We start from the raw sequence: 96,128 nt of genomic DNA on the forward strand, positions 1-96,128 counted from the left end.
CTTACGCATCGTCCGTCTCCTCGATTGGAGAACAGAACCCTAACTTATAATCGGGGGCGATTCAGGGGAGCAGGTCAAAGGCCATTTAATTTTGGCCAAGTTCTTCGCTCGTGTGCCTCAATTGCATCGCGGGGATCGATCGTTGGCTCCAAAGGAATTTTTGTGCTGCGATTGATCAACAATTCGATCTGATTGTCTTGGATTTCGTAAGGCCGCTCCACAAACTGGCCTTTGGCTGTCTCTCGTCTTACAAGAAATCCCCGCGCCATTAAGACCTGCCAAAATAATGAGACAATATTCGTTACTCGGCCGCCTCGCCAGTATCGCGAATTTTTCCGGCGCGGCCCTTCTTGAGAACAGGCGCCAAAAACTTTCCGGTGTAACTGCGCGGTGCCTTGACGATATCTTCCGGCGGGCCCCATGCGACGATTTCTCCGCCGCCGTCGCCGCCTTCCGGGCCGAGATCGATCACCCAGTCCGCGGTCTTGATAACCTCGAGATTATGTTCGATGACGACCACCGTATTGCCCTGCGCCACCAGCTCATGCAGCACTTCCAGCAGTTTCGCGACGTCATGGAAGTGTAGACCCGTGGTCGGCTCATCGAGAATGTAGAGTGTCCGGCCAGTCGCGCGCTTGCTGAGTTCCTTGGCGAGCTTGACGCGTTGCGCTTCGCCGCCGGAGAGCGTGGTCGCCTGCTGGCCGACATGGATGTAGTCGAGCCCAACGCGATGGAGCGTCTTGAAGGTCTCGCGCACTCGCGGCACGGCCTTGAAGAACTCTGCGGCTTCTTCCACCGTCATATCCAGGACGTCGGCAATCGACTTGCCTTTGAACAACACCTCAAGGGTTTCGCGGTTGTAGCGCTTGCCCTTGCAGGTGTCGCAGGTGACGTAGACATCGGGCAGGAAGTGCATCTCGATCTTGATGACGCCGTCACCCTGACAGGCCTCGCAGCGGCCACCTTTCACATTGAACGAGAAACGGCCGGGCTCATAACCGCGCGCCTTGGACTCCGGCAGACCGGCGAACCATTCGCGGATCGGCGTGAAGGCGCCGGTGTAGGTCGCGGGATTTGAGCGCGGCGTCCGGCCGATCGGCGACTGGTCGATGTCGATGATCTTGTCGATGTGCTCAAGTCCCTCGATCCGATCGTGCGGAGCAGGGCCTTCCGAGGCATTGTTGAGCTTGCGTGCAATGGATTTGTACAGTGTATCGATCAGCAGCGTGGATTTGCCGCCGCCCGAGACACCCGTGACGCAGGTGAACAGTCCGAGCGGGATTTCCGCCGACACGTTCTTGAGATTGTTGCCGCGCGCGTTGACGACCTTGATGGTGCGGCGGTGATTAGGTGGACGTCGTTCGGGAATCGGCACGTACATTTCGCCGGTCAGATACTTACCCGTCATCGAGTTCGGATTGTTCATCACTTGTTGCGGGGTGCCTTGGGCGACGATGTTGCCGCCATGCATGCCGGCACCGGGGCCAACATCCACCACATAATCCGCTGTTTCGATGGCGTCCTCGTCGTGCTCAACGACAATCACTGTGTTGCCGAGATCGCGCAGCCGCCGCAGCGTGTCGAGCAGCCGCGCATTATCGCGCTGGTGCAGGCCGATTGATGGCTCGTCGAGTACGTAGAGCACCCCGGTCAGGCCCGAACCGATCTGCGAGGCGAGGCGGATGCGTTGGCTCTCACCGCCAGACAGGGTCCCGGACGATCGCGATAGCGTGAGGTAGTTCAGGCCGACATCGAGCAGGAACGACAGCCGCTCGCGGATCTCCTTCAACACCCGCGCCGCGATTTCGTTTTGCTGCTTGTTCAACTGCTTGGGAACGGTCTCGAACCATTCCCCGGCGCGCAGAACCGAAAGCTCCGCGATTTCGCCGATATGCTTGCCGCCGATTTTAACGCAAAGAGCTTCGGGCTTCAGGCGATGACCGTGGCACGCTTCGCAAGGAACGTCGCTGAAGTATTTCCCGAGTTCCTCACGCGCCCATTCACTTTCGGTCTCGCGGAAGCGGCGCTCGATATTGGTGACCACGCCCTCGAACGGCTTTTTGGTGTCGTAGGAGCGAACGCCGTCTTCGTAGGAAAATTTGATTTCGTCGTCGCCAGACCCGAACAGGATCGCGTCCTTCGTCTTCTTCGGCAGATCCTTCCATTTGGTGTCGAGCGTGAACTTGTAGAACTTGCCCAGCGCTTGCAGTGTCTGGACGTAGTAAGGCGATGACGATTTTGCCCATGGCGCGATCGCGCCCTTGCGCAGCGTCAGTTCCTTATCCGGGATTACCAGCTCGGAGTCGATGTGCTGCTCGACGCCGAGGCCGCCGCATTTCGGGCAGGCGCCGTAAGGGTTGTTGAATGAGAACAGGCGCGGCTCGATTTCCGGAATCGTGAATCCGGAGACGGGACAGGCGAACTTTTCCGAGAACAGAATCCGCTCCGGTCCGCTCTTGTCGTGGATCTTTGCGGTCTTCTTTTCTGCCTTCTTCTCCGAAGCGCCTTCGTTTGCAGGCGCATCGGCGAACTCGACGACGGCCAGGCCTTCGGCGAGTTTCAACGCGGTCTCGAACGATTCGGCGAGCCGCTGCGCCATATCGGGACGCACGACGATGCGATCAACCACAACGTCGATGTCGTGGGGGAATTTCTTGTCCAGTGTCGGCGCGTCCGCCAGTTCGTAGAACTTGCCGTCGACCTTGATCCGCTGGAATCCCTTCTTGAGATATTCGGCAAATTCCTTGCGGTACTCGCCCTTGCGGCCCTGAACGACCGGTGCCAGCAGATAGAGCCGGGTGCCTTCCGGCAGCGCGAGCACACGATCCACCATCTGCGAAACGGTCTGGCTCTCGATCGGGAGTCCCGTCGCCGGCGAATAGGGAATGCCGACGCGTGCCCACAACAGCCGCATGTAGTCATAGATCTCGGTGACGGTTCCGACCGTCGATCGCGGATTCTTGGACGTCGTTTTCTGTTCGATAGAGATGGCTGGCGACAGGCCGTCGATCTGATCGACGTCCGGCTTCTGCATCATTTCCAGAAATTGACGGGCGTATGCCGACAGCGATTCGACGTAGCGGCGCTGCCCCTCCGCATAGATGGTGTCGAAGGCGAGGGAGGATTTCCCGGAGCCTGACAGGCCCGTGAAGACGACCAGTTTGTCGCGCGGAATCGCCAGGTCGATATTCTTGAGATTGTGCTCGCGCGCGCCGCGAATCGTAATGGCCCGCGAGCTCGATCCGGCTGTCGATTTGCGGCTTGCCTTAATGACTTCATCCATAAGGGAAATTCCGGTGGCGCGTGGTGCGCAGCAAGAGCGCTCTCTCCGGAAAACGCGATGACGGTTCGCCGGTTTCTCATTGTAGGTTAGATTTCAGTCCCGTGAACATAGTAAGAACGCGAGTGGATTTCCAGTCCTGTTCGCAAGCCATCAACGGTTTGCTGAATCTGGAATGTTCAGCCGGCCCAAAGGACAATCGGCAAGCAAAAAGGCCGGCTCAAGAGCCGGCCTTTCCGTATGCCCGAGAAGCTCAGGCAAAGTTAGTCAGGTCTTCGAAGCTCAGTACTTCGCGACAACCGGGCCACCCCAGTTGAAGTGATAGTTGACGCCAACCTTCACAGTGTGGAGGTCGTCCTTGTAGGAAAGCGCGCCGAGGCCAGCGTTGGTCGACACGTTGGTGGTGTCGAAGTTGTAGTACTGGTACTCAACCTTCGCCGACCAGGCCGGAGCGAACATGTATTCCAGACCGCCGCCGACGGTGTAGCCGGTCGAGTTGCGATCGGTCACAGCCGGCTGGAAGCCAGCGGTTGCCGCAAGGCCGCTGTCGTCACGGAACGCGACACCGCCCTTGGCGTAGATCAGGCCCGGACCCCAGGTGTAGCCGAGGCGACCGGTGACCGAAGCGAGCCAGTCGGAACGGTCACGGATCGAGTCAGCGCCGTTGGTGAAGGTGCGGTCGCTGTTCGAGAGGCCGGAGATCTGGCCTTCGATACCCACCAGCCAGTTCGGAGCGAACTGGTAGTCGGCGCCGATCTGACCACCGCCGAGGAACGCGGCGTCGCGGCTCGAACCGGTCAGGCCGACGATGTTGGTTGCGAACCCGTCGTCACCACCGAAAGCGGCGCCGATGTGCGCACCGACGTAGATGCCGGTCCAGTTGTAGATCGGCGCGGCATAAACCGGTGCCTTGGTGTAGGTGCGGGCCGGCAGGTCAGCGGCAACCGCCGAAGCAGTACCGAGGGCAACGAGTGCCACGGTGCCGAGCAAAAACTTCTTCATCTCATCTTCTCCAGTTTTAAATCCACCTCGATTTTTCGAGGCAGTTTTCCAAGGCGCGAACGCAATGGGATTTCGATTTCGTGGGCGGAATATACCGGCTTCTGCCGAAAAAGCCGTCTCCGAAATGCAACAGTCGAAAGGGAAGTGAAGTCTCCTAACGTAAGGAATTATTTGAGGTATTTAGCCTTTTCATTCCACGATTTGATCACGTTTTCGTCACATTTGGCGGGGCCAGGTCCATAATGTTTTGTCTTGTAAGGAGTTCCTCTTTGAGCTTCGCTTGCGTAAGAACAAAGACAGTACGTACTATGTCTGACGGGTGACCTTGGTTGCGTGTGGATAACCGCTGCGGCGGCCTCATCGCGGGGGCGGGAGAGTATAGGGTCATTTGCAGAGCGGGCGTCTCCCGGGTGGGGATTGTCGTCCTGCGTACATAAATCCTGACAGATTCGGCGCGCCGTATCGGTGCGCTAAAGTGGAGAACGGTAATGGCGGGAAGCGTCAATAAAGTCATTCTGGTTGGAAATCTCGGCGCCGACCCTGAAATCAAGCGCACGCAGGACGGTCGTCCCATCGCAAACCTCAGTGTCGCGACATCGGATACCTGGCGTGACAAGAACACCGGCGAGCGGAAAGAAAAGACGGAGTGGCATCGCGTCGTGATCTTCAGCGAGGGTCTCTGCAAGATTGCCGAGCAGTATCTGAAGAAAGGCTCCAAGGTTTATATCGAGGGCCAGCTCCAGACCCGAAAATGGCAGGACAAGGACGGCAAGGATCGCTATTCGACCGAGGTCGTTCTTCAGAACTTCAATTCGACCCTGACGATGCTCGACGGCAAGAGCAGTGGTGGCTCGTTTGGAGCGGACGAGGGCGGCGGCGATTTCGGGTCGTCGGGACCTTCGCGCTCTGCTCCTCCGCGCCGGGTGGCTGCCGGTGGTGGCCGCAACGACGACATGAACGACGATATCCCTTTCTAAGCCGGAATACTGTCAGGTTAGCGAGCGGTGTTGAATTCACCGTCTCTGCTATTGCCGGGCTCTGGCTTGGATCTCGGACGAACGCGCGGGATCGCGGCTGCGTCATCAAGCAATTGACATGAGAGCAAGCAGTACGCGCTTTTCTTGTGCGCATGACTGCGCACGACATTGCTTCGGTCGAATGTTACTCATATTCGGCCGAATGGTTGCGAAATCCAATTCGATCACCTTTCAAACCCGCGCCGTGGGGACAATCGATGAGCTTCGCGCCGCTGCTCAATGCACCTTCGATCATTCAGCTGCATGCGTTTGCTGCGATGGGGGCGCTCGCACTCGGCCTCGTTCAGTTCTCGCTTCCAAAGGGTACTCTGCCTCACCGCACCTTGGGGTGGATCTGGGTCGCACTGATGGCGACTGTCGCGATCAGTTCGTTCTGGATCCATGGTCGTCAGATCAAGCTGGGCGAGCCGTGGAGCCCGATTCATCTGCTGTCGGTATTCAGCCTGATCATGCTTCCGCTCGGAATCTGGTTCGCTCACGGACACCGCGTGAGAGGTCACCGGATCACGATGATCTCGATTTTCACGGGCGGACTCGTCATCGCGGGGCTGTTCACATTTGTGCCCGGGCGCATCATGCATGCCGTTGCATTCGGTCAATAGCGGCTCTCGAAAGGTGGAATTTCTGACCTGGAGAATCGGGAAGCCACGCAGGTTTTTGCGTCGATTGTAAGGTATTGTAATTCCATCAGTTTTATCGCTGGTTTTGAGGGCGAATGCGGTTGGCGTTGCGGTGCGAATTCGCCTATATAAAGCGAGTATTTCGCACCCAGGATTCGCACGTTGACTGACCCAAAAGATCCGCCGTCCGGCCCTCCCGAGGCGGCTGATATCCGTCCCGTCTCGATTACGGATGAGATGAAGCGCTCCTACCTCGACTACGCGATGAGCGTGATCGTGGCACGAGCGCTACCGGACGCGCGTGACGGACTGAAGCCGGTTCATCGCCGCATTCTCTATGCGATGTATGAAAACGGCTTCGAGTGGAACAAGCCTTATCGCAAGTCGGCACGCACCGTCGGTGACGTGATCGGTAAATATCATCCGCATGGCGACCAGTCGGTCTACGATGCGATGGTGCGCATGGCGCAGGATTTCTCCATGCGCGTGCCGCTGATCGATGGGCAGGGCAACTTCGGCTCGGTCGACGGAGATATGGCGGCCGCGATGCGTTACACCGAGTCGCGCCTCGAGAAGGTCGCGCACTCGCTGCTCGATGACATCGACAAGGATACGGTCGACTACCAGCCGAACTACGACAGTTCGGAGCGAGAGCCAAAGGTTCTGCCCGCGAAGTTTCCGAACCTGCTGGTCAACGGCGCCGGCGGTATCGCGGTCGGCATGGCAACCAACATCCCGCCGCATAACCTCGGCGAGGTGATTGATGCCTGTATCGCGCTGATTAACGACCCGGCGCTTGGCATCGACGATCTCATCAATATTGTTCCCGGGCCGGATTTCCCCACCGGCGGCATTATTCTTGGCCGTCAGGGCATTCGCGCGGCTTATCATCTCGGACGCGGCTCCATCGTGATGCGCGGCAAGGTGTCGATCGAAACAATCCGCAAGGATCGTGAAGCGATTATCGTCTCGGAAATCCCGTATCAGGTGAACAAGGCGGGTATGGTCGAACGCATCGCCGAACTGGTGCGCGAGAAGAAGATCGAAGGCATCGCGGATCTGCGCGACGAATCCGATCGCGACGGTTATCGCGTCGTTGTTGAACTGAAGCGCGACGCGGTGCCGGAGGTAGTGCTGAACCAGCTCTACAAGTTCACGCCATTGCAGACCAATTTCGGGGCCAACATGGTGGCGCTCGATGGCGGCCGCCCGCAGGTGATGAACCTGAAGGATCTGCTGACCGTATTCATCGCATTCCGCGAGAGCGTGGTTTCACGGCGCACCAAATTCCTGCTGAACAAGGCACGAGACCGCGCTCACATCCTGGTTGGTCTTGCCATCGCTGTTGCCAATATCGATGAAGTCATTCGCGTGATCCGGACGTCGCCCGATCCGAACACCGCTCGTGAAACCCTGATGGCGCGCGACTGGCCGGCCAAGGACATGGCGACGATGATCACGCTGATCGACGATCCGCGCCATCGCGTCGCCGAAGACGGCACTGCGCGCCTGTCGCTTGAGCAGGCCAAGGCGATCCTCGATTTGCGCCTGCAGCGTCTGACCGCGCTCGGCCGGGAGGAAATCTCCGAAGAGCTGAACAAGCTTGCCACGGAGATCGCGGACTATCTCGATATTTTACGTTCGCGTGCGCGGGTTCAGTCGATCATCAAGGACGAACTCGGTGCCGTGAAGGATGAGTTCGCGACGCCGCGCCGGACCTTGATCATCGATCAGGAAGGCGAGGTCGAGGATGAGGACCTGATCCAGCGCGAGGACATGGTCGTTACCGTCTCGCACGCCGGCTACGTCAAGCGCGTGCCGCTGTCGACCTATCGCGCGCAGAAGCGCGGCGGCAAGGGCCGCTCCGGAATGCAGACCCGGGACGAGGATTTTGTCAGCCGGCTGTTTGTCGCCTCGACGCATACTCCGGTGTTGTTCTTCTCGTCGCACGGTCAGGTCTACAAGGAGAAGGTCTGGCGCCTGCCGATGGCCGCTCCGAATTCGCGCGGCAAGGCGCTGATCAATATCCTGCCGCTCGAGCAGGGTGAGCGCATCACGACCATCATGCCGTTGCCCGAGGATGAATCGTCGTGGGGTAACCTCGACGTGATGTTCGCCACGACCGGCGGAAACGTCCGGCGCAACAAGCTCTCTGATTTCGTCGACGTGCGCCGTTCCGGCATCATCGCCATGAAACTCGACGAGGGCGAGGCCATCGTCGATGTTCAGATTGCCACTGAAAATGACGACGTTCTGTTGACCGCCGCCGGCGGACAGTGCATCCGCTTTCCGGTGACAGATGTGCGTGTATTCAGCGGCCGCACCTCGATGGGTGTGCGCGGTATTGCGCTTGGCGAGGGCGACAAGCTGATCTCTCTCACGATCCTGCGCCACATGGACGTCAACGCCGACGAACGCGCCGCATATCTGCGCCGCGCCAACGCTGTGCGTCGTGGCGGAGCCGAGGAAGAGGCGGGTACGGATCAGGAAGAGGCCACAGGTGCCATTGAACTTGGTGAGCAGCGCTATGTGGAAATGTCGGCTGCCGAACAATTCGTGCTGACCATCAGCGAAAACGGCTATGGCAAGCGCAGTTCGTCGTTCGAGTATCGGACAACGGGTCGTGGCGGGAAGGGTATCGTTGCGATGTCTGTCAACAACCGCAACGGCAAGCTGGTGGCGTCGTTCCCGGTCGAGGACAGCGACCAGATCATGCTGGTGACCGATGCGGGGCAGCTTATCCGCTGCCCGGTCGAGGACATCCGTATCGCCGGACGTTCGACCCAGGGCGTGATCGTGTTCGATACTGCAGAGGACGAGCATGTGGTGTCAGTTGAGCACATCACCGACGAGACGGAAAACGGCAACGGCGGATAGTCGGGGTTAGCTACGATCCGTCGTGACGATGCGCACCGGCTGGATCGCCGTCTTGGAACTGTTGCTGCGGTGCAGGCAGGACGCGTCCATGGTCGGCCAATGCTGTGCCGAGCAGGGTACGGCTGTTGTCCGGATCGGCAGCCGGTCGGCCTTCGCAAGCGCCTGCGGCACGCTTGCCTCCACGGGAGGCGCAAAGCTGGGCAAGATTGTCATGGCGGCTGCAACGAAAGCCGCGATCGTCACTGCTGAGAGTGCCTTGATCATGGTCCGTCCCCTGTGATGCCGGCCTTGGCGGGCCGTTCGAAGGGATGACGCGTAGCGCCCGGTAAAAGTTCACGAGATCTTAAAATTTTTGCCCCTGAAACTCGCGCCGGCGAATGGAACCGGCTCCTTGCGGCAGTCGCCGGGCCGGGTTAGGAGGGGGCATGTCCCGTATTGCGCTTTACCCCGGGTCGTTCGACCCCGTCACCAATGGTCATTTGGATGTGGTTCGGCAGGCTTGCAGCCTGGTCGACCGGCTGGTCGTGGCGATCGGCATTCATCCCGGCAAGGCTCCCCTGTTTCCGGTCGAGGAACGGCAAGTCATGATCCGCGAGGTGTTCGCTCCGATCGCGGCGAGCGCCAAATGCGAGATCGATTGTGTAACGTTCAACGATTTGACCGTGACCGCTGCCCAGCGGGTGGGCGCGACAATCCTGATCCGAGGCCTGCGTGACGGTACCGATCTCGACTACGAGATGCAGATTGCCGGCATGAATCAGACGCTTATGCCTGAAATTCGCACCGTGTTCCTGCCAGCCTCAGCTACCGTCCGCCCGATCACCGCCACACTGGTGCGTCAGATCGCTGGTATGGGCGGAGATGTCTCTCATTTCGTGCCCAAGGCGGTCGCCGCGCGCCTGAAGACAAAGTTTGCCGGCAAATAACTTCCTATGCTCCGGAGTTCTCATGATCCGCATCATTGCCGTTCTTGCGGCCATCGTTTTTGCAACACCTGCCTTGTCCCAGGCGCTTCCCGCCGGACTGGATAAGGACAACACCATTGTTATCGACACCACGCAGGGCCGGGTCATCGTCAAGCTGCGTACCGATCTGGCGCCCAAGCATGCCGAGCGCATCAAGCAGCTTGCGCGCGATGGATACTACAACAACGTCCCGTTCCACCGCGTGATCGAGGGCTTCATGGCCCAGACCGGAGACGGCCAGCGCTTCAATGGCACCGGCGGCTCGAAGTATCCGAACCTTCCGGCGGAATTCTCCAGTGTGCCGTTCAAGCGCGGCATTGTCGGCATGGCGCGTTCGAGCGAACCGAATTCGGCCAATTCGCAGTTCTTCATCATGTTCGCCGACGGCAGCTTCCTGAACAACAAGTACACCGTTGTCGGTGAGGTGGTGTCGGGCATGAACGTCGTGGACAAGATCAAGCGCGGCGAGCCGGTTCAGGATCCGGACAAGATGGTGAAGGTGCAGGTCGCTTCCGACATCAAGTAACCAACCTCAGGCGACCCGCGGCCTCCGGCCATAGCGGATCTCCCAATCTGCAAAGGAAACATCATGGCAGACACCGAAAACACATTGATCCTGGAAACGACGCAGGGACCAGTCACGATCGAGATGCGGCCCGACCTCGCACCGGGGCACGTCGCCCGCATCAAGGAACTGGTGCGCGAGGGATTCTATGACGGCATCGTCTTCCACCGCGTCATCGAGGGGTTCATGGCGCAGACCGGCTGTCCACAGGGCACCGGGACCGGCGGTTCCGGCAAGAAGCTGAAAGCCGAGTTCAACAAGGAGCCGCACGTGCGCGGCACCGCATCGATGGCGCGCGCTGCCAACCCGGATTCCGGTGACAGCCAGTTCTTCATCTGCTTCGACGACGCAGCCTTCCTCAACGGTCAGTATACCGTGTGGGGCAAGGTGACGTCGGGCATGGAGAACGTCGACAAGATCAAGCGCGGCGAACCCGTGCAGAATCCCGACAAGATCATCAAGGCGCACATGGCGGCTGACGCTGCGTAAGCAGCGCGGTAAGCATTTCGATAGCATTTTAAGAGTTGATGGCCGGGCGTAGCCGTTCGAAGAACGGCGGCGCATCCGTTCGCCTATGCCCGGCCATCGACATTTGAGCATCATGCGTACTGATCTTTTCGATTTTGAACTTCCGGAAGGCAATATCGCGCTACGGCCGGTCAGCCCGCGCGACGCGGCGCGCATGCTCGTGGTGAAGCCGGACCAGCCGCTGACGGATGCCACAATTTCCGATTTGCCGTTGCTCCTTCAGCCCGGCGATCAACTCGTGGTCAACGACACCAAGGTCATCCCGGCGCAATTGACCGGCCGCCGGATCGGCCGCGAGACTGAGCCGAAAATCGAAGCCACCCTCATCAAGCGCCTCGACGGATCGCACTGGCAGGCACTGGTCAAGCCGGCCAGAAAGCTTGCCAACGGCGATGTCGTTCGCTTCGGCAACGAAGGCCGCGTTTGTCTGCTCGGGAATCTGGACGCGGAGGTCGAGAGCAAAGGCGAGAACGGCGAGGTGACGTTGAGATTCTCGTTTCACGGGCCGGTCCTGGATCAGGCCATTGCCGACGTCGGCGCGCCGCCGCTGCCGCCCTATATCGCTTCGCGCCGGACACCGGACGAACGTGATACTGCGGACTATCAGACGATGTTTGCCGTCAGCGAGGGCGCGGTTGCCGCACCCACTGCCGGGCTGCACTTCACATCGGCGCTTGAGACAGCCTTACGGGATCGCGGCATCGGTCTGCACCGCGTGACGCTGCATGTAGGGGCGGGGACATTTTTGCCCGTGAAAGCCGACGACACGGCCGGTCACAAGATGCACGCAGAATGGGGCGCCGTGTCCGGTGAGACCGCTACCGCGCTCAACGAGGCCCGTGCCAGGGGCGGCCGTGTCGTCGCGGTCGGGACGACATCGTTGCGGTTACTGGAAAGCGCCGCGGCGGATGACGGTACAATTCACCCGTTCTCCGATGAGACCGCGATTTTCATTACGCCCGGCTATCGGTTCAAGGCGGTGGACATTCTGGTGACGAATTTCCATTTACCGCGTTCCACATTGTTCATGCTGGTTTCTGCCTTCAGCGGGCTGGAGACCATGCAGAAAGCCTATGCTCATGCCATCGGGGCTGGCTATCGCTTCTATTCATATGGCGATGCATGCCTGTTGTTTCGTCAACCACCGGCAGCGCGCAGAATGGAGCAAACGTCGGATACGGACACCAGATGAGCGTTCCCAACCATTTCAGGCTTCTCGGCCGCGACGGCGAAGCGCGAACCGGTGAACTCACGACCCCGCATGGGGTGGTGCGTACACCTGCGTTCATGCCGGTCGGCACGGCGGGCGCAATGAAGGGAATCCATTGGCGCGATATTCGCGAAGCGGGTGCCGATATCGTCCTTGGCAACACCTATCACCTGATGCTGCGGCCGGGCGCCGAACGCATCGCCGCGCTTGGCGGGTTACAGGCATTCACGACGTGGAACGGCCCTATGCTCACCGACTCCGGCGGCTTTCAGGTCATGTCGCTGGCCAAGATACGCAAGGTCACCGAGCATGCGGTGACATTCAGCTCGCACATCGACGGCACCAAGGTCGAGTTGTCGCCAGAGCGCGCCATCGAAGTTCAGCGGCTGCTGGGCTCCGACATTGCCATGCAACTCGATGAATGCGTCAGGCTTCCGGCGGAACGCGCCGAGATTGAACGCGCGATGCAATTGTCGATCCGCTGGGCAGAGCGCAGCAAGCGCGCGTTCGAAGCCGCGCCTCCCGGCTACATGCTGTTCGGAATTGCGCAGGGCGGAGATATTCCGGAACTGCGACGCGAAAGCACCCGCGCCCTGATCGACATCGGCTTCCACGGCTACGCCATCGGCGGTCTTGCCGTAGGAGAGCCGCAGGAGGTCATGCTGGCGATGATCGAGGAGGTCGCGCCAATCCTGCCGCAGGAGCGTCCGCGCTACCTGATGGGAGTAGGTACACCGGACGATATGCTGGAGGCGGTCGCGCGTGGCATCGACATGTTCGACTGCGTGATGCCGACGCGGAACGGCCGCCACGGCCATGTGTTCACACGGTTCGGCGTTCTCAATCTGCGCAACGCCCGCCATGCCGACGATCCGCGTCCGCTGGACGAGGAAAGCGGCTGGCGTTCGACGGGCGGTTATTCACGGGCGTATTTGCACCACCTTGTGAAGTCCGAGGAGGCGCTGGGCGCGATGCTGCTGTCGGAAATCAACGTCGCGTACTATCAAAGTCTGATGAGCGGCGCCCGCGCCGCAATTGCTGCCGGGACGTTCGATGATTACCGCGCGTCAGTTCATGCAGGATGGGCGCGGGGCGATATCGCGCCGCGCTAGGCCAGACAGGTCTGGCGTTTAGTTGCAGACGATTTTCGTTGACTGCGTTGAGTGCTTCGTAACGAAGCCATAGCCGCAATTGTCGCAAGTCCAGAGATAGCTGATGACATTGTCGGCAAGAAACGCGGACGCTTCTGCGGCGACCATCGAGTCCGCGCAGATCGTGCAAATCGGCCGGTCGGTGATACGGGGCGGCAGGCGTGACGGTTTGGTCGACAGAAGTTCAGCAAGTGCTGGCATCGTGACCTCCCTTCCGGGTTCGGGCTCGCGCGGAATATACTCATGCAAGTTTGAAGTTGTCGCAACACAAATACGTTTCTTTTGCGAAATATCATTTTTGCAACGCAATGCATACCGGAGAACGATTACCCTTGCACGCTTAGGCGTGACCGCCATTATGGTGGAAGCCTTTCGTTTTGCGCAGCTTTCTCCCATGGTGCGCATGGATCGATCAGGAGGACCGGGCATGGATACCAAGTCAAACACAAGTGCTTCACAGACACGTCAGCCCGGGCGCGGACGAGTTTACGACAGCATCGTTGATGCATTCGGTGATACGCCGATCGTCCGGCTTCATCGTCTGACGGAGCAGAATGGAGTAAAGGCGAAAATTCTCGCCAAACTTGAATATTTCAATCCCGCCGCCAGCGTGAAGGATCGCATTGGCGCGGCGATGATCATCGCGATGGAAAAGGCCGGCGTCATTAATCCGGACACCGTTCTGATCGAGCCGACATCCGGCAATACGGGTATTGCGCTGGCATTTGTTGCCGCGTCGCGTGGCTATAGGTTGAAGCTTGTGATGCCGGAATCGATGTCGATCGAACGGCGCAAGATGCTGGCGTTTCTGGGCGCCGAGATTGTCCTGACGCCGGCGGCGCAAGGCATGAAAGGCGCGATTGCAACCGCGGAAGACCTTGTCCGCAACACGCCGAACTCGGTGATGCCGCAGCAATTCAAGAACCTGGCCAATCCGGACGTTCATCGCCGCACCACGGCCGAAGAAATCTGGAACGACACCAACGGAGATATCGACGTGTTCGTGGCCGGGGTCGGCACCGGCGGCACGATCACCGGCGTGGGGCAGGTTCTGAAGCCGCGCAAACCGTCCCTGCGCATCGTTGCCGTCGAGCCGGTGGAAAGCCCTGTACTGTCCGGCGGTCAGCATTCGCCGCACAAGATTCAAGGCATCGGCGCCGGCTTTGTGCCGGATATCCTCGATCGATCTGTGATCGACGAGATCGTCAAGGTGGACAGCGCAACGGCCATTGCGACCTCTCGCGCGCTGGCACGCATGGAAGGCGTTCCGGGCGGTATTTCGTCGGGTGCGGCTATCGCGGCCGCGCTCGAGCTGGGCAAGCGGCCGGAGAATGCGGGCAAGACCATACTGGCAGTCATCCCATCATTCTCGGAGCGCTATTTATCCACGGCGCTGTTTGAGGGAGTTTGACGATGGCTTCTCCTCCACGACGGCCCCGCACGCTCAGCGATGCGAAAACGGAAGCCGAGGCGGCGTTCAAGTCCGTCACCGCCAAGGTGCCGGAAGCGGCTCCAAAGAAGGCGGCTATCCCCGGAGTGAAGGAACTTGTCTCGATCAGGATCGATCAGGATGTCCTTGAACACTTTCAGGAAGGCGGCCCCGGCTGGCAGGATCGCATCAATGCCGCATTGAGGAAGGCGGCGGGGATGTCCGAGTAGTTTACGCGACGCGATTGACGCGCGCGGCTTCTTTTTGTGCGTCGAAATCGCGCCGCCGCCGGGCGAGTTCTTCCGGCGACATGCGCTCGACATTGTTGTAGTCGAGCTTCCAAGAAGCATCTGTGCTCCAGCGCAGCGAAGACTGGACAGTCGTCTGCGGCCCCGGTGCGCTTTCAAGCACCTTCAGCGCCAGTTCCAGCGTGAACGCCTGCGATGACACGTCGTGCGGTTTTCCGGCCGAGTTTCCCAACGGAAAATCGCTGAACAAGAACCGCGGCACGGCTGCGTGCTCGACGATGTCCTTGGCGCATCCCATCACCACGGTTGCAATTCCGTTGGCCTCAAGGTGCCGTGCCACCAGCGCCGTGGTCTGGTGGCACACAGGACAGTTCGGCACCAGAACGACAGCATCGACGTTGTCGGCCTCACATCGCGCCAGAATATCCGGCGCATCGGTCTCGATAGTGACCCGATGACTGCGATTGGTCGGCGCGCCGAAGAAGTACGGCGCGACCGCTCCGATCCGACCTTCGCCAGCAAGACGGTGAAGCTGCGCCAGCGGAAACCACGTGTTCATGTCGGTCGCGGACGTGTGCGCGCGGTCGTAGGCGATGTGAGAGATGCGCAGGTCGTGCTGCTTTGCGCTGTCGCCGTCGTAGACCTGATAGAATTTTGCACCGCCGTTGTAAGCCGCGCCCGGCCCCTGATCGCCCTTTGCAGGGTCGAAGCGGGCAGCCGTGGTGACGATGGCGACCCGCGACTGCGCCAGCGGCTTTGTCAGCGGCTGAAAGGGAGCGGCGACGTTGTGGGCCCATCGGTAAGGCGTGTCGTAGCCGATGGCGAGATAGTAGTCGCGCGTTCGCTGCATGTACGGCACGGGCATGTCGAACTCCTGGACGGTGTTCTCGGGCGGCGCAGGCAAATCCGTCATGGCGCATGTCCTCGAAATCTGGCGAAGTAGGCGTAGCAGATGCGCTCCGCCTCAGCCATATTCAAGGAAACCATGCCGGTCATTCCGGCAGCGCGGCAAGGAAACCAGCGATGGCCGGAAAGAAGAAAAAGAGCGACACTGCGGATAGGGGCAAGCGGAAAGAACGCCCGGATCCCACCAGGAATGCGCCGTTCAAGGTTAATCCCGATAGCAGTGACTTCGTGACGCCCAGAAATGACCCCAGCGAAGACGAACTGAAAGAACAGGAAGACCGCAGATCCTGACGGCGGCTTGAAGGCTTCGGCGCGTCCGGTCACATCACAGGCCGCTCAGATCCGTAGGGACGTTGCCAAAGGTTCTCAGCACCATGGCGTCCTTGAAGTCGCCCGTCATCGGGTCGCCAGAGCGTGTGAAGGCAACCGCGCCAACTATTCCGGCGCTCCGCGACAGCGTTTCGGCGCGCCGAATCGCCGTAGACGGGCTTTGGAATTCTTCGGCGGTTCCAGTCACGACGGACCCTTCATCGTCCTCGCTGAACGGAAGGGCAACATAGTAGGAAATATCGGCCATCTGATTTTTCCACCGGTGATGAATGCATAGATTGTTCTCTTTCTGTTCCCATGTCAATTGGCGTTGGTGATACCTGGATTTTTAAACCTTGGTGGCGAATTCCACAGCCTGAACAAGGATGCCCGGTCGCACTTGACCCACATCCACCCGCCACCTACACACCGCGACACGTGAGCGCGTAGCTCAGGCGGTAGAGCACGTGACTTTTAATCATGGGGTCGAGGGTTCGAGTCCCTCCGCGCTCACCATGGTGCCCTGTCAAACCGCGTCCTTGCGGTTACAATCAGCTGAGATTCGCATTGCTGCGGGTAGCCAAACCGCGGGTTGCTAGCTGCAAAGAGGGCAAACGAGAATGTACTTCGTCGCCGGTATCCTGGTTGCCCTGTCCGGGCTCTTCTACGCTGCCGATCACGGTCAGATCGGTAGCCTTGGAAAAACCATGTGCAACTACGGGGAAATGTTCTGCCGGCATCCCGTCTACGTCTTGGTAGGGGCGGGAATAGCCGCGGCATGGGGCGCATTCGTCAGCATCAAATAAGCCGACGACATTCGCCTCCGTCACGCCCTGGTCGCGCACGCCTACGAGCCGCGTCCAGGCAATCAGTTGATATCCGAACGGACATCCGACGTGACCGGCTGTTGAACCGTCATGTTCGTCGGTGTTGTTTCTTGGCGAAGACCAATCAACTCAGCCGCGCGCACTGTCGACGAACTCCAGAAGCCGAAGGCGTTGATCCGCGAGTTCTCGAGGATAGCGATCGCGACGGCCGACAGGAACGGCAGGCTCTGAAGTACAAGCACGCCGGCGAAGATGTTGATTTCGCGAACTTCCTTCTGGTTGAACGCGACCAGCACGATGGCGCCGACGATCAGGAGGACGCCGATCACGGCCTCCCAGAACGCCTGGAATTCCACCGACATCCGCGACAAACCGCCCTTGGAGGTGCGTGCGAACGGGAGATGGTCGGTGATCAGGCCATTGGCGACGGCGCGCGAAACAGTCCACTGCACCGACATCGCCGCAACCATTGCGCCCAGCATCTGGCCGACCTTCACGGGCACGCGCAGTCTGTAGAGCGTCAGGAAGTGCGCCAGCGACACAACGAACGCTGCGATAATCGGCAGGGTCAGGATCTTGTCGGGAATGGCGATATCGGCGAACGAGACGATCGGCACCCAGATCAGGTTGAGGATCGCAACGACCACGCCGAGGCTTTCAGCGCCGAGCCAGTTCAGCCAGCCGAGCGCGAACTCGCGCTTTTGGTCAGGCGAAAGCCGGCTCGCATTGGGCAGGAACCGCCGCCAGTGCTTCTTGACGATCTGGAAGCCGCCATAGGCCCAGCGGTGACGCTGCTTCTTGAAGGCTTCGTAGGTGTCCGGCAGCAGGCCGTAGCCGTAGCGCCGGTTGGTGTAGTGCGTGACCCAGCCGTGTTCGATGATGGCAAGGCCCAGATCGGTATCCTCGCAGATCGTGTCGCCGGCCCAGCCGCCCGCCATGTCCATCGCCGCGCGGCGGATGAGGCACATCGTGCCATGGACGATGATGGCGTTGGCTTCATTCCGCTGCACCATGCCGATATCGAAAAAGCCGGCGTATTCGCCGTTCATGATGTAGTGCATCAGAGAGCGGTCGCCGTCGCGATGATCCTGCGGGGCCTGCACCAGGCCAACGCGCGGGTCGGCGAAAGCCGGGACCAGATCCTTGAGCCAATCCGGTGTGACGACGTAGTCGGCGTCGATGATGCCGATGATTTCGGCGTCCGCGGCGGTGCGCGCCATTGCAATCTTGAGCGCGCCGGCCTTGAAGCCTTCGACCTTCTCCGCGTTGATGAAAATGAACCGCTCGCCGAGCGCGCGGCAGTGATCCTGGATCGGCTGCCAGAAGGTCGGGTCGGGCGTATTGTTGATGATCACCACGCATTCGAAATTGGGATAGTCGAGCCGGGACACCGCATCGAGCGTCAGTTTCAGCATCTCCGGCGGTTCGAAATACGCCGGGATGTGAATAGAGACCTTCGGCGCGTAGCCTTTGGACAGCGAGGGCACGGCCTCCGAGATAAGGCGCACCGGCTTGCGTCCGAATGCGATGGTCGCAATCTCCTCGATCCGTGCCATTGCGATCAGGACCAGCGGCACCAGCAGGATGAGGCCCAGTGTCAGCGCGAAGGCCGACCCGAAGACGAAGTAGTGCGTGTTCCAGTAGGCGAACACGGTTGCGAACCATGCGCCGACGCCGTTTGCCACAGCGGCCAGCATGATGGATTGCATAACCGTCGGATGCGCCAGACGCAGAATCGGCAGCGACAGCAAAACACCGACCAGCAGGGCGATGCTCGCTATCTTCCAATAGTCCGGATCGGCAATGGGACCGGTCCATGCGAACTTTGGTTCGCGTGATGCATTAAGAACACCCCAATAAGGTCCAACGCCACCTTCGAAAAACTTCCATGGCTGATCAATCGCTTCGACGATGTTGTAGTCCATCCCGACGGCTTCGGCGCGCGTCACGAAGTTGCGCAGGACGGCGGCCTGTTCGAAGGGGCCGGGGTTGGCGTTCTTGAGGTTGTAGCCGGCGCTCGGCCAGCCGAATTCGGCGATTACCACCCGTTTTCCGGGAAAGGTGTCGCGTAACAAGCCGTAGATATACATGGCCTGATCGACGGCCTGCTTGTCGGTGAAGTTTTCCCAGTACGGCAGAATATGCGCGGCGATGAAATCGACCGCTGACGCCAACTGTGGATTGTCGCGCCAGATGTTCCAGATTTCGCCAGTTGTAACAGGAACATTGGTCTGCTTCTTGACGCGTTGAATTAATTCGATGAGGTCGTCAACCTTCTGTTCACCGCGGTAGATGGTTTCGTTGCCGACAACGATACCAATGACGTTGCTGTTTCGTTTTGCGAGTTCGAGGGCGGCTGCGATTTCGCGTTCGTTTCGCTCGGCGTTCTTGTCGATCCAGGCGCCGACCGTGACCTTAAGGCCGAATTCGGCAGCAATCGGGGGAACCAGCTCAACTCCGCCTGTGGATGAATACAGGCGGATGGCCTTGGTCATCGTCGCGAGCTTCTTGAGGTCCGCGCGGATTTTTTCCTTGTTCGGAATGTTGTCGACGTCGGGATGCCCCGCGCCTTCGAACGGGGCGTAGGACAGGCTGGGCAGCATTCCGTTGAAGTCGGGTGCCTTCTGCTCATCCCGCAGGAGGCCCCAGATGGCCGCGTGGATCGCAGTAACGCAGAAGAGGACAGCAACGATGGCGCGCATCAAGGAAAACCATACGGGGCCAAACGTGGCAGGATCGCGAACCTGTCCCCTCGGTCCGGCAGCGTTAATGGCAGCTTATCCATGCTGCGCGGCTTAACAACTCATATGGCGACATGGCCTTTTGAGGGCGCAGCCGAAAACCCAATGAACATGGGGCAGATTCGTTCCTGTTCCGCCAGCGATTTGGCATCTACTTGGCAGGTGCCGCCGGAGTGGGCGCCGCCGCAGGTGCCGGCGGTGTTGCTGCCGCAGGGGCTGCCGCTGGCGACTGCGGCGCTGCAGCGGCTTGCGGCTGGGCGGCAGGATTAATCCAGCACGCATGCACACGGCCGTTGAGTGTCTCGGCGACCTTGGGGTCAATCGTGGCACCGAACCGCACGACACAGCGGAAAGTGGCCTGGATGTGCCCGCCGGGGCAGCCGAAGCGCTCGTATAGGTCCAAATGACGGAAGGCTGTATCGAGGTCGTCGCGCCACATCAGCCCGACCACCCGCCGTCCAAGCCAGACGCATTCAGGGTTTCCGGCGGGGCCATTGATTGCCTGGGCCGCCTCGACGAATTCGTCGGCCTTGCGCTTGCTTTCCTTGGCTGCGTCGGCCGGAGCCGCCTGTTTGGGGGCCGTGTCCTGGGCCCGGAGGTCGCCGCTTTGAGCGATTGCGGCCCCGATGCCGACAAACAAAGCAAGGGCCGGAACGGCGACTCGCTGAAAAACCGTAACTCGAAACCCGGTACGTACCCGAAGCATGAAATCCCCGATTTATGGCGTGCAGACGACCGCGCGCCGCGCCCACACAGATGCCTTGCTAATGCGGCGGAAGATTGCCTCTACCGCAACTGCCTGATTCACATGAAGGACATTTGTGTTTTTGTCCAGCAAGGCGGAAGTTTGATACCCCCGTAATGAAGGTGTGCGACGAGAAGACCGGGGGTAGCCGTGGACAGGGGTCTTGGCAGACCGGCGGTGACCGGTTATCGACGTGCCTCCTTGGAGGACGGAACCCATTTCCCTTCGCACGCCGCTGGCCCTTCTGGCCATATCCCTGAGCGCTATTGCCGCAGTTTGGTGGTGGTTGGCCACGCCGATCGTATTGGCGCGCGCCCCAATCGACCCTGCCGCGAAGCTTGAGTGCGTGTCCTATGCACCGTTCCGCGGGGCTCAAAACCCGCTCCAGCCTGGGCTGGTTATCGCGCCGGATCAAATGGCGCAGGACCTGGCGCAACTGGCCAAGGTCACCGATTGCATCCGCACCTATTCGGTCGGCAACGGTCTCGAACGAGTTCCGGAGCTTGCTCAAAAAGCCGGACTCAAGGTGATGCTCGGGATCTGGATCGGCACCAACCGGATCGACAACCGCGCGCAGATGGAAACAGCCATCGCGCTCGCCAAGAAGTATCCCGGCGTCATCAGCGCCGTTATCGTTGGCAACGAGGTGCTTCTGCGCGGCGAGATGACCGCAGCGGATCTGACGGCGAATATCCGCTACGTGAAATCAAAAGTCGGCGCTCTTCAGGTCACCTATGCCGATGTCTGGGAGTTCTGGCTCAAGAACCGCGACGTCTATGACGCTGTCGACTTCGTCACAATTCACATTCTCCCGTATTGGGAGGACTTCCCGATTCGCGCCCGCTATGCAGCGAACCATGTCGACGCGATCCGCAAACGGATGGCGGTTGCTTTTCCGAACAAGGAAATCCTGATCGGCGAAACCGGCTGGCCGAGTGCGGGCCGCATGCGCGAGGGCGCGCTGCCGTCGCGGGCTAATCAGGCCCGGGTGGTCTCCGAAATCCTCCAGCTTGCCCGTCAGGAAAAGTTCCGGGTCAATCTGATCGAGGCCTATGACCAGCCCTGGAAGCGGATGTGGGAGGGCACTGTTGGAGGCCACTGGGGCCTGTTCGACGCCGATGGCGCACGTGACCTGAAATACCCCGCGGGCGAACCGATCACCAACTTCCCGCGTGCAAAGATCTATGCCGGCGCTGGCATGATTTTCTCGGTGCTCGTCTTTGGCGTGGCGCTGCTGACGCTGCGCCGCAGGCCCTGGTCACCGCGCTTGAGTTCATGGGTTACGGTCGCGATCTGTGCCACCGCCGGCGGCGCGCTTCTCGGTGTGGCTTACGACAAGCTAATCGTCGAAAGTCTCGGCATCGGCGGCTGGACTGTCGGTATCTTGCTATTCGGCGCTGCCGTGCTGTCGCCGCTGGTCGTCGCCAACACGGTGATGTACGGACGCAGTCTTCCGACGTTCACGGAGCTTGTCGGGCCGCGGGAGTACCGCACGAACTCGCGCATGCAGACCATTCTCGGAATCGTGCTGCTGATCGTCACGGTGATCGCTACTCAGACCGCGCTTGGATTCGTGTTCGATCCTCGCTACCGCGATTTCCAGTTCGCGGCATTGACCATGGCCGTTGTGCCGTTCGTGCTGCTGACTGCGCTCAACAGGCCAGCAAAAGGTACGCGCCCGATTGCCGAATCCGTGTTTGCGGGCGCTCTTGCGCTCTCCGCGGTCTATATCGGATTCAACGAGGGACCGGCGAATTGGCAGTCGCTATGGACCTGCGGATTGTATCTGCTTCTGGCGCTTACGCTGTCGCGGGCGCGGGTCGCGAAAATCCCAGAATAAGCAGCGCGATCGCGACGCCCGACAGGCCGATATTGTAGAGTACGATCCCGAAACATGCGGCGATCAGCCCGGCGGTGAGGGTGACGATCGATGGCCGGATGAAGTGCAGGGTCGCAATGACCAGCGCGACTATTCCGAACACATAGTTCTTGAACAGATAGGTCATCGTCAGCCGCGTCTTGCACAGCATCGTCTGCAGACCAGCCTCGCACTCGAGCCGAACCTGTGCAAACTCGACGGCCATGTAACGCAGATAGAGCGCGTACCCGATGGTGAGAAATCCCACGATCAGAATCCATTGCACTTGATAGGGAGTCAGTCTGAACGGCTCTTTTTTCATGCGCCGAATATGGTTCGGAATGGATTGCGATACAACCCGGACGACACAAAGTTGAGTGGTTATCTGTTACCGAAGAAAGAGCTGAAGGCCGATGTCTTGGGCCGATCTTCAATCGGCTCGCTGCGCTGTTTGCTCCGGCGTTTTGAGCGATGAACCGGACCTTCAGATTTCTTCGCCTCCGGGTGCTTTTCGCTGGTCATGCTGAGCCGCTGCCCTTCATACAGAGCCGTTTCGCAGGGCCGGTTGCTCTCGGTGAGTACGCCCGCACAGACTTTCGCAGCTTCCGCGGCATCTGACAGCGGTCCCGCAACGAGCCGCAGTTGCATTCCCAAACCGTCGTGGCGTTCCTTCACCACGATGATTGGTTGCAGCGATGCGAGCTGTTGCGAATTGCCCTTGATCGCACCGCGCCACACTGCGCGCAGGCCTTCGACCGAATTGGCGCCGCCGAGATCGACGCCGAATTCGGTTTTGCGCACGATAGCCGCCGACGTCATGTCAGCCGGAGCGGCTTCCTGCGGTGCGATAGCCGCAGTCACGGTCGGGGCCGGAGGTTGATCGGTCGAGGACGTTTCGGCTTTCTGCTCGGCCGGTTTGGCGGGCGGAGATGATGCGGCGGGTGCTGTGGCGACCGGTGCGATCTTGGGAAGCTGCGCCGCAGGTTCGGCTTTCGCCTCGGCTGGTTTGACCGGCCCGATGGGATCTGGCTCGGCAGCCTGCGGGGCAGTCGCCAGTGCAGGAACTGCCGCCGCAGGCGACGCCGATGTCGTTGCGGGCGGTGGAGTTGCCGCAGGCCGCGCCAGCGCGCCGGTCACTGAGTCCAATCCCTGTTCGAGCACGGTCACGCGCGCGTACAGGCGGTCGCGGTCGCTGTTGAGCGTATCGACCGCAGCGGAAAGCTCGCGCGCCTTGTTCTGGCTTTCCTTTGCGATCCACTGAACCTGCTGGGATTGTCGTGCAAGTTCGGCGGACGCCATTTGATCGCGGTTAATGGCTGCCGGCGACCTTGTCGCGAGGATCGCAACGATCAGTGCTCCGACCGAACCTACGCCCCAGGACGCCAGACGCCACATCGAACGCCCGTCGAACTCATCCTCCTCCGCGAGAAAGCGATTGATCCAGCCGGCACCGTCGTCCTCGGTCAGATCATCGCGGAATTGGTTGCCATCCTTGGTCATGGGACTGTCGGGCCCTCCCGCGGCCCTGCGAATCACTGTGTAAAGATTAACAGAAGCGGGAGGCCGTGCGCGCGGTGGGAACGTCCAAAATGCTTTTGTCGCCCGGCGCTCTCGGGTAAGACCACGCTGACGCGCACCCGCACGCTGCACAGGAAAGAGCATGAGCGGTAGATCTACTCTTACGATCGTACTTGCAGCCGGCGAAGGCACGCGAATGCGTTCCAGCCTGCCCAAGGTGCTGCATGCAGTGGCGGGACGACCGCTGATTACCCATGTGCTTGGGGCTGCGCCGGCCGGTAAAAGCGACGCGGTTGCTGTGGTGGTCGGGCCCGATCATCAGGCGGTGATCGGTGAGATCAAGCGGTCGCGCCCCGAGGCCAAAACCTTCGTGCAGCGTGAGCGGCTCGGTACGGCTCATGCGGTGCTGGCGGCCCGTGAAGCTATTGCGGCTGGCGCGGACGATCTCCTCATTGCATTCGGCGACACACCGCTGATCGACGCCAGGACGTTCGAGCGCATGCGCGCGGCGCTGAAAGACGGCGCGGCGCTGGCGGTGCTGGGATTCCGGGCCGCCGATCCCACAGGTTACGGGCGGCTGCTGGAAAACAACGGACAGCTTGTGGCGATCCGCGAACACGCGGATGCCAGCGAGGCGGAACGCACTGTGACGCTGTGCAATGCAGGCGTTATGGCGTTCGCGGGCAAGACCGCGCTGCAAATTCTCGATCGCATCGGCAATGGCAACAGCAAGGGCGAGTACTATCTAACGGATGCGGTGGCGATCGTGCGCGATCTTGGCTTGCGGGCGGTGGTCATCGAAACCAGCGAGGATGAAGTGCGCGGAATCAACACCAAGGCCCAGCTTGCCGAAGCCGAACAGGTGATGCAGCGCAGGCTGCGGCAGGCCGCGCTCGATGCCGGCGTGACGCTGATCGCGCCGGAAACGGTTTTTCTGTCGGCGGATACGGTGTTCGGCAAGGACGTGACCATCGAGCCATTTGTTGTCATTGGCCCGGGCGTTACGATCGACGATGGCGCGGTAATCCATTCGTTCTCGAACATCGTCGGCGCCCGCATCGGCAAAGGCGCATCCATCGGTCCTTATGCGCGGCTGCGGCCGGGCACCGTGCTGGGCGAGGGCGTCCGCATCGGAAACTTCGTGGAGACGAAGGCCGCCGATCTGGAAGCGGGCGTAAAGGTCAATCACCTGACCTATATCGGCGACACCCATATCGGCGAGAATGCCAACATCGGCGCGGGCACGATTACCTGTAATTACGATGGCTTCGACAAGCACCGCACCGAGATCGGCGCGGGGGCTTTTGTCGGGTCGAATTCGTCGCTTGTGGCCCCGGTCAAGATCGGCGCGGGCGCCTATGTCGGCTCGGGATCGGTGATCAGCAAGGACGTCCCGGACGATGCACTCGTGGTGGAGCGCAGCCCGGTCTCGCTCCGCGAAGGCTGGGCAAAGCGATTCCGCGACATGAAAATGCTCAATCGGAAACCGAAAAGCCCGAAGTAAGGCGCTGCCTTCTATCTTACTGGTTTCGTTAACGGTTTACCCTGTCTCAATCCGCAACAATTGTTGAGGCCGGATTGTGTTATTCCCAGTGTCCTGAATCCGAAGTTCGCGTCATTTTGCAGCACGCTCCGGAGCGAACTTAGGATTCAATGGGACACTGGTAAATATAGTTCCAGTGTGGTTTTGGTTCGCAAGGCCGCAACGGGATGTGCTGCAAGCAGGCTGCGGCCTTGCGAACCACCACACTGAGTACATAAGGCCGCATTGGGGCGGCTGGAGACATCGAACCGCATGTGCGGAATTGTAGGAATTCTCGGACGGGGACCGGTCGCAGAGCAACTGGTCGACTCTCTCAAGCGGCTGGAATATCGAGGATACGATTCCGCCGGCGTCGCCACGCTGGAGGGCGTGCTGCTCGATCGCCGCCGCGCGAAGGGCAAGCTGAAGAATCTCGAAGCGGTGTTGAAATCATCGCCGCTTGAGGGACACATCGGCATAGGACATACGCGCTGGGCCACCCACGGCAAGCCGACCGAGAACAACGCGCATCCGCATGCGACCGACAATGTCGCCGTGGTTCACAACGGCATCATCGAAAATTTTCGCGATCTCCGCGCGCAGCTCGAAGCACAGGGCGCGAAGTTTTCCAGCGAGACCGACACCGAGGTCGTCGCTCATCTCGTGAACTCCTATCTTGCCAAGGGCCTGTCGCCGACGGACGCCGTGAAAGCGACGCTGCCTCAATTGCATGGCGCGTTCGCGCTGGCCTTCATCTTCAAGGGTGAAGAAAATCTGATGATCGGGGCGCGCAAAGGTTCGCCGCTTGCGGTCGGCTATGGCGATGGCGAAATGTATCTCGGCTCCGACGCCATCGCGCTCGGACCTTTCACCGACACCATCAGCTATCTCGATGACGGCGACTGGGTCGTTCTCTCGCGTGGCGATGCGACTGTATATGACGACAAGAACGCCGTGGTCGAGCGCGAGATCGTCAAGCACAACGCCGCGACATCGCTGGTGGACAAGGCGAACTATCGTCACTTCATGGCGAAGGAAATTCACGAGCAGCCCGAAGTCGTCGGTCATACGCTGGCGCATTACGTCGACATGGCCACCGAGAAAGTGTCCATGCCTGTCAAGCTGCCGTTTGATTTCTCGACGGTTCAGCGCGTCTCGATCACGGCCTGTGGCACCGCAAGCTATGCCGGGTTCGTTGCCAAATACTGGTTTGAGCGTCTTGCACGGCTGCCGGTAGAACTCGATGTCGCCTCGGAGTTTCGTTACCGCGAAGCGCCGCTGCGCAAGGGAGATCTCGCGATCTTTATTTCGCAGTCCGGTGAAACCGCCGATACGCTGGCGGCGCTGCGCTACGCCAAGTCGCAGGGTCTTCACACCATCTCGATCGTCAACGTGCCGACGTCTACCATTGCGCGCGAAAGCGAGACCGCGCTGCCGACGCTGGCCGGACCCGAAATCGGCGTCGCCTCGACCAAGGCTTTCACCTGTCAGCTTGCCGCGCTTGCGTCGCTGGTGGTCGCCGCGGGCAGGGCGCGCGGCGAACTCTCCGAGACCGATGAAACAAAACTGGTCCACGCATTGATCGAGGTCCCGCGCCTGATGACGCAGGCGCTCGCCCTCGAACCGCAGATCGAGAAGCTCGCCCGCGATATCGCCAAGAGCCAGGACGTGCTCTATCTCGGCCGCGGCACCAACTATCCGTTGGCGCTGGAAGGCGCGCTGAAGCTCAAGGAAATCTCGTATATCCACGCCGAAGGCTACGCTGCGGGCGAACTCAAGCACGGCCCGATCGCGCTGATCGACGAGAAAATGCCCGTGGTGGTGATTGCGCCTTACGATCGTGTGTTCGAGAAGACGGTCTCGAACATGCAGGAAGTTGCGGCGCGGGGCGGCCGGATCATCCTGATGACCGACGCGCAGGGGGCCAAGGAAGCCACCGTCGACTCGCTCGTCACCATCATCCTGCCCGACATGCCAGCCACGGTGACGCCGATGGTGTATGCGATTCCGGTGCAGTTGCTGGCCTATCACACCGCCGTTGTGATGGGCACCGACGTCGACCAGCCGCGGAACCTCGCCAAATCTGTGACCGTTGAGTAAGGCGCGGGCAGACAAACGGTCGCAGCGTGGGCAGTTTGCAATCGGAAAAGTCTGATACAGTGGTGTCGCAATGATTTGCGATGGTGTTCCCGCGCGTATTCCGCAAAAGCGGGCGCCGGTTTTGCGATCAGAATACGCGCTGATTTAGTGGTTCGCTTGAGGATGATTTTGGCTCGCCGATGAATGAGACCACGCCCAACATGATACCGGGAGGCCTGCCGCCCGTGCCGCCGCCGGACGCGCCGCGCGGAGCGATGGCGCGGTTGCGCAACTACTTCCTGACCGGCCTGATCATTGCCGGTCCCATCGCGATCACGATCTACCTGATCTGGTGGTTCGTGACCTGGGTCGACGGCATCGTGCGCCCGTTCGTGCCGGTCGCCTATCGTCCCGAAACCTATCTGCCGTTCGGTCTGCCGGGTTACGGCCTGATCGTCGCTTTCTTTGCGCTGACATTCCTTGGCTTCCTCGCTGCCAACCTGATCGGGCGAACGCTGGTCGAATTCGGCGAGGGGCTGCTCGGCCGCATGCCTGTGGTGCGCGCGATCTATCGCGGCCTCAAGCAGGTCTTCGAGACGCTGTTCTCTGGCAACGGATCGAGCTTCCGCAAGGTCGGTCTGGTGGAGTTCCCGTCGCCGGGCATGTGGTCGATTGTGCTGATTTCTCAGCCGCCGAGCGTGGAGATCGCCACCAAACTTCCGCAGGACGACGAGTTCATCTCGGTGTTCCTGCCATGCGCGCCGAATCCGACCACCGGCTTTTTCTTCTATGTTCCGAAGTCCAAACTTATCGAAGTCGATATGAGTACCGATGCCGCTGCGACATTGATCATGTCGGCGGGCGTGGTGCAGCCGGGCAGCGACGCGCAGAAGAAAGTCAACGCGCTGGCCGAGATGGCCAATGCCGCGCGCGTCGCGACGGCGTCGCAGACGCCCGATGCGGCGAAGGCGGAGTAGTTCCCCGTCAATCCGGACAAGGCGCTGGCGCGTTGATCCGGAATCTCGATGAATTCTGCAAGATGCCGGGTTCGCGCTTCGCGCGCCCCGGAATGACGGCGATTTAATCTGAATTCACCCCGCACCGATCAGCGGCAACGCTTCGTCGCGCTCATACAGATAGAGCAGGCAGCGCAATGCTTCGCCGCGCTCGCCCTTGAGCTTCGGATTGTCCTGCATGATCCGCACCGCCTCGTCTTGGGCCTGCGCGATGAGTTGCGCATGCACCTCGGGCCGCGCGATGCGATAGCCGGGCAGGCCGCTCTGGCGGGTGCCGAGCACTTCACCTTCGCCGCGCAAGCGCAGATCTTCTTCCGCGATGCGGAAGCCATCGGTGGTTTCGCGGATGACTTTCAGCCGCGCAGTCGACATTTCGGTGAGTGGCTCACTGTAGAGCAGCAGGCAGGTCGAGGCTTCGGAGCCGCGCCCGATGCGGCCGCGTAACTGGTGCAATTGCGCGAGGCCGAAGCGCTCGGCGTTCTCGATGACCATGATGGTGGCAGCGGGAACGTCGACGCCGACTTCGACCACTGTGGTCGCCACCAGAAGTTGAATTTCGCCAGCGGCGAACTGCGCCATGACGCGATCCTTCTCGGCCCCCTTCATCTGGCCGTGAACGAGGCCGACCCGATCGCCGAAACGCTTTTGCAGAATTTCAAACCGCTTGGTTGCGTTGGTCAGATGCTCGATGCCTTCGGCCTCGGATTCCTCCACCAGCGGGCAGATCCAGTACACCAGCTTGCCGCCGTCGATGGCGCGTCCGATGCCATCGACAATCTCTCCGATGCGGCTGTTGGGAACAGCGCGGGTGTCGATCGGCTGGCGGCCTGCGGGCTTCTCGCGCAACTCCGAGATATCCATGTCGCCGAAGTAAGTGAGGACCAGCGTGCGTGGGATCGGTGTAGCGCTTAGCACCAGCACATCGACGGCATCGCCTTTCTCGGTCAGCGCCAGGCGTTCACGCACGCCGAAGCGGTGCTGCTCATCGACCACGGCAAGCGCCAGATCCTTGAAGATCACATCGTCCTGGATCAGCGCATGGGTGCCGACCAGGAGATCGATCTCGCCGTCCGCGAGTCCTGTGATGATCTCGCGGCGCTCCTTGCCTTTCTCGCGCCCGGTAAGAATCGCGACGCGCATCCCAGCGCGCTCCGCCAATGGAGCAATCGTCTTGATGTGCTGCCGCGCGAGAATTTCTGTCGGCGCCATCAGCGCCGCCTGCTTGCCGGTTTCCGCCACGGCGGCAGCGGCGAGCAGCGCCACGACGGTCTTGCCGGAGCCGACGTCGCCTTGCAGCAGACGGAGCATGCGGATCGGCTGGTTGAGATCGCTGGCGATGGCTTTCGCCGCTTCCTGCTGCGAATTCGTCAACGCGTAGGGCAAGGCATCGATGATCTTGTGGCGCAAGTGTCCGTCGCCGGCATTGCGCGCGCCTGCGGGACGGCGAAGCTGCGCGCGCACCAGCGCCAGCGCAAGCTGGCCTGCCAACAGTTCGTCGAATGCCAGCCGCGACCAGTAAGGATTCTGCGGCAGGATATCGGTGAGCTCGGTTGGTTCATGAACCCGGTGCAGGGCTTCGGCAACGGCCGGAAACTTGCAGCGCCGCAGCACCTCGGGACTGATCCATTCCGGCAGCTCAGGCAGCTTTTGCAGCGCCTGCGCCATGGCGCGGCGAATCGAGCCGATGGCGAGGCCTTCGGTTAGCGGATAGACCGTGTCGATCTGCGGCAGCTTGGCGAGGCCTTCCTTGTCCACCACGCGGTCGGGATGCACGATCTGGAGCGTACCGTCGAACATCTGCGCGGTGCCGGACACGAAACGCTTCTCGCCCTTCGGCAGCAGCTTCTCGATGTATTCCGGCTTGGCACGGAAGTAGGTGAGGACAACGTCGCCAGTCTCATCGCTTGCGTAAACCAGATGCGGCGCACGGGAGCGGCCCGGCGGCGCGGGACGATGGCGGTCGATGGTGACTTCCAGCGTCACTACGGTTCCGGGAACGGCGTCGCGAATGGTCGGCCTTGCGCGACGATCGATGACGTTTGTCGGCAGATGCAGCAGCAGGTCCACCAGCCGCGGCGTCTCGCTGCGGTCCAGCAGATAGCGAAACAGCTTGTCCTGCTTCGGCCCCACGCCTGTGAGGCTGGTGACGGGCGCGAACAGGGGATTGAGCAGGGACGGGCGCATTCAGAGAATCTATGATTGTTTCATTCGTCATGCCCGGCTTTATGCCGGGCATCCACGCCTTTTCTTTGCTTGACCGATCCGAAGACATGGATGGCCGGGCATAGGCGAGCGGAACGGCTGTGCCCGGCCATGACGCTGACGTATGACTGTACCAACAAGGAAAATGCTGACAGCACCTGTTCCGATAGCTATATCAGCCTTCCCGGCACGTCCGGGCTTTTTGCGTTGGAGAAAGTGCGGGACATGACGGGAACGACACGATCAAGCCACGGGCTCGACGACCGGCGAAAGCGGCTGCTGTTTCGCTGCTGGCATCGCGGCACGCGCGAGATGGATATGATCCTCGGGAGTTTCGCCGACGCCAGGATCGCCGATCTGAGCGATGGGGATGTTGCAGATCTCGAACGTCTGATTGAATTGCCCGATCCCGATCTTTATGCGGCATTCAGCGGCGCTCAGCCGCTTTCGCCGGATTATGCCAACGGTATCTTCTTGCGTATCAAGCAATTTCTCGACGCAGGCCAGCGGGCATGAAGACGTCGACGCGGTCGCCCGCGCTACTGCTTCGGGCCGGCCATGCGCTGACGCTGTCAAATGTCGCCGAGGGCGCGGAAGGCCTGGTCGTGTCGGACATGGCACGCGCGGTCGCGGCGAAGAAGGATGCGCCCGCGATCAGTCTTGCCGTGGTCTGCCGCGACGGTCCGCGCATGGCGCAACTGGCGCGCGCGCTGGAGTTCTTCGCGCCTGACCTGCCGGTGATGCAGTTTCCGGCATGGGACTGCCAGCCCTATGACCGCGTCTCCCCGCATGGCGGTATCCTGGCGCAGCGGCTGACCACGCTGGCCAAACTTTCACGCCTTCAGGGCAGCGAGAAGCCGCTGATCGTGCTGACCACGGTCAACGCCATCGTCCAGCGCGTCCCGGCGCGCGAGGTGGTCGCGGCGCAGGCGCTGTCGGTCGCGCCGGGTCATCGGGTGCCGATGAATAACATCGCAGGATGGCTCGAGCACAACGGCTACAACCGTGTCTCGACCGTGCGCGAGCCGGGCGAGTACGCCGTGCGCGGCGGTATTCTCGATCTGTTTCCGGCCGGGCTCGACCAGCCGGTGCGGTTCGACTTCTTCGGCGACACGCTGGAATCGATCCGCACATTCGATGCGGAATCCCAGCGCACGCTGCTCGACATGCGCGGGCTCGATCTCGTGCCGGTGTCGGAATTCCAGCTCGTCACCGAAACCATCAAGCGTTTCCGGATGGGGTATGTCGCGCAGTTCGGCGCGCCGGATCGTGACGACATGCTTTATGAAGCTGTCAGCGAGGGCCGCAAGCATCCCGGCATGGAGCATTGGCTGCCGCTGTTCCAGGAGCGGATGGACACGCTGTTCGACTATCTCGGCGCGGCGCCCATCGTGATGGAGCCGCTGGCGGAGGATGCCTCGCGCGAACGCTTCACCCAGATCAGCGACTACTATGAGGCGCGGCGCGAGGCGATGGATACCCCTGGCGGCGGCGCGATCTACAAGCCGTTGCCGCCGGACCGGTTGTACCTCACCGAGACCGAATGGACGCAGTTGCTGGCCGACAGTGCGCTGGCGCGGCTGACGCCGTTCGCGCTGCCTGAGGGCGAGGGGGTGATCGACGTCGACGCGCGGCAAGGGCGCGACTTCGCGCCGGAGCGTGGGGACACCAAGGTCAACGTCTTCGAAAGCGTCGTGGCGCATATCAATGGCCTGCAGGCCGCGCGCAAGAAGGTGGTCGTCGCGCTGTGGTCCGAAGGCTCGCGCGACCGTATGGCGAGCATGCTTAAGGACCACAAGCTGCTCAACACCACCAGCGTTAACAGTTGGCGCGCGGTGCAGGCCACGCCGCGCAACGAGACCATGTTGTCGGTGATTGGTCTCGAATCCGGTTTCGAGACCGAGACCATCGCGCTTATCACCGAGCAGGACATTCTCGGCGATCGTCTGGTGCGTCCGCGCAAGGCGAGCCGCAAGCTCGACAACTTCATTTCCGAAGTGACGTCGCTCTCGACCGGCGACGTTGTTGTCCATGTCGAGCACGGCATCGGGCGTTTCGTCGGCTTGCAGACGTTGCAGGTGGGCGGCGCTCCGCACGATTGTCTCGAACTGCACTACGCCAACGAGACCAAGCTGTTTCTGCCGGTCGAGAATATCGAACTGCTGTCGCGCTACGGCTCCGACCAGACCAATGTCGAACTGGACAAGTTAGGCGGCGGCGGATGGCAGGCCCGCAAGGCGAAGCTCAAGAACCGCATCCGCGAGATCGCGGGCGAACTGATCAAGATCGCAGCCGAGCGGCATATCCATGAGGCGCCGAAATTTCCAGTGCATCAGGGTACCTACGACGAATTCTGTGCGCGGTTTCCATATGAGGAGACCGAAGACCAGCTTGGCGCGATCAATTCCGCGCTGCATGACCTTGACGCCGGACGTCCGATGGATCGCCTGATCTGCGGCGACGTCGGCTTCGGCAAGACGGAAGTCGCGCTGCGCGCGGCGTTCGCCGTGGCGCTGGATGGCAAGCAGGTCGCAGTCGTGGTGCCGACCACGCTCTTGGCACGGCAGCACACCAAAACCTTTACCGAACGCTTCAAGGGCTTTCCCGTGAACGTGGCTCAAGCTTCGCGCCTTGTCGCGCCGAAGCAGATGACGCAGGTCAAGAAGGACCTCACCGGCGGCAAGATCGACATCATTGTCGGCACCCATGCGCTGCTCGGCAAGAGCATCAAGTTCAAGGATCTCGGGCTTTTGATTGTGGACGAGGAGCAGCACTTCGGCGTCTCCCACAAGGAGCGGCTGAAGCAGTTGCGCGCGGAAGTTCACGTCCTGACGCTGTCAGCGACGCCGATCCCGCGCACGCTACAACTGGCGCTGACCGGTGTCCGCGAACTCTCGATCATTGCATCGCCGCCGGTCGATCGCCTTGCGGTGCGCACATTTGTCGCGCCGCACGATCCGCTGATGATCCGCGAAGCCTTGCTGCGCGAACGCTATCGTGGCGGTCAGGCGTTCTATGTCGTCCCGCGCATCGAGTACCTCGCCGAGGTGAAGGACTTCCTCGACAAGCATGTGCCGGAGATGAAGGTTGCGGTCGCGCACGGCCAGATGCCGCCGACGGTGATCGAAGACATCATGTCCGCGTTCTATGACGGCAAGTATGACGTGCTGCTCTCGACCACGATCGTCGAGTCCGGCCTCGATATTCCGTCCGCCAATACCCTGATTGTGCATCGTGCCGACATGTTTGGCCTCGCGCAGCTCTATCAGTTGCGCGGACGCGTCGGTCGCTCAAAGCTGCGCGCCTATGCACTGTTCACGCTGCCGTCGACGCACAAGATCACCGCGCAGGCCGAACGCCGCCTGAAGGTGCTTCAGTCGCTGGACAACCTCGGCGCGGGCTTCCAGCTTGCGTCGCACGATCTCGATATTCGCGGTGCGGGCAATTTGCTCGGCGAAGAACAGTCGGGACACATCAAGGAAGTCGGTTTCGAACTGTATCAATCGATGCTGGAGGAGGCGATCCTGTCGCTCAAGGCCGGCATTTCCGAGCCGGTCGCGGATCGCTGGTCGCCGCAGATCACGCTGGGCATGCCGGTGCTTATTCCCGAAGACTACGTGGCCGATCTCTCGATCCGGCTGTCGCTGTACCGCCGTCTTGCGGATCTGGACACCGAGGACGAGATCGAGAACTTCGGCGCGGAGTTGCGTGACCGCTTCGGCCCGCTGCCGGATGAGGTGCGCTGGCTCTTCAAGATCGCGGCAATCAAGTCCTATTGCCGCCGCGCGAACATCGAGAAGGTCGACGCCGGGCCGAAGGGCGCGGTCATCACGTTCCGTGACAACTCATTCGCGCATCCGGATCGGCTCATGTTCTTCATCAGCCGCCATGGGAAGGCCGCAAAGGTCCGTCCGGATATGAAGGTTGTGTTCTTCCAGGAATGGGAGACTCCGGAGGAGCGCGTCGAGGGCACGACCACGATTCTGCGCGATCTCGCCAATCTGGCTGAGGGCAAGAAAGCGGCGTGAGATAGACGTAAGCCGATCAAGCCCAAGGAATTGGGTCATCATCCCCCGATGCCTTGAGTGGGCGATTCAAGGCGTTCACTACAAGGGATGTTCGATGCAGGCGATCCGTACCTTTTTCGACAACGGCAACGCCGATCGTCTGAATTTCCCAGATGCCTTTGCCCTGCGGTCTGAGATCGAGATAATCGCCGCGATTATAGGAAGCAAACGGTGATTGGCTGGGTGAAAAGACGTGAACCAGCGTTTTTGTATCAGCTTTGTAAACTTGAACGTCAAAAGCATCCATGGCGGACCCTCAAATTGTTCAACTCAATCCCTTGATTGAACAACGACGGAGAGCGCTTCGCAAGATGCGCAGTAGCACTCTTCGAATTATGACGCCACCCGATGCGCCTCGGTCTGAAGCCGCCGGAGAATAGCCGCCGCGCTGTCACCGGGTAGCAGCGTCGCCAGGGTAACTTGCGGATCGAGCCGCTGGTCGCGCTTGGTGCTGTACATCGTGTGTTTCAAGACACTCGTGAGCCGCCGCGCGATGGCGTGCGCGTTGCGCAGGTCGGTTTCGGCGAACACGACGACGATCGCGCCTTCCTCATCCAGCGTTGCGAAGTCCATCCGCCGCATCAGCCGGCTCAGTATGCGTGCCGCATCGAGGCGCATGCGTTCGGAGATCGAACCTTGCGCGAAGGTGATGCGTGCGGCGGACAATCCCGCGCCGCGCGTCTGGGTGTCGGTCACGGCGGTATCGAAATCGCGGCTGAAGGCGTCTTCGTTCAGCAATCCCGTGCGCGGATCGAGCAGCCCGCCGACATCGATCGATTTCAGCGCGCGGGCGATACGGGACTCGAATGCTTGTTGCCGGATCAGCGGAACAGCATGGGCCGCGACCGTGCGCGGATCGCTGTTGGAGATTTCGAGATTGGGCAAATCATAGTCAGCGCTCAGCCCCGATCCGCTTCCGACCAGAACGGGCAGATTACGGAACCGGGAATCTTCCGATAGCACAGTCAGGAAGGCATCCAGCACGCGCAGCGTGAAACCGTCGCCGATGATGATGCCATCGAGTTCGCGCGCATTGAGATGTTTGGCGGCGGCCTCGATGCTGAGCGCACCGACAACACCCATCTGTTCGCCGAGCGCGACCGACAGGGCAGGATAGCCCGCGCCGCGCCCAATCAGGAGAACAGTCGCGTCGTTGATCGGATCGCTCGTCGGCATGCGGGTAGAAGTAGAACGCTCGTTCGCAAGACGTCGCAGCAGAGTCACATGTAGGCCGCGCACACGCAGCGCGGCGTTGAGCCGGCTGACCAGCCGTTCGGCGTTGCGGCCGGCTTGTGTGAACGGGAGAACATTTTGTGGCAACACTGTGCCGGGGTCGACGGCCAGAACCGGCACGTAAGGATCGACCCGCGCCGCCTGGTTTGCCAGATTGGCCAGCGCGACCTCATGACCGTCGAGATCCGCGGCAAGTACCGCCGCCGGGCGCAGCCTTGCGATGGCGTCGGCCGTATCAGGCCAGCCGACATCCACCAGCGGAAACGTCTTCACCTGCGAAATCGCGTCGGCGAGAGTTCGGCCTTCCCGGTTTGAGACAGCGACGATCGGGCCTTGCTGCGACATGGTGTTAGTGACTCACAAGAAACGTGGAACAGCCGAACATATCGGCAACGCGGAGCCTAAACCGCGGCTGTTAATGGCAGGTCAATGTGATCGATGAAATGAGGGACTCAGGTTCCGCTGGAACGGTCGCGAAACGCGTCGACCATGAGCGGATTTAGTCCAAGTTCGCCAAGCGCTTCGCGCGCGCGGCGGTTGTCGCCGGCGCGTCCGGCCAGGCGGAAGCCGTTGAGTTGATCAGGCAATGCGGTCAGCATCGCGCCTGCCGCAAGCCGTTTCGCCCATGACTCGAGGTCCTGCGCGAGGAAGCGATAGCCGCCGACGCCGACAAGCCCGACAGGCGGTGCCGTGATGCCAATGGCTCCCGTCGTTCGATCGAGATGCGCAGAATATCCCGTATCGACGTAGTCGGGAGCGGCAGTCTCCACAAGAGACTCTCCCGGCGCTGGACGATAGGCCGCGACCGGCACCATCGCGCCGCGCAGCGCGAGCGTCGCCTTCGGTGTGACGATGATTTCGCCGATGGCTTTCGAACTTGCCGCACCGCGCGGTGCGCTGAACGATCCGGGCGTGATGGGCACGGGCGAACCATCCGCGAGACGGCGGGCGGCGAACAATCCGGCCTCGCCAAAAAGGTAAACGTCAGTGAGCGTCGTTCCGGTATCCTTCCAGTCATCGCTCGCCGTGACGCGGTCCGGCGTGCGCCACAGTCCGATAACATTCCTGATTGCGGCTTGAGGCCGTGCGAGAGTGCCGCTCTCCGCCAGTCGCTGTGCGAGCAGGGCAGGTACGATCAGCGTATCGTGATGCTCGTCGACGATCTGTTGTTCGAGGACCTGCAAATCCGCCGGATGATGCAGCGCCAGCGATCCGCCGCTCAGAAGCCAGGTGACCACCGACGACACGCAGCCCGCGAACGAGGCGGGCGCAATCGCGGACAACAGCCGCGCGCCCTGCGGGAGGCTGGCTTCGAGAAAAATCGCCAAGCCGCCGGAGATCAGTTGCAGATGGTTGCGCGGGATCGCGCGAAATCCGTCCGGCGTGATGTCGAACGTAATGATCGCCGGTCTACGCGCATCCGGCGGCGCGGGCGGCAGCCAGCCATTCATGCCACTCGTCGTGATTTCGAGCGGCGACATGCCTTCGGGCAGATCGTTGCCGAAGCCGAACACATGGCGGATCGAAAAGGCTTCAACGGCTGCGTTCAATGCCAGTTCGGCATGATCGACGATTTCGATGCGGCTGACGCCGACGATGGCCCGCGCACCGATCCTGTTCAGTGCGCCGGTTAGTTCCGACTGCCGCCAGAGCTGCGGCAGCAAGGCCGCCACCAGACCGGCACGAAGCGCCGCCAGCACCGTCAACGCGAACTCGATGGTGTTGGGCATCTGCAAGGCAATGATTGAGCCCGGCGGCAGCCCGGCTTCGACAAAGCGCGCGGCGATGGCGGAGACGGCCTGATCGGCCTGCGCAAAAGTCAGTTTTTGCGGGTTGGTGCCCGTAACGCGATGTTTGTTCGGCGGATCGATCAGCGCGACGGCGTCGGGCTGGCGCAGCACCGTGCGCCGGAACAGATCGTCGAGCGTCATCGGCGCACCGGCTGAGGTCGCTGCTGAGGTCGGCGCGGTCTGCAAGGTCTCGCTCACTGCGTTACTGCATTAATTTTGGCTTACGGCGTTTTTGTGCCCGGCTTGTACCACCACGTCTCCGGCAGATAGCCGGAGAGCGCATTGGCCTTTGGCCGTTCTATCCGATTCCACCGTGCGAGCCATTGCTGCTGAACATTATAAAGCGGGATAGCGTAGGAAGCTGAGATCAGCGCCCGGTCGAGGGCGCGGACGGCGGGCACGAAGCCGGATTGTTCGCGCGCCTCGAGCAGGGCTGCGATCATGGCATCGACGACTGGGGATTTTGCGCCCATGTAGTTACGTGTGCCCTGATTATCGGCAGCGGCGCTGCCCCAGTAGAACGCCTGCTCGTTGCCCGGCGACAGCGACTGGTCCCAGCGGTTCTGGATCATGTCGAAGTCAAAGGCGAGCCGGCGCTGGTCGAACTGTACGCCGTCTACCGCGCGCACCGATACGTCGATGCCAGCGCGCTTGAGGTCGCGGGCGTAGGCCAGCGCGATCCGCTCCTGATCGCGCGTGGTGACCAAAATCTCGAAGGTCAGCGGCTTGCGGCTGACCTTCTGCCGCAGCACCGTGCCGTCGAGCTGGTATCCGGCCTGCGCCAGTAACGCGAGCGCAGCGCGCAGCGATGCACGATCGCGGCCGGAAGCATCGGTGACCGGCAGGCGGTAGCTGCCGTCCATCACGTCGGGGCGAATACTGGCGGCATAGGGAGCGAGCAGCGTTTTCTCGCGTGCGTCCGCCGGACGGGTGTAAGCGGAGAGCTCCGAGCCTGCGAAGAAGCCCGCCGAGCGTCCGTACAGACCGAAGAAGTAATTGCGGTTGATCCACTCGAAATCGAACAGTAGCGTCAGCGCTTCGCGAACACGGATGTTCGCGAACACTGGCCGGCGCGTGTTGAACACCAGGTATTCGGACGGCTGCGGCGTGCCCGGCTTGACCGTGTCGCGCACCACTTCACCGCTGCGGGCCGCGGCGAAATCATAACCTTCGTGCCAGCGCAGCGGCTCGTTCTCAATGCGGAAATCGTAAAGACCGCGCTTGAAGGCTTCGAACGCGCCATTGGCTTCGCGGTAATAGTCCAGACGCACTTCGTCGAAATTCCACACGCCGCGGTTGATCGGCAGATTGCGGCCCCAATATTCCGGGGTGCGCGTCATCGTCACGCTTTGACCGGCACGGACGCCGGCGACGCGATAGGGACCTGAGCCGATCAGGCCGGTGAGGGAGGTCTCCTCGAAGGTCGCGACATCGATGGCGTGTTTCGGAAAGACCGGCATCAGGCCGAGGATCAGCGGCAATTCGCGGTCGTTGGCATTCGGAAAATCGAACCGCACCGTGCGCTCATCCAGCGCCTCGGCTTTTTCGACCTTGGCGTAGTACAGCCGATGATTAGGGCGGCCCTTGTCGCGCATCAATTGCCAGGAGAACAGCACATCCGCCGCCAGCACCGGCTTGCCGTCGGAGAACCGCGCCAGCGGATTGAGCCGGAACGTGACATAGGTCCGGTCGTTGTCGGTCTCGACGGTTTGCGCCAGCAGACCGTAGAGCGTGAAGGGCTCGTCGTGGCCCCGCGCCAACAGGCTTTCGGTCACGTAGCCGCGGACTTGCTGAACCGCGATACCTTTCACGATGAACGGATTGAGGCTGTCGAATGCGCCAAGGAGGCCGAAGATGATCCGGCCGCCCTTCGGGGCGTCGGGATTGGCGTAAGGCATGTGGGCGAAGTTCGCGGGCTGAGCAGGGACGCCATGCATGGCGATGCCGTGGGCCGGGACCATGTGGTGTCCCTGCTGGGCCATGGGTTGAGCCTGGAGCTGTGTCGCGTTTAGTCCAGCCCAGATCAGTGCCACGCCGCAGAGCTTCCGCGCCCAGCTTTGACCGCTGCGGCGCACTGCGGATGGCCCCCGGTTTGATTCGGCTGACTTCACGCGAAAATTTACCACGTCCAGCACCGATAATGCGGGTTGGGACCTGCAAATATCACTGTTGGCATTGATCTTTTCGTCCGCCGTTGTATTGAAGGCGGGCTATTCGAGGAAGGCTGCGGGCACTGTCACGTATCCGCCTCAATTGGCTCCGAGACAGCCGCCGAACAAACAGGCATCCGGGCCCCGAGCGGGAGCGGGCGTTAAGGTTCAGAAAGGGTTTTCCACAATGAATTTCCGTATCTTGGCCGCGCAGGCCTCGCCGCGCGGCCGGGTGTTCGCCGCTTTGACCGCCGGCGCCTTTTTGGCTGCTGCTACCGTTTCCGGCGCCCAGGCTCAGACACCCGCGCCAGCCCCTGGCGCTCCGGCTCCGAAGGCTGCGCCCAAGACTGCGCCGAAGGCCGCACCGAAGGCGCAGGCTCCAGCCGCCCAGCAAGCTCCGGCCGCTGGCGCGCCGCAGCAGGCCCCTGCCGACCAGCAAGTCCAGCTGATTTATCAGCCCTGGACCAAGTTCTGTATGAAGGGCCAGGATGCCAACGCCAAGCAGGTGTGCTTCACCGGCAAGGACGGTCGCATCGAGTCCGGCCAGCCTGTTGTTGCCGCCGTCATCATCGAACCGGAAGGTGAGCCGAAGAAGCTTCTCCGCGTCACGCTGCCGCTCGGCATGCAGCTCGTGCATGGCACCCGCATCATCGTTGATCAGAACGCGCCGCAGCAGAGCCCGTATGTAATCTGCTTCGCCAATGGCTGTATGTCTGATTATGAGGTGACGCCCGAGATGCTGGCCAACATGAAGAAGGGCCAGAACCTCGTCGTGCAGGCGATCAATGCCAATGGTGCGCCGCTCACGCTGGCGCTTCCGCTCGCCGAGTTCGCCAAGGCCTATGATGGTCCGCCGACCGATCCGAAGGTCTTCGAAGAGACCCAGAAGAAGTTGCAGGAAGAGCTTCAGAAGCGCGCGGCGGAAGCCCGCCAGAAGCTGGAAAACGCGGCGCCGCCCGCTAATCCCGCCGCGAAGTAACGCGGTCTCCACAGACGAACGAAAGGCGCGCAGCGATGCGCGCCTTTTTGTTTGGCCGAAGTGTTCCTTCGATCTGCGGCGTGGGTGGCTATCTGTTTCGCGGTATCAGCTCTGACACCGTCCGATCGGTCGCTCGGTCGCTCGACACCAGGCCTTCCGCCACGCCGTCGCGGTCATCGGCGCCGCGGTTCTGGCTCATCTTGCGCTTGCCTTCGATGCGCGTGATCGGAAGCCGCAGGCCGACGATACCCTTGAGCTGCGACTTGATGAACGGCTCCGGGGCGTCCGTCACCGCCCAGGGTTCGGCGCGCGGATGTTCGTAGAGGTTGGTGAGGCGCGTGACGACTTCGAGCAGCCGGTCCTCGTCATTGAAGAATTCGACAGGCCCATAGGCATGCACGGCCACGTAGTTCCACGTCGGCACGACCTTGCCGTGTTCACGTTTGGCCGCGTACCAGGACGGCGTGACGTAGGCGTCCGGACCCGGGAAGATGACCAGTGCTTCTCCGGTGGCAGGCAGATCGCGCGTGCCGCGCTTGCGAAGAACGTCGTGCTGGCTCCGGGAAACGTATTCAGCCTGTCGCAGTCTGCCACGGGTTTTTTGCGATTTAATGTTTCGCAGACCGTCGATGGCCGCGTTTTCAGTGTGCTGCGCGAAGTCATGCGGGCCGGCAAAGCAGGCTAGCAGCGGATGTCAGCGGCAGGCAGATACCCCAGCAATGCGCGCGCTTTCCATGAGTGGCGCGGACCAAAATCCGATCTGTTATCTTATCTCAATGCAGTATGCCGCCGTTTTGCTATTATCAGTTATTGAGCCGCAACGAGGAGACAGCAGCCTATGTCCGACTACAGCGCACTTTCGCTTCCCGAACTCGAAGATCGCATCGCCATCGTGCGCGATAATATCCGGCAACTGATCGAGCAGGCGGCGGCGGTGTCTGGCGGTCAGAACGAGGAACGCAATGCCGATCGCATCGCCCAACAGACTGAGGAGCTGGAAGCGCTGGTCAAGGAGCGGGACGGGCGGAAGGGCGGCTAGTGTCCTGAATCCGAAGTTCGCTTCATTTTTCAGCACCCGCCGGAGCGAACTTCGGATTCAAAAGGACACTAGCAACTATGATTCTAGTGTGGCTTTGGTTCGCAAGTCCGCCAAAGAACCCGCCGCAGAATGATGCGGACTTGCGAACCGCCACACTGGGGGCAACACCGCGTCGTTCCGGACAGGCCGCCAAGCGGACTGACCTGGAATCCTGAAGTGTTCATCGGAAGCAACCACGAGATCCCATGCTCGCTCGCAAGCGCTCGCGCCTCGGAATGACGGCGGATAATCCAGGATAGCGATCGGAAGCGGAATTAGTTCAGCGACGGATTGCGCGGACGATAGCTGCCAGACTTGTCCTTGACGAAAATCTCGGCGACCTGCGAATGCCGGATCGGCTCGCCTGACTCGTCAGGCAGCAGGTTCTGTTCCGATACGTATGCGACGTACTCGGATTCCGAATTTTCGGCCAAGAGATGGTAGAACGGCTGATCCTTGTTGGGCCGCATCTCTTCCGGAATCGACAGCCACCATTCTTCCGTATTGTTGAATTCCGGATCGATATCGTAAATCACGCCACGGAAAGAGAAAATCCGGTGGCGGACGATCTGGCCGATCTGAAACTTGGCGGTGCGCGCTTTAATCATCCTCCGTCGAATAGACCATGATTGTGGCCGATGCTAGGGGCTAGGGCATGAATCGGGCGGGTGAGGGGCTCCCCTGCGTCGCAGTCGGTTCTCTGGTGCCGCGCGGCATAATAAGCGTATCCCAATGATCGATATTCTGAATCTTGCCCTTCCGTATTTCGGGCTGATCTTCATCGGCTATGCCTGCGGCCGGTACAAGCGGCTGCCGGAAGCCGGCCTGGAGTGGATGAATTTCTTCCTGCTCTACGTGTCGCTGCCGGCGCTATTCTTTAGAACACTTGCAAGGACGCCGTTCGAGCAACTGAACAATCCGCCGTTCGTGATCGCTACGACGCTGGCAACCGCGAGTGCGTTCTTCCTGTCGATGCTCGGCGCGAATCTGATCGGCAAACTGTCGATGCGCGAATCCGCGATGGCGGGACTGGGCGGGGGTTACGGCAACATCGGTTACATGGGACCGGGACTGGCGCTCGCGACGCTCGGCGCGAAGGCAGCAGCGCCGGTGGCGCTGGTATTTTGCTTCGACACGATCTTCCTGTTCACGACCGTGCCGCTGCTGATGGTGCTGACCGACGGTGAGCGCCGGCCGCTGCTGCCGACCGTCGGGCTCGTTGCAAAACAGATTATGCTGCATCCGCTTATCATCGCCTCCTATTTCGGTGCGCTGGTCGCGGCATTCCATGTCCCGGTGCCCGTAGCGCTCGACAACATGTTTCAGTTCCTGCAAAGCGCAGCGGCGCCCGTCGCGCTGTTCGCGCTCGGCGTCACCGTGGCGCTGCGGCCGTTCGAGCGCGTGCCATGGGAAGTGCCGGGCGTCGTCGTGGTCAAGCTGATCCTGCACCCGCTGATTGTACTCGGGCTCCTGATAGCGCTCGGTCCGTTTCCGATGGAATGGGCTGCGACAGCGCTGTTGCTGGCCTCACTGCCACCCGCGCTCAACGTGTTCGTTATTGCGCGTCAGTACGACACCTGGATCGAACCTGCATCGACGCTGGTGCTGATCGGTACGTTCGTCTCTGTGGTGACGCTGACCAGCGTGATGTGGATGATCAAGAACGGCGTGGTGTTTCCGTGACAACCCGTTTATCGGACGCTATTTGCGGAACGCAATGCTGAAGGAGCATGGATGTCTGTCGGTCTTGGGCCGGAAGTGGACATACCGCCTATGTGTTCACATCTCCCGTCTTGCGTGACGGTCGATGAACCGCAAGTATCCAGGCAACTCAGGTATCACCTAGGGATTACAGACCAATGCAGTTTGATGACGTTATCCTCGGCCGTCGGAGCATCCGCGGATACAAACCAGATCCGGTACCCAGGGTGCTGATTGAGGAAATTATCGGTTTGGCGATGCGCGCTCCGTCCTCGATGAATACCCAACCCTGGAATTTCTACGTCATCACCGGCGAACCGCTAGATCGAATCCGCACCGGAAATACAGAGCGGATGGTGGCAGGGGTACCGCAGTCGCGCGAGTTCCGCACGGGTCAGGCATTCGCAGGTCAGCACCGCGACAGGCAGGTTGGCGTCGCCAAGCAGCTGTTCTCCGCAATGGGGATTGCGCGCGATGACAAGGATATGCGCCAGGACTGGGTTCTACGTGGCTTCCGTCAGTTCGATGCGCCTGTGTGCATCATCGTGACTTACGATCGCGTGCTGGACGGCAGCGACGATACGCCGTTCGATTGCGGCGCTGTGGCAACCGCCTTGGTCAATGCCGCCTGGTCTCGCGGACTGGGGGCTGTGATCAACAGCCAAGGCATCATGCAATCACCGGTGGTGCGTGAACATGCCGGAATAGCGGACGATCAGGTTATCATGAAAAGCATCGCATTGGGGTGGCCGGATGAAAATTTCCCGGCAAATGCGGTGGTGTCCGAACGAAAGTCAGTCGAAGAAGCCACGGTGTTTGTGGGTTTCGACAACTGACCCTTAGCGCCCCCGCCACGACGGGGACAATCCCTCGCTCCGCGAAGGTGTGGCTGAAGACATCGGCGCTCCGTAACCAGCGCGGTTGTGATATGCTCCGGTGGAACGCAGGGAGCACTCCGATGACGATTGATCATCCCAATGCCAGAAGTATCTGGACGACGATTGAAGTCGACAAGGACGGTGTGGAGACGGTGCTGGTTGTCGAAACCGATCTGGAATTGAATGCCGCCGCCCCGGCTTTTGATGTTGCCAGGGTAGATGCGTTGATCGAAGCCGCGATGAAGAGTTTCGCCGCCAGCGGCGGAACGATCGATCGCGTTCATTTGGTGCCGGCCCGGTAGGACCTATACCTCGCGGCAATTACCGTCCGCGCCACGACGGCGACAGTCCCTCGCGCATGGCGAGCCGCCGGATCGGACCAACGGTGTTCAGCACATGCATGCCGGCGGCACGAAGCGATTGCGCCGGCAGGAAATCGCTAAGCAGCGTGCGGTTCGCCACGTCCACCGCGAAGGTGCGGCTGAACACATCGGCGCGGCGAGCGCGGGCGTAGCGTTGCAGCACCGCATCGTCGCCTGGATCGGTACCCATCGAGAGTGCGTCCCGCGCGATCTCCGCCAGATCGGCTGCATCGCGCAGTCCCATATTGAGACCCTGTGCGCCGATCGGCGGCAGCACATGCGCCGCTTCGCCGACCAGCGCAATGCGTTTCGCCGCGAGATGATCCGGACTCTCGATCGTCAGCGGAAACACGTGACGGCCCGGCGCGACGGTCAGCTTGCCGAGGATCGAATGCGATTGCTGTTCGGCGGCGAGAGCGAGCGCCTGGTCATCGAGGCTCTTCAGCCGCTCGGCTTCGTCCGGTTTCACCACCCAAACGATACTGGATCGCTCGCCGGGCAAGGGGACGAAAACGCACGGGCCGGACTCGGTATGAAACTCGGTCGAGCAGTTTCCGTGCGGGCGCGTATGCGTCACATTCAGGGTCAACGCCGATTGGCCGAGGTCCCGGCGCTTGACGCCGATGCCCGCGGCTTCCCGGCAGAGCGAATGCCGTCCATCAGCGCCGGCCACCAGGGCTGCGGTGAGCGTCTGACCCCGCTTTGTCGTGATCGTGACCGACGATTCGCCGGTGGCGATGGACTCTGCTTCGTCGTCGATGCGCGTGAGATTTGGCAACTCAGCCGCGCGCGCCTCCATTGCGACCATCAGCAGACGGTTCTCGATGTTGTAGCCGAACGCCTCCATGCCGATCTCATCCGATGAGAACTTCACCTCGGGAGAGCGGATCAGGCGGCGTGTGTCGTCCACCAGCCGCATCGTGCGTAGCGCAGCTGCGTCATCGGAACATCGCCGCCAAACGTCCAGCGATTGCAGGAAATCCACCGAGCCGCCGAGCAGGGCCGTGGTCCGGTTATCGGCATAGGGCGACCGCCGCGCGATCAGGGCCGTCTCGACACCGGCTTGGGCCAGCGCGATGGCTGTGGCCAGCCCGGCAGGTCCGCCGCCCACAACGGCGGTGTGATGGTTTTGCGATGCTGGTCGAGGTTTGGTCATGGGGTATCTATGGTCGGAATTTTCCGGCGTCACAATGGATTTCAGGTTGTCATCCTGATGGGTATTTAAGGCAAATCCGGTTCGCGCCTTGTCACAATTCAAACTGGAGACACTGGATATGCAAAATGCCGGGAATCCTGTTAGTGACGACTGCGTATGAGCGAGCCCGGCACGCAGGACCAGCCCCCGTTTCCCGCCAGAATGCGCGTGCGCGCGTTCGGGGTTCATATTTTCACGGCGCTGGGCGGCGCGGTCGCGCTGATCGCCATGCTGGAGGCGGTGAGGGAACACTGGGCGGCGATGTTCGGCTGGCTCGGACTTGCCCTGCTGATCGACGGTCTCGACGGCCCGCTGGCGCGGCGGCTCAATGTCGGCGATGTCCTCCCGAACTGGTCCGGCGACACGCTGGATCTTGTGGTCGATTTTCTGACCTACGTGTTTGTGCCAGCCTATGCGATCACGGCCAGTGGTTTGCTGGTTCCGTTGGCGACATACGTGCTTGGGGCGGCCATCGTCATTTCCGGTGCGCTGTATTTTTCCGACCGGCGCATGAAAACCGATGACAATCATTTTCGCGGATTCCCCGCGCTTTGGAATGGCGCGGCGTTCTATCTGTTCCTGCTGAAACCGCCAGCCGTTATCGGCAGCATCGCGCTTGCCATTCTCGTTGCGCTGACGTTCGTGCCGTTCAACGTCATGCATCCGCTGCGGACCACGCGATTCCGAAAACTGAATATCACGCTGCTGGTGATCTGGGCGATATTGGCAATGATCGCGATTGCTTCCAATTTCGAGGTGTCGTTGTGGATTACCGCCGGACTCTGCGCCATTGGCGCATACATTCTTTTCAGTGACGTGTTGATCAGATTGTTTGGCGGAAATCGCGCATGATGGAATTACTGACGAGCCCCGAGGCCTGGGCCGCGCTGTTGACGCTGACGGCCCTCGAGATCGTGCTTGGCATCGACAACGTGATCTTCCTGTCGGTGATCGTGTCGCGTATTCCGCCCGCGCAGGCAGAGCGCGCGCGCAAGATTGGTCTCGCGCTGGCGCTGGTGTTCCGGATTGCGCTGCTGAGTATTCTGGTCTGGCTGATCGGTCTTACCCAGCCGGTCATCACTGTCGGCAAGTTCGCGCTGTCATGGCGCGACATCATTCTGATTGTCGGCGGCTTCTTCCTGATCGCCAAGGCGACCCACGAGATTCATGCGGAGGTCGAGGCGCGAGACGAGGAGGGGAGTGCCAAAGCGACCCCGAGCGCGTTCTTCTGGGTGATCGTGCAGATCATCGTCATTGACCTCGTGTTCTCTATCGATTCCATCATTACCGCGATCGGCATGGTGGACGATCTCAAGATCATGATCGCGGCGGTCATCATCGCGGTTGGCGTGATGTACGTTTCATCCGGGCCTGTCGCGGCCTTCGTGAAGGAACACCCAACGACCAAAATGCTGGCGCTGGCGTTTCTCGTCCTGATCGGCGTGGCGTTGGTTGCAGACGGATTCCACTTCCACATTCCGCGCGCGTTCATCTATGTCGCGATCTGTTTCTCGGCGGCGGTTGAATTCTTCAACATTCTCGCCAGGCGCAACCGCAGGAAGCGGACGAGCCTGTCAGAAGGCTGATCGGGAGCGGCTTTGGTCCGCGTTGACAATTTGCTGCCGATGGACTTCGCTCCCGGTTGAGATTGCTTGAGAAAAGGCCGGGAGAAACCATGACCAAGGCTGTGCGCGTCCATCAGGTGGGCGGTCCGGAAGTGATGATCTATGAGGATGTCGAGGTGCCTCCACCCGGCTCCGGCGAGGTGCGCATCCGCCAGCATGCCATCGGCCTGAACTTCATCGACACCTATTACCGTACCGGCCTCTACAAGGCGCCTGGCCTGCCGTTCATTGTCGGCAACGAAGCCTCCGGCGAAGTGGTGTCCGCTGGCCCCGGCGTGACCAATTTCCACCCCGGCGATCGCGTGGCGTACTATTTCAATCTCGGCGGCTACGCGACCGAGCGCAATATTCCCGCCGACAAGCTGGTGAAGCTGCCGGATCACATCTCGCATGAACAGGCGGCGGTGCTGATGCTCAAGGGGCTGACGGTCTGGTACCTGCTGCACAAGACCTTCAAGGTGGAGCCCGGCCATCGCGTGCTGATTCACGCCGCAGCCGGCGGCATCGGCCTGCTCGCATGTCAGTGGGCAAAGGCGCTCGGTGCGAATGTCATCGGCACCGTCGGAACAGAGGAGAAGGCGAAACTTGCGCTCTCCAATGGCTGCGACCACGTCATTCTCTACAAGCAGGAAGATTTCGCCGAGCGCGTGAAGCAGATCAGCCGCGGCGAATTGTGCGACGTTGTCTATGATGGCGTAGGCAAGGACACGTTCGCCGGTTCGCTGAAGTCACTGCGGAAGCGCGGCCTGTTCGTGTCGTTCGGCAATGCCTCGGGGCCAGTTCCGCCGTTCTCGATCGCCGAGTTGAACAATCACGGCTCGCTGTTCGCGACGCGGCCAAAGCTCAACGACTATGTGGGAACACGGAAGGAACTGATCGAGGGCGCAGACGCCTTGTTCGCCGCCGTGCTCAGTGGCACGCTGCATGTGCCGATCAATCACGCCTATGCGCTGAAGGATGCGCAGAAGGCGCATCGCGATCTCGAGAGCCGCGTGACAACGGGTTCGGGGATTTTGAAGCCGTAGGTGCCCGTTCACTACATATCGATGTCGTCCCCGCGAAAGCGGGGACCCATACTCCCTGAGTTTGACTATAAGCAGGGTGGTGCGATACTTTTGTGCTGTGAATTCAGGGGTTATGGATCCCCGCCTTCGCGGGGATGACCCGTTGGGAATTCACGCTCTTAAAACCCCGCGACGGTCCCGTGCAGGTCATACTGGTCTGCGCGATCGATCTTCGCGGTGACGATGTCGCCGACCTTCAGCGGGCGGCGGCTGGAGACGTAGACCGCCCCGTCGATCTGTGGCGCATCGGCCTTTGAGCGGCCTTTTGCCACCGTCGGGCCGACTTCGTCGATGATGACCTGCTGGCGGGTGCCAACCTTGCGCTTGAGACGCTGGGCCGAAATCTTCTGCTGACGCGCCATCAGCGCATTCCAGCGCGCGGTCTTGATCTCTTCCGGCACCGGGTTCTCGATGGTGTTCGAGGTCGCACCTGCGACGGGTTCGTACTTGAAGCAGCCGAGACGGTCGATCTGCGCCTCATCAAGCCAGTCGAGCAAATACTGGAAATCGGAATCGGTCTCGCCGGGGAATCCGACGATGAAGGTCGAACGCAACGTGAGGTCCGGACATTCCTCGCGCCACTTCTTGATGCGGCTGAGTGTTTTGTCCTGCGAGGCCGGACGGCGCATCTGCTTCAGCACTTCGGGCGAGGCGTGCTGGAACGGGATGTCCAGATAAGGCAGCACCTTGCCCTCGGTCATCAGGCCAATGACTTCATCGACATGCGGGTAGGGGTAGACGTATTGCAGCCGGACCCACGCGCCGAGTTCGCCGAGCTCGCGCGACAGGTCGAAGAATTTCGCGCGGACCTCGCGATCCTTCCAGATGCTGGTCGCATACTTGATGTCGACGCCATAGGCGGAGGTGTCCTGCGACACCACCAGCAATTCCTTGACGCCGGCCGCCACCAGCTTCTCGGCTTCGCGCAGCACGTCGTTGGCGGGGCGCGAAACGAGATCGCCGCGCAACTTCGGGATGATGCAGAAGGTGCAGCGGTTGTTGCAGCCTTCGGAAATCTTCAAGTACGCGTAGTGGCGTGGCGTCAGCTTGATGCCCTGCGGCGGCACCAGATCGATATGCGGATTGTGCAGCGGCGGCAGCGCGCGATGCACGGCGTCGAGCACGCTCTCATATTGCTGCGGGCCGGTGATCGAAAGAACGTTGGGATAGGCTTTTTCGATCTGCTCGGGTTCGGCGCCCATGCAGCCGGTCACGATCACCTTGCCGTTCTCGGCCATGGCTTCGCCGATGGCGCCCAGTGATTCCTGCTTGGCGCTATCGAGGAAGCCGCAGGTATTGACGATCACCAGATCCGCGCCATCGTGCTTGCGCGCGAGCTCGTAGCCCTCCGCCCGCAGCCGCGTAATGATCCGTTCGGAGTCCACCAGCGCCTTGGGGCATCCAAGTGACACAAAACTGACTTTTGGGGCGACGCCCTGTTCCATCCGACCGTACCTGTTGGGAGTCCGCAGGAGCTATCCCCGATCAATCCCAAATACAAGGCTTTAAGCCGTATGGGCGTGCATGCTAAGGTTGTTTTGCCGGAATGCGAGTACTGAATGGCTGCGGATTCGTCGTTCAAGATAGTCATCGTCGACGAAAGCCCGATCAGAGCTGCAATCCTCAAGGAGGGACTGCGCGACGCGGGCTTTACCAGCGTTGAGCACATTCCGGAGATGCACAATCTTCTGGCGCGCATCTACCGCATCGATCCCGATGTCATCCTGATCGACCTCGAAAACCCCAGCCGCGACGTCCTGGAACAGATGTTCCAGGTCAGCCGCGCGGTACGGCGGCCGATCGCGATGTTCGTGGACCAGAGCGATGCCGCCTCGATCCAGCAGTCGGTCGAGGCCGGGGTGTCGGCGTATATCGTCGATGGCCTCAAGAAGGAGCGAATCAAGCCGATCCTCGATCTGTGCATTTCGCGGTTTAACGCCTTCTCCAAATTGCAGGATGAACTGGATCGCACCAGGTCGGCGCTGGAAGACCGCAAAACTCTGGACCGCGCCAAGGGCCTGCTGATGAAGGCGAAGGGCCTCACCGAAGAAGAGGCCTATGTGCTGATCCGGTCCACCGCCATGCGAGAGAAAAAGAAGATCGGCGAGATCGCTCAATCGATCATTACCGCGGCGGAGTTGTTGAAATGACGGGTACACCGCTTACGATTGGATTTATCCCGCTGGTGGACGCAGCCGCGCTGATCGCCGCCGTGGACAAGGGCTTCGCTGCGGCCGAGGGCCTCGATGTCACGCTGGTGCGCGAGGTGTCGTGGTCGAACGTCCGCGACAAGCTCAATATCGGGCTGTTTGACGCGGCCCACCTGCTGGCGCCGGTCGCGATCGCGTCGACACTCGGCCTGTCGCAGGTCAAGGTACCGATCATCACTCCCTTTAACCTCGGACTGAACGGCAATGCGATCACAGTGTCGCCGGCCCTTCACGCCGCGGTCATGGGCGAGGCCGACGGCGATCCGGCCAATCCGATGGTAACGGCGAAGGCGCTGGCGCGGGTTGTCGCGGCCCGGCGCGAGGGGGGCGGCGAACCGCTGACCTTCGGTATGACGTTTCCGTTCTCGACCCACAACTACCAACTGCGGTTCTGGATGGCCGCCGGCGGTGTCGATCCGGACGAGGATGTGCGGCTGGTGGTGCTGCCGCCGCCGTACATGGTGGACAGCCTCGCCAATGGCCACGTCGATGCGTTTTGCGTCGGCGCGCCATGGAACTCGGTCGCGGTTGATCTCGGCGTCGGGCACATCCTGCATTACGTCTCGGACATTCTTGAACGCGCGGCGGAAAAGGTCCTCGCGGTGCGCGAGAAATGGGCACTGGAGAATCCGGAAATCCTCGCAAAGCTCACGCGTGCGCATGGCCGTGCGGCAGAGTTTATCGAGACTCCGGAGAACCGGACCGAGGTGTCCCGCATCCTGGGAGCGCCGGAACGGATCGGGGTCGATCCCGAGGTGATCCGGCGCACCCTCGACGGCCGCCTGAAGATCTCCCCGGACGGGACGTTCCGCGAAAGTAGTCGATACTTGCTGGTCGGCCGTGAGGGTGCGGCGCGGCCCGATCCCGTGCAAGCGGCCTGGCTCTACGCCCAGATGGTTCGCTGGGGGCAGGCGGCTTATTCGCCGGAGGCACTGGAGACCGCCAAGAGGGTCTTCCGGCCGGATCTCTACGATACGGCGCTCGGCTCACCGAAGACGCCCGTACAAGGGATTCAGCACGGCGTTGGCGCCTTTGATGGCCCCTTGTTCGACGCCAACGATATCGCTGCGCACCTTGCGTCCGTCGCGATCAAGCGGCACCCGCTCTAACAGCGATTCCTGGTTCATTGACGCTTGCCCATTTTTTGTGCGCTGCGCAATAAGTGGGCATTTGCCATTTGGGCGGGCCGTGACCCAAGCCTGCTCCATATGAAGGCACCTCCGTAACCTCCTGAAAAATATGAATTTGCTGCGTTGCACGCGGCTGGCACGATCCTTGAATAGCTAGGGGCAGGCCGAGACGAAGGCCTGCCGGGTCCATCGATGGCCCAAACAGCAATGCCGCTGTCTCGAGGAGCCTCATGGGCGCGTCTCGAGGTGGCGGCTTTTTGCTTTTTGGGCGGCAAGGAGACCTGTGCGTAGGGCGATTGAACGGCAGTCAAACAGCGACACGGTCGAAAGGACGACAGACACCATGACCAAGACCACCAAACTGGGCGAGAAGGGAATCGCAAACCGCAAGATGAGCCGCCGTGCGCTGCTCAAGGCCGGTGCGGGAACGGCGGCATTGCTCGCCGCGGCGCGATTGAATTTTCCCGGCGGCGCCTTCGCGCAAACCGCCGGGCCGGAAGTGACCAAGGCCATCCTTGGCTACATCGCGCTGATGGACGCGTCGCCGCTGGTGATAGCCAAGGAAAAAGGAATTTTCGCCAAACACGGCGTGCCGGACGTCGAAGTCAACAAGCAAGCGTCGTGGGGCGCAACGCGTGACAATCTCGTGCTCGGCGGTGAGAAGAACGGCATCGACGGCGCGCACATCCTGACGCCGATGCCTTACCTGATTTCGGCCGGCAAGGTGACCCAGAACAATGTGCCGACGCCGATGTACATCCTGGCGCGCCTCAATCTCGATGCGCAGGCGATCTCTGTCTCCAACGATTACAAGGATCTGAAAGTCACTGCGAACTCGTCGGCGCTCAAGGAAGCCTTCGCCAAGAAGAAAGCCGAGGGCAAGGAAGTGAAGGTCGCGATGACCTTCCCCGGCGGCACCCATGACCTCTGGCTTCGCTACTGGCTTGCCGCCGGCGGCATCGATCCCGACAAGGACGTTTCCACCATCGTCGTTCCGCCGCCGCAGATGGTGGCTAACATGAAGGTCGGCAACATGGACGCGTTCTGCGTCGGCGAGCCGTGGGGTGAGCAACTCGTCAATCAGGGGATCGGCTATACCGCGTGCTCCACGGGCGAGATCTGGTCGAAGCATCCGGAAAAGGCGCTCGGTCTTCGCGCCGACTACGTGGACAAGTATCCGAAGGCGACGCAGGCCATCCTGATGGCTGTGATGGAAGCGCAGCAGTGGTGCGATAAGCCGGCGAACCGCGCCGAGATGTCCGAGATCGTCGGAAAGCGGCAGTGGTTCAACGTGCCGGTTGCCGACATTATCGGCCGCGCCAATGGCGACATCAATTACGGCAACGGCCGTGTTGAGAAGGGCACCAAGCAGTTCATGAAATTCTGGCAGGACCACGCGTCCTACCCGTTCAAGAGCCATGACGCCTGGTTCGTCACCGAAGACATCCGCTGGGGCAAGTTCGAGCCGACGACGGACGTCAAGGCGCTGGTCGACAAGGTCAATCGCGAGGACATCTGGAAGTCGGCGGCGAAAGCGCTCGGCGTCGCCGCAGCCGACATTCCGGCCAGCACGTCGCGGGGCAAGGAAACCTTCTTCGACGGCAAGGTCTTCGATCCTGAAAATCCGTCGGCGTACCTCAAGAGTTTGTCGATCAAGCGTATCGATGCCTGAGACCCTGCGGGCCGCCCCACGCAGGGGCGGCCTCGCACCTAACACAACCGAGGCAATCTCATGAACATGCCGCTCGCCAAAACGACCAGCACTCTCCCGACACCGTCGCCGGCTTCGACTGCCGCGGTCGTCCCGCTGCCGAAGTTATCACGCAGCTTTCTGACCGACACGCTGCTTCCGAATTTGCGTGCGGTGGCGGCCCGTGTGGTCCCGCCGTTCATCATGCTCGTGCTGATCTTCGGCATCTGGCAGATCCTCTGCATGAAGCCGGGTGCGACGCTGCCGTCGCCCTCTCGCATCTGGGCTGATGCCAAGGACCTGATCATCGACCCGTTCTTCGTGACCGGCCCGCAGGATATCGGGCTCGGCCTGCGCGTCCTCACGTCGCTTCAGCGGGTCGCTGTCGGCTTCGGTCTTGCGAGCGTTGTCGGAGTGCTGGTCGGCGCGATCATCGGCCAGTCGGTGTGGGCGATGCGCGGTCTCGATCCGATCTTCCAGGTGATGCGGACTGTTCCGCCGTTGGCCTGGCTGCCGATTTCACTGGCGGCCTTTCGCGACAGCAACCCGTCTGCGATCTTCGTGATCTTCATCACCTCGATCTGGCCGATCATCATCAACACCGCCGTGGGTATCCGCAACATTCCGCAGGATTACCGCAACGTCGCCGCCGTGGTTCGGCTGAACCCGCTCGAGTTCTTCTGGAAGATCATGATCCCGTCGGCGGCGCCCTACATCTTCACCGGCCTGCGCATCGGCATCGGCCTGTCATGGCTTGCCATCGTCGCGGCCGAAATGCTCACCGGCGGTGTTGGTATCGGCTTCTTCATCTGGGACGCGTGGAATTCATCACGTCTGTCCGACATCTTCGTGGCGCTCGCCTACATCGGCATCGTCGGATTTGTGCTCGATCGCATGGTCGCTTTCGTTGCGAACATCGCGACGCGCGGCGCACAGGCAAGCTAGTGATCCGGTTCTGACATTCGTATCGTATCCTTCGCGGGCACTTTTACGAATGTCAGAACCAAAGGATCACTAGAACCATAGTTTGCTAGTGTCCTTTCGTATCCGACGTTCGCTCGGAAGGCGCTGCAGAGTGAGGCGAACGTCGGATACGGGACACTAGTGGAGAATGACAATGGCTTATCTGAAGCTCGATCACATCGACAAGATTTTCACCCGTGGTTCCACGCAGAGCGAGGTCCTCAAGGACATCAACCTGACCGTGGAGCAGGGCGACTACATCTCGATCATCGGCCACTCCGGATGCGGCAAGTCCACCTTGCTCAACATCGTCGCCGGACTGACCACCGCGACCCAGGGCGGCGTGCTGCTCGAAGGCCGCGAGGTGAACTCACCCGGACCGGATCGTGCCGTGGTGTTCCAGAACCACAGCCTGCTGCCGTGGCTCACGGTTTATGACAACGTGCGCCTCGGCGTCGACAAGGTGTTCGGATCGAGCAAGACCCGCGCCGAGCGCGATGAATGGGTGCTGCACAACCTCAATCTCGTGCAGATGACCCACGCCAAGGACAAGCGCCCGTCCGAAATCTCCGGCGGCATGAAGCAGCGCGTTGGTATCGCCCGCGCGCTGGCGATGGAGCCGAAAGTGTTGCTGCTGGACGAACCATTCGGCGCGCTCGATGCCCTGACCCGCGCTCATCTTCAGGACTCGGTGATGGCGCTGCACCAGAAGCTCAACAACACGGTGATGATGATCACGCACGACGTCGATGAGGCCGTGCTGCTCTCGAACCGTATCGTGATGATGACCAACGGCCCGAGTGCGCGGATCGGCGAGGTGCTTGAGGTGCCGCTGCCCCACCCGCGCAAGCGGCTCGAACTGGCCTCTAATCCGATCTACCTCAAATGCCGTCAGCGCGTACTTGAGTTCCTCTATGAGCGCCATCGATTCGTCGAAGCGGCTTGATCGAGGCATAGATGTGAAGGACGTGACGTGAGCGAACCTCTAGTCATCATCGGCAACGGAATGGCCGCCGCTCGCTTCGTCGAGGAGATGGCGAAGCAGGCGCTCGGCCGCTACGCCATCGCCGTGATCGGCGACGAACCGAGGCTCGCTTACAACCGCGTGTTGTTGTCATCGGTGCTGGCGGGCGAGACCACGTCGCAGGAGATCGAGCTGCGGTCGGCGTCCTGGTGGCGCGACCGTGGCGTGACGCTGACCTATGGCTGCGCCGCCAATTCGATCGATCTCGCCAGCCACACCATCCATCTTGCGAATGGCACCGCCGTTCCTTTTTCAAAAGTGGTGATCGCCACCGGCTCGACCGCCATCCGGCTGAACGTGCCCGGCGCGGATCTGCCGGGCGTCCATACGTTTCGCGACAGCCGCGATGTCGATCTGCTGTTGGTACTTGCGCGCGAGAAAAAGCGCGTTGTGGTGGTTGGCGGCGGATTGCTCGGTCTTGAGGCGGCCTATGGTCTCGCCAAGGCCGGCTCCAAGGTCACACTGCTGCATCTGATGGATCGCCTGATGGAGCGGCAGCTCGATGCGCCAGCAGCGGTGCTGCTGAAGCGGCTGGTCGAGAGCAAGGGCATTGAGGTTCTGCTTGGTGCCAACACCAAACAGATCCTCGGCGAAGGCACGACGCAAGGCGTCGAACTGTCGGATGGGCGGGTGATCGCCGCCGACGCCGTGGTGTTCGCCGCAGGTATCCGTCCGAATGTCGCGCTGGCGAAAGATGCCGGTGTACCCGTCAATCGCGGTATCGTGGTCGACGATCAGTTGCGCACCGGTCATGTCGATGTGTTCGCGCTTGGTGAATGTGCCGAACATCGTGGCACATGTTACGGGCTCGTCGAACCCGCCTATGAGCAGGCCCGCGTGCTGGCCGATCATCTTGCGGGGCGTTCGGCGCAATACAACGGCAGTGTTGTTTCGACGAATCTGAAAGTCTCGGGTGTCAGCGTGTTCTCTGCTGGCGATTTCCTCGGTGAACCCGACACGGACACGCTTCTGTTCAATGACGAACGGCGTGGCACTTACAAGAAACTTGTAGTGGCCGATGGCCGCCTCAAAGGAGCCGTCCTGGTCGGCGATACGCAGGACGCGCTCTGGTACCTCGAACTGATCAGGACAACGGCATCCATCGAAGCGATCCGCGGCGACATGATGTTCGGCCGCGCTCTCGCACAACCGAAGGCCGCATGAGACATGTCCAGTGATTTTTCTCCGGACCAGAAGCGATATCTCGAAGGATTCGTATCGGGGCTCTCGGCCTCGCGCGTCGCGCGCACCAACGCACCGGCGAAGTCAGAGACGGTTGGGCCTGACGCCATTCATCTCAAGGCGCAGGACCGCACGGTTGCGGCGGGCCGCAAGCTCAACGAACAGGAGAAATTCAAGCGCGACGAGCATCCGTTCGATGCCTATCCGCGGCTGGTCAAGCAGGCGGAGAATAACGAATCGCCGAAACCGGCGGACAATTTCCGCTGGCGCTATTACGGCATTTTCTACGTCGCTCCGGCGCAGGCGTCCTACATGTGCCGTCTTCGTATTCCGAACGGCATCCTCAAGCACTGGCAGTTCGCAGGGGTCGCGGACCTCGCCGAAAATTTCGGCGGGCCCTATGCTCATGTGACGACGCGCGCGAATCTTCAGCTCCGCGAGATCGAACCGAAGAACGCGATCAACATCATCGAGGGGCTTCAGGATCTCGGGCTGTGCTCTCGTGGGTCGGGTGCGGACAACATCCGCAACGTCACCGGCACATCGACCGCGGGCATCGATCCGCAGGAAATTATCGACACGCGCCGCTACGCCCGCGAATGGCATTTCCATATTCTCAACGACCGCTCGCTGTATGGTTTGCCGCGCAAATTCAATGTCGCGTTCGACGGAGCAGGGCGCATCGCCACGCTCGAGGAGACTAACGACATCGCCTTTCAGGCTGTCGAGGTGTTTGAAGGCCACGGCGTCGAACCGGGAATCCATTTCCGGCTGGCGCTGGGCGGCATCACCGGCCACAAGGATTTTGCCCGCGATACCGGCGTTATTCTTAAGCCGCAGGAGGCGACCGATGTTGCTGACAAGATCGTGCGCGTCTTCATAGAGAACGGCGACCGGACCAACCGCAACAAGGCACGGTTGAAATATGTGCTCGACTCGTGGGGCTTCGACAAATTTCTTGCCGCCGTCGAGGAAAAGCTGGGCCGGAAGCTGATCCGTGTTCCGGCGGAAGCCATCGCGCCGCGTCCGGCCTATGATCGGCTCGCGCATATCGGCGTGCATCCGCAGAAGCAGGCAGGATTGAACTGGATCGGCGTTGCGCTGAAGCTCGGCCGCCTGTCGGCCGGGCAGATCCGCGGGCTTGCGAAGCTCGCAGCCGATTTCGGCGACGGCGATATTCGCCTCACGGTCTGGCAGAACCTGCTGATCTCCGGCGTCGCCAATGCAAACGTCGCGACTGTTGTTGCCGGCATCGAGGCTTTGGGCCTCGCAACGGCAACATCGGCCCTCCGCGCGGGCCTGATCGCCTGTACCGGCGCCACCGGCTGCCGCTTCGCGGCGGCTCACACCAAGGAGAACGCCGACGAGATTGCCGCTTGGTGCGAGGAGCGTGTACAGCTGCGGACGCCGGTGAACATCCATCTCACCGGATGTCATCATTCCTGTGCCCAGCACTATATCGGTGACATCGGCCTGATCGGCGCGCGTGTTCCGATCAACGACGATGGTGACACGGTTGCAGGCTATCATGTTCACGTCGGCGGCGGGTTCGGTACGGATACTGCGATAGCGCGTGAACTATTTCAGAACGTGAAAGCCGAGGACACGCCGAAGACCATCGAACGCGTGCTGAAAGCCTATGTTGCAAACCGCGCCTTCGAGGAGGAAACCTTCACCAGCTTCGCCAGCCGCCACGATATTGATGCGTTGCGCCAGTTGATCGGCGAGGGAGTGGCAGCATGAACCAGCTTTCTCCAACGGCGAACTTCGAGATCATCCCTGAGACTGCGCCGTTCTCGCAGGAGCAGCGCGCGTGGCTGAACGGATTCTTTGCGGGCCTCGTGTCGCTCGACAACGCTGTGACGCCGCTGACGGCGGAGCAGGGCGCGGCGGTCATGAAGGACGCTACCGGCGACGGCGATGACGGCGAAGCGCCGTGGCACGACCAGACCATGCCGATCGCCGAACGCATGAAGCTCGCCGAAGGCCGCCCGGTGCGCCGCAAGATGATGGCTGCGATGGCGCAGCAGGATTGCGGCCAATGTGGCTACAACTGCCACGACTATTCCGAGGTGATCGCTAACAAGTCCGAGGCACGGCTCAACCTCTGCGTTCCCGGCGGCAAGGAAACCGCGCGGATGCTCAAATCCCTTTACGAGGAGCTTGAGAAAGCGCCGGCTGTGGCATCGATGCCGACCGTTGCACCGGTCGCGCCTGTTGCGGTGGCGCCAGCGGCGGAGCCGGGCCGTTCGCGTGACAATCCTGCGAAGGCCTCGTTCCTGTCGCGCCGTCAGATCAACAAGCCCGGCTCGGAGAAGGAGACCTGGCATATCGAGTTTGACCTGTCTCAAGCCGGTCTCGATTACGTCGTCGGCGATTCATTCGGCGTATTCGCCGCCAACGATCTCGGCCTCGTGGACCAGATCATCGCGATGCTCGGCGCATCGCACATGACTGAAGTCAGCGGCAAGCCGCTGCGCGAGGTGTTGCTCAACGACGTATCGCTTTCTCCCGCACCGGATACGCTGTTCGAACTGATCTCGTTCGTGACCGGCGGCGCGCAGCGCGAGAAGGCGCGGGCACTTGCCTCAGGCGACGATCCGGATGGGGACGCCGCCAATCTCGACGTCCTGGCCGCCTTGCAGAAGTTTTCCGGGGTGCGCCCGCATCCGGAGGCCTTCATTGAGTCGCTCGAACCATTGCAGCCGCGCCTCTATTCGATCTCGTCGTCGCACAACGCAACGCCGGGCAAGCTTTCACTGACCGTCGATGCGGTGCGTTACGTGATCGGCAAGCGCAAGCGGCTCGGTCTTGCCTCAACCTTTCTCGCTGAACGGATCAATCCCGGCGAACAGCTTGGTGTCTATGTGCAGAAGGCTCACGGCTTCGGCCTGCCGCAGGACCCGAACACGCCGGTCATCATGATCGGCCCGGGTACCGGCATCGCGCCGTTCCGCGCCTTCCTGCACGACCGCCAGGCCACCAAGGCGCTTGGCCGCAACTGGCTGTTCTTCGGCCATCAGCGCAGCGCGTGTGACTTCTTCTACTCGGACGAATTGAATGCGATGAAGACGTCGGGCGTGCTGACGCGCCTGTCACTGGCATGGTCGCGTGACGGCGCGGAGAAGTTCTACGTGCAGGACCGGATGCGCGAAGTGGGACGTGAGCTGTGGAACTGGCTCGCCGACGGCGCGCACGTCTACGTCTGCGGCGACGCCAAGCGGATGGCGAAGGATGTTGAACGCGCTCTGGTGGATATCACGGCCCAGTTCGGCGCGCGGTCGACCGATGAGGCGATCGCCTTTGTGGCCGATCTGAAGAAAAAGGGCCGCTACCAGCAGGACGTCTATTGATGCGGGAAGGGTGCAAATCGCCGGTTTCTCCGGAGGCTGTTCATTCTCCGCAGGGGTCCCGGGGAGGATATTTCTCTCTCCCGGCGCGGGCGGGGGCAATTTTATCGTCTTTTTTTGGCGCGCCTTGTAAGTCTCTGACAGAGCAATTCAATATCGCCTCACGTGATCGATTGGAGATCGGCGATGAGCGATATTGTGTCAGAAGCCCATGCCCAGGCGGCCTCCGCCCAAGCGGAAGATCGCATGCACACGCTCGCCGTCTACGGCGCGTTCGCGCTGATCGCTGCCGTCGTGTTCGGCACGCTCTCCTACCATCCCTTCTGATCTCTGATCCGTTTGCCGTGCGGGGGGCCGCATGACCAACGCCGATCCATCCCTCGCTCCCATAAAAACCACATGTCCTTACTGCGGCGTCGGCTGCGGCGTCATTGCGACGCCGGACGGCAAGGGCGGCGCGACCATCGCCGGTGACCCGGACCACCCTGCGAATTTTGGACGGCTGTGTTCCAAAGGGTCGGCGCTCGGCGAAACCCTCGGCCTTGGAGAGCGGTTGCTCGATCCCATGATCCGGTGCTCGAACGGCAAGCTCGAACAGGTGGCATGGACCGACGCGCTCGATCACGTCGCCAATCGGCTTCAGCACATCATTGCAAAGCACGGGCCGGGTTCGGTCGGCTTCTATCTGTCAGGGCAGTTGCTCACTGAGGACTATTACGTCGCCAACAAGCTAATGAAGGGGTTCATCGGTACGGCGAATGTCGATACCAACTCGCGGCTTTGCATGTCCTCATCGGTCGCGGGACATCGCCGTGCGTTCGGTTCTGACACGGTGCCGGGCTGCTATGAGGATCTCGATCAGGCCGACCTGCTGGTGCTGGTCGGATCGAACGCCGCCTGGTGTCATCCGATCCTGTTTCAGCGGATGATCGCCAACAAGCAGAGGCGCGGCGCGCGCATCGTGGTGATCGATCCGCGCCAAACGGAGACCTCGGGCGACGCCGATCTGTTTCTCGGCCTCAAGCCCGGAACGGATACCGCGCTGTTCAGTGGGTTGTTGACATATCTCGCAGACAACGGCGCGCTCGATCACGCCTATATCGATGAACATACAAGCGGCTTCGTGAAAGGGTTGGCGAAGGCGAGCAGCATTGCGGGCAGCGTTGCCGCGACGGCACTGGCGACAGGCCTTGCGGAAACGGATGTTGCGACGTTCTTCCAGATGTTCGCGAAAACGCAGCGTGTGGTGACGCTCTATTCGCAGGGCGTCAACCAGTCGGCTCAGGGCACCGACAAGGTCAACGCGATCATCAACTGCCATCTCGCGACCGGACGGATCGGCAAGCCCGGTGCATCGCCGTTCTCGTTGACCGGTCAGCCAAACGCCATGGGCGGGCGCGAGGTCGGCGGGCTCGCCAACCAGCTCGCGGCGCATATGAGTTTCACGCCACCGGACATCGATCGCGTGCGCCGCTTCTGGAAAGCGCCGCACATTGCAACCCATGAGGGCCTCAAGGCCGTTCAGATGTTCCAGGCGATCGGCCGCGGCGAGATCAAGGCGCTGTGGGTGATGGGCACCAATCCCGCGGTATCGTTGCCGAACGCAGACGCTGTGCGCGCGGCGATGCGCAAGCTCGATCTGCTGGTGATCTCGGAAAACGTGCAGTCCAACGACAGCATCAATTCCGGCGCGCATGTGCTGCTGCCCGCGCATGCATGGGGTGAGAAGTCCGGCACTGTGACGAATTCCGAACGGCGGATTTCGCGCCAGCGCGCATTCCTGCCGCCGCCGGGACAGGCGAAAGCGGACTGGTGGATCATGAGCGAGGTTGCCAGGCGCCTCGGCTATGGCGCAGCGTTCGCCTACAACACCGCCGCTGATATCTTCCGTGAGCATGCTGAACTCTCCGCATTCGAGAACAGCGGCAGTCGCGACTTCGATATCGGCGCGATGGCGTCGGTCACCGATGACGAATTCGATGCGATGCGGTCGTTCATGTGGCCGATCCCTAAGGGTGCGGCAGAACCGCAATTGCGCTTCTTCGCCGAGGGTGGATATTTCACGCCGGATCGTAAAGGGCACTTTATAGCGCCTGATGTGCCGATGCTGCGCGGAGAAACCTCGGCGGCGCGGTCACTGCGGCTCAACACCGGACGTATCCGCGACCAGTGGCACACCATGACGCGCACGGGTCTCAGCCCGCGCCTCGGCCAGCATCTGCCCGAACCGTATGTCGAGATTCATCCGTTAGATGCGGCGCAGGCGGACATTGTCGATGGAGGTTACGCGCGGCTCGCCACCGACCTCGGCCAGTGCGTCCTGAAGGTTGTCGTCAGTGAGCGGCAACAGCGCGGCATGCTGTTCGCGCCGATCCATTGGAGCGCTGAAAATTCCGCGTCGGGGCGGATCGGGGCGCTGGTCGCACCGTTCACCGATCCGTTCTCGGGGCAGCCGGAGAACAAGGCAACACCGGTCGCTATTGAGGCTGTTGCGTTCGCGCAGCGTGGTTTCGTTTTATCGCGCAAGCCGGTGTCATTCCCGAAAGGTGTATGGTGGTCGCGCGTCGCGGTCACAGGCGGCTATGGCTATCTTATCGCCAGCAATCTCGACCTGTCGTCCTGGGCAACCTTTCTGTCGCCGCGAGGAGAGGCGGGACATATCGCAGAATATGAAGACGCCGCGCACGGCGTCTATCGCGCGGCGCAGTTCTCCGGCGATTCGTTGGAGGCTTGTTTGTTTGTCGGGCTGTCAGACGTCGCATCAAGCTGGGACGCGGTGAAGACGGCATTCGCGGCGGAGTCGATCAGTGACGAGCAGCGCCGGCTGCTCCTGTCGGGTAAGTCCGCGGACGGCGTTGCAAACGACGGCCCCGTTGTCTGTGCGTGCTTTGGCGTCGGACGCAATGCGATCTGTGGGGCGATCGCAGAAGGATCGCGCACCACCGCAGAGATCGGCGCAAAGCTGAAAGCAGGCACCAATTGCGGCTCATGCATTCCGGAACTGAAGCGGCTGATCGCACAGACGGACGTGCAGCAACCGATGGAAGCTAGCGCCGCGAGCTGAACGGCGTGACAGCGATGCCGCTATTCTCCAGCTCCGCGCGCACCTTGTGTGCGATTTCGACCGCGCCCGGCGTATCGCCGTGAATGCAGACGGTGTCGATCTTCACCGGAATGATTTTGCCGGATGCCGCGGTGATGGCATTGTCCTGAACCATGCGGACCACGCGCTGGGCGACCTGATCCGCGTCATGAAGCACCGAACCCGGCTTGCTGCGCGCCACCAGTTGCGCATCGTCCTCATAGGCGCGGTCGGCGAAAACTTCATAGATCAACTTCAGACCGGCGGCTTCACCCGCGCGGACCAGTGCGGTGTTCGGCAGCACCACAAAATACAGGTTCGGATCGACAGCCTTGATGGCAGCAGTGATAGCGCGCGCCGTCATGTCGTCGGCACAAGCGACATTTGACAACGCACCATGTGCCTTGACATGTGTCACCTTGTGACCGGCCAGTGCCGCGACCGCCTGCAACGCGCCGATCTGGTAGGCGACCATGGTTTCGATCTCGGATGATTTCAGTCCAGGGACCGGACGCCGTCCGAAGCCGTGCAGGTCGCGATAGCCCGGATGCGCGCCGATGCTGACGCCGCGTTCTTTCGCGAGCTTTGCGGTCTTCAGCATGATGTCTGAATCACCCGCGTGGAATCCGCAGGCGACGTTGACGCTGCTGGCGAGGCCGAGCATCTCATCGTCATTTCCCATGTCCCATGCACCGAAGCCTTCGCCGAGATCGCTGTTGAGATCGATGGTCATGTTACGCCTCGTGAGGATTAAGGCTCGTCGATGGCATTCACTGCGACACCGGCGACATTGGCCTTTTGCAATTCGACGAGATTGAGGCTTGATCCGCCCGCGGCGTGAACGCGGCCCGGCAGCGCCTGGATGAATTCGGCCAGCTTCCGCGCTTCCGCCTGAGCTTCTTCAACACTCACAGCCTTGAAGCGAATGATAGCGCCGGACTGCATTTGTGCCAGCCGTCCAAGGTCGGAACTGATCACCGTTGCGATCTTTGGATAACCGCCGGTCGTCCCATGATCCGCCATCAACACGATGGGCTGGCCGTTGCCCGGCACCTGGATGCTGCCATGAACTGCGCCATCGGAAACGATGTTGTGTCCGCCGGAGTGAACCACCTTCGGGCCTTCAAGCCGGTAGCCCATGCGATCGCTGGTGGCGGAGATGCGCCACTCGCTGTTGAGAAACACATCGCACGCAGCTCCGAATTCATCGTCCTGCGGGCCCATGACGACGCGGATCGGTGTTTGCGGCCGATCGAAGGTGTCGAGCGCGCGTTCGTGAGGCGCGACTTGCGCAGTTCCGACGTCGAGTGCGTCGCCGGCTTGCAGCGGCCGCGGGAAGGGACTGCCAAGGTCGGCGCGTGCATTGACGGATAGACTTCCGAACACCGGCTCACCCGCAATGCCGCCTTCGATGGCTAGATAGCTGAACATGCCGTTGCGCGCGGCGCCAAGCTTCAGCGTTTCGCCCTCCGCGATCAGCGCCGTTTCATTCGTAAGTAACGGCGAGCCTGAAATGTGTGCAACACGCACGGCTCCCGTCAAGGCAACGCGGACGGCTCCGTTGCGGGCCGCGAACGAGGTCGCGAATGGCCCGATTTCAATGGCGGCGACAAACGGAGAATTCCCCGCAAGAGTGTTGGCCATCGCCAGCGACACGCGGTCCATGGCGCCGCTGGTGGTGAGGCCATAGCGTTGCGCGCCAAAACGCCCGGCATCTTGAATTGAGGTCGCGGGCCCCGTTGTGACGACGACGAGCTTGCTCATGACGCGATCAATTCGGCGACGGTCTCGCCGCGTTCAGCGGCACGATCGAGCGAAGCAAACTCGCTGGCCGCAATGGCATGGAAGGTGATGGCATCGCCGGGGTCCATCAGAAACACCGGATCGCGATGCGGATGAAAGGTGCGAACCGGCGTTCGCCCCAGCAGATGCCAGCCGCTTGGCGCGGCGAGACATTGTACGCAGGCCTGCACGCCGCCGATGGAAATGGTGCCGGCCGGTGTTTCGGTTCGCGGATTCTCGCGCCGCGGCGTGGCAATGGCGGGATCAAGGCCACTCAGATAGGCAAAGCCCGGTGTGAAGCCGATCATCGCGACACAATAGTCGCCGCCGGTATGCTTTGCGATGACGTCAGACGTCGAGATGTCATGTGCGCGCGCGACGTCGTCGAGATCGATGCCATATTCGCCGCCATAGACCACCGGAACGCGCCAGCGACGGATACTGGTCTGTGCGGGGACAGGCCGCTCCGCGAGCGCCAGCAGTTTTTCCGATAACGTTGCGTAATCAATCAGCAGCGGATCGTAATGAACCAGCAGCGAGCGATAGGTCGGAACGGTCTCCAGGATGCCGGCAACGGCTGCGCTCGCGACTTCGCGGTCGAGTGCCAGGACCTGCCGGTTGACCGCCGGATCGATGCTGCGGCCGAATTCGACCGCCAGGGCAGTATCTCCAGACGGGAGGATGCGGGGCGGGGCGGTCATCGATGGGCCGGACATCTCAAGATGGACCGCACCTTTGTGCGATACTCCCGGTCAAATGGCAAATAAGTTGATGTTATCGCAACACATAAGCGGACTTTACCGGTCACGCGAATCGCGCCTTGACGCCATGCCGCGCTTTCGCAAAAAGGCTGGCACACCACATCCGGAGTTTCCCCATGTCGCTCTCGCCCGAAGCCATCGCAACGCTGAAAAAGATCACGACCGCCACGATCACCACGATCCTTCTCAAGAAGGGACTTCGCAACGTCTGGCTGCGCGGGTCGCGTCCGTTGCGCCCGGGGCAGGAGCGCCTGGTCGGTCCGGCGTTTACGTTACGCTTCGTGCCAGCGCGGGAAGATCTCGCAACGCCGGAATCGTGGTCAAAGCCGATTTCCACCCGTACCGCCATCGAGGCGATGCCGCCGGGCTGCATCGCTGTTGTCGATGCGATGGGCATCACCGATGCGGGTATCTTCGGCGACATTCTCTGCGCGCGGATGGCGAAGCGCGGCGTCACAGCGCTGGTGACAGATGGCGTGGTGCGCGATGTCGAGGGCGTGCTTGGCACTGGACTGCCGGTTTGGTGCGATGGCGCTGCGGCACCTCCGTCGGTTGCCGGATTGACGTTCGTCAATTGGGGCGAGCCGATCGGCTGCGGCGGGGTTGCCGTGTTTCCCGACGACGTGATCGTGGCCGATCAGGATGGCGCGGTGCTGATCCCGCAGGCATTCCTCGAACTGATCCTGACGGAAGGTCCGGAGCAGGAAGCGATGGAAGGCTGGATCGTCAATGAGGTCAACAACGGCGCGGAACTGCCGGGCCTTTATCCGATGAATGGCGAGACCAAGGCGCGTTATGCCGCATCAAAGACGAAGAAGTAAACACGTCTGAAGGTCGCCGCTAATCCGGTATCCAGTCAGGATCGTGTCTCTCGGGGGCGCCGCCACCCGACGACCATCGCTTCGACAAGGCTCCCGGATTCGCTGTTACGCCATTCGCCGTTGACCCGGCGGCATGCAAAGGGAAGCTGATAGGTCCCGCTCTTGTCCTCGCATAAAACCTGAACCGCCTCATCGGGAGACGGTTCGCCGTTGCCGTCAAATTCTGCAAGTCTTTGTAGGCGTGTTGCCATAGGCAAAATTCCTTTCCGCGATAAATGCGCCCCGCAACGCGGTTCCGTCTGGACGCGACGGATAACGATCAAATTAAGACGCTTGCGCGTGTCCATTTTAAGACATTCGCGCATCCACATTTCAAAGTTCGCAGCGGTTGCCTGCAATGCGATTGTTCGTTTAGCTCACCCGATTGTGAGATGATGCATCAGCGACAAGAAAAATCATTAAGGGGGAAGCATGAAGGAACTCGCCGGCAAGACAGCATTTGTGACGGGCGGTGCCAGTGGGATCGGATTCTCGCTCGGGCGGGATTTCGCGGAGGCGGGCATGAAGGTGATGCTGGCCGATATCGAGACGGATGCGTTAACGGCTGCGGTCAGGAGCCTTCACAACGCCGGCCCTGACGTGCGCGGGATCGAATGCGATGTGACCGATCCTGCCAGCGTCGAGCGTGCCGCCAAGGCAACATATGACGCGTTCGGAAATGTACACGTGGTTTGCAACAATGCCGGTGTCGCTTCTGGCGGCGGCATCGACAACATCTCACTGGATAGCTGGCGCTGGGTACTCGATGTCAATCTGATGGGCGTCGTGCATGGCATCCGCACTTTCGTTCCGCACATCCGCGCCCACGGTGAAGGCGGCCACATCGTCAATACGGCATCGATGGCCGGGATGGAAAGCGGATTGGGCTTCAGCCCTTACACCGCCAGCAAGTTTGCGGTTGTCGGGATGTCGGAGGGCCTGGCGCCGCAGCTTGCGCCGTTCGGCATCGGTGTCAGCGTTCTGTGTCCAGGGTTCGTCCGCACCCGCATCGGAGAGAGCGGACGCAACCGGCCGGATCATTACGGTCAGACAGAAGCGCCGGATCCCGCAAGCCCGATGGGCATGATGGTCGCCCAGATCGCAGAACTGATCCAGTCCGGGCTCGACCCGTCGGATGTCGCCGCGCGCGTCCTGGCCGCGATCCGCGCGAACGACCTTTATGTGTTCACGCATCCGGAGATGCGAGCCGGGGTCGAGCAGCGATTTGCCGCCATTGGGACAGCCATGGACAAGGCGGCCGCACACTGACGCGGCGGCTGATTTTCTCGCGAAACATCCGAGTTTCAACGATTGGAACAAGTATTGGTTCACTTCTTCGCGCCGAACATTGGTGCCGGAAAGGAGTGGACCCATGCGTCAGCTTATTCTCGCAATCACGGGCGCGGGCGGCATCTTCCTGCTCGCCGGCGTCACCCGGAACCGCGGCTGGGCTCTGGCCGACGAAGTCTGCCGTCAGGGAGCGATCCTGTGCGACAACCCCGGATGGGTGCTCGTTACGCTCGCAGCCCTGCTGTTTGTTGCGACCATTCAAACCATCGCCAAAATCTGAGCGGTGGACACAGATCAGTTAACCGGACCGTGAACCAATCCGGCCGAACCTTGTCAGATGCCGGTTACATCGCGAGGCTCTGACAGAACTCGTCGAATGCAGAACTGTCCATGCTCAACGTGGTCGCCGATGTTCCGGGACCGGCGGCGGTTTCACGCGGCGCGATCTCGGCAGGGCGCGCCTGCGCGATCTGCGCGGCGTCTGCGAACATCGGCTGTTCAAATCGTTTCGCGCCTTCGGCATCGATCGCGAAGAGGGGGCGGTATTTATCGAAACCATTGTCCTCGAGCATAATGAAAGTCCGGTTGTCGAGTACCCGCCAGTGCCCTTCGAAACGGGCCGCCACCACGGCATGGTCATCGCCGGTCGCGGTTTCACGAATGATCAGGAGGCGAAGATCGTCTGCCGCGACGCCGGCAGCGCGCAGCGCTACAAGCTTGGCAATCGCATAGTCCTCGCAGTCGCCAGCACCCGCCGCCAGCGTGGCCAGCGGTGACGACCATTGATCCTCGACACCGTATTGCGCGAGGTCGCTAAGCGGCCGGATGGCAAGATTGAAGGCGCGGTTGATTTCACCGAACCGGGAAAGGCCCTCACGCCCGGCGGCCATTTTCACGATTTCAAGGAATCGGAGAGCCGGCTGGGATGCACACTGTCCGGGGGCGCTGGCACAGGCGGCAATAATCTCCGCTTCGGCCGCGATGGTGCGCTCGACCGTTAGCCATTTGGCGCGGAGAGGGCCGTCTGCCAGCATGGAGGTCGGTAGCCCAAACGGCTCCGAAATCTTGCTCGGCAGCCCCTCAGTTGCCTCGATGGCTGTGTCGCTCAGTGTATAAACTGCCCCATGAGCATATCCGCCCAAGGCATTGATGGTGAGCATGAATGACAATGCGCATGCGCGCAGAATATTGAAAGCCGACATGTGACGCCCCGTGTCCGGACATCGGCTCGCAACATATGCCAGCTCGTGACCGGATCATTTCGTCACAAGCATTAGGCGGCGTCCCCTTTTCGGCGGCTTAAGGAAGAGGCCAATCGGCCATTTGGATTCAAATATGCGGAATTAGTGCTGACCACATTGTCTAAAATTGTAGATAGGGCTAACAGCGCGAGCTGTTGCGTATAAATGCTTTCTCCCCGAAATAACGTTTTCACTTGATGTGAAAAACCTCAGTTTATTTCAATAAACTCATTGTATAGATTGGTTATCGGCAGATTACATTTTTGCCCTTTTGGCGGCTTTTAGGCTCGAATAACCAGCGTTAATTGACCGGAGATTTTGCAGAGCAGCATGAATTATCGATTTTATCTCATGACATTAGAAGGCAGTAGCGGAATAGCCAAGTCATCAACGCGTAATTTTACTTAACGAGGACATGTAGAACCATGCCGTTTAGTTCAATTCACTATGGGACTGCGGTCTTTGATGCTATGAGTTTGGTAATTCTGAATTTCTGAACAATAATTTTCAGGCGGGCGGGCTAAGTTTGAATTTTTCCGGACCATTTGATGCCGGGTTAGCGCACGACTCTCCAGTTTCACTGGGTGGCGAGCGATTCTCGTTCGATTCGAAGCCAGGTTTCGTCCAGCATCACGCATCGGACAGCCACGTTGTTGTTCCCGACGCGCACTTGCTGTTCTCCGGCAACTATATGCGGATCGGTAACGACCTGATCATTTCGGGTGACGGCCAGAAATTTGTCGTCGGAAACTACTTCAAGGGCGAAGCAAGACCTGTCCTCGCCACCAAAGACGGTGCGACCCTTGCAGGTCACATCGTTGATGCGCTTACGGGCCACGTCCACTACGCGCAGGCCGCCCCGGCGGCACCTGCCGGGGAGGTGATCGGTCACGTCCAGAAAATGTCCGGAAGCGCGACCGTGATCCGCAATGGCGTGTCGGTCGAACTGCGTATCGGCGACGCCGTACAAAAAGGCGACGTGGTCCAGACCGGATCGGATTCGTCGATCGGCATGACGTTTGTTGACGGCAGCGTGTTCGGCATGACGTCGAATGCACGCATGGTGCTCAACGAAATGATCTTCGATCCGAATGGATCGTCGAATTCATCGCTGATCAGCCTGGTTCAGGGCACCATCACCTTCGTTGCGGGACAGACCGCCAAGAACGGCAACATGCGCGTCGAGACGCCGGTTGCCACGATGGGTATTCGCGGTACGGCCGTGCTGGTGGAGATCGGCGCGAACGACGGGCCGACAAAATTTTCTGTGCTGGTCGAGCCGGATGGGCACACCGGCTCCTACAATCTCTACGACAAGACGACCGGCCAACTGATTGGAACGGTGTCGCAGGCCGGGCAGGTGACCTACGTCTCGGTCAGCGGCATTGGCCAGCCTCCGACGGCGATCGAACAGCTCAAGACGCTCGCGGATCAGGAAGCTGCCAAGGCACTGATCCAGGAGGTCTTCAAGCTTTACTTCCCGAACTACAATCCGGACGCCAATCCGAAGTCGCAGAAAACCGGATTTGGCTCTCCTAGCGACAACCTCAACCCGTTCGCATTCTACAAGCCGCAGGACATCGGTCCGCCCAAGGTCATTACAATCCCGGGTGTGGGCTATGATCCGGTCACGGGGCAGCCGAATCCTCCGCGGACTTTCTACAATACCAAGGCGCAGTTCTGGACGACCCCTGTCTTCGCGGATCAGGCGTTCTCTCCGACGATCAGGGTTTTCAGCTTCAAGGACGTCGTCACGATCGACGACCCCGATATCGGCAACGCGCCGTTCTACGATATCGGCGTTCCGTTCGTCGCCGGCAGCGCGATCATCACGAGCGCGGTCAGCACGGTCGGCTATCTCAGCGAAGCATTTCTGAAACCACTGCTCAACATCAACCAGACGACGGGCGTCGTCTCCTTTGACCGCGAGCAGTTCAATTTCCTGGATGACGGCCAGACCGTCACCTTCAAGATCCAGGTGACCGCGACATCGGGGCCGGATACCGGCATCGTCGAAATCCCGATCACGGTTACGGGTGCTAACGATGCGCCGATCATCGTGGTTGGCGCGCCTACGGTTGCCGACGGCACCGTCAAGGAAGACACCAACGTCGCGTCCGGCCATATCGCGACAGACGGCATCATCACGTTCCAGGACGTTGATCTGACCGACGCGCACACCGCGACCGTTGAACTGACATCGACGTCCTCAACTCTGCCGGGTTTTGTTAGCGGCGCTGGAAATGCCCCGACGACGACCAAGATCGGAACATTCACCATCGATCCGGTCTCGGAGAGCACCACCGATACCAGCAATCAGGGCTCCGTTGGCTGGCACTTCTCGCTGGACGACAACGATCCGGTACTGCAATCGCTGGCCGAAGGCCAGACGATCACGCAGGTCTATACGATCACGATCATCGACGACAATGGCGTCCCGGTGGAGCAGGACGTCACGATCACGATCACTGGCACGAACGATGCGCCGGCGCTGACGGTCGACACTGCGATTCATCCGGCTGACGAAGTTACGGACACAACGGGCGCGCCGAATTCGGTTGTCGATGTTGCGACCGGAACGCTGGCGTTCACCGACGTGGATCTCTCCGACACCCATACGGCAAGCGCGGCGCTTCATCCTGGCGCTTCATCCGTGGTGTGGTCGGGTGGCAACTACAACGACATTCCGCAGGCGACCCGCGATGCCCTCAATGCCGCGGTGACAGCCACGGTGTCGGAGAGCACCACCGATACCAACAATCAGGGATCGGTCGCCTGGGAATTCAAGCTTCCGGACCATCTGTTCGATTTTCTGGCGCATGGCGAGACGCTGACGTTGATCTATGACGTCACTGTCATCGACGACAACGGTGCGCCGTCGACACAGCAGGTAACTGTTGTGGTCGAGGCCGCGAACGACCAGCCCGTCATCTCGGTCATCGACAACGGCGCAGCGATCAAGGAGGATATCGACGCCGTCAGCGACATTTTGAAAGATACCGGTACGGTGACCTTCACCGACACCGATCTGACCGATACCCACACGGCGCATGTTGTCTACAATAACGATGCAGCGGGAAGTGCCGGAGTTTCGCCGGCGCTGGCCCTCGCGCTCGCAACTGCACTGACGGTTCCTGCGTCTGCATTGGCTGCTGGCGATCACGACTTCAACTGGGATTTCGCGCTGGACACCAATCTGATCCAGTATCTCGCGGAAGGTGAGACGATCACTGCGACCTACACCATCACTGTTGGAGACAACAGCAACAGCAGCAACGATACGTCTGCCGGACAGGTTGTGACCGTGGTCATCACCGGCACCAACGACGCACCCACGATCACCAGCGGGATATCGGCGGCCAGTGCCACGGTCCCGGAGTTGGCAGAAACCACAGGGTCAACGTCGCTGGACACAGCCGGCGGCACTGTGACATTCAACGATGTCGACTTGACCGACACGCATGAGGTCACGCAATCGACCGCGACTTTTGCCTGGTCGGGCGGAACGTTAACGCCAACCCAGATCAATGATCTGACAAGCGCAAGCTCGCGAACCCTTGTACCGAATGACAGCACCGGGACGGGCAGCGGATCAATCGACTGGACCTACAAGATCACGGACAGCGCTCTCGATTTTCTGGCGGATGGCCAGACGCTCACGGTGACGTATGACATTACGGTCGCGGACTATAATAACAGCGTGGCGACTGGCACCTCGACCAGCCAGACGGTGACTATTACCTATACCGGTTCGAATGACGTGCCGATCGTCAGCGCCGCCGTGTCCGACGCGCTGGTCGTCGAGGATGGTTCGGTTAGCGTTTTGAACGCACTGGCCAATGCTTCGGACGCCGACAATGGGGCGACGCTGTCTGTGGTCGACGTGCCCGGCACGTTGCCTGCCGGTGTCACCTACGATGCCGTCAATCACACCTTTACGCTCGATCCGAATAACGCCGCCTATCAGTACTTAGCGGATGGCGTGACGACGATAGTGACCGTGAACTATGGCGTTTCGGACGGCATCGTCACGACGCCAACGCCAGCCTCTGTGTCTTGGACAATCACGGGCACGAACGACGCGCCGGAGTTGAACGGCGACGATGTGACGGTTGCAGAGATCGGTGATGGCAGTCCTGCGCTTCCATATGGAACGACGAAGGTGTTCGGCATCACCTTGTCCGATCCTGACGAGGCAGGTTCGCTGACGGTCAGTGCGACAGCCGGCGATGGCACGGTGTCGGGGGTAAGCAATGGCACGGTTGATGCCATCACCGGTAATTTCACCAGCGGAATCACCTACACGCCGAACAACACAGTCCCGAACGCCAACGATATGGTCACGTTGATAGTGACCGACAGCCAGGGCGCGAGCGACACGCTGCATTTCGTTTTCCAGCAAAACGGCACCGGCGGCGCGACGCTGACGGGCACCACGGGCAAGGACCTCATCTTTTCGACAGAAGGCGACGACACGCTGACGGGGCTCGGCGGCCGGGACAACTTCGTGTTCGCGCCGTCATCGGGCCACGATACGATCATGGATTTCACCTCCGGAACCGACAGGATCGATTTCAAGGCTCTTTCAGGCATGGATGCGACTGCGTTGGCAAACCTGCTGGCTACTGCCGACCACACGGGTGGCGATACGCTGCTTCATATCAACGGCACCACGGACACCCTGCTCGTGAAGGGCGTTGCCGTGCTGAATGCGAGCGATTTCATCCTCCACGCATGATGTGAGGAGAGGCCGAAACATTAACTTCGATCATGTTTCCGGCTGCAATAAGTACCGATGTCATGGCATGATAGACTGGTCGTAACGCCCAATTTCATGAACTTTGAAATGGCGTCCTGACAGCAGCCGAACAGCCAGGTACCGATGCAGCCCGCGAAGACATCACATCAGGCCAATTCGCCCCGTTCCGAACTGGGGACGGCGCTTCGCGCCTGCCGCAGTGCCTTCGTCGGCGTCGGCGTGATGAGCTTCGTCATCAACATTCTGTATCTCACCGGCTCGTTCTTCATGCTGGAAATTTACGACCGCGTGCTGCCGAGCCGCAGCATTCCCACGCTGGTCGGCCTGATTGTGCTGGCGGGAGGCCTCTACCTCGTCCAGGGTATCCTCGATCTGATCCGCGGCCGCATTCTGATCCGTATCGGATCGGCGCTGGACGAGATGCTGAGCCGGCGGGTCTATGATATCGTCGTGCGGATGCCGCTCGTGATCGGCAACCGCAGCGAGGGCCTTCAGCCGTTGCGCGATCTCGACAACGTCCGCTCGTTCCTGTCCGGGATGGGGCCGGGGGCGCTGTTCGATCTGCCATGGCTCCCGCTTTATCTCGCCATCTGTTTTGCGTTCCATCCGCTGATCGGCATCACGGCGCTGGCTGGCGCCATCATTCTGATCGCGCTGACTCTCCTGACCGAATACCTGACCCACGAGCCCATGAAGCGCTCGACGGGACTGGCGATGCGGCGGCAGGATCTTGCGCTCGCCAGCCGCAGGAATGCGGAAGTGCTCACCGCGATGGGCATGGCCGGCCGCGTCGGCAAGCGGTGGGATGAATCCAACCGCGACTATCTTGCCAGCAACCAGCGGGCGAGCGATGTCGCTGGCGGCCTTGGCGCCATCGCCAAGGTCATGCGCATGATGTTGCAATCGGCGGTGCTGGGCGTCGGCGCCTATCTCGTCATCAACCAGCAAGCGACAGCGGGCATCATCATCGCGGGCTCGATCCTGAGCGCCCGGGCGCTGGCGCCGGTTGATCTCGCCATCGCCCACTGGAAAGGGTTCGTGGCGGCGCGCCAAAGCTGGCACCGCCTTAACCGGCTGCTCGGCATATTGCCTGAGCAGGCGGCGCCGACTCTGCTTGAAGCTCCGACAACCAGGCTCACGGTGGAAACGCTCACCATCAGCCCGCCGGGCGAACAGAAGGTGGTCGCGCAGGATATCACCTTTGTGATCGAGGCCGGGCAGGGCGTCGGCGTTATCGGGCCAAGCGGATCGGGCAAATCATCGCTGGTGCGCGCACTGGTCGGCGTCTGGCGGCCGTTGCGCGGCAATGTGCGGCTCGACGGTGCGGCGCTCGATCAATGGTCACCGGAAATCCTCGGCCGCCATATCGGTTATCTGCCGCAGGACGTCGAACTGTTCGCCGGAACGATTGCCCAGAACATTTCGCGCTTTGAGGATAATGCATCGTCCGACGACATTATCGCAGCTGCGCGGGAAGCACGCGTCCACGATCTCATCATCGGCATGAAGGACGGCTACGACACCCAGATCGGCGATCAAGGCAGCGTGCTGTCGGCCGGGCAGGCGCAGCGCATCGCGCTCGCGCGAGCCCTCTATGGCAATCCGTTTCTCGTGGTGCTGGATGAGCCGAACTCCAACCTCGACAGTGAGGGCGACGTGGCGCTGAACAAAGCCATTCTCGGAGTTCGCGCGCGGGGCGGCGTTGTTGTCGTGGTCGCCCATCGTCCGATTGGAATCGAGAGCGTCGATCTCGTGCTGGTTATGAAGGACGGGCGGGTTCAAGCGTTCGGGCCGAGAGATGCTGTTCTCGGTCAGGTGCTGCAACGTCCTGTGACAGCATCGCCCGCGATCAAGATCGTCTCCGACAAGGGAGGAGCGCAGCCATGAAGCCAACGCTCGCCGGGACGGAAAGCATTGTCCGCCGCATCTTCAGCGCTCTGTTCTCGCCACTGGATCGGCTCTCGATCTTCAAGAGCCTCGACAAGCCCGGATCGCGTGGATCGATACGGTTTCATCTGATCGTCGGACTCGTCGTCGTCACGCTGCTGACCTGCGGGATAGGTGGCTGGGCTTCGACCGCACAGATCTCGGGTGCGCTGATTGCGCCGGGCTCGATCGTGGTTGATTCCAACGTGAAGAAAGTCCAGCACCCGACCGGCGGTGTCGTCGGAGAGGTCAGGGCGCGCGATGGCGACCGCGTCAAGGCAGGTGACGTCGTGGTGCGCCTCGACGACACCGTGACGAAGGCAAGCCTCGCGATCGTGACCAAGGGCCTGGATGGACTGTTGGCGCGCCGGTCGCGGTTGCTGGCGGAGCAGGATGGCGCGGATCGCATTACTTTCCCGCCAGAGCTGATGGATTCCTTTGCCAATCCGGATGTCCGGGCGCTGATCGGAAACGAGATCAAGCTGTTTCAGGTCCGCTCGTCAGGCCGCGTCGGCCAGAAGGCACAGCTCAAGGAACGAATTGCACAGCTTAGGGAGGAAATCGGCGGGCTGGAAGCGCAGGAAAACGCCAAGTCGCGCGAGATCGAGCTCATTCAAAAAGAACTGGTAGGTGTCCGCGATCTGTTCGCCAAGAACCTTGTGCAGATTTCACGCTTGACGGTTCTGGAGCGGGACGCGGCACGACTTGACGGCGACCGCGCGCAGTTCATCGCGCAGAAGGCGCAGGCGAAGGGCAAGATCACCGAAATCGAATTGCAAATCATCCAGATCGACAAGGACCTTTCCAGCGAAGTCTCCAAGGAGATGCGCGAGATCAACGACAAGATCGGCGAGTTCGTCGAGCGCAAGGTCACAGCCGAAGATCAATTACGCCGCATCGATATCCGCGCGCCGCAGGACGGTATGGTGCTTCAGTCGACGGTCCACACTGTGGGCGGCGTCATTACCGCCGGTGACGCCATCATGCTGATCGTGCCAGAGTCCGATAACCTGTCGGTCGAGGCCAAGGTGAACCCGCAGGACATCGATCAGTTGAGGATTGGGCAGAAGACGCTGTTGCGGCTCTCGGCCTTTAACCAGCGCACCACACCTGAACTGAACGGGACGGTCAGCCGGATTTCCCCGGACACCACCACGGACCAGCGCACCGGCCAGAGCTACTACACCATTCGCGTGTCGATGCCGCCGGAAGAGGTGGCGAAGCTCGGGGACGTCAAATTGATCCCCGGCATGCCGGTAGAGGCTTTTGTGCAGACCGGCGAACGCACCATGATATCCTACCTCGCGAAGCCGCTGAGCGACCAGCTCATGCGCGCATTCCGCGAGAAGTGATGGGTCTCGGTTTGGCGGTATGATGCGGGCAGTATGGAAATCGTCGGTCCGGTTCATTGCGCGTATCCGTATGTACGCCAGGCATTTCGGCTACGGCCGGCTGCTGTCCCTCATTCTGTTGATCGCATTTCTTGGCGTTCGGGTCGCTGATCCGATCCCGCTCGAAGAGTTGCGGGTCCGCGTCTTCGACGGATATCAAATCCTCAAGCCGCGCCACAGCACGCAGCGCCCTGTCGTCATTATCGACGTCGATGAAAAGAGCCTCGCGAAATTCGGGCAATGGCCATGGCCGCGGACGCGGGTGGCCGATCTTGTTCAGCGGCTGACCGATCTCGGCGCCGCCGCCATCGCCTTCGACATCGTCTTCGCGGAGCCGGACCGGCTTTCACCTGGCGTGGCGGCGGATGCCTTTCGCGATCTGGATGAACAAAGCCGAATGAAGCTGCGTGCGCTGCCGAGCAACGATCAGGTGCTTGCCGCCGTCCTGCGCAAATCGCCCGCTGTTCTCGGCGAATCCGGCTTACCTACATTCGTGCAGCAGCCTGAATTGAAGCTGCCGCTGACAGGGCTGGCGACATTGGGCGGCGATCCGCGTCCGTTCCTGCTGCAATTCCCGGGGTTGCTCCGGAACATTCCGGTACTCGAGGAGGCCGCTCCCGGCCGCGGACTGTTCACCATCCGCACCGAGCGTGACGGTATTGTCCGCCGCGTCCCGATGATCATGCTGGCGCAGGGTGAATTGATGCCCTCGCTGACGTTCGAGATGCTGCGCATCGTGACGAAGTCCGACACGATTCTGGTCAAGTCGGACGAAGCTGGCGTGAAGAGCGTGGCGGTCCCCGGATTTGAAGTTCCCACCGATCGCAACGGCCAGCTCTGGGTGCATTTCGCCAAGCACGATCCCGCGCGATATGTGTCCGCGGCTGATGTGCTGGAGGGGAAGGCCGGAGCGGACCTGATTTCGCGCAAGCTTATCTTGATCGGTACCTCCGCCGTCGGATTGCTGGACGTGAAGACCACGCCGCTCGATCCGGTGATGCCGGGCGTCGAGGTCCATGCGCAGGTGCTTGAAAGTGCGCTGACCCGGTCGGTACTGTCGCAGCCGAACTACGCGATTGGCGCCGAGCTATTGGCCGCGATCCTGTTTGGGATTGCCATCATCTGGCTCGCACCGATTCTCAGCGCCATCATGCTTCTGCTGTTCGGCGCCGTCATCGTCAGCATCATGGTGGCTACATCCTGGTACTTCTTCTCGGAGCACCGGCTGCTGATCGATTTTACGTTTCCATTGATCGCCAGCACCGCGATCTACCTGGTGTTGGTTTTCAGCAGTTATTTCCGGGAGCAAGCGCAGCGCCGCCGCATCCGCTCGGCCTTCGGTCAGTACCTGTCGCCTGCGCTTGTCGAGCAACTGGCGCAGTCGCCGGAAAAGCTCGTCCTCGGCGGCGAGGAGCGCGACATGACCATCATGTTTAGCGATGTGCGCGGCTTCACCACAATTTCTGAATCGTTCAAGAGCGATCCGCAGGGCCTGACATCGCTAATGAACCGGTTTCTGACGCCGCTCACCAATGCGATCCTCGACCGTAAAGGCACCATCGACAAATACATGGGCGATGCCATCATGGCATTCTGGAACGCGCCTTTGAGCGACCAGGAACATCAGATCAACGCGTGCAATGCGGCGCTCGACATGATCGACCGCATTGAGGCGCTGAACGTGGAGCGCGAACGCGAAGCAAACGAAGCAGGTAAGCCGTTTATCCCGATGAAAGTCGGTATCGGATTGAACACGGGGACCTGTGTAGTCGGCAACATGGGGTCCAACCTCCGCTTCGACTATTCGGTGCTGGGCGACAGTGTGAATCTCGCCTCCAGACTCGAAGGACAGTCGAAATCCTACGGCGTGCCGATCATCGCAGGCTCTGCGACAGCGGTGGCAGCCAAGGACAAGTTCGCGATTCTCGAACTCGACTTCATCACCGTGAAGGGCAAGAAGGAACCAGAGGTGATTTATGCCATCGCTGGGCGGGAAGAGGTTGCAAATTCCGGACAGTTTCAACGGCTTCGCAATCTGTGCATCGAAATGCTGGGATGTTATCGCAGCCGCGACTGGGAAGGGGCGCTTGCTGCGATTGCGAAAGCGCGTATTGCCGATGAAGCCAAGACCTTCACCATGCTCTACGATCTCTATTTCGAGCGTATCAAGGCGTTCCAGGAAACCCCGCCACCGGACGACTGGAACGGCGTCTTCGCGTTGACAACCAAATGATGGGTGAGGCGAAACGCCGCCGCGCTACCTATCGCGTTCCAGCATGGCAAGCCATTTTTTTGGTGAACAGTGCGTGGTATCGTGTTGGGAAGATGACAGCGGCATGCAATTCTCCCGAAGGATTCATTGAGTTTTTTCATGCCGACCACAATGTCCGTGCGGTTCTGGGGTGTTCGTGGGAGCATTCCGTGTCCAGGCCCCAATACCGTGCGGTATGGCGGCAATACCTCGTGCGTCGAGGTCCGCTGCGGTGGCCATCGTTTGGTCTTCGATGCAGGGTCGGGACTGCGCATGCTTGGTCTCGCGCTGGCCGAAGAAGCAGAACCGACCGACATCGATTTGTTTTTAAGTCATTGCCATATCGATCATCTGATTGGCCTTCCGTTTTTCGTGCCCGCCTTCATGGCCGGAAACCGGTTGCGCCTCTGGGCTGGCAATCTGAAGGCCGCTGGCGGGGTGCAGGAAACCGTTCGGAAGCTGATGAGCTATCCGCTGTTTCCGATTGAACTGGAGGCCGCGCATGGCAAGGTTGAATTCACCGACTTTGCACCTGGTGACGTTTTGACGCCGCGGCCCGGCATCAAGGTCATGACTGCGGCGCTCAACCATCCCGGCGGCGCGACCGGATACCGCGTCGAGTTTGGCGGACGTGCTATGGCCTACATCACTGATACCGAACTCAGCGCCGATGAAATCGATCCGGCGCTGGTGGAGCTCGCCCGCGATGCGTCGATCGTTGTCATCGACACGACATACACTGACGAAGAACTACCGGAGCATGTCGGCTGGGGGCACTCGAGCTGGCAGCAAGCCGTCCGGCTGGCCAACGAGGCCGGTGTCGGGAAACTTTTCCTGTTTCACCACGATCCCGAACATGACGACGATGAAATGGACCGCATCGCCGCCGCGGCAGCCAGGGCGCGGCCGGGGACCGTGGTTGCAAGGGAAGGGCTGTCGTTTGAGATTTGATCAGTGCGCATGTTTTTCGCGGCGCGCCTCCAGCGTGGATTACCGCACAAAGACTTGAGGTCCGATTCGGGCATCGGCAGCGAGAGCCGTTGTCGCGCGGGGCGCGGCGCGGCATAATACATACCAGATTTCCTTTAGCATCAGGTTGATTCCGATGGATATGTCAGGACTCGTTTCCGGCGCCGGCGGCTTTATCGCGTCCGCGTTCGTGGTGGCCGGTTACACCATGCGAACGATGATCCCGCTTCGCATCTTCGGGATTATCACCAACGTCCTCCTGATCGGATTTTCGGTCGTACATCATCACTACCCGGTGATGGTGTTGCATATGATCCTGCTGCCGCTGAACGTCTACCGGCTGCGGGAAATGCTGCTGCTGGTCCGCGAAGTGAAGAAGTCGGTCAACAGCGACCTGTCCATGGCGTGGTTGAAGCCCTTCATGACTGAGCGGAAATGCAAGGCCGGCGAAATACTGTTCTACAAGTACGAGAAGGCCGAGGAGATGTTCTACATCGTCAGCGGACGCTTCCGGCTTGTCGAGTCGGGAATCGAATTGCCGAACGGCGCCATTGTCGGCGAACTCGGCATGCTGTCACCGTCGAACAAGCGGACTCAAACACTCGAATGCCTTGAGGACGGGATCATCCTCAGCGTGACCTATCAAAAGGTCGAGGAACTCTACGTCCAGAATCCTGCATTTGGTTTCTACTTTCTGCGGCTGGTCAGCGCGCGGCTCTTCCAAAACCTCGGGAAGCTGGAGGCGCAGCTTGCCGAAACCGGCGCGCAGGCGACGTCGTGAAGATTCGAGTCAAGGTTCCGCCGTCACCGTTTCGGCTGCTGAAAGAGCGGTATTTCGGCGAAGAGACGCGAAATCCGCGGGTCGCTCGCGCGGCGCTGGCGCGTCTGACGACGCAATTGCCAGCGGACGTTGTGCCCGTCGTTAGTGCGGCCGTCCATTCGCTGATCGATTATCAGGACCCCGACTATGCGCTGGCCTATATCGAACGGATCGAACGCTATGTCGGCCCTGCGGCCCATCATTTGCCCAATCTTGGCGAACTCGCGCAACTGCTGTCGGACCGGATGCATTTCGAGGACCCGATCCGCATCGCGCAGTTGAAACTGGCGGAGGCTGGAGGTGCGAGTGCAAAACCAAACCCGCTATCCATCGACGGGGTCGAAAAATTCCGCTGGGATGAGGTGATCCCGATGCTTCCGCCCAAGGCTGCAGCGCCAGCTCTCGATCTATTCCAGCGCCTGCGTCTGGCAAGGCTGGCGCGCAGAAGCGTGACATTGCGTTTCTGCTCGCGAACCCGCTTTAAGCTTCAACGGTTGAAATGGCTGGCCGCCGCGCGGATCACACGTCCTTTTTCCGAGCGATTCAAGCTGGAGCGCGTGTGGGTGGAGCGATGGCTTCACATGGTCGATCGCAGCCTGGTGAAACAGCCGGAGGCAACCATAGCGGTCGTGCGAACCGCCAACCTCATCACGGGACATGGCGATGCTTACCAGAACGGCTTGGCCGAATGGAATGTCATTATCGATCGTCTGGTCAAACCGGCATGCGACGGGGATCTTCCGCTCCCCGGACTCGGGGACGCCATTCAGGAGGCGCGCGATGCCGCCATTGGCGACCAGGCCCAAAGCCGCCTGCTGAACGCGGTGGAGCAGCTAAGGACACGGGCACTGGCGCACGGATAAGCCGGCAACACCTCAGAAGCTGACAGATCGTCGCAGCCGCGCATAACTGACAGCCGTCCGGGCACCCCGATGGCCTACCGTTAAAAACTGCACTAGAGTTAAACTGGACGTGCGATGCTCGGCATAATTTCGCCCAGGCATGCGTGCGCAATAGGGGACAGTCGATGAAGAAGTTTCGTGGATTCTTTCTTGGGTTTTTGCCGGTTCTGGTGCTCACCATATGCACTGGCAGTTCCGACGCGCGGGCCGCCGACGACATCAAACTCAGCAGCAACCAGCGGATCGCTTGCGGTCGTGGTCTGAACGCCGGCAAGCTGCAGAACATTTCCTGCAAATCGTACGCTTATATTTTTAATACAAAGACATCCGAATTCTATCGCTGCCACGTGAATGTTGGCGTCACCCGCGACAACAAGGAAGTTCTCAAGGTCGATACTGATGGCAATTGCAAATTGAAGGCACGTATATTCCCGAGCGATTCAAACTATCAGTTCGATGCAACCGAAACCGAGCCGCCTAATACGAATTCGTTCTTTGGATCGGGCGGGACCGCGATCTGGGTCAGCGACAGCGCCAAGCTCAGCGCGAAAGGCTGTATTATGCTCAGCGTCGGCGTCGGCCCGGACGTTATGAAATGTGTGGACATGACATTCGGCAAATAGGCTTTGGGCACTGGAAACAACCAGATCTGGCCCGGGATCACGATCGCGATCCAGAAAGTCTGACAGTGCTGATCTGAAGTCTAACTTTTCAAGAGAAACGCCAGAACGACCAGCCCGACAACAACTGTGATGCCGATTGCCCAGGTCGTCAGCCGGACGTCACTTTTCAGTTCGCGCTTTGCTTCGTTCTCGGCGATCTTCAGATCGCGCTCTCGGTTGTCCTGCTTCGGATCATTCACGGTTTGTCCCGATCCTGGCTGGGCGCTGGGGCACGGTCGGTCCCCGCTACGGTGGACCGTGCAAAAGTGTACCCGGCACAATGCGCAATCCGCAAAGAACAAAAGCAGGTATGCCGGGCATTGGCTCCGATCTCGCTGAACTGTGATCGCGGAAATGCGCCGCCAGCTTGAGCCGGGAACCAGGTCGGTGTCTCATGCGGCCAAACTCGAATCGAGGACTGCATGCGTTACGTGTATCTGCCAGCGCTCACCGGATTGTTCCTTCTCGGTCAGCCGGCCCAGGCGACCGATTATCCCTATTGCATGACCTATGTTCAGGGATGGAGTGGCGCAATCGAGCAATGCGATTACTCAACGATGGCTCAATGTCAGGCGAGCGCCGGGGGCCTGAACGGGACATGCGCTCCCAACTGGCGCCTGGCACCGCGCCGCGGTGTTTATCCCGATGAGATCGAGCCGGCGACCGCGAGCCGGAAACGTAGCCGCCGCTGATCTCGTTTGGATCGCTTGCAGCGTGGATTGAGATGATGGCGGAGAGGGGAAGGATTCGAACCTCCGACACGGTTGCCCGTGTACCGCATGCGGTGCCTTAAACCACTCAGCCACCTCTCCAATATTCGTCAGCAACCAATGCAGAGGGACGCTTTAGGTGCGTCCCTTGAACTCCACGCCGATGATCGTATCCTTGCGCCAGATCAGCCGGCAGTGCGTCACCTTTCGCACGTCACCCGTCAGCGCAAGACTGAGGTTGTTTCCGATCGGCCCGGTGTCGATGAGTTCGATGCGCGCGCCGCCGGACGACAGATCCAGGATTGTGCAATTGCGCTTGGCAAATCCGCCATCGAGTAACATCCACGCATCGTGCCGCGTGGTGTGGCGCGGCTTGCGGGATTCTTTTCTGAAAACAGCCATTGGCTTAGCTCCATGATCGAAGCGTATTCGTAGCGGCTGAAAGTTTCGGAAAATTTGAATCAAAGCGCGAATGCCGGGAGGCCGCTTTAAACTTTGATTAACCAGGACCGGCCAGCCTGAAACTCCGAAAACCGACCGGCTGGCTGACGGCTCCGCGAGGAGCCCGGCCTGCCATTGGCGCGGGCCTGCTGGCCTTGACTTTCATTGCGCTGCAATCGTTGGGCACCAAACACGAGCAGCCTGAAGCCTCGCTCGCATGTGCAGCAAAACTCTACAGCCCCTACGACCCCAAAAATCTCGAGCAATGCATGGCTGTCTGTCTGGCCTGTCGTGCGGGAGTGAAGACCACGTGCTCCACGTCATGCACTTTCAAGGGTGCGCGGTAAGGTCCAGGGACGGATCGTGGAATAGTTGTCGAGAACCTGTTTCGGAGGGGGCCTCTTCGTGATCCGATAACGCCTCAGTCCGCTGCTCATCCGCCGGGGAGCCGTGCGCCGGAACCTAAACGCTTGCGCGGTTTTCTTTCTCGTTTTCTTATAAGCGAAATTCGCCTGCAACAATCCGGACGAATGGAAGCTTGGCAGGGTGGGAGACTGAATGAAGCGATACATCATTTTTGCAGCCATAGGACCGCTGGTGGCCGGCTTTTTTCTTCTCATTCTCGGAACGCCGGAAGGCTACTGGGATGGGGTCGATGTTGTGAAGAAGCTGTTCAAGGTCCTGCTGATGACGATTCCCTACAACTATTTGTTCGGGATCATCCCCGCGCTGATGATCGGCGCCGTCGACGACATTCTCTTTCACGTCAGGAGGATTGCTCCGGTCCTGCGGATGCTCCTCACCGGCATCGTCGCATTTTGCGCAACGGCTGTTCTCTATGGCTCGCTAGGGAGCGAGACGGGCCTCAAGCACTATCTGCTCTACGGACTTGTTGGATTTATTCCTGCGACCATCTCCTCGTGGCTGGCGCACAGATTCGACAAGCAGCCGGGGGTCCCGCTGCCGGCGTGATACGCTGCCGTGCAGGTTGGAGGAAATGCAAACTCTTGGGATAGTTTCGGGATCGCGACGCCGGAGAAAGTTACTTTTCGCCAGGCGCGCGCGGACGGATTTTTTGCGAAACTCGATCGTTCGGAATGACGAGGCGCTCGCTCCTTATTTCAAAGGAACATCCCAAAGTGCCTCGGGCAGTTAAGCCAAACGCGGCGGACAAGGCGCGTATGTACTCCGTTGAAAGTAGAAAGGGCACGGAGAGTGGTGGGGATGAAGACTTCTGCAAGTCGGAAATAGACTGAGGGTAAGGTTGGAGCATCTCGGTGGCGGAGGGTTCGGAAGAAAGTTCGAACTCGGCACCAGAAGCGCGACTGCGCGACCGCCCGAGAGGGCGCCCCTGCGGAGACGTTGAGCGAAGCGAAACTGTCGTGAGCGAAATGATGGCGGAAGGGGTGGGATTCGAACCCACGGTGCCCTTGCAGGCACGCCGGTTTTCAAGACCGGTGCCTTAAACCACTCGGCCACCCTTCCGGTTCGCCCCCTCTTGAGGGAAGGCGCGAGCGATTGCAAGGGTTGTCCGCGCGCGGGGGGGGGGCAAACCCGGCAAAATCAATCTCCGGTTTACCAACTCGCGCTTCGGGCCGTTTCCGGCATGGAAGCAATGAGTTAAGGTAAGCGGCGTATGAGTGCCATCGTCCGGCCTTGCGGTGCCCGGTAGGCAAGCGGCCGCGAAAGATGCTATTTGGGGTTCTATGGGGATTTGCGTCAGGGAATCGGGCGGGGCAGCCGCGCGCGTCGTGGCGGCGGGAGCCTTGTGCCTGCTGGTCGCCAATTGCGCCGCGTCGAACAAGCTCTCCAGCCGCGTCGATCCGAAGTACGGCGTTTCCAGCAGCCCCCGCGTGGTGGATTTCGGTGACCCGGTCCCAAGGGGTGGCGGCACCTATCGCGTCGGCAAGCCTTACGTCGTCGCCGGCCGGACCTACGTTCCGGAAGAAAACCCGAACTATCGCGCCGAGGGAATGGCTTCCTGGTACGGCGATGCCTTCCACGGCCGCCTGACGGCCAATGGCGAGGTGTTCGACATGACGTCGCTCACCGCAGCCCATCCCACCATGCCGCTGCCGAGCTATGCCCGCGTCACCAATCTGGCCAACGGCAAATCGGTCGTCGTCCGCGTCAACGATCGCGGGCCGTATCACGGCAACCGGCTGATCGATGTCTCCAATACCGCCGCCAAACTGCTCGAATTTCGCGAAAACGGCATCGGCCGGGTCAGGGTGGAGTATGTCGGCCGCGCCCCGCTTGAGGGGTCGGACGACCGCCAGTTGATGGCCACGCTGCGGACCGGCGAGCCTGCGCCCGCGCCATCGACCGTGCGGATCGCGTCGGCACGCGCCTTTATTCCCGATATGACGCCTTCTCCCTCTCGCGGGGTGACCCGAGGCGATGTTCCGCTGCCTGCCGGGCGACCCTATACGCTTGGTAATACACAAGAAGATTTGGCTGCGGCAGGTGCATCCGAAGTCTCGGCATCTCGCGCCTCACGGCCTGGCGGACGCCGCTACGAACGCAGCGCTCCGGTTGAGGCCGAGAATGTTGCCGAGGAAGCGCCCGCGACGACAAGGCCCGTTGCGGCCTACGCGCCGGCGTCCCGCGACAACGACCTCAATCTGATGTCAGGCCGCGGCCTCTACTGAGCCAAATGCGCCCCGGCGATCAGCTCCGCACACCGTTCAGGAATTCAACCAGCGCCGCGTTCACCTCGTCGGGGCGTTCCTGTTGAATCCAGTGGCCGGCACCTTCGATGATCAGCTTGCGCTTCAGGTTGGGCAGCACACGGTCCATTTCGGTGACGCGCTTTCCGCCGAGAATGCCGGTGACGACGGAGTCTTTGGCGCCCGCAATGAAGATTGACGGCTGATGGATTTTCGCACCATGCCAGGGGGCCGTCAGCTCCCAGTTCCGGTCGATGTTGCGATACCAGTTCAGGCCGCCGCGAAAACCGGTCCGCCGGTAGGTTTCGACAACATGCGCATGGTCCTGTTCGCTGACCCATGCGGGCAGGGGTCGCGGAATGGTGGGATCGCCCAGAAAGCCTTGCCCGTCCTTCAGGAATAGCTTGCTGTCCACGCCGAAGGTCACCGCGCGCATGGTGTAATCGACATCGCGCTCGAACTCGGCTTCGGCGACACCCGGCTTCTGGAAATACTGCCAGTAGAAGTTGGTGACGCCGCTTTTGGCCAGCGTATCAAGCGGCCGCTCGCGTCCCCGCCACGGTGGTGCGACACTCAGCCCACCGACGGCGGTGAAGATGTCGGGCCTGAACAGGGCCGCGTGCCAGGCGACTGGCGCCCCCCAATCGTGACCGATGATGATCGCCTTGGTCTCGCCCAGCGCCGCCACCAGCGCGACCATGTCGCCGACCATGTCGAAGATGGAATAGGAATCGATGCTCTGAGGGGCCGAGGTACGCCCGAAGCCGCGCATGTCGGGCGCCACGGCATGGAAACCGGCAGCGGCAATGGCCGGAAGCTGATGTCTCCAGGAATGGGAGAGTTCGGGCCATCCATGGCACAGCAGTACCAGCGGGCCGGAGCCCTGTTCGGTCACAAAAATCTCAATGCCGTTGGCTGAGATCATTCGCGATGACGACATCGATTTTCCGCCTCTTTTCAACATTTTGAAGGTCACGGGAGCGCCGAAGCGGCCGGCCGCACGTTGTTTGGTATCAGCCCAACTGTTACAAGGCGATCCTCAGGAACCTCAACATGGCAGCCATTCTCAGAGCATCCCGGAATCGCGGGCGTCGGTATGGGCGGTTTTGGCCGCTTGCCGTTATCCTCGTAATGGCCGGATTGGCGATTGGCGGCGGGGTCCATGCGGCCAACAACAGCGTGCAGGGTGCCAAAAAGGACGAGGGCTACGAGATCGATGCTCCGACAGCGATCCTGATCGAGGCAAAGTCCGGCAGCATTCTGTTCGAGAAAAATCCCGACGAACTCCGTGCGCCGTCCAGCATGATGAAGCTGATGACGGCGGAGGTTGTCTTCAACGCACTGAAGCGGGGCGACATAAAGCTCACTGACGAATACCGGATCAGTGAGTACGCCTGGAGAAAGGGCGGAGCGCCGTCCGGCGGCTCGACCATGTTCGCCGCGATCAACAGCAAGGTCAGCGTCGACGACCTTTTGCACGGCGCGCTGATCCAGAGCGGCAACGATTCCTGCATCGCGCTGGCGGAAGGCATGGCGGGCAGTGAGCGCGACTTCGTTGCGTTGATGACCAAGCGCGCGCGCGAACTCGGCCTGACGAAATCGACATTCGGAAATTCCAACGGCCTGCCGGACCCGGTCAACAAGATGACAGTGCGCGAACTGGGCATGCTGGCGCGGCACATCATCCAGACCTATCCGGATAACTACAAGCTGTTCGGCGAGCGCGAATTCACCTGGAACAAGATCCGCCAGCAGAACCGCAATCCGCTGCTGACGATGCTCGAAGGCGCCGACGGTCTGAAGACGGGTTACACCAAGGAGGGCGGCTTCGGCATGGTCGGCTCTGCGGTGCAGAACGGCATGCGGCTGATCGTAGTGGTCAACGGACTTGAAGATTCCGATGATCGCGCGGCCGAGGCCAAGAAGCTGCTCGAATGGGGGTTCCGCAATTTCGAGGCGCGGACGCTGTTCGCCAAGGATCAGGCTGTCGGCTACGCCAAGGTGTTCGGCGGCAGCGCGCGCTCTGTCAAACTGGCGAGCCCGGAGCCGATCAAAGTCATGGTGCAACGGAATGGCACCGACAAACTGCTTGCCCGCATTGTCTATACCGGCCCGGTACGCGCGCCGATCCAGCCGGGCCAGCGTATCGGCACGCTCAAGGTCTGGCGCGGCAGCAATATCGCACTTGAATCTCCGCTGGTTGCGGCAGAATCGATCGAGACAGGTTCGACCACCCGCCGCGCCATCGACGGTGCTAGCGAACTCGTCATTGGCCTGTTCCGCGCCGGCGCGGAGAAGCTTTGACATGACCGACGCTGTCAAACCGCGACAGCCGCCGCGCGGCCGCTTTATCACTTTCGAAGGCGGCGAGGGCTCCGGCAAATCGACGCAAATCCAGTTGCTGGCGGATCGTCTTAACGCGGCCAAACTTCGAACGATCACAACGCGCGAGCCGGGTGGCTCGGCCGGTGCGGAAATCGTGCGGCATCTGTTGCTTTCGGGGATGGCCAAGGCGTTCGGTCCCGAAACAGAGTCCCTGCTGTTCGCCGCCGCGCGCGACGATCACGTCAGTCAGGTGATTGAACCGGCGCTTGCGCAGGGAATCTGGGTGCTGTGCGATCGGTTCACGGATTCCACACGCGTCTATCAGGGCGAACTGGGCAAGGTGGATCCGAAACTGATCCGGGCGATGGAGCGCGTCACCATCGGCAATCTCAAACCCGATCTCACGATCATCCTGGATGTTCCCGTTGCAGTCGGAATGGAGCGCGCGCTCAAGCGGCGAGGGACCGCGGTGCCTGACCGTTTCGAGGGTGAAGGCGTGAGCTTTCACGAGAAGCTGCGCGAGGCTTATCGCAAGATAGCGGAAGGCGATCCGCAGCGCTGTGCGCTGGTTGATGCCGACGCTGATCCCAAAACCGTTGCCGAACGCGTCTGGAAAGCCCTGCGCGATCATCTCTTCTCTGTGGCCTCCGTTCGCGAGACCACCAAGGCATGAGCACTCGCACGGCCAGATCCGAGACATCAATTCCGGCGCCGCGCGAAACGACGGCGCTGTTCGGTCATCGCGATGCCGAGCAGATGTTGCTGGCGGCCTATCGCAGCGGTCGCATTCCTCATGCGTGGCTGATTGGTGGTGCGCAAGGCATTGGTAAAGCGACCTTGGCCTATCGCATGGCGCGGTTCGTACTCGCGCATCCAGATCCGGCGGCGCGGTTCGTGCAGGATGCTGGCGATTTGTATGTCGATCAGGATCATCCGGTGGCGCGTCAGGTCGCAAACGGCAGCCACGGCGGATTGCTGACGCTCGAGCGCACTCTCAATGAAAAAGGAGCAATGAGTAGTGTTATCACGGTAAAAAACTCGCGTGAGACCATAAGTTTCTTTGGCACAACTGCTGCGGTGGAAGGTTGGCGCGTTTGCGTCGTCGATACGGTCGACGAACTAAATGATTATGCTTCGAACCAGATACTGAAGGTTCTCGAGGAACCGCCGGCGCGATCGCTATTTCTGCTGCTCAGCCACGCTCCGGCGCGTGTCCTCGCCACCATCCAGTCGCGCTGCCGCAAACTACCGTTACGGTCGCTGGAAACAGGCGATGTGATTCACGCGGCGGCGGAAGCGGCCGGGCTGAACCTCAGTGATAACGCGCTGGGTGAGGCGGCGGACGCGGCGGAGGGGAGTGTGGCCCGCGCACTCACATTGCTCGGTGGCCAATCGCTCGGGCTCCACCAGCGCACACTCGAACTGCTGAATCGTCTGCCTCAACTCGATCAGCGCGCGCTCCACGCCCTCGGTGATGCGTTGCCGCTCAACGACCGCGTCGGACTGAAGGCTTTCGTCGACACCGTTGAGCGCTGGCTGACAGGACACCTCCATGCGCCGGATGCGGGCGCGAACCTGCCGCGCCTTGCACGGCTTGCCGAGGTATGGGAAAAGATCAACAGTGCCGCGCGCGACACGGAAAGCTTCAATCTGGAGCGAAAACCTCTGGTTTTCTCGGTATTTGGCATGCTCTCCGACGCGACGCGCTGACCGCCGATCAGGCGGTTTCCCGCGCAAGAATGGCACAATCGACGTTTACGGAAAGGGCCTTCGCAAAGTTTGCGATAGCAGAAATCACATATGTCCCGTCAGACCTTTTACATCACAACCGCCATTGCCTATCCGAACGGCGTCCCGCACATCGGTCATGCCTATGAGGCGATCGCGACGGACGCGCTTGCGCGCTTTCAGCGTCTCGACGGCAAGGATGTGTTCTTCCTGACCGGCACCGACGAGCACGGCCAGAAGATGATCCAGACGGCACAGAAAGAAAACATGACGCCGATGGATCTTGCGACGCGCAACGCGGCACGTTTCAAGGAAATGGATCAGCGTCTGAACATTTCCTACGACCGCTTCATCCGCACGTCGGAGAAAGTGCATCATGAGTCTACGCAGGAAATCTGGCGACGGATGACCGCGAACGGCGACATCTATCTCGACAGCTATGCGGGCTGGTATTCGGTTCGCGATGAAGCTTACTACGCCGAGGACGAGACTGTCGTCGGAGAGGACAAGGTGCGGCGAGGGCCGCAAGGCACACCCGTCGAGTGGGTCGAAGAGAAAAGCTATTTCTTCAAGCTCTCGGCCTATCAGGACAAGTTGCTGGCGCTTTACGAAAGCCAGCCGGATTTCATCGGACCGGATTCGCGCAAGAACGAAGTCATCAGTTTCGTCAAAAGCGGGCTGAAGGATCTGTCGATCTCGCGCACCACGTTCGACTGGGGCGTGAAGGTGCCGGGTGACGAAGAACACGTGATGTATGTGTGGGTCGATGCGCTGACCAACTACATCACCGGCGTCGGTTTTCCGGACGAGGGCGACCAGAACTGGCGCTACTGGCCGGCGGATGTTCATATCATCGGCAAGGACATCATCCGCTTTCACGCCGTGTACTGGCCGGCGTTCCTGATGTCGGCAGGCATCCCGGTGCAGAAGCGCGTCTTCGCGCACGGCTTCCTGTTCAATCGCGGCGAGAAAATGTCGAAGTCAGTCGGCAATGTCGTCGATCCGTTCAATCTGGCGGATCAGTACGGCGTCGATCAGCTTCGCTATTTCTTCCTGCGGGAGGTGCCGTTCGGCCAGGACGGCAACTACAACCACGAGGCCATTGTCGCGCGCACCAATGCGGACCTCGCAAACGATCTTGGCAATCTCGCGCAGCGCTCGCTTTCGATGATCGGTAAGCAGCATGGCAGCGTTCTGCCGGAGCCTGGTACCTTCAGCGACACCGACAAAGCCATTCTGGCGATGGCTGACGGCATGCTCGATCAAGCGCGCACGGCCATGGCCACGCAGCAAATTCATCACGCGCTGAATGCGATCTGGGCTGTGGTGGCCGAGGCCAACCGCTATTTTGCCGGCGAAGCACCATGGGCGCTCGCCAAGACCGACCCGGCACGTCAGAAAACCGTGCTCTATGTCACCGCCGAAGTCGTCCGGCAGATTGCGATCCTCGCGCAGCCGGCGATGCCCGACGCGTGCGCCAAGCTGCTCGATATCCTTGGCGTCGCACCGGACGCGCGCGACTTCGCAGCCCTCGCCACACGGATCAAGAGCGGAATCCAATTGCCCGTGCCCACGCCGGTATTTCCGCGTTACATTGATCCCCCGGAAGCCGGAGCGGCCAAAGCCTGATGCTTGTCGACAGCCACTGCCATCTCGATTTTCCTGACTTCGCCGCTGATCTCGACGCCATCGTCGCGCGCGCCGAAGCTGCGGGCATCGGGCGCATTGTTACTATTTCGACGCGTGTTCGCCGCCTCGACGGCTTGCTGGCGATTACATCGCGTTTTCCCAACGTCTATTGTTCAGTGGGCACGCATCCGCATAACGCCGACGAGGAAGATGGTATCACCCCGGATGAACTGATCGCGCTCACGAAGCATCCGAAGGTCGTGGCGCTGGGCGAGGCGGGGTTGGATAACTTCTACAAGGACGGATCGCCGGAAGCGCAGGAGCGGGGCTTTCGTGCCCACATCGCGGCAGCGCGGGCGACCGGATTGCCGCTCGTCATCCACACCCGCGAAGCGGATGAGGCCTGCGGCCGCATCCTCGAAGACGAGATCGCGAAAGGGCCGTTCAAGGCTGTCCTGCACTGTTACACCGGTGGACGCGAGCTCGCCATGAAAGCCATCGGGCTGGGGCTGTCGATTTCCTTCACCGGAATCCTGACGTTCAAGAATTCGCAGGCGATCCGCGACATCGCCGCCGAGCTGCCGGCGGACCGGATCCTGGTGGAGACCGACGCGCCGTATCTCGCGCCGGGCAAATTCCGCGGCAAACGAAACGAGCCGTCATTCGTGGTCGAGACTGCGAGAGTGCTGGCGGAAACACGCGGCGTTTCAATCGACGAGATCGCGCAGCAGACCACGGAAAATTTCTTCCGGCTGTTCGACAAAGTGCCGCGCCCGGACGCTGAATCTGCATGACGGTGATACTGACAATCCTCGGCTCCGGATCATCCGCCGGCGTGCCGCGTCCGGCGCTTGGCTGGGGCGCATGCGATCCGAACAATCCCAAGAACCGCCGCCGCCGCTGTTCGCTGCTGGCTGAAAAGGGGGGCGCGAACGGTCTGACACGCGTCCTGATCGATACCTCACCGGACCTGCGCGAGCAGTTGATCGACGCCAATGTCGATCACCTTGAAGCGACTTTCCTCACTCACGAACACGCCGACCAGACCCACGGCATCGACGACTTGCGCTCCGTGGTTCTGCATCAGCGCAAGCGGATTCCCGTCTATCTGAACAAGTCCACGGGCAAGGATATCCTGACGCGTTTCGCCTATTGCTTCGAGCAGGCGCCCGGCAGCGACTATCCAGCTATCCTGGAGAAGCGATCAATCGAGGCGGGTGAAACCGAGAGCGTTGAGGGGAAGGGCGGCTCCCTCGCCCTGACCGCTTTCCTGGTTCAGCATGGCAACATTCCGGCGCTCGGCTATCGCATCGGCAATGCCGCTTATACGCCCGATCTTCACGACATTCCGCCGGAGAGCTTTTCCGCGCTGGAAAACCTCGATCTGTGGATCATCGATGCGTTGCGCTATGCGCCGCATCCGAGCCATTTCAGTCTCGACGATGCGCTGTCGTGGATCGCGAAGTTCAAGCCGAAGCGTGCCGTTTTGACAAACCTGCACTCGGATCTGGACTACGACGTGTTGCAGGCGAAATTGCCGCCTGGGATCGAGGTTGGCTACGACGGCATGCGGCTGGCGATCGAGGCATAAATTACGCCGAAATCGCCTTCGCCGAATTGGCCTGATCGCGCAGCGCGAATTTCTGGATCTTGCCGGTGGACGTCTTCGGGATCGCCCCGAACACGACTGACTTCGGCGATTTAAATCCTGGCAATATACCCTTGCAGTAGCTCAGGATTTCCGCCTCAGTCGCACTGGCGCCTTCCTTGAGTTCGACGAAGGCGCAGGGCACCTCGCCCCATTTGGGGTCCGGTTTGGCAACCACGGCCGCAAACAGAACCGCCGGATGCTTGTACAGGACATCCTCGACCTCGACCGACGAGATGTTTTCGCCGCCCGAGATAATGATGTCCTTGGAGCGATCCTTGATGATGACGTAACCGTCCTTGTCGAGAACGCCGAGATCGCCGGTATGAAACCAGCCGCCCTCGAAGGCTTCCCTGGTGGCCTTTTCGTTCTTCAGGTAACCCTTCATGACGATGTTGCCGCGGAACATGACCTCGCCAATGGTTTCGCCGTCGCGCGGCACTTCGCGCATCGTTTCGGGATCGAGTACCGTAACGGCTTCCTGAAGCGGATAAGGCACGCCCTGACGGCGCTTGAGCTGGGCGCGCTGGTCGGCCGGCAGGTCGTCCCAGCCGGGTTGTTCGGCACAAACGGAGGCGGGGCCATAGACCTCCGTGAGGCCGTAAACGTGAGTCAGCTTGATGCCGATGCTCTCGGCGCCCTCAAGCACCGCCACAGGCGGCGCAGCGCCCGCGATCAGCCCGATAACAGGCTTCGCAGACTTGCCCTTGGGAGCATCGGGTGCGTTAATCAGCGTGTTGTAGACGATCGGCGCGCCGCACATGTGAGTCACGCCGTGGGCCTTGATCAGCTCGAAAATCTTGGCTGGATCGACCTTGCGCAGACAGACGTTGACGCCGGCCGACGCTGCGATGGTCCACGGAAAGCACCAGCCGTTGCAGTGAAACATCGGCAGCGTCCAGAGATAGATCGGATGGGTGCCGAGATTGCCCGCGAGAATATTGCTGACGGCGTTCAGGTAGGCGCCGCGATAATGCGTGACGACACCCTTCGGATTACCCGTGGTGCCGGATGTATAGCCGAGCGCAATGGCGTCCCATTCGTCCCGCGGCTGATGCCACTCGAAGTCCGGATTTCCGGACGCGACCGCCGCTTCATACTCAAGTTCACCAATGCGCTTGCCGCCAGCGAACGCTGCATCGTCGACATCGATCACCAGCGGCTTTGGGCCCTTCATTAAGCCCAGTGCATCCGAGATCACGCCGGAGAACTCAGGATCGACCAGAATGATCCTGGCGCCGCCGTGATCGAGCTGGAACGCGATGGATGCCGCGTCAAGCCTGATGTTGAGCGCGTTGAGGACACCGCCGGCCATCGGCACGGCGAAGTGTAGTTCGTTCATCGCCGGAACGTTCGGCAGCATCGCCGCGACGGTGTCGCCACGCTGGATGCCGCGCGCCGCAAGAAACGACGCAAAGCGCTTGCAGCGCTGATAGGTCTGAGCCCAGGTGAACCTGCGGCCTTCGTAGACCGCGCTCGCGTGGTTCGGATAGACGTTCGCGCTACGGGCAAGGAAGCTCAGCGGGGACAGCGGTACGTAGTTGGCGGCATTCTTGTCCAGACCGGCGCTGTACTGGCCCTGATCGCTGTTCATATCCTGCCTCCCTGATTTGTCCGACACCAACGGTACGGTCAGACACTTGCATCTGTTTCTACAATGGCCGTCCTTGCGGTCAATCATCGGGCTAATCTGCGAACGGCCTCCAAATAGCACCTTGCTTGCGTGTCCAGCGACGAGGCATCCGAAGGCCATTTCACTGCGCGTAACCACACCGAGTTACATGGGTATTTTCAGATATAACCCGATATATATCGATCATTTTATCTATTATTGAATAGATCGTATTGAAATCGCTTGGATATATTATATTCCATAATATACCTTATGCGAATCGTGGGTGTAGCAGCAAAGCTAAAATGTCAGCACTGAGCAAAGTTCAAATGTCAGTCTCTGGTCCCTTTGGGGACTTTGGAGG

General features: G+C 60.8%; 83 protein-coding genes, 3 tRNA genes and 2 pseudogenes. 57 read left to right on the plus strand and 31 right to left on the minus strand.

Annotated elements, in window-relative coordinates:
- Positions 1 to 301 precede the first annotated feature (301 nt).
- Both uvrA and AC1Q6J_RS16980 read right to left on the minus strand, forming a co-directional pair.
- Complete coding sequence (gene uvrA, locus AC1Q6J_RS16975) at positions 302 to 3,283, minus strand: excinuclease ABC subunit UvrA (RefSeq protein WP_492280389.1); 2,982 nt, start codon at positions 3,281 to 3,283, stop codon at positions 302 to 304.
- A gap of 279 nt (positions 3,284 to 3,562) precedes the next feature.
- Complete coding sequence (locus AC1Q6J_RS16980; protein ID WP_492280390.1) at positions 3,563 to 4,282, minus strand: outer membrane protein; 720 nt, start codon at positions 4,280 to 4,282, stop codon at positions 3,563 to 3,565.
- A 488-nt stretch (positions 4,283 to 4,770) separates the two neighbouring features.
- On the opposite strand from AC1Q6J_RS16980, the gene AC1Q6J_RS16985 reads away from it, so the two are divergent.
- The 3 genes from AC1Q6J_RS16985 to gyrA all read left to right on the plus strand — a co-directional run bounded on the left by AC1Q6J_RS16985 (position 4,771) and on the right by gyrA (position 8,816).
- Positions 4,771 to 5,259 (plus strand): single-stranded DNA-binding protein, encoded by a 489-nt coding sequence (locus AC1Q6J_RS16985; protein ID WP_492280391.1) that lies wholly within the window; start codon positions 4,771 to 4,773, stop codon positions 5,257 to 5,259.
- Positions 5,260 to 5,516: 257 nt separating this feature from the next.
- Positions 5,517 to 5,921 carry a DUF2306 domain-containing protein gene (locus AC1Q6J_RS16990; RefSeq protein WP_492280392.1) on the plus strand — a complete coding sequence of 135 codons (405 nt, stop codon included), beginning with the start codon at positions 5,517 to 5,519 and terminating at the stop codon, positions 5,919 to 5,921.
- 180 nt (positions 5,922 to 6,101) lie between these two features.
- On the plus strand, positions 6,102 to 8,816 hold the full coding sequence (gyrA, locus tag AC1Q6J_RS16995) for a DNA gyrase subunit A (protein ID WP_492280393.1): 2,715 nt from the start codon (positions 6,102 to 6,104) through the stop codon (positions 8,814 to 8,816).
- A gap of 6 nt (positions 8,817 to 8,822) precedes the next feature.
- Here the strand turns inward: gyrA and AC1Q6J_RS17000 are convergent, their stop codons facing one another.
- Positions 8,823 to 9,080 carry a hypothetical protein gene (locus AC1Q6J_RS17000; protein WP_492280394.1) on the minus strand — a complete coding sequence of 86 codons (258 nt, stop codon included), beginning with the start codon at positions 9,078 to 9,080 and terminating at the stop codon, positions 8,823 to 8,825.
- Between the two features lie 161 nt (positions 9,081 to 9,241).
- On the opposite strand from AC1Q6J_RS17000, the gene coaD reads away from it, so the two are divergent.
- The 5 genes from coaD (at position 9,242) to tgt (ending at position 13,196) form a co-directional block, all read left to right on the plus strand.
- The gene (coaD, locus tag AC1Q6J_RS17005) at positions 9,242 to 9,742 is read left to right on the plus strand and encodes a pantetheine-phosphate adenylyltransferase (RefSeq protein ID WP_492280395.1); all 501 of its coding nucleotides are present in this window, start codon (positions 9,242 to 9,244) and stop codon (positions 9,740 to 9,742) included.
- A 22-nt stretch (positions 9,743 to 9,764) separates the two neighbouring features.
- Complete coding sequence (locus AC1Q6J_RS17010; RefSeq protein ID WP_492280396.1) at positions 9,765 to 10,307, plus strand: peptidylprolyl isomerase; 543 nt, start codon at positions 9,765 to 9,767, stop codon at positions 10,305 to 10,307.
- A 63-nt stretch (positions 10,308 to 10,370) separates the two neighbouring features.
- Positions 10,371 to 10,835, plus strand: coding sequence for a peptidylprolyl isomerase (locus AC1Q6J_RS17015; RefSeq protein ID WP_492280397.1), 465 nt, complete (start codon positions 10,371 to 10,373; stop codon positions 10,833 to 10,835).
- A gap of 112 nt (positions 10,836 to 10,947) precedes the next feature.
- Positions 10,948 to 12,066 carry a tRNA preQ1(34) S-adenosylmethionine ribosyltransferase-isomerase QueA gene (queA, locus tag AC1Q6J_RS17020; protein ID WP_492280398.1) on the plus strand — a complete coding sequence of 373 codons (1,119 nt, stop codon included), beginning with the start codon at positions 10,948 to 10,950 and terminating at the stop codon, positions 12,064 to 12,066.
- Positions 12,063 to 13,196: a tRNA guanosine(34) transglycosylase Tgt gene (tgt, locus tag AC1Q6J_RS17025; RefSeq protein ID WP_492280399.1), complete on the plus strand. Its 1,134-nt coding sequence runs from the start codon at positions 12,063 to 12,065 to the stop codon at positions 13,194 to 13,196. Before queA ends, tgt begins: the two co-directional genes overlap by 4 nt.
- Before the next feature lie 18 nt (positions 13,197 to 13,214).
- Here tgt and AC1Q6J_RS17030 read toward each other — a convergent pair whose 3' ends face one another.
- Complete coding sequence (locus AC1Q6J_RS17030; protein WP_492280400.1) at positions 13,215 to 13,436, minus strand: hypothetical protein; 222 nt, start codon at positions 13,434 to 13,436, stop codon at positions 13,215 to 13,217.
- Positions 13,437 to 13,662: 226 nt separating this feature from the next.
- On the opposite strand from AC1Q6J_RS17030, the gene cysK reads away from it, so the two are divergent.
- Both cysK and AC1Q6J_RS17040 read left to right on the plus strand, forming a co-directional pair.
- Positions 13,663 to 14,646 carry a cysteine synthase A gene (cysK, locus tag AC1Q6J_RS17035; protein WP_492280401.1) on the plus strand — a complete coding sequence of 328 codons (984 nt, stop codon included), beginning with the start codon at positions 13,663 to 13,665 and terminating at the stop codon, positions 14,644 to 14,646.
- 2 nt (positions 14,647 to 14,648) lie between these two features.
- The gene (locus tag AC1Q6J_RS17040; RefSeq protein ID WP_492280402.1) at positions 14,649 to 14,894 is read left to right on the plus strand and encodes a BrnA antitoxin family protein; all 246 of its coding nucleotides are present in this window, start codon (positions 14,649 to 14,651) and stop codon (positions 14,892 to 14,894) included.
- A gap of 1 nt (position 14,895) precedes the next feature.
- Here the strand turns inward: AC1Q6J_RS17040 and AC1Q6J_RS17045 are convergent, their stop codons facing one another.
- Complete coding sequence (locus AC1Q6J_RS17045; protein WP_492280403.1) at positions 14,896 to 15,825, minus strand: glycine/sarcosine/betaine reductase selenoprotein B family protein; 930 nt, start codon at positions 15,823 to 15,825, stop codon at positions 14,896 to 14,898.
- A gap of 110 nt (positions 15,826 to 15,935) precedes the next feature.
- On the opposite strand from AC1Q6J_RS17045, the gene AC1Q6J_RS17050 reads away from it, so the two are divergent.
- Positions 15,936 to 16,109, plus strand: coding sequence for a hypothetical protein (locus AC1Q6J_RS17050; RefSeq protein ID WP_492280404.1), 174 nt, complete (start codon positions 15,936 to 15,938; stop codon positions 16,107 to 16,109).
- Positions 16,110 to 16,143: 34 nt separating this feature from the next.
- On the opposite strand, the gene AC1Q6J_RS17055 is transcribed toward AC1Q6J_RS17050, so the two are convergent.
- On the minus strand, positions 16,144 to 16,395 hold the full coding sequence (locus AC1Q6J_RS17055; protein ID WP_492280405.1) for a hypothetical protein: 252 nt from the start codon (positions 16,393 to 16,395) through the stop codon (positions 16,144 to 16,146).
- A 172-nt stretch (positions 16,396 to 16,567) separates the two neighbouring features.
- Between AC1Q6J_RS17055 and AC1Q6J_RS17060 the strand changes: the two genes are divergently transcribed.
- Positions 16,568 to 16,643, plus strand: a tRNA-Lys gene (locus AC1Q6J_RS17060).
- Between the two features lie 35 nt (positions 16,644 to 16,678).
- On the opposite strand, the gene AC1Q6J_RS17065 is transcribed toward AC1Q6J_RS17060, so the two are convergent.
- From AC1Q6J_RS17065 to AC1Q6J_RS17075, 3 genes are all read right to left on the minus strand, one after another.
- Positions 16,679 to 16,972, minus strand: a complete 294-nt coding sequence (locus tag AC1Q6J_RS17065; protein WP_492280406.1) for a hypothetical protein — start codon at positions 16,970 to 16,972, stop codon at positions 16,679 to 16,681.
- Between the two features lie 23 nt (positions 16,973 to 16,995).
- Positions 16,996 to 19,656, minus strand: coding sequence for a glycosyltransferase (locus tag AC1Q6J_RS17070; protein WP_492280407.1), 2,661 nt, complete (start codon positions 19,654 to 19,656; stop codon positions 16,996 to 16,998).
- Between the two features lie 190 nt (positions 19,657 to 19,846).
- Positions 19,847 to 20,401 carry a beta-1-3, beta-1-6-glucan biosynthesis protein gene (locus tag AC1Q6J_RS17075; protein ID WP_492280408.1) on the minus strand — a complete coding sequence of 185 codons (555 nt, stop codon included), beginning with the start codon at positions 20,399 to 20,401 and terminating at the stop codon, positions 19,847 to 19,849.
- Positions 20,402 to 20,786: 385 nt separating this feature from the next.
- On the opposite strand from AC1Q6J_RS17075, the gene AC1Q6J_RS17080 reads away from it, so the two are divergent.
- Entirely contained in the window at positions 20,787 to 22,280 is a 1,494-nt protein-coding gene (locus AC1Q6J_RS17080; RefSeq protein WP_492280409.1) for a glycoside hydrolase family 17 protein, read from the plus strand.
- Here AC1Q6J_RS17080 and AC1Q6J_RS17085 read toward each other — a convergent pair.
- Both AC1Q6J_RS17085 and AC1Q6J_RS17090 read right to left on the minus strand, forming a co-directional pair.
- Positions 22,240 to 22,620 carry a hypothetical protein gene (locus AC1Q6J_RS17085; protein ID WP_492280410.1) on the minus strand — a complete coding sequence of 127 codons (381 nt, stop codon included), beginning with the start codon at positions 22,618 to 22,620 and terminating at the stop codon, positions 22,240 to 22,242. The two genes, AC1Q6J_RS17080 and AC1Q6J_RS17085, sit on opposite strands and share 41 nt — an antisense overlap.
- Before the next feature lie 59 nt (positions 22,621 to 22,679).
- Positions 22,680 to 23,798 carry a hypothetical protein gene (locus AC1Q6J_RS17090; RefSeq protein ID WP_492280411.1) on the minus strand — a complete coding sequence of 373 codons (1,119 nt, stop codon included), beginning with the start codon at positions 23,796 to 23,798 and terminating at the stop codon, positions 22,680 to 22,682.
- 160 nt (positions 23,799 to 23,958) lie between these two features.
- On the opposite strand from AC1Q6J_RS17090, the gene glmU reads away from it, so the two are divergent.
- The 3 genes from glmU (at position 23,959) to AC1Q6J_RS17105 (ending at position 28,394) form a co-directional block, all read left to right on the plus strand.
- Positions 23,959 to 25,320: a bifunctional UDP-N-acetylglucosamine diphosphorylase/glucosamine-1-phosphate N-acetyltransferase GlmU gene (glmU, locus tag AC1Q6J_RS17095; protein ID WP_492280412.1), complete on the plus strand. Its 1,362-nt coding sequence runs from the start codon at positions 23,959 to 23,961 to the stop codon at positions 25,318 to 25,320.
- Positions 25,321 to 25,611: 291 nt separating this feature from the next.
- Positions 25,612 to 27,438 carry a glutamine--fructose-6-phosphate transaminase (isomerizing) gene (gene glmS, locus AC1Q6J_RS17100; protein ID WP_492280413.1) on the plus strand — a complete coding sequence of 609 codons (1,827 nt, stop codon included), beginning with the start codon at positions 25,612 to 25,614 and terminating at the stop codon, positions 27,436 to 27,438.
- 179 nt (positions 27,439 to 27,617) lie between these two features.
- Positions 27,618 to 28,394, plus strand: a complete 777-nt coding sequence (locus AC1Q6J_RS17105) for a DUF502 domain-containing protein (RefSeq protein ID WP_492280414.1) — start codon at positions 27,618 to 27,620, stop codon at positions 28,392 to 28,394.
- Positions 28,395 to 28,508: 114 nt separating this feature from the next.
- On the opposite strand, the gene recG is transcribed toward AC1Q6J_RS17105, so the two are convergent.
- The gene (recG, locus tag AC1Q6J_RS17110) at positions 28,509 to 30,617 is read right to left on the minus strand and encodes an ATP-dependent DNA helicase RecG (protein ID WP_492280415.1); all 2,109 of its coding nucleotides are present in this window, start codon (positions 30,615 to 30,617) and stop codon (positions 28,509 to 28,511) included.
- 243 nt (positions 30,618 to 30,860) lie between these two features.
- Between recG and AC1Q6J_RS17115 the strand changes: the two genes are divergently transcribed.
- Entirely contained in the window at positions 30,861 to 31,151 is a 291-nt protein-coding gene (locus AC1Q6J_RS17115; RefSeq protein ID WP_492280469.1) for an FAD assembly factor SdhE, read from the plus strand.
- Positions 31,148 to 34,663 carry a transcription-repair coupling factor gene (mfd, locus tag AC1Q6J_RS17120; protein ID WP_492280416.1) on the plus strand — a complete coding sequence of 1,172 codons (3,516 nt, stop codon included), beginning with the start codon at positions 31,148 to 31,150 and terminating at the stop codon, positions 34,661 to 34,663. The genes AC1Q6J_RS17115 and mfd overlap by 4 nt, the downstream gene beginning before the upstream one ends.
- A gap of 16 nt (positions 34,664 to 34,679) precedes the next feature.
- Here the strand turns inward: mfd and AC1Q6J_RS17125 are convergent, their stop codons facing one another.
- The 4 genes from AC1Q6J_RS17125 to AC1Q6J_RS17140 all read right to left on the minus strand — a co-directional run bounded on the left by AC1Q6J_RS17125 (position 34,680) and on the right by AC1Q6J_RS17140 (position 39,707).
- Positions 34,680 to 34,949, minus strand: a complete 270-nt coding sequence (locus AC1Q6J_RS17125) for a hypothetical protein (RefSeq protein WP_492280417.1) — start codon at positions 34,947 to 34,949, stop codon at positions 34,680 to 34,682.
- Between the two features lie 86 nt (positions 34,950 to 35,035).
- Positions 35,036 to 36,280 (minus strand): GGDEF domain-containing protein, encoded by a 1,245-nt coding sequence (locus AC1Q6J_RS17130; protein WP_492280418.1) that lies wholly within the window; start codon positions 36,278 to 36,280, stop codon positions 35,036 to 35,038.
- A 107-nt stretch (positions 36,281 to 36,387) separates the two neighbouring features.
- On the minus strand, positions 36,388 to 37,866 hold the full coding sequence (locus tag AC1Q6J_RS17135; protein WP_492280470.1) for an AMP-binding protein: 1,479 nt from the start codon (positions 37,864 to 37,866) through the stop codon (positions 36,388 to 36,390).
- Positions 37,867 to 37,946: 80 nt separating this feature from the next.
- Complete coding sequence (locus AC1Q6J_RS17140; protein ID WP_492280419.1) at positions 37,947 to 39,707, minus strand: extracellular solute-binding protein; 1,761 nt, start codon at positions 39,705 to 39,707, stop codon at positions 37,947 to 37,949.
- 355 nt (positions 39,708 to 40,062) lie between these two features.
- Between AC1Q6J_RS17140 and AC1Q6J_RS17145 the strand changes: the two genes are divergently transcribed.
- Positions 40,063 to 40,854: an invasion associated locus B family protein gene (locus AC1Q6J_RS17145; RefSeq protein ID WP_492280420.1), complete on the plus strand. Its 792-nt coding sequence runs from the start codon at positions 40,063 to 40,065 to the stop codon at positions 40,852 to 40,854.
- Positions 40,855 to 40,942: 88 nt separating this feature from the next.
- Here the strand turns inward: AC1Q6J_RS17145 and AC1Q6J_RS17150 are convergent.
- Positions 40,943 to 41,374 (minus strand): annotated as a pseudogene (locus AC1Q6J_RS17150) (FMN-binding negative transcriptional regulator); the annotation flags it as partial.
- Between AC1Q6J_RS17150 and AC1Q6J_RS17155 the strand changes: the two are divergent.
- Together AC1Q6J_RS17155 and AC1Q6J_RS17160 are read left to right on the plus strand one after the other, a co-directional pair.
- Positions 41,375 to 41,539: pseudogene (locus AC1Q6J_RS17155) on the plus strand (PLP-dependent aminotransferase family protein); the annotation flags it as partial.
- 153 nt (positions 41,540 to 41,692) lie between these two features.
- A complete protein-coding gene (locus AC1Q6J_RS17160; RefSeq protein ID WP_492280421.1) occupies positions 41,693 to 41,893 on the plus strand; it encodes a hypothetical protein in 201 nt (66 codons plus the stop codon).
- A 314-nt stretch (positions 41,894 to 42,207) separates the two neighbouring features.
- Here AC1Q6J_RS17160 and hspQ read toward each other — a convergent pair whose 3' ends face one another.
- Complete coding sequence (hspQ, locus tag AC1Q6J_RS17165; protein WP_492280422.1) at positions 42,208 to 42,540, minus strand: heat shock protein HspQ; 333 nt, start codon at positions 42,538 to 42,540, stop codon at positions 42,208 to 42,210.
- A gap of 124 nt (positions 42,541 to 42,664) precedes the next feature.
- Between hspQ and AC1Q6J_RS17170 the strand changes: the two genes are divergently transcribed.
- From AC1Q6J_RS17170 to AC1Q6J_RS17180, 3 genes are all read left to right on the plus strand, one after another.
- Positions 42,665 to 43,615, plus strand: coding sequence for an AEC family transporter (locus AC1Q6J_RS17170; RefSeq protein WP_492280423.1), 951 nt, complete (start codon positions 42,665 to 42,667; stop codon positions 43,613 to 43,615).
- A gap of 176 nt (positions 43,616 to 43,791) precedes the next feature.
- On the plus strand, positions 43,792 to 44,469 hold the full coding sequence (locus AC1Q6J_RS17175) for a nitroreductase (protein WP_492280424.1): 678 nt from the start codon (positions 43,792 to 43,794) through the stop codon (positions 44,467 to 44,469).
- 122 nt (positions 44,470 to 44,591) lie between these two features.
- A complete protein-coding gene (locus AC1Q6J_RS17180) occupies positions 44,592 to 44,813 on the plus strand; it encodes a hypothetical protein (RefSeq protein ID WP_492280425.1) in 222 nt (73 codons plus the stop codon).
- A gap of 19 nt (positions 44,814 to 44,832) precedes the next feature.
- Here the strand turns inward: AC1Q6J_RS17180 and AC1Q6J_RS17185 are convergent, their stop codons facing one another.
- On the minus strand, positions 44,833 to 46,029 hold the full coding sequence (locus AC1Q6J_RS17185; protein ID WP_492280426.1) for a UbiH/UbiF family hydroxylase: 1,197 nt from the start codon (positions 46,027 to 46,029) through the stop codon (positions 44,833 to 44,835).
- A 156-nt stretch (positions 46,030 to 46,185) separates the two neighbouring features.
- On the opposite strand from AC1Q6J_RS17185, the gene pcsA reads away from it, so the two are divergent.
- The 3 genes from pcsA (at position 46,186) to AC1Q6J_RS17200 (ending at position 48,718) form a co-directional block, all read left to right on the plus strand.
- A complete protein-coding gene (pcsA, locus tag AC1Q6J_RS17190) occupies positions 46,186 to 46,920 on the plus strand; it encodes a phosphatidylcholine synthase (RefSeq protein WP_492280427.1) in 735 nt (244 codons plus the stop codon).
- Positions 46,917 to 47,654: a TerC family protein gene (locus tag AC1Q6J_RS17195; RefSeq protein WP_492280428.1), complete on the plus strand. Its 738-nt coding sequence runs from the start codon at positions 46,917 to 46,919 to the stop codon at positions 47,652 to 47,654. The genes pcsA and AC1Q6J_RS17195 overlap by 4 nt, the downstream gene beginning before the upstream one ends.
- Before the next feature lie 89 nt (positions 47,655 to 47,743).
- Positions 47,744 to 48,718, plus strand: a complete 975-nt coding sequence (locus AC1Q6J_RS17200; protein ID WP_492280429.1) for a quinone oxidoreductase family protein — start codon at positions 47,744 to 47,746, stop codon at positions 48,716 to 48,718.
- 158 nt (positions 48,719 to 48,876) lie between these two features.
- Here AC1Q6J_RS17200 and rimO read toward each other — a convergent pair whose 3' ends face one another.
- A complete protein-coding gene (rimO, locus tag AC1Q6J_RS17205) occupies positions 48,877 to 50,202 on the minus strand; it encodes a 30S ribosomal protein S12 methylthiotransferase RimO (protein WP_492280430.1) in 1,326 nt (441 codons plus the stop codon).
- A gap of 114 nt (positions 50,203 to 50,316) precedes the next feature.
- Between rimO and AC1Q6J_RS17210 the strand changes: the two genes are divergently transcribed.
- The 10 genes from AC1Q6J_RS17210 to AC1Q6J_RS17255 all read left to right on the plus strand — a co-directional run bounded on the left by AC1Q6J_RS17210 (position 50,317) and on the right by AC1Q6J_RS17255 (position 63,370).
- Positions 50,317 to 50,907, plus strand: a complete 591-nt coding sequence (locus AC1Q6J_RS17210) for an ANTAR domain-containing response regulator (RefSeq protein ID WP_492280431.1) — start codon at positions 50,317 to 50,319, stop codon at positions 50,905 to 50,907.
- A complete protein-coding gene (locus AC1Q6J_RS17215) occupies positions 50,904 to 52,076 on the plus strand; it encodes a CmpA/NrtA family ABC transporter substrate-binding protein (RefSeq protein WP_492280432.1) in 1,173 nt (390 codons plus the stop codon). The genes AC1Q6J_RS17210 and AC1Q6J_RS17215 overlap by 4 nt, the downstream gene beginning before the upstream one ends.
- 364 nt (positions 52,077 to 52,440) lie before the next feature.
- Positions 52,441 to 53,769 carry a CmpA/NrtA family ABC transporter substrate-binding protein gene (locus AC1Q6J_RS17220; protein ID WP_492280433.1) on the plus strand — a complete coding sequence of 443 codons (1,329 nt, stop codon included), beginning with the start codon at positions 52,441 to 52,443 and terminating at the stop codon, positions 53,767 to 53,769.
- 60 nt (positions 53,770 to 53,829) lie between these two features.
- Positions 53,830 to 54,732: a nitrate ABC transporter permease gene (ntrB, locus tag AC1Q6J_RS17225; RefSeq protein WP_492280434.1), complete on the plus strand. Its 903-nt coding sequence runs from the start codon at positions 53,830 to 53,832 to the stop codon at positions 54,730 to 54,732.
- Positions 54,733 to 54,904: 172 nt separating this feature from the next.
- Positions 54,905 to 55,696 carry an ABC transporter ATP-binding protein gene (locus AC1Q6J_RS17230; RefSeq protein ID WP_492280435.1) on the plus strand — a complete coding sequence of 264 codons (792 nt, stop codon included), beginning with the start codon at positions 54,905 to 54,907 and terminating at the stop codon, positions 55,694 to 55,696.
- A gap of 27 nt (positions 55,697 to 55,723) precedes the next feature.
- Positions 55,724 to 56,938, plus strand: a complete 1,215-nt coding sequence (locus tag AC1Q6J_RS17235) for an NAD(P)/FAD-dependent oxidoreductase (RefSeq protein WP_492280436.1) — start codon at positions 55,724 to 55,726, stop codon at positions 56,936 to 56,938.
- A gap of 3 nt (positions 56,939 to 56,941) precedes the next feature.
- Positions 56,942 to 58,699 carry a NirA family protein gene (locus tag AC1Q6J_RS17240; protein WP_492280437.1) on the plus strand — a complete coding sequence of 586 codons (1,758 nt, stop codon included), beginning with the start codon at positions 56,942 to 56,944 and terminating at the stop codon, positions 58,697 to 58,699.
- Entirely contained in the window at positions 58,696 to 60,309 is a 1,614-nt protein-coding gene (locus tag AC1Q6J_RS17245; RefSeq protein ID WP_492280438.1) for a sulfite reductase subunit alpha, read from the plus strand. The genes AC1Q6J_RS17240 and AC1Q6J_RS17245 overlap by 4 nt, the downstream gene beginning before the upstream one ends.
- 183 nt (positions 60,310 to 60,492) lie before the next feature.
- Positions 60,493 to 60,633 carry a hypothetical protein gene (locus tag AC1Q6J_RS17250; protein WP_492280439.1) on the plus strand — a complete coding sequence of 47 codons (141 nt, stop codon included), beginning with the start codon at positions 60,493 to 60,495 and terminating at the stop codon, positions 60,631 to 60,633.
- 31 nt (positions 60,634 to 60,664) lie between these two features.
- The gene (locus AC1Q6J_RS17255) at positions 60,665 to 63,370 is read left to right on the plus strand and encodes a nitrate reductase (protein WP_492280440.1); all 2,706 of its coding nucleotides are present in this window, start codon (positions 60,665 to 60,667) and stop codon (positions 63,368 to 63,370) included.
- On the opposite strand, the gene AC1Q6J_RS17260 is transcribed toward AC1Q6J_RS17255, so the two are convergent.
- Genes AC1Q6J_RS17260 through pxpB form a run of 3 tightly spaced genes read right to left on the minus strand, consistent with a single transcriptional unit; the run spans position 63,354 to position 65,871 of the window.
- A complete protein-coding gene (locus AC1Q6J_RS17260) occupies positions 63,354 to 64,121 on the minus strand; it encodes a LamB/YcsF family protein (RefSeq protein WP_492280441.1) in 768 nt (255 codons plus the stop codon). The genes AC1Q6J_RS17255 and AC1Q6J_RS17260 overlap by 17 nt on opposite strands.
- Positions 64,122 to 64,138: 17 nt before the next feature.
- Positions 64,139 to 65,152 carry a 5-oxoprolinase subunit C family protein gene (locus AC1Q6J_RS17265; protein WP_492280442.1) on the minus strand — a complete coding sequence of 338 codons (1,014 nt, stop codon included), beginning with the start codon at positions 65,150 to 65,152 and terminating at the stop codon, positions 64,139 to 64,141.
- Entirely contained in the window at positions 65,149 to 65,871 is a 723-nt protein-coding gene (pxpB, locus tag AC1Q6J_RS17270; protein ID WP_492280443.1) for a 5-oxoprolinase subunit PxpB, read from the minus strand. The genes AC1Q6J_RS17265 and pxpB overlap by 4 nt, the downstream gene beginning before the upstream one ends.
- Positions 65,872 to 66,047: 176 nt before the next feature.
- Here pxpB and AC1Q6J_RS17275 point away from each other — a divergent pair, with 176 nt between their 5' ends.
- Positions 66,048 to 66,752: a ribonuclease activity regulator RraA gene (locus tag AC1Q6J_RS17275; RefSeq protein WP_492280444.1), complete on the plus strand. Its 705-nt coding sequence runs from the start codon at positions 66,048 to 66,050 to the stop codon at positions 66,750 to 66,752.
- Between the two features lie 35 nt (positions 66,753 to 66,787).
- On the opposite strand, the gene AC1Q6J_RS17280 is transcribed toward AC1Q6J_RS17275, so the two are convergent.
- Positions 66,788 to 67,003 (minus strand): hypothetical protein, encoded by a 216-nt coding sequence (locus AC1Q6J_RS17280; protein ID WP_492280471.1) that lies wholly within the window; start codon positions 67,001 to 67,003, stop codon positions 66,788 to 66,790.
- 220 nt (positions 67,004 to 67,223) lie between these two features.
- Here AC1Q6J_RS17280 and AC1Q6J_RS17285 point away from each other — a divergent pair, with 220 nt between their 5' ends.
- Complete coding sequence (locus AC1Q6J_RS17285) at positions 67,224 to 68,060, plus strand: SDR family NAD(P)-dependent oxidoreductase (protein ID WP_492280445.1); 837 nt, start codon at positions 67,224 to 67,226, stop codon at positions 68,058 to 68,060.
- Positions 68,061 to 68,163: 103 nt separating this feature from the next.
- Positions 68,164 to 68,361 carry a hypothetical protein gene (locus AC1Q6J_RS17290; RefSeq protein ID WP_492280446.1) on the plus strand — a complete coding sequence of 66 codons (198 nt, stop codon included), beginning with the start codon at positions 68,164 to 68,166 and terminating at the stop codon, positions 68,359 to 68,361.
- A 64-nt stretch (positions 68,362 to 68,425) separates the two neighbouring features.
- On the opposite strand, the gene AC1Q6J_RS17295 is transcribed toward AC1Q6J_RS17290, so the two are convergent.
- Positions 68,426 to 69,283 (minus strand): transglutaminase-like cysteine peptidase, encoded by an 858-nt coding sequence (locus AC1Q6J_RS17295; protein WP_492280447.1) that lies wholly within the window; start codon positions 69,281 to 69,283, stop codon positions 68,426 to 68,428.
- A 565-nt stretch (positions 69,284 to 69,848) separates the two neighbouring features.
- Here AC1Q6J_RS17295 and AC1Q6J_RS17300 point away from each other — a divergent pair.
- The 8 genes from AC1Q6J_RS17300 to AC1Q6J_RS17335 all read left to right on the plus strand — a co-directional run bounded on the left by AC1Q6J_RS17300 (position 69,849) and on the right by AC1Q6J_RS17335 (position 82,963).
- Positions 69,849 to 74,060 carry a VCBS domain-containing protein gene (locus tag AC1Q6J_RS17300; protein WP_492280448.1) on the plus strand — a complete coding sequence of 1,404 codons (4,212 nt, stop codon included), beginning with the start codon at positions 69,849 to 69,851 and terminating at the stop codon, positions 74,058 to 74,060.
- 144 nt (positions 74,061 to 74,204) lie between these two features.
- Complete coding sequence (locus AC1Q6J_RS17305; RefSeq protein WP_492280449.1) at positions 74,205 to 75,968, plus strand: type I secretion system permease/ATPase; 1,764 nt, start codon at positions 74,205 to 74,207, stop codon at positions 75,966 to 75,968.
- Positions 75,965 to 77,359: an HlyD family type I secretion periplasmic adaptor subunit gene (locus AC1Q6J_RS17310; protein WP_492280450.1), complete on the plus strand. Its 1,395-nt coding sequence runs from the start codon at positions 75,965 to 75,967 to the stop codon at positions 77,357 to 77,359. The genes AC1Q6J_RS17305 and AC1Q6J_RS17310 overlap by 4 nt, the downstream gene beginning before the upstream one ends.
- A gap of 19 nt (positions 77,360 to 77,378) precedes the next feature.
- Positions 77,379 to 79,631: a CHASE2 domain-containing protein gene (locus AC1Q6J_RS17315; protein ID WP_492280451.1), complete on the plus strand. Its 2,253-nt coding sequence runs from the start codon at positions 77,379 to 77,381 to the stop codon at positions 79,629 to 79,631.
- A 138-nt stretch (positions 79,632 to 79,769) separates the two neighbouring features.
- Positions 79,770 to 80,600 (plus strand): MBL fold metallo-hydrolase, encoded by an 831-nt coding sequence (locus AC1Q6J_RS17320; RefSeq protein ID WP_492280452.1) that lies wholly within the window; start codon positions 79,770 to 79,772, stop codon positions 80,598 to 80,600.
- 154 nt (positions 80,601 to 80,754) lie between these two features.
- Positions 80,755 to 81,399, plus strand: a complete 645-nt coding sequence (locus tag AC1Q6J_RS17325; RefSeq protein WP_492280453.1) for a Crp/Fnr family transcriptional regulator — start codon at positions 80,755 to 80,757, stop codon at positions 81,397 to 81,399.
- Entirely contained in the window at positions 81,396 to 82,301 is a 906-nt protein-coding gene (locus AC1Q6J_RS17330) for a DUF6537 domain-containing protein (RefSeq protein ID WP_492280454.1), read from the plus strand. The genes AC1Q6J_RS17325 and AC1Q6J_RS17330 overlap by 4 nt, the downstream gene beginning before the upstream one ends.
- Positions 82,302 to 82,465: 164 nt before the next feature.
- Complete coding sequence (locus AC1Q6J_RS17335) at positions 82,466 to 82,963, plus strand: hypothetical protein (RefSeq protein WP_492280455.1); 498 nt, start codon at positions 82,466 to 82,468, stop codon at positions 82,961 to 82,963.
- An 80-nt stretch (positions 82,964 to 83,043) separates the two neighbouring features.
- Here the strand turns inward: AC1Q6J_RS17335 and AC1Q6J_RS17340 are convergent, their stop codons facing one another.
- Positions 83,044 to 83,202, minus strand: a complete 159-nt coding sequence (locus tag AC1Q6J_RS17340) for a hypothetical protein (RefSeq protein ID WP_492280456.1) — start codon at positions 83,200 to 83,202, stop codon at positions 83,044 to 83,046.
- Positions 83,203 to 83,424: 222 nt separating this feature from the next.
- Between AC1Q6J_RS17340 and AC1Q6J_RS17345 the strand changes: the two genes are divergently transcribed.
- Positions 83,425 to 83,694, plus strand: a complete 270-nt coding sequence (locus AC1Q6J_RS17345; protein ID WP_492280457.1) for a DUF3551 domain-containing protein — start codon at positions 83,425 to 83,427, stop codon at positions 83,692 to 83,694.
- Between the two features lie 36 nt (positions 83,695 to 83,730).
- Here the strand turns inward: AC1Q6J_RS17345 and AC1Q6J_RS17350 are convergent.
- A tRNA-OTHER gene (locus tag AC1Q6J_RS17350) sits at positions 83,731 to 83,814 on the minus strand.
- A 33-nt stretch (positions 83,815 to 83,847) separates the two neighbouring features.
- Positions 83,848 to 84,114, minus strand: a complete 267-nt coding sequence (locus tag AC1Q6J_RS17355) for a PilZ domain-containing protein (protein WP_492280458.1) — start codon at positions 84,112 to 84,114, stop codon at positions 83,848 to 83,850.
- 597 nt (positions 84,115 to 84,711) lie between these two features.
- Between AC1Q6J_RS17355 and AC1Q6J_RS17360 the strand changes: the two genes are divergently transcribed.
- Complete coding sequence (locus tag AC1Q6J_RS17360) at positions 84,712 to 85,125, plus strand: DUF5413 family protein (RefSeq protein WP_492280459.1); 414 nt, start codon at positions 84,712 to 84,714, stop codon at positions 85,123 to 85,125.
- 423 nt (positions 85,126 to 85,548) lie between these two features.
- Here AC1Q6J_RS17360 and AC1Q6J_RS17365 read toward each other — a convergent pair.
- Positions 85,549 to 85,638, minus strand: a tRNA-Ser gene (locus AC1Q6J_RS17365).
- A 221-nt stretch (positions 85,639 to 85,859) separates the two neighbouring features.
- Between AC1Q6J_RS17365 and AC1Q6J_RS17370 the strand changes: the two genes are divergently transcribed.
- On the plus strand, positions 85,860 to 86,804 hold the full coding sequence (locus AC1Q6J_RS17370; RefSeq protein ID WP_492280460.1) for a septal ring lytic transglycosylase RlpA family protein: 945 nt from the start codon (positions 85,860 to 85,862) through the stop codon (positions 86,802 to 86,804).
- 19 nt (positions 86,805 to 86,823) lie between these two features.
- Here the strand turns inward: AC1Q6J_RS17370 and AC1Q6J_RS17375 are convergent, their stop codons facing one another.
- A complete protein-coding gene (locus AC1Q6J_RS17375; RefSeq protein ID WP_492280461.1) occupies positions 86,824 to 87,762 on the minus strand; it encodes an alpha/beta fold hydrolase in 939 nt (312 codons plus the stop codon).
- 113 nt (positions 87,763 to 87,875) lie between these two features.
- On the opposite strand from AC1Q6J_RS17375, the gene AC1Q6J_RS17380 reads away from it, so the two are divergent.
- The 6 genes from AC1Q6J_RS17380 (at position 87,876) to AC1Q6J_RS17405 (ending at position 94,095) form a co-directional block, all read left to right on the plus strand.
- Complete coding sequence (locus AC1Q6J_RS17380) at positions 87,876 to 89,126, plus strand: D-alanyl-D-alanine carboxypeptidase family protein (RefSeq protein WP_492280462.1); 1,251 nt, start codon at positions 87,876 to 87,878, stop codon at positions 89,124 to 89,126.
- A gap of 1 nt (position 89,127) precedes the next feature.
- Positions 89,128 to 89,820, plus strand: coding sequence for a dTMP kinase (gene tmk / locus AC1Q6J_RS17385; protein ID WP_492280463.1), 693 nt, complete (start codon positions 89,128 to 89,130; stop codon positions 89,818 to 89,820).
- A complete protein-coding gene (locus AC1Q6J_RS17390) occupies positions 89,817 to 90,857 on the plus strand; it encodes a DNA polymerase III subunit delta' (protein WP_492280464.1) in 1,041 nt (346 codons plus the stop codon). The genes tmk and AC1Q6J_RS17390 overlap by 4 nt, the downstream gene beginning before the upstream one ends.
- A 90-nt stretch (positions 90,858 to 90,947) precedes the next feature.
- Positions 90,948 to 92,504, plus strand: a complete 1,557-nt coding sequence (gene metG, locus AC1Q6J_RS17395; protein ID WP_492280465.1) for a methionine--tRNA ligase — start codon at positions 90,948 to 90,950, stop codon at positions 92,502 to 92,504.
- Positions 92,504 to 93,298, plus strand: a complete 795-nt coding sequence (locus AC1Q6J_RS17400) for a TatD family hydrolase (RefSeq protein WP_492280466.1) — start codon at positions 92,504 to 92,506, stop codon at positions 93,296 to 93,298. The genes metG and AC1Q6J_RS17400 overlap by 1 nt, the downstream gene beginning before the upstream one ends.
- The gene (locus tag AC1Q6J_RS17405) at positions 93,295 to 94,095 is read left to right on the plus strand and encodes an MBL fold metallo-hydrolase (RefSeq protein ID WP_492280467.1); all 801 of its coding nucleotides are present in this window, start codon (positions 93,295 to 93,297) and stop codon (positions 94,093 to 94,095) included. Before AC1Q6J_RS17400 ends, AC1Q6J_RS17405 begins: the two co-directional genes overlap by 4 nt.
- 1 nt (position 94,096) lies before the next feature.
- Here AC1Q6J_RS17405 and AC1Q6J_RS17410 read toward each other — a convergent pair whose 3' ends face one another.
- Positions 94,097 to 95,746: an acyl-CoA synthetase gene (locus AC1Q6J_RS17410; protein WP_492280468.1), complete on the minus strand. Its 1,650-nt coding sequence runs from the start codon at positions 95,744 to 95,746 to the stop codon at positions 94,097 to 94,099.
- Positions 95,747 to 96,128: the final 382 nt, after the last annotated feature.

The organism is Afipia sp. MLSD5-FHT05B12 (genome assembly GCF_058793355.1).

Excerpts from the sequence above, each read along its gene's own strand:
- AC1Q6J_RS17290 (WP_492280446.1), top strand. The coding sequence starts at position 68,164 with ATGCGTCAGCTTATTCTCGCAATCACGGGCGCGGGCGGCATCTTCCTG.
- AC1Q6J_RS17175 (WP_492280424.1), top strand. The coding sequence starts at position 43,792 with ATGCAGTTTGATGACGTTATCCTCGGCCGTCGGAGCATCCGCGGATAC.
- mfd (WP_492280416.1), top strand. The coding sequence starts at position 31,148 with ATGAAGACGTCGACGCGGTCGCCCGCGCTACTGCTTCGGGCCGGCCAT.
- AC1Q6J_RS17295 (WP_492280447.1), bottom strand. The coding sequence starts at position 69,283 with ATGTCGGCTTTCAATATTCTGCGCGCATGCGCATTGTCATTCATGCTC.
- AC1Q6J_RS17335 (WP_492280455.1), top strand. The coding sequence starts at position 82,466 with ATGAAGAAGTTTCGTGGATTCTTTCTTGGGTTTTTGCCGGTTCTGGTG.
- AC1Q6J_RS17210 (WP_492280431.1), top strand. The coding sequence starts at position 50,317 with ATGGCTGCGGATTCGTCGTTCAAGATAGTCATCGTCGACGAAAGCCCG.
- AC1Q6J_RS17030 (WP_492280400.1), bottom strand. The coding sequence starts at position 13,436 with ATGCCAGCACTTGCTGAACTTCTGTCGACCAAACCGTCACGCCTGCCG.
- AC1Q6J_RS17180 (WP_492280425.1), top strand. The coding sequence starts at position 44,592 with ATGACGATTGATCATCCCAATGCCAGAAGTATCTGGACGACGATTGAA.
- AC1Q6J_RS16990 (WP_492280392.1), top strand. The coding sequence starts at position 5,517 with ATGAGCTTCGCGCCGCTGCTCAATGCACCTTCGATCATTCAGCTGCAT.
- AC1Q6J_RS17380 (WP_492280462.1), top strand. The coding sequence starts at position 87,876 with ATGGCAGCCATTCTCAGAGCATCCCGGAATCGCGGGCGTCGGTATGGG.
- AC1Q6J_RS17115 (WP_492280469.1), top strand. The coding sequence starts at position 30,861 with ATGACGGGAACGACACGATCAAGCCACGGGCTCGACGACCGGCGAAAG.
- AC1Q6J_RS17325 (WP_492280453.1), top strand. The coding sequence starts at position 80,755 with ATGGATATGTCAGGACTCGTTTCCGGCGCCGGCGGCTTTATCGCGTCC.
- AC1Q6J_RS16980 (WP_492280390.1), bottom strand. The coding sequence starts at position 4,282 with ATGAAGAAGTTTTTGCTCGGCACCGTGGCACTCGTTGCCCTCGGTACT.
- AC1Q6J_RS17360 (WP_492280459.1), top strand. The coding sequence starts at position 84,712 with ATGAAGCGATACATCATTTTTGCAGCCATAGGACCGCTGGTGGCCGGC.
- AC1Q6J_RS17000 (WP_492280394.1), bottom strand. The coding sequence starts at position 9,080 with ATGATCAAGGCACTCTCAGCAGTGACGATCGCGGCTTTCGTTGCAGCC.
- pxpB (WP_492280443.1), bottom strand. The coding sequence starts at position 65,871 with ATGACCGCCCCGCCCCGCATCCTCCCGTCTGGAGATACTGCCCTGGCG.
- AC1Q6J_RS17355 (WP_492280458.1), bottom strand. The coding sequence starts at position 84,114 with ATGGCTGTTTTCAGAAAAGAATCCCGCAAGCCGCGCCACACCACGCGG.
- hspQ (WP_492280422.1), bottom strand. The coding sequence starts at position 42,540 with ATGATTAAAGCGCGCACCGCCAAGTTTCAGATCGGCCAGATCGTCCGC.
- AC1Q6J_RS17200 (WP_492280429.1), top strand. The coding sequence starts at position 47,744 with ATGACCAAGGCTGTGCGCGTCCATCAGGTGGGCGGTCCGGAAGTGATG.
- AC1Q6J_RS17405 (WP_492280467.1), top strand. The coding sequence starts at position 93,295 with ATGACGGTGATACTGACAATCCTCGGCTCCGGATCATCCGCCGGCGTG.
- AC1Q6J_RS17255 (WP_492280440.1), top strand. The coding sequence starts at position 60,665 with ATGACCAACGCCGATCCATCCCTCGCTCCCATAAAAACCACATGTCCT.
- AC1Q6J_RS17315 (WP_492280451.1), top strand. The coding sequence starts at position 77,379 with ATGATGCGGGCAGTATGGAAATCGTCGGTCCGGTTCATTGCGCGTATC.
- AC1Q6J_RS17275 (WP_492280444.1), top strand. The coding sequence starts at position 66,048 with ATGTCGCTCTCGCCCGAAGCCATCGCAACGCTGAAAAAGATCACGACC.
- AC1Q6J_RS17285 (WP_492280445.1), top strand. The coding sequence starts at position 67,224 with ATGAAGGAACTCGCCGGCAAGACAGCATTTGTGACGGGCGGTGCCAGT.
- AC1Q6J_RS17170 (WP_492280423.1), top strand. The coding sequence starts at position 42,665 with ATGATCGATATTCTGAATCTTGCCCTTCCGTATTTCGGGCTGATCTTC.
- metG (WP_492280465.1), top strand. The coding sequence starts at position 90,948 with ATGTCCCGTCAGACCTTTTACATCACAACCGCCATTGCCTATCCGAAC.
- AC1Q6J_RS17260 (WP_492280441.1), bottom strand. The coding sequence starts at position 64,121 with ATGACCATCGATCTCAACAGCGATCTCGGCGAAGGCTTCGGTGCATGG.
- pcsA (WP_492280427.1), top strand. The coding sequence starts at position 46,186 with ATGAGCGAGCCCGGCACGCAGGACCAGCCCCCGTTTCCCGCCAGAATG.
- AC1Q6J_RS17305 (WP_492280449.1), top strand. The coding sequence starts at position 74,205 with ATGCAGCCCGCGAAGACATCACATCAGGCCAATTCGCCCCGTTCCGAA.
- coaD (WP_492280395.1), top strand. The coding sequence starts at position 9,242 with ATGTCCCGTATTGCGCTTTACCCCGGGTCGTTCGACCCCGTCACCAAT.
- AC1Q6J_RS17215 (WP_492280432.1), top strand. The coding sequence starts at position 50,904 with ATGACGGGTACACCGCTTACGATTGGATTTATCCCGCTGGTGGACGCA.
- tgt (WP_492280399.1), top strand. The coding sequence starts at position 12,063 with ATGAGCGTTCCCAACCATTTCAGGCTTCTCGGCCGCGACGGCGAAGCG.
- AC1Q6J_RS17135 (WP_492280470.1), bottom strand. The coding sequence starts at position 37,866 with ATGACGCTCGACGATCTGTTCCGGCGCACGGTGCTGCGCCAGCCCGAC.
- tmk (WP_492280463.1), top strand. The coding sequence starts at position 89,128 with ATGACCGACGCTGTCAAACCGCGACAGCCGCCGCGCGGCCGCTTTATC.
- AC1Q6J_RS17015 (WP_492280397.1), top strand. The coding sequence starts at position 10,371 with ATGGCAGACACCGAAAACACATTGATCCTGGAAACGACGCAGGGACCA.
- AC1Q6J_RS17090 (WP_492280411.1), bottom strand. The coding sequence starts at position 23,798 with ATGACCAAGGATGGCAACCAATTCCGCGATGATCTGACCGAGGACGAC.
- AC1Q6J_RS17140 (WP_492280419.1), bottom strand. The coding sequence starts at position 39,707 with ATGGCCCAGCAGGGACACCACATGGTCCCGGCCCACGGCATCGCCATG.
- AC1Q6J_RS17245 (WP_492280438.1), top strand. The coding sequence starts at position 58,696 with ATGAACCAGCTTTCTCCAACGGCGAACTTCGAGATCATCCCTGAGACT.
- AC1Q6J_RS17240 (WP_492280437.1), top strand. The coding sequence starts at position 56,942 with ATGTCCAGTGATTTTTCTCCGGACCAGAAGCGATATCTCGAAGGATTC.
- AC1Q6J_RS17250 (WP_492280439.1), top strand. The coding sequence starts at position 60,493 with ATGAGCGATATTGTGTCAGAAGCCCATGCCCAGGCGGCCTCCGCCCAA.
- AC1Q6J_RS17050 (WP_492280404.1), top strand. The coding sequence starts at position 15,936 with ATGGCCGGAAAGAAGAAAAAGAGCGACACTGCGGATAGGGGCAAGCGG.
- AC1Q6J_RS17370 (WP_492280460.1), top strand. The coding sequence starts at position 85,860 with ATGGGGATTTGCGTCAGGGAATCGGGCGGGGCAGCCGCGCGCGTCGTG.
- ntrB (WP_492280434.1), top strand. The coding sequence starts at position 53,830 with ATGAACATGCCGCTCGCCAAAACGACCAGCACTCTCCCGACACCGTCG.
- AC1Q6J_RS17070 (WP_492280407.1), bottom strand. The coding sequence starts at position 19,656 with ATGCGCGCCATCGTTGCTGTCCTCTTCTGCGTTACTGCGATCCACGCG.
- AC1Q6J_RS17230 (WP_492280435.1), top strand. The coding sequence starts at position 54,905 with ATGGCTTATCTGAAGCTCGATCACATCGACAAGATTTTCACCCGTGGT.
- AC1Q6J_RS17125 (WP_492280417.1), bottom strand. The coding sequence starts at position 34,949 with ATGGATGCTTTTGACGTTCAAGTTTACAAAGCTGATACAAAAACGCTG.
- AC1Q6J_RS17105 (WP_492280414.1), top strand. The coding sequence starts at position 27,618 with ATGAATGAGACCACGCCCAACATGATACCGGGAGGCCTGCCGCCCGTG.
- recG (WP_492280415.1), bottom strand. The coding sequence starts at position 30,617 with ATGCGCCCGTCCCTGCTCAATCCCCTGTTCGCGCCCGTCACCAGCCTC.
- AC1Q6J_RS16985 (WP_492280391.1), top strand. The coding sequence starts at position 4,771 with ATGGCGGGAAGCGTCAATAAAGTCATTCTGGTTGGAAATCTCGGCGCC.
- AC1Q6J_RS17195 (WP_492280428.1), top strand. The coding sequence starts at position 46,917 with ATGATGGAATTACTGACGAGCCCCGAGGCCTGGGCCGCGCTGTTGACG.
- AC1Q6J_RS17310 (WP_492280450.1), top strand. The coding sequence starts at position 75,965 with ATGAAGCCAACGCTCGCCGGGACGGAAAGCATTGTCCGCCGCATCTTC.
- glmS (WP_492280413.1), top strand. The coding sequence starts at position 25,612 with ATGTGCGGAATTGTAGGAATTCTCGGACGGGGACCGGTCGCAGAGCAA.
- AC1Q6J_RS17045 (WP_492280403.1), bottom strand. The coding sequence starts at position 15,825 with ATGACGGATTTGCCTGCGCCGCCCGAGAACACCGTCCAGGAGTTCGAC.
- AC1Q6J_RS17145 (WP_492280420.1), top strand. The coding sequence starts at position 40,063 with ATGAATTTCCGTATCTTGGCCGCGCAGGCCTCGCCGCGCGGCCGGGTG.
- AC1Q6J_RS17410 (WP_492280468.1), bottom strand. The coding sequence starts at position 95,746 with ATGAACAGCGATCAGGGCCAGTACAGCGCCGGTCTGGACAAGAATGCC.
- AC1Q6J_RS17375 (WP_492280461.1), bottom strand. The coding sequence starts at position 87,762 with ATGTCGTCATCGCGAATGATCTCAGCCAACGGCATTGAGATTTTTGTG.
- AC1Q6J_RS17010 (WP_492280396.1), top strand. The coding sequence starts at position 9,765 with ATGATCCGCATCATTGCCGTTCTTGCGGCCATCGTTTTTGCAACACCT.
- AC1Q6J_RS17265 (WP_492280442.1), bottom strand. The coding sequence starts at position 65,152 with ATGAGCAAGCTCGTCGTCGTCACAACGGGGCCCGCGACCTCAATTCAA.
- AC1Q6J_RS17130 (WP_492280418.1), bottom strand. The coding sequence starts at position 36,280 with ATGTCGCAGCAAGGCCCGATCGTCGCTGTCTCAAACCGGGAAGGCCGA.
- AC1Q6J_RS17040 (WP_492280402.1), top strand. The coding sequence starts at position 14,649 with ATGGCTTCTCCTCCACGACGGCCCCGCACGCTCAGCGATGCGAAAACG.
- AC1Q6J_RS17320 (WP_492280452.1), top strand. The coding sequence starts at position 79,770 with ATGCCGACCACAATGTCCGTGCGGTTCTGGGGTGTTCGTGGGAGCATT.
- AC1Q6J_RS17345 (WP_492280457.1), top strand. The coding sequence starts at position 83,425 with ATGCGTTACGTGTATCTGCCAGCGCTCACCGGATTGTTCCTTCTCGGT.
- AC1Q6J_RS17390 (WP_492280464.1), top strand. The coding sequence starts at position 89,817 with ATGAGCACTCGCACGGCCAGATCCGAGACATCAATTCCGGCGCCGCGC.
- cysK (WP_492280401.1), top strand. The coding sequence starts at position 13,663 with ATGGATACCAAGTCAAACACAAGTGCTTCACAGACACGTCAGCCCGGG.
- AC1Q6J_RS17185 (WP_492280426.1), bottom strand. The coding sequence starts at position 46,029 with ATGACCAAACCTCGACCAGCATCGCAAAACCATCACACCGCCGTTGTG.
- AC1Q6J_RS17085 (WP_492280410.1), bottom strand. The coding sequence starts at position 22,620 with ATGAAAAAAGAGCCGTTCAGACTGACTCCCTATCAAGTGCAATGGATT.
- AC1Q6J_RS17220 (WP_492280433.1), top strand. The coding sequence starts at position 52,441 with ATGACCAAGACCACCAAACTGGGCGAGAAGGGAATCGCAAACCGCAAG.
- AC1Q6J_RS17055 (WP_492280405.1), bottom strand. The coding sequence starts at position 16,395 with ATGGCCGATATTTCCTACTATGTTGCCCTTCCGTTCAGCGAGGACGAT.
- AC1Q6J_RS17280 (WP_492280471.1), bottom strand. The coding sequence starts at position 67,003 with ATGGCAACACGCCTACAAAGACTTGCAGAATTTGACGGCAACGGCGAA.
- uvrA (WP_492280389.1), bottom strand. The coding sequence starts at position 3,283 with ATGGATGAAGTCATTAAGGCAAGCCGCAAATCGACAGCCGGATCGAGC.
- rimO (WP_492280430.1), bottom strand. The coding sequence starts at position 50,202 with ATGGAACAGGGCGTCGCCCCAAAAGTCAGTTTTGTGTCACTTGGATGC.
- queA (WP_492280398.1), top strand. The coding sequence starts at position 10,948 with ATGCGTACTGATCTTTTCGATTTTGAACTTCCGGAAGGCAATATCGCG.
- AC1Q6J_RS17160 (WP_492280421.1), top strand. The coding sequence starts at position 41,693 with ATGTCCGACTACAGCGCACTTTCGCTTCCCGAACTCGAAGATCGCATC.
- AC1Q6J_RS17075 (WP_492280408.1), bottom strand. The coding sequence starts at position 20,401 with ATGCTTCGGGTACGTACCGGGTTTCGAGTTACGGTTTTTCAGCGAGTC.
- AC1Q6J_RS17400 (WP_492280466.1), top strand. The coding sequence starts at position 92,504 with ATGCTTGTCGACAGCCACTGCCATCTCGATTTTCCTGACTTCGCCGCT.
- glmU (WP_492280412.1), top strand. The coding sequence starts at position 23,959 with ATGAGCGGTAGATCTACTCTTACGATCGTACTTGCAGCCGGCGAAGGC.